The 108,265-nt window shown below is 65.1% G+C and carries 130 protein-coding genes, 6 tRNA genes and 2 pseudogenes (2 of these 138 running past the window's edge); 98 read left to right on the top strand and 40 right to left on the bottom strand.

Features of this window, described 5'->3' with window-relative positions; all coding sequences use genetic code 11:
* On the bottom strand, positions 1-996 hold the 5' end (the start) of the coding sequence (locus AB1411_00970) for a helicase-related protein (protein MEW6542162.1). It extends 2,448 nt beyond the left edge of the window; 996 of the gene's 3,444 nt are visible here — the first part of the coding sequence; it begins with the start codon at positions 994-996; its stop codon lies beyond the left edge, outside the window.
* A complete protein-coding gene (locus AB1411_00965; GenBank protein MEW6542161.1) occupies positions 989-1,216 on the bottom strand; it encodes a helix-turn-helix transcriptional regulator in 228 nt (75 codons plus the stop codon). Before AB1411_00965 ends, AB1411_00970 begins: the two co-directional genes overlap by 8 nt.
* A gap of 525 nt (positions 1,217-1,741) precedes the next feature.
* Here AB1411_00965 and AB1411_00960 point away from each other — a divergent pair.
* Both AB1411_00960 and AB1411_00955 read left to right on the top strand, forming a co-directional pair.
* Positions 1,742-2,008, top strand: coding sequence for a polymer-forming cytoskeletal protein (locus tag AB1411_00960; protein ID MEW6542160.1), 267 nt, complete (start codon positions 1,742-1,744; stop codon positions 2,006-2,008).
* Positions 2,005-2,295 carry a hypothetical protein gene (locus AB1411_00955; protein MEW6542159.1) on the top strand — a complete coding sequence of 97 codons (291 nt, stop codon included), beginning with the start codon at positions 2,005-2,007 and terminating at the stop codon, positions 2,293-2,295. The genes AB1411_00960 and AB1411_00955 overlap by 4 nt, the downstream gene beginning before the upstream one ends.
* Positions 2,296-2,299: 4 nt before the next feature.
* Here AB1411_00955 and AB1411_00950 read toward each other — a convergent pair whose 3' ends face one another.
* The 5 genes from AB1411_00950 to AB1411_00930 form a co-directional block, all read right to left on the bottom strand.
* Positions 2,300-2,881 (bottom strand): TIGR00730 family Rossman fold protein, encoded by a 582-nt coding sequence (locus AB1411_00950; protein ID MEW6542158.1) that lies wholly within the window; start codon positions 2,879-2,881, stop codon positions 2,300-2,302.
* A gap of 64 nt (positions 2,882-2,945) precedes the next feature.
* Positions 2,946-3,392 (bottom strand): GatB/YqeY domain-containing protein, encoded by a 447-nt coding sequence (locus tag AB1411_00945; protein MEW6542157.1) that lies wholly within the window; start codon positions 3,390-3,392, stop codon positions 2,946-2,948.
* Between the two features lie 87 nt (positions 3,393-3,479).
* On the bottom strand, positions 3,480-4,484 hold the full coding sequence (locus AB1411_00940) for a hypothetical protein (protein MEW6542156.1): 1,005 nt from the start codon (positions 4,482-4,484) through the stop codon (positions 3,480-3,482).
* A gap of 45 nt (positions 4,485-4,529) precedes the next feature.
* The gene (locus tag AB1411_00935) at positions 4,530-5,324 is read right to left on the bottom strand and encodes a tetratricopeptide repeat protein (protein ID MEW6542155.1); all 795 of its coding nucleotides are present in this window, start codon (positions 5,322-5,324) and stop codon (positions 4,530-4,532) included.
* A 1-nt stretch (position 5,325) separates the two neighbouring features.
* Positions 5,326-5,844 (bottom strand): nuclear transport factor 2 family protein, encoded by a 519-nt coding sequence (locus tag AB1411_00930; GenBank protein MEW6542154.1) that lies wholly within the window; start codon positions 5,842-5,844, stop codon positions 5,326-5,328.
* Between the two features lie 211 nt (positions 5,845-6,055).
* On the opposite strand from AB1411_00930, the gene AB1411_00925 reads away from it, so the two are divergent.
* Positions 6,056-6,244, top strand: coding sequence for a hypothetical protein (locus tag AB1411_00925; protein ID MEW6542153.1), 189 nt, complete (start codon positions 6,056-6,058; stop codon positions 6,242-6,244).
* Between the two features lie 14 nt (positions 6,245-6,258).
* On the opposite strand, the gene AB1411_00920 is transcribed toward AB1411_00925, so the two are convergent.
* Positions 6,259-7,629 carry an MFS transporter gene (locus tag AB1411_00920; protein ID MEW6542152.1) on the bottom strand — a complete coding sequence of 457 codons (1,371 nt, stop codon included), beginning with the start codon at positions 7,627-7,629 and terminating at the stop codon, positions 6,259-6,261.
* 150 nt (positions 7,630-7,779) lie between these two features.
* On the opposite strand from AB1411_00920, the gene AB1411_00915 reads away from it, so the two are divergent.
* The 3 genes from AB1411_00915 (at position 7,780) to AB1411_00905 (ending at position 9,108) form a co-directional block, all read left to right on the top strand.
* Positions 7,780-8,439, top strand: coding sequence for a hypothetical protein (locus AB1411_00915; protein MEW6542151.1), 660 nt, complete (start codon positions 7,780-7,782; stop codon positions 8,437-8,439).
* A gap of 66 nt (positions 8,440-8,505) precedes the next feature.
* Positions 8,506-8,775 (top strand): zinc ribbon domain-containing protein, encoded by a 270-nt coding sequence (locus tag AB1411_00910; protein MEW6542150.1) that lies wholly within the window; start codon positions 8,506-8,508, stop codon positions 8,773-8,775.
* A gap of 60 nt (positions 8,776-8,835) precedes the next feature.
* On the top strand, positions 8,836-9,108 hold the full coding sequence (locus tag AB1411_00905) for a hypothetical protein (GenBank protein MEW6542149.1): 273 nt from the start codon (positions 8,836-8,838) through the stop codon (positions 9,106-9,108).
* 79 nt (positions 9,109-9,187) lie between these two features.
* On the opposite strand, the gene AB1411_00900 is transcribed toward AB1411_00905, so the two are convergent.
* Complete coding sequence (locus tag AB1411_00900) at positions 9,188-9,820, bottom strand: glutathione peroxidase (GenBank protein ID MEW6542148.1); 633 nt, start codon at positions 9,818-9,820, stop codon at positions 9,188-9,190.
* A gap of 5 nt (positions 9,821-9,825) precedes the next feature.
* Complete coding sequence (htpX, locus tag AB1411_00895) at positions 9,826-10,710, bottom strand: protease HtpX (protein MEW6542147.1); 885 nt, start codon at positions 10,708-10,710, stop codon at positions 9,826-9,828.
* Between the two features lie 203 nt (positions 10,711-10,913).
* Here htpX and AB1411_00890 point away from each other — a divergent pair, with 203 nt between their 5' ends.
* Positions 10,914-11,360: a cupredoxin domain-containing protein gene (locus AB1411_00890; GenBank protein MEW6542146.1), complete on the top strand. Its 447-nt coding sequence runs from the start codon at positions 10,914-10,916 to the stop codon at positions 11,358-11,360.
* Positions 11,360-12,415 carry a phytoene/squalene synthase family protein gene (locus tag AB1411_00885; protein ID MEW6542145.1) on the top strand — a complete coding sequence of 352 codons (1,056 nt, stop codon included), beginning with the start codon at positions 11,360-11,362 and terminating at the stop codon, positions 12,413-12,415. The genes AB1411_00890 and AB1411_00885 overlap by 1 nt, the downstream gene beginning before the upstream one ends.
* Positions 12,416-12,521: 106 nt before the next feature.
* On the opposite strand, the gene AB1411_00880 is transcribed toward AB1411_00885, so the two are convergent.
* The 6 genes from AB1411_00880 to AB1411_00855 all read right to left on the bottom strand — a co-directional run bounded on the left by AB1411_00880 (position 12,522) and on the right by AB1411_00855 (position 15,405).
* Positions 12,522-12,752: a type II toxin-antitoxin system HicA family toxin gene (locus AB1411_00880; protein ID MEW6542144.1), complete on the bottom strand. Its 231-nt coding sequence runs from the start codon at positions 12,750-12,752 to the stop codon at positions 12,522-12,524.
* Entirely contained in the window at positions 12,733-13,074 is a 342-nt protein-coding gene (locus tag AB1411_00875) for a hypothetical protein (GenBank protein MEW6542143.1), read from the bottom strand. Before AB1411_00875 ends, AB1411_00880 begins: the two co-directional genes overlap by 20 nt.
* Positions 13,075-13,924: 850 nt before the next feature.
* Positions 13,925-14,203 carry a hypothetical protein gene (locus tag AB1411_00870; protein ID MEW6542142.1) on the bottom strand — a complete coding sequence of 93 codons (279 nt, stop codon included), beginning with the start codon at positions 14,201-14,203 and terminating at the stop codon, positions 13,925-13,927.
* Positions 14,204-14,216: 13 nt separating this feature from the next.
* A complete protein-coding gene (locus AB1411_00865) occupies positions 14,217-14,630 on the bottom strand; it encodes a hypothetical protein (GenBank protein ID MEW6542141.1) in 414 nt (137 codons plus the stop codon).
* 5 nt (positions 14,631-14,635) lie between these two features.
* Entirely contained in the window at positions 14,636-14,971 is a 336-nt protein-coding gene (locus AB1411_00860) for a (2Fe-2S) ferredoxin domain-containing protein (protein ID MEW6542140.1), read from the bottom strand.
* A 14-nt stretch (positions 14,972-14,985) separates the two neighbouring features.
* A complete protein-coding gene (locus tag AB1411_00855) occupies positions 14,986-15,405 on the bottom strand; it encodes a hypothetical protein (protein ID MEW6542139.1) in 420 nt (139 codons plus the stop codon).
* A 138-nt stretch (positions 15,406-15,543) separates the two neighbouring features.
* Here AB1411_00855 and ald point away from each other — a divergent pair, with 138 nt between their 5' ends.
* The 9 genes from ald to AB1411_00810 all read left to right on the top strand — a co-directional run bounded on the left by ald (position 15,544) and on the right by AB1411_00810 (position 20,989).
* The gene (gene ald / locus AB1411_00850; protein MEW6542138.1) at positions 15,544-16,647 is read left to right on the top strand and encodes an alanine dehydrogenase; all 1,104 of its coding nucleotides are present in this window, start codon (positions 15,544-15,546) and stop codon (positions 16,645-16,647) included.
* A 23-nt stretch (positions 16,648-16,670) separates the two neighbouring features.
* Positions 16,671-16,747: transfer RNA gene (locus tag AB1411_00845), tRNA-Pro, on the top strand.
* Positions 16,748-17,093: 346 nt separating this feature from the next.
* The gene (locus AB1411_00840) at positions 17,094-17,384 is read left to right on the top strand and encodes an acylphosphatase (protein ID MEW6542137.1); all 291 of its coding nucleotides are present in this window, start codon (positions 17,094-17,096) and stop codon (positions 17,382-17,384) included.
* A gap of 73 nt (positions 17,385-17,457) precedes the next feature.
* Positions 17,458-17,973, top strand: a complete 516-nt coding sequence (locus tag AB1411_00835; GenBank protein ID MEW6542136.1) for an adenine phosphoribosyltransferase — start codon at positions 17,458-17,460, stop codon at positions 17,971-17,973.
* 158 nt (positions 17,974-18,131) lie between these two features.
* The gene (locus tag AB1411_00830) at positions 18,132-18,701 is read left to right on the top strand and encodes a TraR/DksA family transcriptional regulator (protein ID MEW6542135.1); all 570 of its coding nucleotides are present in this window, start codon (positions 18,132-18,134) and stop codon (positions 18,699-18,701) included.
* 22 nt (positions 18,702-18,723) lie between these two features.
* Positions 18,724-19,407, top strand: coding sequence for a 7-cyano-7-deazaguanine synthase QueC (gene queC / locus AB1411_00825; protein MEW6542134.1), 684 nt, complete (start codon positions 18,724-18,726; stop codon positions 19,405-19,407).
* Between the two features lie 9 nt (positions 19,408-19,416).
* Positions 19,417-19,593, top strand: coding sequence for a hypothetical protein (locus AB1411_00820; protein ID MEW6542133.1), 177 nt, complete (start codon positions 19,417-19,419; stop codon positions 19,591-19,593).
* Between the two features lie 5 nt (positions 19,594-19,598).
* On the top strand, positions 19,599-19,979 hold the full coding sequence (locus AB1411_00815; protein ID MEW6542132.1) for a cytochrome c: 381 nt from the start codon (positions 19,599-19,601) through the stop codon (positions 19,977-19,979).
* Between the two features lie 164 nt (positions 19,980-20,143).
* Positions 20,144-20,989, top strand: coding sequence for an SPFH domain-containing protein (locus AB1411_00810; protein ID MEW6542131.1), 846 nt, complete (start codon positions 20,144-20,146; stop codon positions 20,987-20,989).
* A gap of 45 nt (positions 20,990-21,034) precedes the next feature.
* Here the strand turns inward: AB1411_00810 and AB1411_00805 are convergent, their stop codons facing one another.
* The 4 genes from AB1411_00805 to AB1411_00790 are packed head-to-tail and all read right to left on the bottom strand — an operon-like array spanning position 21,035 to position 23,869.
* Positions 21,035-21,769 (bottom strand): hypothetical protein, encoded by a 735-nt coding sequence (locus tag AB1411_00805; GenBank protein ID MEW6542130.1) that lies wholly within the window; start codon positions 21,767-21,769, stop codon positions 21,035-21,037.
* Between the two features lie 39 nt (positions 21,770-21,808).
* Complete coding sequence (locus AB1411_00800) at positions 21,809-22,483, bottom strand: hypothetical protein (GenBank protein MEW6542129.1); 675 nt, start codon at positions 22,481-22,483, stop codon at positions 21,809-21,811.
* 57 nt (positions 22,484-22,540) lie between these two features.
* The gene (locus AB1411_00795; protein ID MEW6542128.1) at positions 22,541-23,494 is read right to left on the bottom strand and encodes a DUF72 domain-containing protein; all 954 of its coding nucleotides are present in this window, start codon (positions 23,492-23,494) and stop codon (positions 22,541-22,543) included.
* A gap of 21 nt (positions 23,495-23,515) precedes the next feature.
* Positions 23,516-23,869 carry a hypothetical protein gene (locus AB1411_00790; protein ID MEW6542127.1) on the bottom strand — a complete coding sequence of 118 codons (354 nt, stop codon included), beginning with the start codon at positions 23,867-23,869 and terminating at the stop codon, positions 23,516-23,518.
* An 88-nt stretch (positions 23,870-23,957) separates the two neighbouring features.
* Between AB1411_00790 and malQ the strand changes: the two genes are divergently transcribed.
* Genes malQ through AB1411_00775 form a run of 3 tightly spaced genes read left to right on the top strand, consistent with a single transcriptional unit; the run spans position 23,958 to position 28,784 of the window.
* Positions 23,958-26,222 (top strand): 4-alpha-glucanotransferase, encoded by a 2,265-nt coding sequence (gene malQ / locus AB1411_00785; protein MEW6542126.1) that lies wholly within the window; start codon positions 23,958-23,960, stop codon positions 26,220-26,222.
* Complete coding sequence (locus tag AB1411_00780) at positions 26,219-27,403, top strand: ATP-binding protein (protein ID MEW6542125.1); 1,185 nt, start codon at positions 26,219-26,221, stop codon at positions 27,401-27,403. Before malQ ends, AB1411_00780 begins: the two co-directional genes overlap by 4 nt.
* A complete protein-coding gene (locus AB1411_00775) occupies positions 27,390-28,784 on the top strand; it encodes a sigma-54 dependent transcriptional regulator (protein ID MEW6542124.1) in 1,395 nt (464 codons plus the stop codon). Before AB1411_00780 ends, AB1411_00775 begins: the two co-directional genes overlap by 14 nt.
* Positions 28,785-28,816: 32 nt before the next feature.
* Here the strand turns inward: AB1411_00775 and AB1411_00770 are convergent, their stop codons facing one another.
* The 4 genes from AB1411_00770 to AB1411_00755 form a co-directional block, all read right to left on the bottom strand.
* Positions 28,817-29,275: a hypothetical protein gene (locus AB1411_00770; protein ID MEW6542123.1), complete on the bottom strand. Its 459-nt coding sequence runs from the start codon at positions 29,273-29,275 to the stop codon at positions 28,817-28,819.
* A gap of 11 nt (positions 29,276-29,286) precedes the next feature.
* Entirely contained in the window at positions 29,287-29,529 is a 243-nt protein-coding gene (locus AB1411_00765; protein MEW6542122.1) for an Lrp/AsnC ligand binding domain-containing protein, read from the bottom strand.
* Between the two features lie 135 nt (positions 29,530-29,664).
* On the bottom strand, positions 29,665-30,630 hold the full coding sequence (locus AB1411_00760; GenBank protein MEW6542121.1) for a hypothetical protein: 966 nt from the start codon (positions 30,628-30,630) through the stop codon (positions 29,665-29,667).
* A gap of 130 nt (positions 30,631-30,760) precedes the next feature.
* Entirely contained in the window at positions 30,761-31,504 is a 744-nt protein-coding gene (locus tag AB1411_00755) for a hypothetical protein (GenBank protein MEW6542120.1), read from the bottom strand.
* A gap of 233 nt (positions 31,505-31,737) precedes the next feature.
* Here AB1411_00755 and AB1411_00750 point away from each other — a divergent pair, with 233 nt between their 5' ends.
* Positions 31,738-32,247 (top strand): cupin domain-containing protein, encoded by a 510-nt coding sequence (locus AB1411_00750; GenBank protein MEW6542119.1) that lies wholly within the window; start codon positions 31,738-31,740, stop codon positions 32,245-32,247.
* A 9-nt stretch (positions 32,248-32,256) separates the two neighbouring features.
* Here AB1411_00750 and AB1411_00745 read toward each other — a convergent pair whose 3' ends face one another.
* Positions 32,257-32,778, bottom strand: a complete 522-nt coding sequence (locus AB1411_00745) for a peptidylprolyl isomerase (protein MEW6542118.1) — start codon at positions 32,776-32,778, stop codon at positions 32,257-32,259.
* A 206-nt stretch (positions 32,779-32,984) separates the two neighbouring features.
* Here AB1411_00745 and AB1411_00740 point away from each other — a divergent pair, with 206 nt between their 5' ends.
* Entirely contained in the window at positions 32,985-33,116 is a 132-nt protein-coding gene (locus AB1411_00740; protein ID MEW6542117.1) for a hypothetical protein, read from the top strand.
* 60 nt (positions 33,117-33,176) lie between these two features.
* Here AB1411_00740 and AB1411_00735 read toward each other — a convergent pair whose 3' ends face one another.
* A complete protein-coding gene (locus tag AB1411_00735) occupies positions 33,177-34,403 on the bottom strand; it encodes an FAD/NAD(P)-binding oxidoreductase (protein MEW6542116.1) in 1,227 nt (408 codons plus the stop codon).
* Positions 34,404-34,663: 260 nt separating this feature from the next.
* Here AB1411_00735 and AB1411_00730 point away from each other — a divergent pair, with 260 nt between their 5' ends.
* A complete protein-coding gene (locus AB1411_00730) occupies positions 34,664-35,308 on the top strand; it encodes an OmpA family protein (GenBank protein MEW6542115.1) in 645 nt (214 codons plus the stop codon).
* A gap of 186 nt (positions 35,309-35,494) precedes the next feature.
* Here the strand turns inward: AB1411_00730 and AB1411_00725 are convergent.
* The 3 genes from AB1411_00725 to AB1411_00715 all read right to left on the bottom strand — a co-directional run bounded on the left by AB1411_00725 (position 35,495) and on the right by AB1411_00715 (position 36,479).
* Positions 35,495-35,571: transfer RNA gene (locus AB1411_00725), tRNA-Arg, on the bottom strand.
* Positions 35,572-35,759: 188 nt separating this feature from the next.
* Positions 35,760-36,170 carry a PIN domain-containing protein gene (locus tag AB1411_00720; GenBank protein ID MEW6542114.1) on the bottom strand — a complete coding sequence of 137 codons (411 nt, stop codon included), beginning with the start codon at positions 36,168-36,170 and terminating at the stop codon, positions 35,760-35,762.
* Positions 36,171-36,173: 3 nt separating this feature from the next.
* Positions 36,174-36,479, bottom strand: coding sequence for an AbrB/MazE/SpoVT family DNA-binding domain-containing protein (locus AB1411_00715; protein MEW6542113.1), 306 nt, complete (start codon positions 36,477-36,479; stop codon positions 36,174-36,176).
* 303 nt (positions 36,480-36,782) lie between these two features.
* Between AB1411_00715 and AB1411_00710 the strand changes: the two are divergent.
* The 4 genes and pseudogenes from AB1411_00710 (at position 36,783) to AB1411_00695 (ending at position 42,553) form a co-directional block, all read left to right on the top strand.
* Positions 36,783-37,643 (top strand): annotated as a pseudogene (locus tag AB1411_00710) (N-6 DNA methylase).
* A 74-nt stretch (positions 37,644-37,717) separates the two neighbouring features.
* Complete coding sequence (locus AB1411_00705; protein MEW6542112.1) at positions 37,718-38,695, top strand: PDDEXK nuclease domain-containing protein; 978 nt, start codon at positions 37,718-37,720, stop codon at positions 38,693-38,695.
* Between the two features lie 123 nt (positions 38,696-38,818).
* On the top strand, positions 38,819-42,376 hold the full coding sequence (locus AB1411_00700) for an HsdR family type I site-specific deoxyribonuclease (GenBank protein MEW6542111.1): 3,558 nt from the start codon (positions 38,819-38,821) through the stop codon (positions 42,374-42,376).
* Between the two features lie 27 nt (positions 42,377-42,403).
* Positions 42,404-42,553, top strand: a complete 150-nt coding sequence (locus tag AB1411_00695) for a hypothetical protein (protein MEW6542110.1) — start codon at positions 42,404-42,406, stop codon at positions 42,551-42,553.
* Between the two features lie 290 nt (positions 42,554-42,843).
* On the opposite strand, the gene AB1411_00690 is transcribed toward AB1411_00695, so the two are convergent.
* The 5 genes from AB1411_00690 to AB1411_00670 all read right to left on the bottom strand — a co-directional run bounded on the left by AB1411_00690 (position 42,844) and on the right by AB1411_00670 (position 47,984).
* The gene (locus AB1411_00690) at positions 42,844-43,146 is read right to left on the bottom strand and encodes a hypothetical protein (GenBank protein ID MEW6542109.1); all 303 of its coding nucleotides are present in this window, start codon (positions 43,144-43,146) and stop codon (positions 42,844-42,846) included.
* Positions 43,147-43,222: 76 nt separating this feature from the next.
* Positions 43,223-44,629 carry a DUF4340 domain-containing protein gene (locus tag AB1411_00685; GenBank protein ID MEW6542108.1) on the bottom strand — a complete coding sequence of 469 codons (1,407 nt, stop codon included), beginning with the start codon at positions 44,627-44,629 and terminating at the stop codon, positions 43,223-43,225.
* Between the two features lie 105 nt (positions 44,630-44,734).
* Positions 44,735-46,258: a DUF4350 domain-containing protein gene (locus AB1411_00680; protein MEW6542107.1), complete on the bottom strand. Its 1,524-nt coding sequence runs from the start codon at positions 46,256-46,258 to the stop codon at positions 44,735-44,737.
* Entirely contained in the window at positions 46,255-47,025 is a 771-nt protein-coding gene (locus AB1411_00675; GenBank protein ID MEW6542106.1) for an ABC transporter permease, read from the bottom strand. The genes AB1411_00680 and AB1411_00675 overlap by 4 nt, the downstream gene beginning before the upstream one ends.
* Complete coding sequence (locus AB1411_00670) at positions 47,022-47,984, bottom strand: ABC transporter ATP-binding protein (protein MEW6542105.1); 963 nt, start codon at positions 47,982-47,984, stop codon at positions 47,022-47,024. Before AB1411_00670 ends, AB1411_00675 begins: the two co-directional genes overlap by 4 nt.
* 227 nt (positions 47,985-48,211) lie before the next feature.
* On the opposite strand from AB1411_00670, the gene AB1411_00665 reads away from it, so the two are divergent.
* Genes AB1411_00665 through AB1411_00655 form a run of 3 tightly spaced genes read left to right on the top strand, consistent with a single transcriptional unit; the run spans position 48,212 to position 50,003 of the window.
* Positions 48,212-48,562 (top strand): hypothetical protein, encoded by a 351-nt coding sequence (locus tag AB1411_00665; protein ID MEW6542104.1) that lies wholly within the window; start codon positions 48,212-48,214, stop codon positions 48,560-48,562.
* Positions 48,563-48,593: 31 nt separating this feature from the next.
* Positions 48,594-49,331, top strand: a complete 738-nt coding sequence (locus AB1411_00660; protein ID MEW6542103.1) for an OmpA family protein — start codon at positions 48,594-48,596, stop codon at positions 49,329-49,331.
* A 57-nt stretch (positions 49,332-49,388) separates the two neighbouring features.
* The gene (locus AB1411_00655; GenBank protein ID MEW6542102.1) at positions 49,389-50,003 is read left to right on the top strand and encodes a hypothetical protein; all 615 of its coding nucleotides are present in this window, start codon (positions 49,389-49,391) and stop codon (positions 50,001-50,003) included.
* A gap of 16 nt (positions 50,004-50,019) precedes the next feature.
* Here AB1411_00655 and AB1411_00650 read toward each other — a convergent pair whose 3' ends face one another.
* The gene (locus tag AB1411_00650) at positions 50,020-51,099 is read right to left on the bottom strand and encodes an AI-2E family transporter (protein ID MEW6542101.1); all 1,080 of its coding nucleotides are present in this window, start codon (positions 51,097-51,099) and stop codon (positions 50,020-50,022) included.
* Positions 51,100-51,256: 157 nt separating this feature from the next.
* Between AB1411_00650 and glgB the strand changes: the two genes are divergently transcribed.
* The 4 genes from glgB (at position 51,257) to AB1411_00630 (ending at position 55,587) form a co-directional block, all read left to right on the top strand.
* On the top strand, positions 51,257-53,488 hold the full coding sequence (glgB, locus tag AB1411_00645; GenBank protein ID MEW6542100.1) for a 1,4-alpha-glucan branching protein GlgB: 2,232 nt from the start codon (positions 51,257-51,259) through the stop codon (positions 53,486-53,488).
* 251 nt (positions 53,489-53,739) lie between these two features.
* Positions 53,740-54,357 (top strand): septal ring lytic transglycosylase RlpA family protein, encoded by a 618-nt coding sequence (locus AB1411_00640; protein MEW6542099.1) that lies wholly within the window; start codon positions 53,740-53,742, stop codon positions 54,355-54,357.
* A 116-nt stretch (positions 54,358-54,473) separates the two neighbouring features.
* Positions 54,474-54,710, top strand: coding sequence for a hypothetical protein (locus AB1411_00635; GenBank protein ID MEW6542098.1), 237 nt, complete (start codon positions 54,474-54,476; stop codon positions 54,708-54,710).
* A gap of 40 nt (positions 54,711-54,750) precedes the next feature.
* Positions 54,751-55,587: a HEAT repeat domain-containing protein gene (locus tag AB1411_00630; GenBank protein MEW6542097.1), complete on the top strand. Its 837-nt coding sequence runs from the start codon at positions 54,751-54,753 to the stop codon at positions 55,585-55,587.
* Between the two features lie 9 nt (positions 55,588-55,596).
* Here AB1411_00630 and AB1411_00625 read toward each other — a convergent pair whose 3' ends face one another.
* The 5 genes from AB1411_00625 to AB1411_00605 form a co-directional block, all read right to left on the bottom strand.
* Positions 55,597-56,037, bottom strand: a complete 441-nt coding sequence (locus AB1411_00625) for a hypothetical protein (protein MEW6542096.1) — start codon at positions 56,035-56,037, stop codon at positions 55,597-55,599.
* A 9-nt stretch (positions 56,038-56,046) separates the two neighbouring features.
* Positions 56,047-57,471, bottom strand: a complete 1,425-nt coding sequence (locus AB1411_00620; protein ID MEW6542095.1) for a HEAT repeat domain-containing protein — start codon at positions 57,469-57,471, stop codon at positions 56,047-56,049.
* Between the two features lie 56 nt (positions 57,472-57,527).
* Positions 57,528-57,923, bottom strand: coding sequence for a hypothetical protein (locus AB1411_00615; protein ID MEW6542094.1), 396 nt, complete (start codon positions 57,921-57,923; stop codon positions 57,528-57,530).
* 296 nt (positions 57,924-58,219) lie between these two features.
* Entirely contained in the window at positions 58,220-60,391 is a 2,172-nt protein-coding gene (glgP, locus tag AB1411_00610) for an alpha-glucan family phosphorylase (protein MEW6542093.1), read from the bottom strand.
* A gap of 97 nt (positions 60,392-60,488) precedes the next feature.
* Positions 60,489-61,361 carry a hypothetical protein gene (locus AB1411_00605; GenBank protein ID MEW6542092.1) on the bottom strand — a complete coding sequence of 291 codons (873 nt, stop codon included), beginning with the start codon at positions 61,359-61,361 and terminating at the stop codon, positions 60,489-60,491.
* A 189-nt stretch (positions 61,362-61,550) separates the two neighbouring features.
* Between AB1411_00605 and AB1411_00600 the strand changes: the two genes are divergently transcribed.
* The 64 genes and pseudogenes from AB1411_00600 to pilQ all read left to right on the top strand — a co-directional run.
* Positions 61,551-62,027, top strand: coding sequence for a CsgG/HfaB family protein (locus tag AB1411_00600; protein ID MEW6542091.1), 477 nt, complete (start codon positions 61,551-61,553; stop codon positions 62,025-62,027).
* An 11-nt stretch (positions 62,028-62,038) separates the two neighbouring features.
* Positions 62,039-64,072: an ATP-dependent helicase gene (locus AB1411_00595; protein MEW6542090.1), complete on the top strand. Its 2,034-nt coding sequence runs from the start codon at positions 62,039-62,041 to the stop codon at positions 64,070-64,072.
* A 3-nt stretch (positions 64,073-64,075) separates the two neighbouring features.
* On the top strand, positions 64,076-64,957 hold the full coding sequence (locus AB1411_00590; protein ID MEW6542089.1) for a hypothetical protein: 882 nt from the start codon (positions 64,076-64,078) through the stop codon (positions 64,955-64,957).
* Between the two features lie 194 nt (positions 64,958-65,151).
* Positions 65,152-65,236, top strand: a tRNA-Tyr gene (locus tag AB1411_00585).
* A 66-nt stretch (positions 65,237-65,302) separates the two neighbouring features.
* Positions 65,303-65,377: transfer RNA gene (locus AB1411_00580), tRNA-Gly, on the top strand.
* A 119-nt stretch (positions 65,378-65,496) separates the two neighbouring features.
* Positions 65,497-65,572 (top strand) — tRNA-Thr (locus tag AB1411_00575).
* 114 nt (positions 65,573-65,686) lie between these two features.
* The gene (tuf, locus tag AB1411_00570; GenBank protein MEW6542088.1) at positions 65,687-66,892 is read left to right on the top strand and encodes an elongation factor Tu; all 1,206 of its coding nucleotides are present in this window, start codon (positions 65,687-65,689) and stop codon (positions 66,890-66,892) included.
* A 70-nt stretch (positions 66,893-66,962) separates the two neighbouring features.
* A complete protein-coding gene (rpmG, locus tag AB1411_00565) occupies positions 66,963-67,112 on the top strand; it encodes a 50S ribosomal protein L33 (protein ID MEW6542087.1) in 150 nt (49 codons plus the stop codon).
* 12 nt (positions 67,113-67,124) lie between these two features.
* Positions 67,125-67,201 (top strand) — tRNA-Trp (locus AB1411_00560).
* Between the two features lie 58 nt (positions 67,202-67,259).
* Positions 67,260-67,454 (top strand): preprotein translocase subunit SecE, encoded by a 195-nt coding sequence (secE, locus tag AB1411_00555; GenBank protein MEW6542086.1) that lies wholly within the window; start codon positions 67,260-67,262, stop codon positions 67,452-67,454.
* Between the two features lie 31 nt (positions 67,455-67,485).
* Entirely contained in the window at positions 67,486-68,022 is a 537-nt protein-coding gene (gene nusG, locus AB1411_00550; protein MEW6542085.1) for a transcription termination/antitermination protein NusG, read from the top strand.
* Between the two features lie 83 nt (positions 68,023-68,105).
* Positions 68,106-68,531 (top strand): 50S ribosomal protein L11, encoded by a 426-nt coding sequence (gene rplK / locus AB1411_00545; protein MEW6542084.1) that lies wholly within the window; start codon positions 68,106-68,108, stop codon positions 68,529-68,531.
* Between the two features lie 38 nt (positions 68,532-68,569).
* Entirely contained in the window at positions 68,570-69,262 is a 693-nt protein-coding gene (rplA, locus tag AB1411_00540) for a 50S ribosomal protein L1 (protein ID MEW6542083.1), read from the top strand.
* 49 nt (positions 69,263-69,311) lie between these two features.
* A pseudogene (gene rplJ, locus AB1411_00535) lies at positions 69,312-69,818 on the top strand (50S ribosomal protein L10).
* A gap of 27 nt (positions 69,819-69,845) precedes the next feature.
* Entirely contained in the window at positions 69,846-70,253 is a 408-nt protein-coding gene (rplL, locus tag AB1411_00530; GenBank protein ID MEW6542082.1) for a 50S ribosomal protein L7/L12, read from the top strand.
* 88 nt (positions 70,254-70,341) lie between these two features.
* On the top strand, positions 70,342-74,304 hold the full coding sequence (gene rpoB / locus AB1411_00525) for a DNA-directed RNA polymerase subunit beta (protein ID MEW6542081.1): 3,963 nt from the start codon (positions 70,342-70,344) through the stop codon (positions 74,302-74,304).
* Positions 74,305-74,377: 73 nt separating this feature from the next.
* A complete protein-coding gene (gene rpoC, locus AB1411_00520) occupies positions 74,378-78,538 on the top strand; it encodes a DNA-directed RNA polymerase subunit beta' (GenBank protein MEW6542080.1) in 4,161 nt (1,386 codons plus the stop codon).
* Between the two features lie 102 nt (positions 78,539-78,640).
* Positions 78,641-79,012, top strand: coding sequence for a 30S ribosomal protein S12 (rpsL, locus tag AB1411_00515; protein ID MEW6542079.1), 372 nt, complete (start codon positions 78,641-78,643; stop codon positions 79,010-79,012).
* A gap of 53 nt (positions 79,013-79,065) precedes the next feature.
* On the top strand, positions 79,066-79,536 hold the full coding sequence (gene rpsG, locus AB1411_00510) for a 30S ribosomal protein S7 (GenBank protein ID MEW6542078.1): 471 nt from the start codon (positions 79,066-79,068) through the stop codon (positions 79,534-79,536).
* Positions 79,537-79,642: 106 nt separating this feature from the next.
* The gene (gene fusA, locus AB1411_00505; protein ID MEW6542077.1) at positions 79,643-81,727 is read left to right on the top strand and encodes an elongation factor G; all 2,085 of its coding nucleotides are present in this window, start codon (positions 79,643-79,645) and stop codon (positions 81,725-81,727) included.
* Positions 81,728-81,771: 44 nt separating this feature from the next.
* Entirely contained in the window at positions 81,772-82,977 is a 1,206-nt protein-coding gene (gene tuf / locus AB1411_00500) for an elongation factor Tu (protein ID MEW6542076.1), read from the top strand.
* A gap of 21 nt (positions 82,978-82,998) precedes the next feature.
* A complete protein-coding gene (gene rpsJ / locus AB1411_00495; protein MEW6542075.1) occupies positions 82,999-83,313 on the top strand; it encodes a 30S ribosomal protein S10 in 315 nt (104 codons plus the stop codon).
* Positions 83,314-83,382: 69 nt separating this feature from the next.
* Positions 83,383-84,006: a 50S ribosomal protein L3 gene (rplC, locus tag AB1411_00490; protein ID MEW6542074.1), complete on the top strand. Its 624-nt coding sequence runs from the start codon at positions 83,383-83,385 to the stop codon at positions 84,004-84,006.
* Between the two features lie 3 nt (positions 84,007-84,009).
* Complete coding sequence (gene rplD / locus AB1411_00485; protein ID MEW6542073.1) at positions 84,010-84,633, top strand: 50S ribosomal protein L4; 624 nt, start codon at positions 84,010-84,012, stop codon at positions 84,631-84,633.
* On the top strand, positions 84,630-84,923 hold the full coding sequence (gene rplW / locus AB1411_00480; GenBank protein ID MEW6542072.1) for a 50S ribosomal protein L23: 294 nt from the start codon (positions 84,630-84,632) through the stop codon (positions 84,921-84,923). Before rplD ends, rplW begins: the two co-directional genes overlap by 4 nt.
* A gap of 88 nt (positions 84,924-85,011) precedes the next feature.
* Positions 85,012-85,848 (top strand): 50S ribosomal protein L2, encoded by an 837-nt coding sequence (gene rplB, locus AB1411_00475; protein ID MEW6542071.1) that lies wholly within the window; start codon positions 85,012-85,014, stop codon positions 85,846-85,848.
* A gap of 17 nt (positions 85,849-85,865) precedes the next feature.
* Entirely contained in the window at positions 85,866-86,153 is a 288-nt protein-coding gene (gene rpsS, locus AB1411_00470; protein MEW6542070.1) for a 30S ribosomal protein S19, read from the top strand.
* 66 nt (positions 86,154-86,219) lie between these two features.
* A complete protein-coding gene (rplV, locus tag AB1411_00465; GenBank protein MEW6542069.1) occupies positions 86,220-86,573 on the top strand; it encodes a 50S ribosomal protein L22 in 354 nt (117 codons plus the stop codon).
* 8 nt (positions 86,574-86,581) lie between these two features.
* Entirely contained in the window at positions 86,582-87,247 is a 666-nt protein-coding gene (rpsC, locus tag AB1411_00460; protein MEW6542068.1) for a 30S ribosomal protein S3, read from the top strand.
* A 28-nt stretch (positions 87,248-87,275) separates the two neighbouring features.
* Positions 87,276-87,689 (top strand): 50S ribosomal protein L16, encoded by a 414-nt coding sequence (rplP, locus tag AB1411_00455; GenBank protein ID MEW6542067.1) that lies wholly within the window; start codon positions 87,276-87,278, stop codon positions 87,687-87,689.
* Positions 87,690-87,722: 33 nt separating this feature from the next.
* A complete protein-coding gene (gene rpmC / locus AB1411_00450; protein ID MEW6542066.1) occupies positions 87,723-87,941 on the top strand; it encodes a 50S ribosomal protein L29 in 219 nt (72 codons plus the stop codon).
* An 11-nt stretch (positions 87,942-87,952) separates the two neighbouring features.
* The gene (rpsQ, locus tag AB1411_00445; protein MEW6542065.1) at positions 87,953-88,219 is read left to right on the top strand and encodes a 30S ribosomal protein S17; all 267 of its coding nucleotides are present in this window, start codon (positions 87,953-87,955) and stop codon (positions 88,217-88,219) included.
* 61 nt (positions 88,220-88,280) lie between these two features.
* Positions 88,281-88,649, top strand: coding sequence for a 50S ribosomal protein L14 (rplN, locus tag AB1411_00440; protein MEW6542064.1), 369 nt, complete (start codon positions 88,281-88,283; stop codon positions 88,647-88,649).
* 15 nt (positions 88,650-88,664) lie between these two features.
* Positions 88,665-88,997, top strand: a complete 333-nt coding sequence (rplX, locus tag AB1411_00435; GenBank protein ID MEW6542063.1) for a 50S ribosomal protein L24 — start codon at positions 88,665-88,667, stop codon at positions 88,995-88,997.
* 135 nt (positions 88,998-89,132) lie between these two features.
* Positions 89,133-89,699, top strand: coding sequence for a 50S ribosomal protein L5 (rplE, locus tag AB1411_00430; protein MEW6542062.1), 567 nt, complete (start codon positions 89,133-89,135; stop codon positions 89,697-89,699).
* A gap of 32 nt (positions 89,700-89,731) precedes the next feature.
* Entirely contained in the window at positions 89,732-89,917 is a 186-nt protein-coding gene (locus tag AB1411_00425; GenBank protein ID MEW6542061.1) for a type Z 30S ribosomal protein S14, read from the top strand.
* A 25-nt stretch (positions 89,918-89,942) separates the two neighbouring features.
* Positions 89,943-90,335 (top strand): 30S ribosomal protein S8, encoded by a 393-nt coding sequence (gene rpsH, locus AB1411_00420; protein MEW6542060.1) that lies wholly within the window; start codon positions 89,943-89,945, stop codon positions 90,333-90,335.
* Between the two features lie 43 nt (positions 90,336-90,378).
* Positions 90,379-90,915 carry a 50S ribosomal protein L6 gene (gene rplF, locus AB1411_00415; GenBank protein ID MEW6542059.1) on the top strand — a complete coding sequence of 179 codons (537 nt, stop codon included), beginning with the start codon at positions 90,379-90,381 and terminating at the stop codon, positions 90,913-90,915.
* A gap of 8 nt (positions 90,916-90,923) precedes the next feature.
* Positions 90,924-91,289, top strand: coding sequence for a 50S ribosomal protein L18 (gene rplR, locus AB1411_00410; GenBank protein ID MEW6542058.1), 366 nt, complete (start codon positions 90,924-90,926; stop codon positions 91,287-91,289).
* Between the two features lie 23 nt (positions 91,290-91,312).
* Entirely contained in the window at positions 91,313-91,807 is a 495-nt protein-coding gene (gene rpsE, locus AB1411_00405) for a 30S ribosomal protein S5 (GenBank protein MEW6542057.1), read from the top strand.
* 4 nt (positions 91,808-91,811) lie between these two features.
* Positions 91,812-91,997, top strand: coding sequence for a 50S ribosomal protein L30 (gene rpmD, locus AB1411_00400; protein ID MEW6542056.1), 186 nt, complete (start codon positions 91,812-91,814; stop codon positions 91,995-91,997).
* Positions 91,994-92,443 carry a 50S ribosomal protein L15 gene (gene rplO / locus AB1411_00395; GenBank protein MEW6542055.1) on the top strand — a complete coding sequence of 150 codons (450 nt, stop codon included), beginning with the start codon at positions 91,994-91,996 and terminating at the stop codon, positions 92,441-92,443. Before rpmD ends, rplO begins: the two co-directional genes overlap by 4 nt.
* A complete protein-coding gene (secY, locus tag AB1411_00390; GenBank protein MEW6542054.1) occupies positions 92,436-93,749 on the top strand; it encodes a preprotein translocase subunit SecY in 1,314 nt (437 codons plus the stop codon). The genes rplO and secY overlap by 8 nt, the downstream gene beginning before the upstream one ends.
* A gap of 7 nt (positions 93,750-93,756) precedes the next feature.
* Positions 93,757-94,413 carry an adenylate kinase gene (locus tag AB1411_00385; GenBank protein ID MEW6542053.1) on the top strand — a complete coding sequence of 219 codons (657 nt, stop codon included), beginning with the start codon at positions 93,757-93,759 and terminating at the stop codon, positions 94,411-94,413.
* Complete coding sequence (map, locus tag AB1411_00380) at positions 94,410-95,162, top strand: type I methionyl aminopeptidase (protein MEW6542052.1); 753 nt, start codon at positions 94,410-94,412, stop codon at positions 95,160-95,162. The genes AB1411_00385 and map overlap by 4 nt, the downstream gene beginning before the upstream one ends.
* A gap of 20 nt (positions 95,163-95,182) precedes the next feature.
* Positions 95,183-95,401, top strand: coding sequence for a translation initiation factor IF-1 (gene infA, locus AB1411_00375; protein MEW6542051.1), 219 nt, complete (start codon positions 95,183-95,185; stop codon positions 95,399-95,401).
* Between the two features lie 41 nt (positions 95,402-95,442).
* Positions 95,443-95,556 carry a 50S ribosomal protein L36 gene (gene rpmJ, locus AB1411_00370; GenBank protein MEW6542050.1) on the top strand — a complete coding sequence of 38 codons (114 nt, stop codon included), beginning with the start codon at positions 95,443-95,445 and terminating at the stop codon, positions 95,554-95,556.
* Positions 95,557-95,661: 105 nt separating this feature from the next.
* On the top strand, positions 95,662-96,054 hold the full coding sequence (gene rpsM, locus AB1411_00365; GenBank protein ID MEW6542049.1) for a 30S ribosomal protein S13: 393 nt from the start codon (positions 95,662-95,664) through the stop codon (positions 96,052-96,054).
* Between the two features lie 32 nt (positions 96,055-96,086).
* Positions 96,087-96,470, top strand: a complete 384-nt coding sequence (rpsK, locus tag AB1411_00360) for a 30S ribosomal protein S11 (protein ID MEW6542048.1) — start codon at positions 96,087-96,089, stop codon at positions 96,468-96,470.
* 71 nt (positions 96,471-96,541) lie between these two features.
* Positions 96,542-97,168: a 30S ribosomal protein S4 gene (gene rpsD, locus AB1411_00355; GenBank protein ID MEW6542047.1), complete on the top strand. Its 627-nt coding sequence runs from the start codon at positions 96,542-96,544 to the stop codon at positions 97,166-97,168.
* A gap of 73 nt (positions 97,169-97,241) precedes the next feature.
* Positions 97,242-98,243, top strand: a complete 1,002-nt coding sequence (locus AB1411_00350; protein ID MEW6542046.1) for a DNA-directed RNA polymerase subunit alpha — start codon at positions 97,242-97,244, stop codon at positions 98,241-98,243.
* A 12-nt stretch (positions 98,244-98,255) separates the two neighbouring features.
* Entirely contained in the window at positions 98,256-98,693 is a 438-nt protein-coding gene (rplQ, locus tag AB1411_00345) for a 50S ribosomal protein L17 (protein ID MEW6542045.1), read from the top strand.
* A 194-nt stretch (positions 98,694-98,887) separates the two neighbouring features.
* Entirely contained in the window at positions 98,888-99,454 is a 567-nt protein-coding gene (gene lptC, locus AB1411_00340) for an LPS export ABC transporter periplasmic protein LptC (GenBank protein MEW6542044.1), read from the top strand.
* Between the two features lie 28 nt (positions 99,455-99,482).
* The gene (locus tag AB1411_00335; protein ID MEW6542043.1) at positions 99,483-100,019 is read left to right on the top strand and encodes an LptA/OstA family protein; all 537 of its coding nucleotides are present in this window, start codon (positions 99,483-99,485) and stop codon (positions 100,017-100,019) included.
* Positions 100,020-100,084: 65 nt separating this feature from the next.
* The gene (lptB, locus tag AB1411_00330) at positions 100,085-100,807 is read left to right on the top strand and encodes an LPS export ABC transporter ATP-binding protein (protein ID MEW6542042.1); all 723 of its coding nucleotides are present in this window, start codon (positions 100,085-100,087) and stop codon (positions 100,805-100,807) included.
* A gap of 36 nt (positions 100,808-100,843) precedes the next feature.
* Positions 100,844-102,334, top strand: coding sequence for an RNA polymerase factor sigma-54 (gene rpoN, locus AB1411_00325; protein ID MEW6542041.1), 1,491 nt, complete (start codon positions 100,844-100,846; stop codon positions 102,332-102,334).
* A 34-nt stretch (positions 102,335-102,368) separates the two neighbouring features.
* Complete coding sequence (gene raiA / locus AB1411_00320; protein MEW6542040.1) at positions 102,369-102,893, top strand: ribosome-associated translation inhibitor RaiA; 525 nt, start codon at positions 102,369-102,371, stop codon at positions 102,891-102,893.
* A gap of 13 nt (positions 102,894-102,906) precedes the next feature.
* A complete protein-coding gene (gene rapZ / locus AB1411_00315) occupies positions 102,907-103,773 on the top strand; it encodes an RNase adapter RapZ (GenBank protein ID MEW6542039.1) in 867 nt (288 codons plus the stop codon).
* Between the two features lie 186 nt (positions 103,774-103,959).
* Positions 103,960-104,160: a MerR family transcriptional regulator gene (locus AB1411_00310; protein ID MEW6542038.1), complete on the top strand. Its 201-nt coding sequence runs from the start codon at positions 103,960-103,962 to the stop codon at positions 104,158-104,160.
* 12 nt (positions 104,161-104,172) lie between these two features.
* Complete coding sequence (gene pilM / locus AB1411_00305) at positions 104,173-105,282, top strand: type IV pilus assembly protein PilM (protein MEW6542037.1); 1,110 nt, start codon at positions 104,173-104,175, stop codon at positions 105,280-105,282.
* Entirely contained in the window at positions 105,279-105,830 is a 552-nt protein-coding gene (locus AB1411_00300) for a PilN domain-containing protein (GenBank protein ID MEW6542036.1), read from the top strand. Before pilM ends, AB1411_00300 begins: the two co-directional genes overlap by 4 nt.
* Before the next feature lies 1 nt (position 105,831).
* Positions 105,832-106,446 carry a type 4a pilus biogenesis protein PilO gene (gene pilO / locus AB1411_00295; protein MEW6542035.1) on the top strand — a complete coding sequence of 205 codons (615 nt, stop codon included), beginning with the start codon at positions 105,832-105,834 and terminating at the stop codon, positions 106,444-106,446.
* 55 nt (positions 106,447-106,501) lie between these two features.
* A complete protein-coding gene (locus AB1411_00290) occupies positions 106,502-107,068 on the top strand; it encodes a pilus assembly protein PilP (GenBank protein ID MEW6542034.1) in 567 nt (188 codons plus the stop codon).
* A gap of 11 nt (positions 107,069-107,079) precedes the next feature.
* Positions 107,080-108,265: the 5' portion of a type IV pilus secretin PilQ gene (gene pilQ, locus AB1411_00285; protein ID MEW6542033.1), read on the top strand. 1,070 nt of this gene lie beyond the right edge of the window; only the first 1,186 of its 2,256 coding nucleotides appear in the window; it begins with the start codon at positions 107,080-107,082; its stop codon lies off the right edge, out of view.

Below are 108,265 nucleotides of genomic sequence, written 5' to 3'. Positions count from 1 at the left end.
TCGCTTCGTGAAGATCTTCTCGGCCGCCCACGTTCCGTCGGTCCGGCGATCCGGGAAGTAGACCATCGCCTCCTTGGTGCGGCGCAGGTAGAAGGGCGCGCGCCGGCGGTCCATGGCCTCCCTGATGGACCGGACGTCCGCGTAGGCGTCCGCGTCCAGGAGCTGGAGGAACAGGCTGAAGTTCAGAGGATCGCCCTTGTGCGGCGTGGCCGTCAGTAAGAGCATGTGGTCGGCCGTGTCCCTCAGCAGCTCGCCCAGCTTGTAGCGCATGCTCTTGTGGGTCTCGTCGGCCGCCGACATGCGGTGAGCCTCATCCACGATGACGAGGTCCCACTGGACCTGCCGCAGCCCCGGCAGAATCTCCTGCCGCTTGGCGAGGTCGAGCGATGTGATGATCCTTTTCTGCTCTAACCACTGATTGACGCCGAACTGATCGCGGATGTCGTCGCCCTTCAGGACGAGGAACTTCTCGTCGAACTTCTCCTTCAGCTCACGTTGCCACTGGAAGGAGAGGTTGGCGGGGCAGACGATCAGGATGCGCTCGGCAAGACCACGGAGTTCCAGCTCGCGGATGAGGAGCCCCGCCATGATTGTCTTTCCGGCGCCAGCGTCGTCCGCCAGGAGGAACCGAACCCGCGCCAGCTTGAGAAGGTAGTCGTAGATCGCCTCGAGCTGATGGGGCAGCGGGTCCACGCGGGAAATGGACAGGCCGAAGTAGGGGGCGAACTCGTAGGCGATGCCGAGGGAGTAGGCCTGCAGCCCGATCCGAAGAAGGCGCCCGTCGCCATCGTAGGTGTGCCGCGCGTCCAGGATAGTGAGAGCCTCGAGATCGCGACTCGTGAGGGTGACTTTGCGGAACCGCTCTGACTGCGTGCCGACCAAGCCGGCAAGCCAGGTATCTGGTCCGTTGGGCCGGACCGTTTCCACTCGCATCGGCTCGTTGAACAGCGAGCCGGTCAGAATCTGGCCTTCCCACAGAGGTTGCTTCTCACTCATGGGGCCGTCGCCTCTTGCTGGGCTTCTTGTTCTCTGCGTCCAGTTCTTCCTTCAACTCCCAGAGCCGCTTTACGAGGAAAGGCAAGGGCACGCGCTTGCCGTTCTCCCAGTGGTTCACGGTGCTGTAGGTGACACCCACCTTGTGGGCGAATTGCTCCTGAGTCAGGTGGAGCCGCTCGCGGAGCTCCTTGACGAGCGCGGGGATATCATTGTTTTTCATGCTGTCACTCCGAGGCTCACCGTGACCGAGCGTGTAGTCGCGGGCACCATGTTATGCTACATAGCGATTCCTGGCAAGCGCGCAGGAGCGCAGGGGGGAAATAGCGGCGGAACTGGAGCCTTGTCGTGACTCGCTATTTTGTGGGGCTGGCTCACCAAGGGGCACATGCGGAATCCGCTTGCGCTTAGGCCTGGACGGGTTCGAGTTCCATCGGCTCCACCCTGTGCCTTCCAAGCCACGCTCTTGTAGGGAATTCCATCCAGGCGGAGAGCCACGCTTATCAAGGAGTTAGATGATTGGGGCACGACAGGGTGTAGGACACTGCCTCCAACCATGTCTTCCGGAGGCCAGGAGAATCCCTCTATCCGGTTGAAATCGTGCTGCTCTTTCAAGGTGGCCGGTCGTGGTCTCCGCTTTGCTCGCTCTGTCACTCTGATTGAGGATGCAATCCGGGGGGGACCGCGAGCGCACTCGAAGGGAGGGCGAGCGGTGGTGATGATCGGCAGAGCCAAGGATGAGGAGAGCATGACGTTGCTGAGCGACGGCATGGACCTGACCGTCACGGTCACGGAAACAATCCGTCTGGTCAAGCCCGGCGTCCTGGTCGGGGAGGTGCACACCCCCTGTTTGGCCATCGAGGAAGGGGCCTGCTTTCAGGGGCGCAGCGACATGGGCAGGGTGCCGAGGCAGGAGCCGGGAACGGGGCGGGAACAGGGGAACGGGTCAGGGGTGGAGGTCGGGCCTGTGGAAGACAGACAGCCTGAGGTTCAGTTGGTGGGAGGTTCGCCATGAGCATGCCGGTCCACAAGCAGGACGTGCCCTTCGCCGACCAGCCGCTCCGGTCTTCCGGGATTCCGCAAGAGGGGCAGGATCAGGGAGAAGCCCGGACGATCCTGCTCGTTGACGATGATCCGGCGACCCTGGCCGTGTGCGAAGTCTGCCTCCGGGATGCGGGCTATAAGGTCCTCCGGGCCAGGAGCAGCGAGGAGGCGCTCCGCGGCGGCAGTCCGTTTCTGAGAAAGCCGTTCAGCCTGGAGGCGCTGGTCCGGCTCGTGCGCGACTCGCTCAGCTCCTCGTGACCTGCTACGCTTCCGCCTGCTCGATCCACCGATCCTTCACCGGCGACCGGTAGCGGGCCAGCGCGGCGAGGAGGGCGTCCGGCTCCCTGGCTTCCACCACGAGCGACCGGTTGACGGCGTTGAGGAATCCCTCGCGCACCAGCCGATCGAAGAGCGCGAGCAGCGGGTCGTAATAGCCCTCCACGTTCAGGAGCCCGCAGGGCTTGTGGTGGATGCCGAGCTGGGCCCAGGTCAGCACCTCGCAGAACTCTTCCAGCGTCCCGTAGCCGCCCGGGAGCGCGATGAAGGCGTCGGCCAGGTCCGCCATCAGGGCCTTCCGCTCGTGCATCGAGCCGACCAGGCGCAGGTCGGTGAGGCCCGGGTGCGCCGCCTCCTTCGCCGTGAGCCCCTTGGGAATGACCCCGATCACCTCGCCGCCGCCGGCCAGGACCGTATCGGCCAAGACCCTCATGAGGCCGATGCCCCCGCCCCCGTAGACCAGCCCGAGCCCCTGCCGGCAGAGGGCCGCCCCCACCTGCTTGGCCGCCTCCTGGTAGACGGGCCGGAGTCCGGCACTGGACCCGCAAAAGACGCAGACTCGTTTCACGCGATCTCCCGGATGGCCCGGTGCGGGGAGGGAACGGGACGGGCGGACGAGGAAGCGCGGGCGGTCACCGGAGCTTGGCGCGCACCAGCTCGCTGACCTGTTTGCCGTCCACCGGTTGGCCGGCCAGGCGAGCCATGACGGTTTTCATGACCGGTCCCATGTCCTTGGGCGAGCTGGCGCCGGTCTCCCGGATCACGGTCTCGATGACGGCGAGGAGCTCCTCCTGCGACAGAGCCTTGGGCAGGTAGCCCTCGATGATCGCGATCTCCTTCTGCTCCTTGGCGGCCAGATCCTCCCGCTTCCCCTTCTGATACTGCTCGACCGCCTCCTTGCGCTGCTTCACCAGGGAGGCCAGAACGCGGGCCATCTCGGCGTCGTCCAGGGGCTTCCTCAGCTCCAGCTCCTTGTTCATCAACGCCGCCTTGACCATGCGGATGACGTCCATCCGGAGCCGGTCCTTGGCCTTCATGGCCTCTTTGAGGTCCTGGGACAGCCGGTCGGGCAGGGACATGGCGACCTCCGCAGCGGGGCGTGAGGACCCGCGCCCCCATGATAGAGACGGGGGCGCGAGGAAGCAAGGCCGAGCGAAGCGAAGGGCCTAATGCTTCATGGCGGAGGTTGTGGTGTCGGGACACCTGCCCGGGGTCATGTAGAGCAGGTAGTTGCCCATGCCGTGGTTCAGGATGGTGCTTTGCAGGGGACGGTGATACACCATGACCATTTCGTAGTCGTCGCGGGTGTTGACCTCGAAGCCCTTCGAGTCCCGGTAGATCTGGTGCGGGAGGAACGATCGGAGCGCTCCGTCCTGTTCGACGTCCGGAACGGTCCTGAGCAGGGTCTGCCTGGTCGTCTTGTCTTCCAGGGCGATCAGGAGCAGCTGGTCGTGCCCGTGCGGATAGACGAATTTCACGCAACCGTCCATGAGGAACTTGAGCGGGGCCCGGTCCACCTGCAGACCCGGTTGAATCTCGATGCCTTCGTCGCTCTCGTCCTTTCGCCGCTGGTCGAACTTGCTGTAGCAGACGACGTTGACGCCGACCTGATACACGTCCATTTCCTGCATCGGTGTGCCCTTCGGGGCGAACTCCATCGTGAAGGTGGCGATCACGTCCTTGGTCGGAGGCGCGCCATGGTAAAACGCGACGATCGCCATGATCTTCTCGCTCTTGCCGAGCCTGACCCCGTACCCCTCGGGGAACCGGCTCTCGTTCATTTCCATGCCGGCGCCGCCGAAGAACAGCGGCTCTCCCTTGCACGAGACTCCTTGCCGGTCCAGGTTGATGAGCAGGATGTGGTGCAGATACTGCTTGGGAAGCGGCTTGCCGTCTTTGGCGAAGATCGCCGACTTGTACGAAACCAGCATCCGGTCTTCCGGCAGTTGGAAGATGTGTTTGGGAATGCTGGCGGCGAGTTCGCCGTCGTGCCCCGTCGGCAGGTCCACAGGCCCGAACGTGAGGGTCAGGCGGTTCTCTTCGAGGGTGACCTTGGTCTGCGCTTCTTGCGCCGGCTGATGCCCCTCGTGGTGGTGCCCGCTGTCCGCCTGAGCCGTTCCGGTCAGGGCCAGCCAGAGGGCCAGGGCGAAAGTTGTGACGAACCCGTTCATGTGTGTCTCCTTCAGTCGCATGCAATGCTCGCTGAGTCCGCGGGCCTACTTTGTGCCCGATTCCGTCGGCTGCTGATGATTGAGGGAGTTCAGGAGACGCTCCGCCTCGGGCCGGTACCGGCGGGCCCAGGGGTACGGATCGCTGGGACGCTCCATGTTGACGACGGCCACCAGCTCCTTTCTGGCCGCTTCTGGGTCGCGCCGCTGCAGGTACATCTTGGCCAAGTCGAGCCGGGCGTGCGAGTAGTTCGGCTCCAGCGCGACCGCCCGCTTGAGGTACTCCAGCGCGACGGCTTTGTTCCCGCCCATGAACTGTGGCAGCTCTTCGAGCATCATGCCGGCCATGTGCAGGGCCGGCACGTGGTCCTTTTGCAATTCGAGGGCGCGCCGCGCGTGCTTCTTGATCTCATCCAGCGCCAGCAGGGAGGCGGCCAGGCCCTTGACCTCGGCTGCGCTTCCCAGATTGGCGGCGTAGAAGTAATGGGCCTCGGCATTGGCTTCGTGCAACTCCAATGCCTGCTTGGCCTGCCTGGCGCCCTCTTCGAAGGCGGCCAGCTTCTGCTCCTTTTCCGTGTAGAGGTCTTCCCCCAGATCCAGGTAAATGGCCGCCAGTTTGATCAGGAGTTGCGGGTCCGACGGATTCTGCTGGAGGGCCTCGCGGGTGGCTTTGAGATCCCGTTCGAGCGACTGGGGATAATCGGGGGGCGGTGCGGATGGCTCGGAGGCGGCCGGCAACGCGCCGATCCCAGCCAGAAAGAGGACCGCCAGCGTCGGGATCCACCAAAAATTGGCGCGCGGTTGAGCGAGCGAGGCGTTCACGGTCGCGTGACCATCGTCCATGTTATTGGAGAGGCGGGAAGGCCGGGCTCGCGCCAGGTCCGAGCGCGATCTCGCCTCCGAAGGACTCGTGGAAGTTGACCAGAATCCACCGGCCGTCGCGGCGTTCGAGCACGCCCGTCTCGCGCAGCGGCAAGACCATCCGCGCCTGGTCCTTGCCGTCCCCGACATATCGGATATAATCCATCTCCATGGCGAACCAGGCGGTCTCGGCCCTGGTCCAGACCTTGAGCTGGGTGACGCGGATCTCGATGCGCGTGGCCGACTCGAACTCGGTCTGCATGTCGCGCGCGAAGTCGGGCCAGCCCACGTACTTGCGCCCTTCGATGGTGTAGCTGATGCTGTCCTCGTCGTGGGCCATCAGCCGGGACAGGGTGGCCAGGTCCTTCTCGACGTTCGCCTTCACCAGCGTCCGGAGCACTTCTTCCGGGCCGGACGAATCGGCCGCCATGCCGTTCGCTGCGGCCAGCAGGAAGATGACGGCTGAGACGAACCCTGCGACGGGCTTGCACAGGTCGGGCATGCGCTTACTCCACAAGGATGAAGAGAGATCGGGAATACTGGACCGCGGCTGAGAATCCGGCACACGCTACAGGGGTGAGGGGGAGAAGTCAACGACTATTTCCATTGTGGCATGGGCGGCCATTCCAGAAAAAGTTGAGACGGCGTCAGGTAAATCCCGGAGGCAAAAGATGGACAGAATAAGGAAGAGCCAGAGTATCTCAAGAGAAGCCATGCTTTGGACCGGCGTGCTGGCCCTCTCGATGTTGGGCTTCTTGGCCGCGGCCGGGTGCGCGCAGGATTCTCAGAAGCCGCCTCCCCAACAGCAGATCCGGAGCGACTCCGACCGTTTCTTCGACAAGGTGAAGCAGGAGGAGCGGCAGCAAGGGACCGGTCCTCAGGGACAAGGAACTGATCGGTAGGGCGGATGCGGCCTTTACGGTTCCTGTCTGGCGGCCAGGCCTCCGATGGCCTCGGTCAAGGGCTTGATGAGAGGGAGCTCCGCCACCAGCTCCCGGTGTGAAATCGGCTCGACGGGCCGAGGCTCGTGGAACGACCGGAGCAGGCTGAGGGACACGAGCAGCCGCAGGAGCCCCGAGACGAAGAAGACGATCGGAAGGTTGGATACGAACTGGAGCGTCAGCCCGGGTAGGGCGATCGTCGCCGGGACCAGGCCGGCCAGCCAGCTTCCGAGCATCGCGCCGGCGAACCAGCCCAGGGCGTTGACCGTGTTCCAGACCGCCACGCCCTTGGCCCGGTCCTCCGGCCGGACCGCGTCGAAGACGTAGTTCTGCAAGCCCAGAGACAATCCTGCCCAGATGACCCCGCCGAAAAAATTGAGCGTGGCGACGAAGGACAAGCTCGTGCCGGCCAGATAGAGCATCGGGAGGAACGGCACCAGCAGTCCGGTTGCCACCAGGACCTTTTTGTTGCCGTACCGGTCGCTGATCCGTCCCCAGGGCTTGAGGGTGACGACCTGCCCCAGCAGCCCCGCCGCCAGCCATCCCGTGTACTCCAGGTAGCTGAAGTGCAGGTCCCGCAGCATGTAGATCACGAAAAACGGGCCGGCGATCAGCACGCTGACGTGCATGAGGCAGGAAAACAGCAGGAAGTTCTTGAAGTTCGCGCTGTGCTCGTGCCGGAGGAATTCCAGCAGACGGAATTCGGCCTCGTGCGCAACAGGCACGGCGCTCTCCGCGATGCCGGCGAGGTAGGGAATCGACGCGGAGCGGATGACGGCGGCGGCCAGGAACAGGATCGCGAACCCCACCCAGGGCGATTCCCAGGTCTTGCCAGACTGGAGCACTAGCCCGGCCCAGCAGAGGGCCGTGAAGCTGGCCACGGCCATGACCCTGGCCCGTCGGGCAAAATAAGCCCCCCGGTTCCCCGGCTCGACCAACGAGGCGATCAGACTGTTCCAGGCGGGGATCGCGAAGTGCCCCATGGCGACGTACGCGGCGGCGCAGCCGATCAGGAGCCAGGGGCCCTGCGCGGGGAACAACAGAGGCAAGGTTAGGAGCGGGACCCAGAGGGCGGCTTGACCGACGGCGCCGGTCAGGATGATGGGCTTTCGGTGCTGGAGCCGGTGCAGGGCCTTGACGGACAGGAGCTGTGCCCAGGTGCCGACCAGTTGGGGGAGGGCGGACAGGAGCCCGATCTGAAACGGTGAGGCGTGGAGCAGAAGCGCAAAGGCGGAGAGGTAGTTTTCCCCGCCTCCCTGCTGCACGGCCTGCAGGCACCCTTCGCGAATACCATAGCGGCGGCTGCGCTCGGCTGAGTCCGGTTGATCGTTCCTCTGCTCCGTCACGGGCGCATTATAACAGATGGGATCTCTCTCCCGGTTTTCGGAGCGGCGGACGGAACCGTGCCCTGTTGCCATTTCCGCTTCCTTTGCAGTAGGCTAGATTCCGAGGGGACGGTTCAGGTTCCGATAGGGTCAGAGCGGGAAGGGATGCCAATGGCCCGACGGACCGACAGGGAGAACTGGCGAGGGTGGCTCGGCTTGCTGGGCGCCTGGCTGCTCGTGTGGGGAGGCGCCCTCCTCCATCCGGGGACGAGTGAGGCCCGGGATCTCCTCGTACCCAAGGAGCAGGAGGCGACGGAGATCGATCCGACCAAGAGCCCCTCCTTCGATCTGCAGAAGCGCGGCGTGCCCCAGTCCATCTTCGTATGGATCCAGATGGCCAAGGGCTACGAAGTGGAGTGGGACTCCTTCGGTCGGAAAGGTTGGTACACCCAGGACCCGCGGCTCAAGCCGATCGAGCCCGGCACCACGACGTTTTCGCCGGACGCGCCGGCCGTGTACATCGTCTTCGAAGTGGCGCCCCTGGAGGACCCGGCGCAGTTCAGCGCCCAGTGGTTTCTGGAAGACGAGAAGGGGAACCTCTCCGAGCAACCCCTGGGACGGGATACGTTGGAGGTGCCGGGCCACGAACGGTACGGGTACCTGGAGCTGAAGAAGCCGGCCAGCGGGAATTGGCCGAAGGGCGCCTATCTGGTCAAGCTCTTCGTCACGCCGCTGGGACAACAGCCCTTCCACGCCGTGAACCAGGTCGGGACCATGCGGTTTACGATCGCCGACCAGCCCGGCTCGTCCGGGGCTGCCGTGTCCAAGTAGGCCCGCCGGGAGCAGCGATCCTCCTGTCCATTTAATCTGGGAAAGCCGAGCGGGGAGCCGATCACGATGCCGATCTACGAATATGTCGCCGACCGATGCGACCGCCAGCCGCCCTGCTCCCGCCAGCGGGAATATCTCCAACGGGTGCAAGAGCCGCCCCTGGCCCGGTGCCGGGATTGCGGGGCGCCGATCCGACGGGTCCTGTCCTCGTTTGCGGCCCGGTCCGGGGCGGTGGGGGCGTCGTCGCCCGATCCGACCCCGCTGAACGTCACCGGCATTCCGGCTCCCTCCAGCATGCCGACCGGGGAGGGCTCCTGCGGACATGACCATGAATAAAGACGTGAGACGCGAGACGCAAGACGTGAAAGGAAAGCCCAGGCACGGGAGTTGGGGCGGATGAAGGTGACGGACCCGGAGAAGCTGGCGCTCCTCTATGAACGGTTCAAGGACGTGTGCCTGGTCGAAAAGGAAGTCTGGAAGGAGATCTTCCTGCCGCGCGACGTGACCAAGGGACTGATCCTGACCAACGTGCAGGATCGCTACGAGGTCGTGATCGACGATCCCGAGGTCGAGGCGACGCTGGAGGCCAACATTCCCCTGGGCGGCAAGTCGCTGGCGGCTGCTGTCCAGCAGTATCGGGACCACATCAGCTTCATCAAGAAAGGCTAGAGGCGCGAGGCAAGAGGCTCGGGGAAGAGAAGTCCGAGCAGAGTAGAGCAGAGATGGAACCCCTCGCCCCTCGCCGCTACTACTTTCCCAGCTCCCGCTCGACGTCCTGGACGATCTCCGCCGAGAGTGGCTTGGTGCGAGGGGCGTAGCGGGCCACGATCCTGCCCGAGCGATCAACCAGATATTTCTGGAAGTTCCATTCCACTTCGCCGGGAAACGGACTCTGCTCGGTCAGGTACCGGTAGAGGGGATGCTTGTCCACGCCCGCGACGCTGATCTTGCTGAAGAGGGGAAAGGTCAGGCTGTACCTGGTGTAACAGAAGCTCTTGATCTCCTCGTTGGTGCCGGGCTCCTGCCGGCCGAAGTTGTTGGCGGGGAAAGCCAGGATCTCGAGCCCCCTCTCGCGATACCGCTCGTACATGCTCTGAAGGTCCGCGTACTGCGGCGTGTTTCCGCAGAAGCTGGCCGTGTTCACGAGCAGGAGGACCTTTCCGCGAAACTGGCCCAGGGGGACTGGCTTCCCGTCAATGTCGTTCAACGCGAAGTCGTAGACGCTTCCGGTCTGTGCAGCCATCAACCGCGCCCCTCCTTTGTCGGCCGCCGCCGGACCGGGCGGCTCTCCGGCCAGCGAATAGCCGGGGTTGCATCCCCAGAGAAGGCCGAGGGCCAGCGCGGCCGCGCCGGCCCTCGTGAACCTCGACACCGGCGTCATGGCGGTCAGAGTCTCCGCAGGGCGGCGATCCGCGCCTCGATCGGCGGGTGCGTGGCGAAGAGGTGCAGGAAGCCGGTGGACTTTCCGGAGATCTTCATCGTCGCCAGCGCGTCCTGGGTCGTGTACTCGGCCTGCGCCCGGTTGATCCAGCGGTCGATGGCCTGGAGCGCCGAGATCATGGCGTCCCGCCCATAGACTTTCGCGGAAAAGGCGTCGGCCGCGAACTCCCGCCGCCGCGAGAACCAGCTGATCGGGATCATGGCCAGGAACGACAGGACCGTCTGCAGCAGGATGTACACGCCGAAGGCCAGGGCCTCGTTCCGCTCGGCGAGGTTCCGGTACACCCAGCGGCTGATGAAGTAGACGAACGTGTTCATCAGGCCGGCCAGCACGGTCGTCGCGAACATGTCGCCGTTGAAAACGTGTCCCATCTCGTGGGCCAGCACCGCCTTCACTTCCTGCTCGCGCAGGTTGTTCAGGAGGCCGGTCGAGACCGCCACCATCGCGTTGTTTTTGGTCGGGCCGGTGGCGAAGGCGTTCGGGTCCCCGCCTTCGTAGACCCACACTTCCGGCATCTGGATCCGGAGCCGCTGGGCGATCTCCTGCACCGTGCCGTAGATCACCTGCTCCGCGTGCGTGCGGGGCTGCTCGATCCGGTAGCAGTCCAGCATGGACCGGGCCATCTGCTTGGAGAAGGCCAGGCTGATGAACGCGCCCCCGAACCCGATCACCAGGGCCCAGACCAGGTCCTCCTGGTTGACGGCCCCACGAACGTCGATCCCGAAGGCCGGCAGGATGAAATTGACGATCACATGGAACGAGATGGACAGGGTCACGAAGATCAGCACGTTCGCGATCAACAGCAACCCGATGCCCTTCAACCACTTCATGGAGACTCCTCCCTCTTCATGTCATTCGTGGCGGCCCGATGGCCGGGCCGCCGGTCAACGAACGCTCGTATTATACAACAATCAGGCTGGCGCCTGTACGGGGTCGCTTATCCAGATAAGTTCGCCGGCGGTTTCGTCAAGAGGTCGGGGCGACGGCCGGGCTCGGGTTGACCTGTGCAGGGGTATCTGCTAGAAAACGAGCCGTGATCGCGAAGCCGCTCAATCCGTCTCGGCGGCTGGCCGTCGTCTTCTGGACCGCCGCGGTGCTGCTCGCCGGGCTCGGTCGCCTCGCCGCCGGCGCCGAGCAGGGGCCGGTCGAATTGACGGTCGGCTCGGACGGGGTCCAGCGGGGGACCATCACGCTCGACAGCTATTCCTATACGCCCAGCCACCTCATCGTCCAGGCCGGGAAGCCGGTCGAGCTGACGCTGACCAGCGTGACGATCATCGTGCCGCACAACTTCCTGCTGAAGGAGCCGGAGGCCGGCCTGGAAGTAAGCCAGGACGTCGGCGCCGGCAACACGGAGAAGGTCCGCTTCACGCCCACCAAGCCCGGGACCTATACCTTCTACTGCGACAAGAAGCCACCCATCCCCTTCGCTTCCACTCACCGTGAGAAGGGCATGGAAGGGCGCCTGGAAGTCCGCTAGTGGCAACCGCCGCCCAGACCGTCTCCGCCAAGCAGATGTTGCTGGGCGACGTGCTGCGCCGGGTGTCGCGGTCCTTCTACCTGACCCTGCACGTGCTGCCCCGGTCGGTGCGCGATCAGGTCGGGCTGGCCTACCTGTTCGCAAGGGCCGCCGACACGATCGCCGACACGGACCTGATCGCCAAAGCCGACCGGCTCCTGTTCCTGAAACGGTTCCGCGGCCTGTTTGCCGGCGACCGGGTGGATCCGGAGGAGGTCCGGGTGATTCAGGCGGCCGTCGCGCCACGCCAGACCGACTCGGGCGAGCGCGCCCTCCTGGAGCAGCTCGATGCCTGCTTCCGTTTGTACCAGGGGCTCGATCCAGGCGACCGGGAGCGGATCAGAACCCTGATGGGGACGCTGCCGAACGGGATGGAGATGGACCTGACCTCGTTTCCAGGCGATTCCGTGCAGGACTTGACGGCGCTCCCGGCCATGGCCGATCTGGATCGCTACACCTATTACGTGGCCGGCTGCGTGGGGGAGTTCTGGACCGAGATGATGTGCGCCCACCGTCCGTCGCTGGCCCGGTGGGACCGAGCCAGGATGGCGGCGATCGGGGTCCGGTTCGGCAAGGGGCTCCAGCTCACGAACATCCTCAAAGACCTGCCGCGCGACCTGCGGCGTGGCCGATGCTACGTCCCGGCTACGCTCGTCAGGGAGGCGGGGCTCGAGCCGAGGGACCTGCTGAACCAGGAGAATCTTCCGGCGATCCGTCCGGTGCTGAGCCGGCTGGTTCGGATCGCGCTGGAGCACCTCGACCAGGGCTGGCTCTATACGATGGCCATTCCCCGACGGGAACTGCGGCTGCGGCTGGCCTGCATGTGGCCGATCCTCTTCGCCGGGGCGACGCTCCGGCTCCTGACCGGCTCCTCAGCCTGGCTGGACCCGTCGGCCAACCTGAAGATCTCGAAGGGGCAGGTCTATCGGATCATGGCGGTGACCGTGCTGACCGGAGGGTGCGGCTACGCGGGGACGGCCTACTGGGGCTCACTGCGGAAGCAAGTCGGCTGCTGAAAACGCCTTCCAACCTTGTTCTCGGTCGCTCCGCTTCCGCTCGACGTACCACCAAGACGGCCGCTGAAGCATTGGGAGCGTGTTGATCTCTGCTCGTCCGTCTTTCCTAGTCTCTCAGTAAAGCCTTAAATTCGTCTACGGTCAAACCGGCCTGTCTGAGCATTTCGTGAAACAGCCACTTGGGGATGTCGCGTTTGTGCTGGTGGCTGATCCGGACACGCAGGATAGAGCCGCTCGGCAGGGTTTTCCGCCAGGTCTCGTGTTTCTCGGATCGGAGCTTTTCGAATCCCGCTTGTTTCAGGGCCGTGCGGAAGTCGTCATGCGTGAACGAAGCCATGCTTGATCTCGATCAGCGTGCGAAGATCCCAGTCGGTCTTGCAGGCCGCAACGGCTTCGACGTAGGGGAGGTGATGAGACCGGTTCGGGCTCGTGGCGTACAGCTTGCGGTCTCGGAGATATTCTCTCGCGTAGTCCTTGATCGCCTCGATGAGGTCTTCGAGTGCCTCGTCAGCCGTCGGAAGCTGCGTGACGAGGTCCAGCTCCGGGCACTTCGCGCAATAGGAGCCATTGTCCTTGGCAAGCAGAATGGTCAGCCGATGCTCAGACAACAGGATCTTCGGCTCTCTTACGCGGCGGTGTTTGGCCTTGGTGATCGCCATGTACGCTCCTCTGGGTGACAGGCAGCATTGTAGGCCACTTGTTCGCTCCGGGCAACCAAAGCGCCCGCCTCACCTTTTTCCCGTCTCGGCTAGCATGATCTTGTGACCTGCCTAGCGACAAATCTCAACAGGCTCAAACAAAAGGCTTCCTTGCCTGGCTACGCACGGCAGCTTCAAGCGTGGGGTAGGCGGCTTGGTTGGCGATTTGTTTGACGAGGCGCAACTCGCGGCAAATCGGCCGAGCGGCCTCCGCATTGCATCCGTCGAACCACCATTGGCCGCGAAGGTCTTCGATCGCTGTGATGGCAGCGTCTGGGTTCAGTAAGCCGGTATTCCGAATCCGGTACAGAGTTTCCTCAATGTGTGAGGGTTCCTCTTGCGGCAGGGATTTCAGCCGTTGAACCGTCGTCGCAAGATTGTCATTCGTGGCGAGGGATGCTGAAGGGAGGAGGCGAAGATGATGGGGAGCGGGAAATTCGCCGAGTACGAAGGAGTGTTCGACAAATGGTGCTATGGTGTTTGAGCAAGGGGGGAGTCCTCCACAGACGCCATCGTAGGTCCGGGCGCCCGCGACGGTAAGCTGGACCAATGACCGTTGCCGCTCGCGTACTACAGTTTCGTGTTGATGCTTCATTGCCTGAAGAACTGTCTCCGAGCAGACATCAGGCTGGGCATCGACAATCCTGTGGTGCGTGGGGCAAAGAAGGATGATGTTAACGCAAGAGTCGAGGTCTATCTCGGGTTGGACGACGCCTCACGGACCGGAGCCAGCTTGCGCAATGATATGCGCCTCTTCTCCTACCGCGACCTCGTCACCATGAGTGGCTCCGGGCTGTTAGCTAGGCTGCCCCTACTTCTTCTGCGGCGCCAGTACCTTCTCGCCTTTTCGGAAGACCGCGTAGATCGCCTGGGACGGGCAGGCATCCAGGCAGAGCCGGCAGCTCTCCAGACAACGGGAGGAGTCGAACTTGAACGGCGGGGTCGAGAGCCAGGCGCCGGTCGGGCAGACCGGGATGCAGACGGCCTGGTGGGTGCAGCGGTCGGGATGGCGGACCAGGTGATCTCTGACAACCATCATGGGGGACACTCCCTCGAACAAGGCTTTGGAAAAGAGCTCGAGCATGTTCACGGCCGCGGTCTCCTCACTTCCACTCGTTCACGAGCTGCCGCAGCCGCTCTTTCAGTTCCGGAATCCGTTCCAGATTGTTCTGGATCGCGCCCATGATTTTCTCCAGGCGCGCGAGCCGCAGGGCTTCCCGGTCTTGCCGGACGAGCCGGTCGTACTCCGCGAAGGCGGCCGAGTGGGTGGCCTCCAGGAACGGGCGGGCGGCCGCCAAGGCTTCCGTCAGCTCCCAAGGTTCCGGCGCGAGCGGCGCCGCGACGGCGAACGAGCCGTCGGAAAAGACCAGCACGGCGGCTCCGGTCCGGGACGGCAGGCCGGCGACGGCCGTCACGGCCTTGCCCCGCACCTCTTCCCAGGAGGTCGCCAGCCCGGGAAACCGCTTCATGAAGGCCACCTTCTCCTGGTTGGCCTTCCACTTTTCCTCGACCGGCATGGTTGTCAGGCTTTTCGGGGAGGCTGGTGACCCGGCATCAGCAGGCGCTCGACGATCTCGCCTTTGACCACGTGGCGCTCCATGATCTCCGTGACATCCGCTTCCGAGCCGACCCAGTACCAGACCCCTTCGGGATAGATAACCACGCTGGGTCCGTATTCGCAATGGTCCAGACACCCGGCCTTGTTGGCGCGCACGGTGCCCTTGAGCCCGAGCCGCTCCACTTCCTTCTTGAAGTGGGCGTGCAGACGCTCGGATCCCTGGTCCGCGCAGCACCCGCGAGGGTCCCCCTTGGGCCGTTGGTTGAGGCAGACGAAAATGTGGTGCGTGAAGGTGGACACCGGTCGGGCTTCTGTTACCCGGCGACGGACGAGGCGCCCGCCTGGGCCTGGATGCGATTGAGCAGGGTGCCGACCTCGGCCGGATCGAGGAGGTGCGGCGCCGACCCCCGTCCCTCCAGGCCGGCCAAGATCGAGGCGATCTCCCGGAGCCGGAGCTGCGCCCGTTGCAGTTGCTCGGCCTTCGCCAGCTCCGAGGCCTGCCCCGCGTGGAGCTTGTCGAGCTCCGTCCGAATGTCGCGGAAGTCGCGCTGCAGGTTCTTGTGCATCGAGCAGGTGTCGCAGTACCACTTGGGACTGACATCCGAGGAGGGGGAGAGCCGGTCGTAGGCGCGGCCGAAGAAGTCCTTGCCGAGCGACAGCTTCATCAGCGGGCTCCGGTCCGTCCCGCAGGCGTCGCAACGGCCGGCCGACAAGCTCGCACCGGTGTCTGTCACGATCCTCTTCCTCCCGCTCGGCGAATCGGGCGCGATCTTACACCAGGACCGGACGGCCTGTCCAGCGCAAGGAGGGCCGGGATCGGGATATAATGACGGAGACAGGGGTGCGCATCGGTCGGGAGACAAGGAGGCCGCATGATCATCGGAGTGCCGAAAGAGATCAAGGACCACGAGTATCGGGTGAGCCTCACCCCGGAAGGCGCGGCCACGCTCTGCGCGGCCGGCCACACGGTGTGGGTCGAGACGGCGGCCGGGGAGGGAAGCGGGTTCGCGGACGAGCACTATCGCAAGGCGGGCGCCCACCTGGCCCGGTCCAGGGCCGACCTGTTCCAGGAAGCCGAGATGATCATCAAGGTGAAGGAGCCGCTGCCGTCCGAGTACGGCCTGTTCCGACGCGGGCAGATCCTCTTCACGTATCTCCACCTGGCGGCCTCGGCCGAGCTCACGCGGTCGCTGGCCGACTCGGGCGTGACCGCCATCGCCTATGAGACCACGGAGAGCCAGGACGGGGGGCTTCCGATCCTCAAGCCCATGAGCGAGATCGCCGGCCGCATGGCCGTGCAGATCGGCGCCCACTATCTGGAGCGCTTGGCGGGAGGCGCGGGCATCCTCCTCGGCGGCGTGCCGGGCGTGGCGCCGGCCAACGTGGTGATCCTGGGGGCTGGAGTGGTCGGCAGCGCGGCGACGAGGATCGCGGTCGGGATGGGCGCCCAGGTGACCGTGGTCAACCTGGACCTGGAGCGGCTGCGCGCGCTGGACGACCAGTATCAGGGGCGGATCTCCACCCTCGCCGCGAACCAGCCGTGGATCGACCGTGCCGTGGCGGATGCCGACCTGGTGATCGGTGCGGTGTTGGTGCGCGGCGCCAGGGCGCCCAAGCTGGTGCCCCGCTCGGTCGTGTCCCGGATGACACCCGGGTCGGTGATCGTGGACGTGTCGGTGGATCAGGGGGGCTGTTGCGAGACCACCAAGCCGACGAGCCACTCGGACCCGGTCTACAAGGTCGACGGAGTCCTGCACTACTGCGTGCCGAACATCCCGGGCATCGTTCCGCGGACCGCCACTTTGGCCTTGACCAACGCGACGCTACCCTTTATAGTCCGCATTGCTTCGGCCGGGGTCGAGCGCGCGATCCGCTCCGATCCGGGGCTCGCGCGGGGAGTCAACGTGGCCGGCGGGCGGGTCACGTGCCAGGCCGTGGCCGAGGCGCATGGGATGGCGTATGAGCCGCTCGTCTGACCGGGCGGTGGTCGTGTGAGGATCGGGGCGTAGCGCAGCCCGGTAGCGCACCGCGTTCGGGACGCGGGAGTCGGAGGTTCAAATCCTCTCGCCCCGACCATACCGAGCTTGCTAAGCCGCCCGCTTCGATCAGATGCGGGCGGAGAGGTGGTTTGCCTCAGTAAGCTTGCTAGTACCGACCGCCGTAGAAAATAGTTCTTGGCGGTCGGATAAGGGCCCTTGGCGTAGATCTTTCTCCGATTAAGCATAGTCGAGCGCCATCCAATCATTCTTGGCGCGGGAGTAGAAGACCTCAGCGGCTTCTGGGGTTCTGCAAGAGAGTGCGAAAGGTCTTCCGCCGGAACAACACCGCCAGTGTTTCCGTTGATCCCTGAGTCTTCCTGGCCGCGGTTGAGTCAACTTCAGTGACACATCCCTGCCATGCACCGCTTCACGGTCCTTCAACCATGACCGATTCCGGTTCGCGGATCAGGGCTTGCGTCTGGGTCAGCGGGTGCGTGCAGGGAGTCGGCTACCGCGCCTTTGCCCGGGCCCAGGCCTCGTTGCTGGGTTTGGCGGGAGGCGTGCGGAATCTGGACGACGGGCGGGTCGAGGTGCAGGTGGAGGGAGAGCGGTCCGTCGTGGAAGCGTTCGTCGAGTCGCTCCGCGCCGGTCCGCCGGCCTCCCGGGTCAGGGATGTCGCCGTCCAGTGGGAGCCGCCGACCGGCCGTCACGTCGGGTTCACGATCTGGTATTGACCGGGAGCGCGCCGGCCGCCGGCGGCGTCACGACCGACGGCCGGGCTCGCCGGAAGCAGAAAGGTTGACGACCATGGATTACAAGTCGCTGATCCGTCAGGTTCCGGACTTCCCCAAGCCGGGCATTCTCTTCTACGACATCACCACCCTGCTCAAAGACGCGCGGGCGTTCCGGGCGATCCAGGACGAGCTCACCGCCCGGTACCGTCAACAGGGCGTCACGAAGATCGTCGGGATCGAGTCGCGCGGGTTCATTCTCGGGAGCCCGCTCGCCTACCACATCGGAGCGGGGTTCGTGCCGATCAGGAAACCCGGCAAGCTGCCCGCCGACACCTTCGAGGTGAAATACAACCTGGAGTACGGCTCCAATTCGCTGGCGATCCATCGCGACGCGATTGAGATGGGCGAGCGGGTGCTGATCGTGGACGACCTGCTGGCCACGGGGGGCACCGCCGCCGCCGCCGTGAACCTGATCCGTCAGCTCGGCGGCGAGATCGTGGGCTTGGTGGTGCTGGTCGAGCTGCTGGGGCTCAAGGGGCGCGACAAGCTCAACGGTTGTCCGGTGCATTCCATGATCACCTATTCCTGACGGTTTCTCCCACCATCCGCCGATCGTTCCGCCGGTCTCGCCGCGGCTGCCGCGCGCCGCGCTTCCGCTCTTGCGCGGGGACTTGTCAAAGCCAGGTTGCCGTGATAAGAATAGCGACCTTTTTAGGGATTGCGTCCCACACAAGGGGGTTCGCGCGGATGCCCGGCAAGGTCAAGAGCACCAAGAAGGCGAAATCGAGCCAGAAGGCCGCGGACCGGGCTCGTGTCAAAAGCCCGAGCCCGGACGGCAAGAAATCCTCCCCGTCCGTGCGGTCCAACGGGTCCCGTGGACTGCGAACGGACGGAACGCCGAAGGACAAGGCTGGAGCGAGATCCAAGCAGGCGGACCAGCGCCGCGAGACGCTGCACCGGATGCTGATGCAGAAGCGCGAGGAGGTCCTGCGGGAGATCGGCGACTCGTTGGGCCATTCGCTGACCGAGGACCAGCAGCGCCGGCTGGAAGCGGCGATGGACGTGGGGGACCAGGCGATGATGGATCTCGAGCGGGAGCTCGGCATCTCGCTCCTGGAGATGCAGAACCGCAAGCGGCAGATGATCGACGAGGCCCTGACCAGGCTGGCGGAGGGCACCTACGGCCTCTGCGCCGAGTGCGGGGTCGAGATCAGCGAGAAGCGGCTGGCCGCGGTCCCCTTCGCCAAGCTGTGCGTGAATTGCCAGTCCAAGGCGGAGCTGATCGAGAAGATCGAAAAAGAGGAAGAGCGGGAATAGCTTCGTCGCTCATCGTTGTTCCATGAAGGCCGTGGTGCTGTCCAGCGGCGGGCTCGACTCCACGGTCACGGCGGCTCTCGCCAGGCAGGACGGCTGCCAGCTCTATCTCCTGACGATCTCCTACGGTCAGCGCCATTCCGTCGAGGTCGGCCGCGCCCGCGCGGTGGGCGAGGCTCTCGGGGCCGCCGGGCATCTGGTGCTGGAGGTTGACCTCCGGCCGATCGGGGGCTCCGCGCTCACCGGGGACCTGGCGGTGCCGAAAGACCGGTCGGACGCGGAGCGCCGGCAGGCCATCCCCGTCACCTACGTCCCGGCCCGCAACACGATTTTTCTGGCCCTGGCGTTGGCCTATGCGGAGTCGCTCGGCGCGTCGCGGGTCTATTTCGGGGCGAACGTCCTCGACTATTCCGGATATCCCGATTGCCGTCCCGACTATCTCCGCGCCTTCGAGGAGGTCGCGCGGTTGGGGACGAAGGCCGGGGTCGAGGGCCAGCGCATCGAGATTCGGGCGCCGCTCCTGTCCATGACCAAGGCGGAGATCATCCGAACGGGCCTGGCGCTCAACGTCCCGTTCCACTTGACCCATAGCTGCTACGATCCGGCCCCAGACGGGACCGCCTGCGGCCGTTGCGACAGTTGCCGCATCCGGCGGGAAGGGTTCAGGGCCGCGGGCGCGGTGGACCCCGTCGCCTACGCCGCGCCCTGAGCGGAGAGCGTGAGCGTGTCGCCCGAAGAATTCTTCATGTACCTGACGATCGCGCTGATCGCGCTGGTGCCGATCTCGGCCCGCCTGTACCGGTATTTCACGGCCGGGCGGACGAAGCGGATGCTGCGCGAGGAGTTCGGCGCGCAGGACCGGCCGGACAAGCGCGGCGGGAGCCAGCCCCGGTGATGGTCATGCGGAAGCGACGGTCGGCGAACGCGGGGCTGCTCGGCTGGGGGCTGGGCGGGTTGCTGCTCCTCGGCTTGCTCGCGGGCGCCGGCCCGGCGGCGGTGCCCAAGGAAGTCCGGACGGGCGAGGCCAAGTTCAACACGTTCTGCGCCCGCTGCCACGGCGAGCGGGGCGTCGGAACGAAACAGGGTCCCCCGCTGGTCCACAAGATCTACGAGCCGAATCACCACGGAGACCCGGCCTTCCACCGGGCCGCGGCCAACGGGGTCCGCGCCCACCACTGGAATTTCGGCGACATGCCGAAGGTGGAGGGGGCCACGCCGGACGACGTGGATCAGATCATCAAGTACGTCCGCTGGCTGCAGCGCCAGGCCGGGATCATGTGACCGGCCCTGGAGTCCGGCCGAGTCCATGGTCACGCACGCCGATTGTCCCCGATTTGACTTCCTTCGTTCCTTCTTCATAAGCTGACCCGAGCGCGCCGGTTCGTTCGCCGCGTCGTTTCGACCGGCCTCGCCCGCACATGGCGCGAACGGAGAGGGAGGGTGTTATGACTGGCTCAGAGAAAAGACACGCGAGCATCTGGGGCACGGTCTGTCTGTTGCTGACGATGTCGGGCTGCGTCATGCCGGCGATCGACGCTGGCCACGAGGGCGTGCAGGTGATGAAGCCCATGTTCTTCGGGCACGGGGGAGTCGATCCGGTCCCGGTCTCGACGGGGCGCGTGTTCGTGGCCTTCACGACCGAGATCATCGACGTGGACATCCGCCCGATTCAGTACTCGGAGCATTTCGACATCATCTCGGCGGAGAACGCGCCCGTGTCGTTCGACGCGTTCTTGATTGCCAACGTGATCGAGGGGCGGTCTCCGGAGCTGATTTCCCGGTTCGGTCCGAGCTGGTACGTCAACAACGTGAAGGAGGCCTTCCGCACGGTCGTGCGCGAGGAGGTCCAGAAGTACCAGCTCTTCGAGCTCACCACCAAGCCGGCGACGCGGGCCATGCTCCAGGACGCCATCGAGCGGGAGGTCCGGACGCGCATCATCGAGAAGCAGAACATTCCCGTGCGGCTGAACCGGGTCGTGGTCGGCAGCATCCTGCCGCCCAAGGGGGTCCTCGAGCAGACGGCCCAGACCATCATCCAGGAGCAGCGGCGCATCACGATGGTGGAGTTCCAGAAGGCGGAGGAGGCCAGGGAGAAGGCCGAGCGGCAGCGGGGGATCGCGGACCGGGCCTACCGGGAGAGCCTCGGTCTGACGGCGCCGGAGTTCGTGGACCTGCGGCGGATCGAGGTCCAGAAGGAGATCGTGAGCCACGCCCCGACCTCGAACCTGACCATCATCATGGGGATGGAGAAGGTCGGGATCAACCTGCCGCCGATCGGCGTGGAAAAATAGCGGTGGCGGAGAGGGGGATGCCCCTGGGCCAAGCTCCCGCCCCGGTCACTTGACGAGCCAGGCCCGGAAGGACTTGGCGTTCGCCGGCTTGGGAAACTTGTGCACCCCGATCTGCCCGGGATTCATCACCTCGGTGAAGGACGCTTTGCGCGCCGGGTACCGGTCGCTGCCGATGGGCACCCCCTTCTCGTCGTAGAAGTCGATCATGACGTCGGCGCTCTCCCGCAAGCTGCCGTCGTAGGCCGTGTTCAGCCAGTCCAGGCGCTTCAAGGCCTGGAAGACCACCGCCACCGTCCCGTCCTCTTCCTCCCGGACGCTCAGGATCTTCAACGCCCGGTTCTGGTCCAGCCCAGGCAGGTCCTTGCTCGAACCCAGGTTGATCTCCCGCTGGATCACGGCCCTGACCTCCTGGGGATTGAGGAAGGCCCGGACCTTCGCGTAGACCGTGCGGCCCTTCTCGGACTGCTCCACGAGCTGCAGGTCCTTGAGGTAGCCGGAGGCGACCACCTGGCGCACCCGGCCGAGCAGCTCCGGATCGATCACCGAGGAGGTGGCCTCGATGAAGACCCTGGAGGACTCGACGGCCAGCCGGACGGCTTCGGAATAGGCGATGTTCTTGGCCTCGGCCGGGCTGGTCGGGTCGTGGTACGTGTAGCGGTACACGCCCACGATCTCCACGCGATCGTCCTCGCACAGGGCGGGCGAAGCGGGGGAAAGGGCCAACAGGCAAGCGCAGAGGATGGCCTGTCTAACCCAGGTGCCCGTGGAACGTTGCAACATGTCGTCCGACCTCCGGGCGGGACGGCCTTGCCGCCGACCCTACTTCGTCGTTTTCAGGAAATGCTTCGCCAGGCTCGAAACGAGGGCTCCCCGGACGTCCGGCTCCTGCGGCATCGCGATCCCCTCGTGGATGACGGCGGTGGCTTCCTGGGACCAGAGCGTCTCGCCGGATTTCGTGCCGATCAACGTCAGGCTCATTTGCCGCCTGTATTCGGGCCTTCCGAACGACACGCTGCCGATCGACTGGACCATCTCCCACTGGCCCTGCAGCAGGATCACGCCGTCGGCGTTGACCGTGCGGGCCGCCTTCAGAATCGCGCTCAACCGATCGGCTTCCGTCATCGAGGCCCCGACCCGATAGGCCGAGGACTGGGTGCCGGCGGCGAGGGCCGTCCGATACCGGTCCGGCGGAACCACGGAGAACCGCCCGCTGTCCTGGAGCCGCTCGGCAAGGTCAACCCCCACCATGTCCAGCTTCCCTCTGCTGGAGTCGGGGGTGCCGAGCACCGACTCGAGGGTTGACGGGAGGACGACCGCGACCGTGCGAACGTCGGCCACCGGCCCGCGCAGCGGCGTCGGGTTGGCGAACTCCGTGTCGATCGAAGTCGGGAAAAACATGCCCACGAAGCACCCGCCGGTCATGACCAGCAGGGCGCTCGCGCCGGCGGCGAGCAACCGGTCGAATCGTGGACGTCTTCTCCTGAGGTGGGACATGGCGGTGTCTCGGGCCGGAGGAAGATAACCTCATGTTATCCGTCGCCGATCGGGGTGTCAAACCTCGGGGGCTTCGCGATCGGCGGGCTGGCCCAGGGCGTCGAGCAGGGCCTGGATCGTGAGCGGAGCGTTGCCCTCGGCGCGGTTGTTGACCAACAGGTAGGCGGGGAGGCGTTCGGCCAGGGCTTGCCGGATCAAGGCGAGCGTGTCCGCCCGCATCCGCGGAACCGGCTGCACCAGCCGGTCGTAGGGCCTGTATCGCCGCACGGCGTCGGCGTGGGACAGGCCCAACGGCGTGAGCAGCCGGACCACCACCGACCGGCCGGGAAAGCGCTTGCCCATGGCCGCGTGCTGGGCGGCCAGCGGGGGCATGGAGGTCCAATGGTTGTAGACGTGGGCGACGCCGTGGGCCTTGAGCAGGTCGTGGTAGCGGGCGCCCAGGACCGCTGGGTGACGCACTTCCACCGCATACAGAGGCCCGGCCGGCAGGCGGGCAAAGAACCGGTCCAGGGCCGCAAGGAATCGGTCCGGCTCCAAGCCGAACCGCTGAAACTCGAAGATGAAGGGGCCGGTCCTGTCCCCGAGGGACTGGAGCGTCGGGGCCAGAACCAGTTCTTCGCAGACCGCCGCGTCCAGGAAGCGGGGGTTGTTCATCCCGGCCTTCGGCCCGTAGCGGGGCAGGTTGGCGTAGGCGGGGATGGTGATCTCCTCCCACACCTTCGGGCAGACGTGGAAGTCGCTCGGCACCTGGGCGGCGTAGTGAGCCAGTTGGTCGTGCGTCGGGGGACGGTAGAAGGAATGGTCCAGCCCGACGGTCCTGAAGAGGCGGCGGCCCTGGTATTCGTAGGCGGCATATTCGGCGAGGCAGTCCTGGGCAAAACGGCTTTTGGAATAGGGCTTCCGATAGACCAGGCCCTTCCACCCTTCGTAGGCCCAGGAGCTGGTCCCGAACCGTAGGCAGGCCGGCGGCTCGGTCGCCGGCTGGTCTGGAACGAACGGAAGTCGAGTCACGGGCCGATGGTCGTGAGACGGTCAGCTTGCCAGCAGGAGGCCCGCCATGGCAGCCAACCCTCCGGCCAGCGACAGGATGAAGCCGAGGCCGCCCGCTGCGAACCAGGGCTTGACCCGGGCGATCTCCTCGCTCGTCAGCCGGGGATGCAAGTCAACCGGCGCCATCCACCAGCGGGCCGGCAGCGGCATCTTCCTGGCCAGCGATCGGTACAGGACGACGTGGTACCATAGGCCGGTCGGCACCCCGGTGAGCAGGCCCAGCGCCAGCGCCCAGAGTCCCAGCTCGGTCATGAGCTGCGGGGTCAGCAGCGTTGCGAGCAGCCCGGCCAGCCCCACGGCCAGCAGCGAGGCCAGCACCAGCGAGATTTCCAGCATGGCGCATTGTACTCGAACGGGCCGGGAAGGACCATGAAGAAGGCCGTTGCCTTGACTTGCTCCGGGCTTGTTCCTAGACTCCCGCTTGATGAGTGATCGGAGCGAACAGTCGTTGCTGGACGAGCTGGCACAGCATTACGGGGTTGCTCCGGACTATTACGACGTCTGGGGCCGGCGGCACGTGGTCGCGGACGAGACCAAGCGGGCGATCCTGACCGCGATGGGTCTGCGGGTGGAGACGAGAGACGCCGTGCAGCGGGAGCTGGCGGCCTGGTCCGAGGCTCCGTGGCGGCAGCCCTGCGATCCCGTGCTGGTGCGGCGGATCGGCGCCTCGCCAGGAAGCTGGTCCTTCCGCCTGCCGGTGGAGGCGGCCGAAGACCGGACGGTGCGAGTCCGCTGGGAGGTCCGGGACGAGGAGGGCAGCCTGCGGCACGAGGGAGAAGCGGGGCCCGACCTCGCGCCGGTCGAGATCAAAGACATCGCCGGCCGCCGTCACGCCCGGTTCGAGCTGCCGGTGCCGACGGAGTTGCCGATGGGCTACTACGACCTGCGGGCCCGCGGCCTGACGGCGGCCGGCGCCGTGGAGGGACGCCTGCGGCTGATCCTGGTCCCGAGCCAGTGCTATCTGCCGGCGCGGCTGTCCCATGGCGGCCGGACTTGGGGGCTGGCTCTGCAACTGTACGCCCTCCGTTCGGCCGCGAACTGGGGCGTGGGGGATTTCCGCGACCTCTCCGATCTCGTGGGGTGGGCGGCGCAGGATCTGGGGGCCGGAGTCATCGGCCTGAATCCCCTCCACGTGCTGAAGAACGAGAGCCCCTACTACATCAGTCCCTATTCGCCCGACAGCCGGCTGTTCCTCAACCCGCTCTACCTCGCGGTGGAGGAGGTGCCCGAGGTGCGGGAGTCGGCGCAGGCCCAGGCCATCCTGGCCGATCCGACGTTTCGGGCCGAGCTGGACCTGTTGCGCAAGGGCGAGATGGTGGATTATGACCGGGCGCATCGAGCCAAGATGACCGTGCTCGAAGCCGCCTACGCGACGTTCCGGGAGCAGCACCTCCGGGAGGAATCGGATGGACGCTGGGCTCCGGCCGGCGAGCGGGGGCAGGCCTTCGAGCGGTTCGTGCGGGAGCAGGGCGAGCCGCTCGAGCGGTTTTCCCTGTTCCAGGCCCTCGCGGAAGAGCTTCGGCGGCAGGATCCCCGGGTCTGCGGCTGGCAGGAATGGCCGGAAGCCTTCCGCGACCCAAGCTCGCTAGCGGTCGCGTCGTTCCGGACCGCCCAGGCGTCGCGCGTCCGGTTCTACCAGTATCTCCAGTGGGTGGCCGCGGAGCAGCTCCGGACGGTGGCGGAGCTGGGGCGGCGGCTGGGGATGCCGATCGGGCTCTACCACGACCTGGCACTGGGGAGCGACCGCTCCGGCAGCGACGCCTGGGCTTCCCAGGGAGCCTTCGCCTTGGGGGCGGACAGCGGCTGTCCGCCCGACGCCTTTGCGCCGGACGGACAGAACTGGGGACTGCCGCCGATGGACCCTCACCGGTTGCGCGCCAGCGGGTATGCGCTGTTCGTCGGACTGCTCCGCCGGAACCTGGCCTTCGGCGGCGCCCTCCGCCTGGACCACGTCATGGGGCTCTTCCGGCTGTTCTGGATTCCGCGGGGCTTCCCCGCCTCGGCCGGCGCCTACGTCCACTATCCCCACGAGGATCTGCTCGGCATCCTGGCCCTGGAGAGCGTGCGCCAGCAGGCCGTCATCGTCGGGGAGGACCTGGGCACCGTGCCGGACTGGATCAAGGAGCGGCTGGCCGCCTCCCGGGTCCTGTCCTATCGGGTCCTCTACTTCGAGCGCTGGGACGATGGAAGCTGGAAGAGGCCGAACAGCTATCCGCAGCAGGCGGTGGCCGTGGTGACCACGCACGACCTGCCCACTCTGGCCGGCTTCTGGGCCGGTCGGGACATCGAAATCCGGTCCGCCCTCAGAAGCGGCCAGGACCAGGCGGCCGTGAAGCGGGCCCTGGACGAGCGGCAAAAGGACAAGGTCCGGTTGCTGGCGGCGCTGAAGGAAGAGGGCCTGTTGCCCGAGGACCTGCCGGAGGAGACGGAGCCCGGTCCGCTCGTGACGCCGGGCCTCTGCCGGGCCGTGCACCTGTTCCTGGCTCGGTCTCCGGCGGCGATCGTGCTGGCGACGCTCGAGGACATCGTGGGGGAGGTGGACCAGGCCAACCTGCCCGGCACCGTCGAGAGCCACCCGAACTGGTCCCGGAAGGTGTCCGAATCGCTGGAGGGGCTGAAACAGGACGCCCGGCTTCCGCTGCTGGCCGGGGCCCTGTGGACGACCCGCTCCCTGAAGGCGCGAGGATGACGGCGTCGGCGAAGAATCCGCTCGTGCTCGGCGTCTCGGCCGGTCTCTTCGTGCTGATCGTGGTCGTCGAGACGGTCGCGCCGGCCAACGTCGTCGGGGCCTACGGGTTCGTGCTCCCGATTCTCCTGATCGCGACGGCCAGGAACCGGCGGCTCATGTACCTGACCGTCGCCCTCTGCATCCTGGCGACCTACGTGGGGCTGCTGAGGCCGACCAAGCCGGGACGGTTCGTGTCCGCGGCCATCAACCGGTCGGTGGTGGCGGGCGTCCTGATCGGGGTCGCCTATTTCGCGATGACGCGCGAAGAGCGGAAGGCCCGGGAAGAGGCGGCCCGCGCCGAGCTGGCCCGCCAGACCGAGAATTTGCTGCGGGCCAACCAGCAGCTCGCCGAGATCAAGGACGCCCTCGGACGCTCCGAGCGCCTGGCCGCGGTCGGTCAACTGGTGGCGTCGGTGGCCCACGAGGTGGGGACGCCGCTCCATTCCATCGCCTGGCACGTGCAGGCGCTGGCCGAGGAGCCTGCCGCCACCGAGGACATGCGCAAGCGGATCGAGATCATCGACTCCCAGATCAACCGGGTCGTCCGGATCATCGAGGAACTGCTCACCTCCACCAGGCAGCGAAGGCCCAACCCCGCCCGGCTGCCGGTCGAATGCCTGGTCCAGCCGGTCATGTCGCTGATGGGCCCCTCGTTCGCGAGCAAGGGCGTCGCGCTCCGGGCGGAGGGCGGCCGGGACTTGCCGCCCATCTGGGGGGACGCGGAGCAGTTGCAGCAGGTGCTGGTCAACCTCGTGGCCAACGCGCTGGCGGCCACGGAGGCGGGGGGCGAGGTCGTGATCGCGCTGGGGAGCCGGCCCGTGACGCCCGAGGAGGCGCAGGCGCGGGGGCAGGCCGGTGAGACGCCGATCGGGACGATGGTGACCCTGACCGTGCGGGACACGGGATGCGGGATGCCGGCCGAGCACCTGGCCCGGGCCTTCGAGCCGTTCTTCACGACCAAGGCTCTCGGCGACGGGACCGGCCTGGGGCTGTTCCTGAGCCGCCAGATCGTGCACGCGCACGGCGGATCGCTCTCGATCGAGAGCACGGTCGGGAAGGGGACGACGGTCGTGATCGGGCTGCCGAGCTACGTGGAAGCCGAAACGGGCGTCGGGGCGACGTACGGTGATGCAAGAGCCTGACGCCAAGATCCTCGTGGTGGACGACGACGCCGTCGCGCGCGACCTCCTCGTGGAGGCCCTGCGGAAGGAAGGCTACGGCGTCGAGTCGGTGGCCGACGGGCACGAAGCGATCCGCCGCGGTCGCGAGACGAAGTTCGACCTCGTCCTGACCGACATGCGCATGGGGGCCGTGGACGGGATGACGGTCCTGCGGGAGTTCAAGCAGTTCAGCCCCGAGACCAGCACCGTGCTCCTGACCGCGTTCGGGTCCATGGAAGGGGCCATCGAAGCGATCAAGCAGGGGGCCTACGACTACCTGGCCAAGCCGTTCAAGAAGGAAGAGATCAAGCTCGTCGTGCGCCGGGCTCTGGAGCACAACCGCCTGGTGCGCGAGAACACCCGGTTTCGGGAGGAGCTGCGCGAGCGGGAGGGCCGGTCCCAACTGGTCGGCAGCAGCCCGCCGATGCTGGAAGTCTACAAGCTGGTGGCCCGGGTGGCGGGCGGGAAGAGCACGGTCCTGCTCGAAGGCGAGAGCGGAACCGGCAAGGAGCTGATCGCCCACGCGATCCATGCGAACAGCCCCAGGCGGGACCGGGCGTTCGTGCCCGTCAACTGCGCCGCCCTGCCGGAGACGCTCCTGGAATCGGAGCTGTTCGGGCACGAGAAGGGCGCGTTCACGGGCGCGGTCGGCGCGAAGCCCGGCCTGTTCGAGACCGCCGACGGCGGGACCCTGTTCCTGGACGAGATCGGGGACGTCGGGTCCTCGGTTCAGGTCAAGCTGCTGCGGGTGATCCAGGATCAGGAGGTCCGGCGCGTGGGCGGGACCGGCGCGTCGAAGGTGGACGTGCGGATCATCGCGGCCACGCACCGCAACCTGGAGGCCCTGGTCAAGGAGGGGCGGTTCCGCGAGGACCTCTTCTACCGGCTCAACGTCGTGCGGATCGTGCTTCCTCCCCTCCGGGAGCGCCGCGAGGACGTGCCGATGCTGGCCCACCATTTTCTGCAGAAGTTTTCCGCCGGCTCGGCGCCGATCATGGGGTTCGTCCCCGAGACGCTCGCGCTCCTGCAGCGGTACCGCTGGCCGGGGAACGTGCGGGAGCTGGAGAACGTGATCGAGCGGGCGGTCTCGCTCAGCCACGGGCCGCTCATCATGCCCGACGACCTGCCCGAAGCCGTCCGCCGCGCGGGCGCCGAGCCGTGGAGCGAGGCGGCCGGGCAGGGAGCCGGCGAGCCGCTCGCGACCCTCGACGAGATGGAGAAGCGGCATCTGTTGAAGGCGCTGCGCGAGACGGGCGGCAACAAGGCCCGTGCCGCAAAGCTCCTCGGCATTGACCGGCGGACCCTCTACCGGATGGCGGAACGGTTCGGGCTGGAGCTCGACGATGAGGGCGAGGGGCGGTGAAACCGAAACGCGCCTCTCGCCTCGTGCCTCTTCTAGAGCAAGCCGAGGGCGTTCTTGACCAGCCGTATCTGATTCGCGGCGCTCTGGGGGAGGGGCGTCTCGTAGGGGCCCCAAAGCTTGAACAGGCTGCCCTTCCCCTCGTGGGCGACCCGGATCGTCAGTTGGGTGGTGTGCTCGTCGGCGGAGGCGATCGTCGCTTCCACCCGGGTGCGCGTCACCCCGAAACGAAAGCGCAGCAGCCAGTCCCACGGACTGTCGGTCTCTTGCCGGTACCCGGTGCGTACGGCGGTCTTCGCAGCCTCGTCGCGGTCGATGTCGTAGCCCCCCTCCCGCAACACCTCGACGAGCGCGGTCCGCACCTGGCTCTCCGGCACGGGCAGCAGGGCCTCCGCCAGATCCGGCGCCGTGGGGGAGGCGGACGCGCAGCCGAGCGCGAGGGAAAGTCCGGCGAGGGCGGACATCCACCCGAGGTCGAGTTTCGCGGTCCGCATGGCCGAGCCTCCTAGCGTTTCAATTGGTAGACCAGGTGGGTGTCGGTCTGCGCCACGCCCTCGATCGCGTGAATCTTCGACAGGACGAGGGCTGACAGCGTGTCCTGGTCGGACACTTCGACCAGGGTGAAGATGTCCGGCTTGCCCCAGCAACAGTCGATGCTCTTGATCTCTTTGATCTCCGACAGGGCCTTGACCACGTTCATCGTCTGCCCCGGCATCACGTTGATCAAGACGTAGGCGCGTTCAGGCATCTCGACGCTCCATCCTCCGCGTTCCGCTCGCCGGCCTCTGGCGGTTCGGTCGGTCAGGAAGGTAGCGAATACTTCGGGGTAAGTCAACAGGTTTCGGCGGCCTGCCCAAGGGAAACACCCTAGGCCCCTTCCGCCTCACTTGGGGGCGATCAACACGTCGAGCCGTTTCCCGTCTCGTTCCCGCCGCAGGTCCGCTTCGAGCCTGGCGGGGTTTCCGATGCGGCCCTCCGGATCGTAGACGAAGCAAAAGAGGGTCTTGAAGCCCTGGCGGACGGCGTATCGCTGGAAATCGAGGAGCAGTTGCTCGGACAGGGCCTTGGCCGTGAGCCCCTGTTTGGTCTTTCTGACGGTGACGGCCAGCCCTTCCTGAGGGACGAGGAAGTCCTTCCGGCCGGCATCTTCGCCGTCGGGCGCCCATTCTTCCAGCGCGCTCTCCTCGAACTCCAGGCGGAGCAGGGTCCGCAGCAGGTCCTGGACGTCGTGCACGTCGTCCACGTCGAGGGTGGGACGGCCGTCGTACCGCTGGCGCAGTTGTCTGGCGACGGCGTGAAAGCGCAACCCGAGCCGATGGATCCGTTCCAGCGCGCCGCCCGCCGGGACCTTGACGTCCGCCGGCGCCTGCCGGGTTTCCGCTGACGCGTCGCCCGGGCCTCGATCCGGTTGCGGCTGCGGCGGCGGGGAGGCGGGGGCGGCCGGCGCCGCGGGCTGGGGCGTTGGGTGCCTGGCGCTCTGCTGGGCCGGGCGGACCGGCTGGCTGTCGCCGGCCGCCAGAAGGTTCTTCTTTTCCTCGAGGACGGCGATCAGCTCCCCCAACGTCTCGATCGTATCGGCGAGGTCGTCGTCGGCCGTGGATCGAATGCGCAAGTGCTGATGCGCCCGGAATTCCGGCGACCGCTCGCCGAATATCTGGCGGATCGTCTCACGGATCTGGGATTCGGCGGCGACCTTGAGGGCCTCGCGGAACGGCAGCCCGTCCTTGCGCAGCTCTTCCACCTGCGCAATCCGTCCGTGCAACTGCTCGATGTGCTGATTGACCTCGGCTACGGACGAGAACGATCTCGAGCTCGGCGGGAGGTGGTCGGATCCCCTGCTTCTGGCCATCTTCGGCTCCGGCTGTTGCGCGCCAGGCGTGCCGGAAATTTTAGCACGATCGTTCCGGGAATGCCCGCGAACGGGTGGATTCGTCCATGACGGAAGGGAGGGCCGGGAGAGGGGCTTCAGCGGCGCTGCGTCACCGGGAAGCTTCGATGTCACGCAGGTTCTTGTCCAGTTGCTGGTTGGCCTGGTTGGCCTGCTGAACGGCCTGCGTCGCCTCACCGATGGTGGCCGCCTTGGTTCTCTCGATGACGCCCTTGACCGGCTCGATGGACTTGCCCAGGGTCTGGGTCACCTCCGCCGCCTTTCCCTTCACCTCGCTCACGATCTCCTTGCCGCTCACGGTCTGGCGCGTCGGCTCGTGGGTCACCTCGGAGATACGCTCGTTGAGGCCCGAGAAGTAGATGGCGTAGATGGCTCCGCCGGCCAGGAGCAGGATGCCGAGCTTGCCGAGCACCTTCACGAGCGGGTTGGAGCTGACCCGCATCACGAGGACGATCATGACGATCAGGAGGACCGTGGTCAGGCCGACGCCCAACTGATACCGGGAAGGAAGCGTGATCGTGGCTCCGGACAGGCGCTGGAGCCAGGGATCGTAAAAGGCCGGCGCTTGCTGGGCCTCCTGGGAGGGCTGGGCGGACCCGGTTCCCGGCTGGGCGCCGGGAGCGGGTGGCGGGACGTGCTGCACCGGCTCGAGGGTCTGGGCGTCCAGGGCCTGGACGCGGTTCTGGTATTTCTCCGGGATCTGCTGCCGGTCCGACGCAAAGCCGACGACTCCGTCGTCGTCCACGTATTTGTAGACGACGTCGGCTGAGAAGACGGGTGAAGAAAGGAGGGGAGCGAGGAGCAGACAGCTCAGGACCGGGAGCCGCGCGGCCACGGATCGGGGTGTTCCCCGAAGGGAGAACGGCATGTGACCCCTCTTTTGGGATAGCGTAGGCTACAGAAGATCGCCGGACGAGTCAAGGGTCGCGGGACGGGCCCAGGTGCGGGAGGCTCCAGGCGGCCTTGACATTGTCTCGTCGGTCCACTAGTGACGAAGCAGGAGCGCCGGCGGCGGGTGAACGCGGGCGGATCCGCCGGTGGGTTTCGAGCCAACGTGAGGAGACCGTCATGATCCAGGTCGAGCGGTTGATGGCCCTGCTGGGGCTCAAGCCCCTTCCCGGAGAGGGAGGGTATTTCGCCGAAACCTACCGGTCGTGGGAGGTCGTCTCCCGGGAGGCCCTGCCGGGCCGGTATGGAGGCGCCAGGTCGCTCGGGACCGGCATCTACTATCTGCTGACGTCGGACACCTGCTCGCGGCTGCATCGGCTCAAGAGCGACGAGGTCTACCATTTCTATCTGGGCGACCCGGTGGAGCTGCTCCTCCTCCAGCCGGACGGGAGCGGGCAGGTGCTGACCCTGGGCCAGGATCTCGTGGGCGGTATGCAGGTGCAAGCCGTGGTGCGGCAGGGCGTCTGGCAAGGCTCACGACTGGTCCCGGGCGGACGGTTCGCGTTGCTCGGCACGACCATGGCGCCCGGGTTCGAGTTTGCCGACTACGAGGGAGGACGGAGGGGCGAGCTGCTGGAGGCCTATCCCCGGTTCCGGGACCTCATCCTGACGCTCACCCAGGCTCCGTGACTCGACCGGTCAAGGCTTCTTGCTGCCCGGGGAAGGCTGCTGGGCTTTCTCCACGTTCAGGATCTTCACGTCGAAGGTCAGGGCCTTGCCCGCCAGCGGGTGGTTGAGATCCAGCGTGGCCGAGTCGGTTGAGAGCTCCAGGACCGTGACCGGCCGGCCGGTCTGATCCTGCAGCATGGAGCCGACCTTGACGTCGGGCGGAATCTTGTTCCGGGGCACCTTGATCTTTCGCTTCTCGTCGTAAGCCCCGTAGCCCTGCTCGGCGGGAACCTCCACCCGCTTCTGCTGGCCGGCCTTCAAGCCGGCCAGGCCCTTTTCCAGGCCGGGGACGATCTGCTTGGCGCCCTGGATGTAGGAGAAGGGGGCCTGTCCCACGTTGGAGTCGGCCACGGTCTTGTCCGGCAGGGTCAGCGTGTACTCGATCGTGACCTTCAGCCCGTCGGCGACGGCCAGGGTGCTTTCCGCCCGTGCGAGCGGCGCCGCGACCAGCGGGCCGGACAGGAGGAGCATGAGGACGGTCAGGGAAGCCATTCTGCGTCGGTGGTGTGTCATGCAACGTTCTCCGTTCGTCGGGAAAAATTGGGGTACGACGGCAGCAGCAACAGTGCGGCGACCCTAACACACCAAACCGGCAAACGCAACGAGGCGTCTCGTCGGTTTGCCCGTGAGCCGGGGGCGGACCGGACCTCGACATCCAACCGGCCGCTCCGTAGAGAGGGGGTAGGAAGGGGAGACGGGTGGCGGGAAGAGAAACGGAGAGGGACGTTAAGAAGGCCGCCGAGCATTTCAAGAAGGCGCACGAGCTCGGCAAGAACAATCCGGACATCCAGAACTCCGGCATCCTGAAGGCTCACCTGAAGATGAAGTGACGAGCCGGGATCGGAGCCGGCCGCACAATTGCCGCGGCCGGCTTCCGGTCGGCGAGGAGGTCAGAGGAGACTCTTGATCGGAACCGTCGGGTCCTGGAGCTGCGCCTCCCGGCCCGCCAGGTCTTTCTTCTGCCGGATGAGGCGCTGCAAGTGGAGGAAGTCCTTGGCGCCGGTGTTGATCGCGAAGTAGGCGCGGAGCGCGCGGTCCTTCAGGTAGAGGACCATGAAGGCCCGGTCCTCCATCCGGCCCCGCAGCAGGACCCGGTCGTGTTCGCTTTCGTCTCCGGCGAACTCCAGGTGGAGATCGAAGATGTCCGACCAGACGTAGGTGAGCAGGTCGTACGCGGCTCGGTCGCCCGCCATGTTCCGTCCCGCCAGTTGCCCGCAGTACTCGGCGTGGCCCCAGTGCTCCACGCGCCGCCGCTTGCCGAAATAGGGGTCCGGATAGTTCGCCACGTCCCCCGCCGCGTAAATGTCAGGGTTCGAGGTCTGCAGGAACTCGTTCACGAGGACGCCGTTGCCGACCTCGAGCCCGGCTGCCTGAGCCAGCTCGACGTTCGGAACGATCCCGACCCCGACGCAAACCAGGTCGCAGGGCAGGACGGCTCCCGATCGGGTCACGACCGCGGAGGCGCGGCCGGTCCCGCGGACCTCGGCGACCGCCTCGCCCGTGCGGAAGGTCACGCCCTTGGCCTGGCAGTAGCCCTGGAAGAATCCGGCCAGCGTCGCGTCGGTGAAACGGGCCCAGATGTGGGGCAGGGTCTCGATGACCGTCGCCTGCACGCCCTTCTGGGTCAGGGATGAGGCGATCTCCATCCCGATGAACCCGCCCCCGACGATGACGGCCTTCCGGCCAGGGCCAGCCTCGCCCGCGATCGCCGCAGCGTCGTCCAGAGTCCGCAGGTAATAGAGGCCGGGCAGGTCGTGGCCGGGGACGGTCAGGTGAACCGGCCGGCCCCCGGTGGCGAGGAGGGCCTTCTCAAAAGCGATCGTGTCCCCGCTGGCCAGGATCGCCGTCTTTCCCGAAGCGTCAAGCCGCTGAACGCGGGTGCCGAGCTGGAGCTCGATGCGCTGGTCCCGGAAGTAAGGCTCGGGGTCGTAGAACAGCTCCTGTTTCTGCTTCTCCCCGCGCAGGAATTCCTTCGAGAGCGGCGGGCGGTCGTAGGGGACGTGCGGCTCCTCGCCGACCAGCGTGATCGTGCCGTCCGGGTCCCGTTGCCGGAGCTCCTTGGCCGCCTGGCTGGAGGCCAACCCACCCCCGATGAGCAGATACTTGGTGGATCGCATGGGCCCTCGACCCTGGGGAACTGGTGCGAGGAGTACGCCAAACGCCTGGGAAAAGCAACACCATTCATCCCCGCTCATGCCGGTTGCTGCCGGTTCCGGCCGATCGGCTCGCCGAGCGATTCAGCCTGCAGGGCGACGCGGATCGCCTGCTGCAGATTTTCAAGCGATTGGCCGAAGAGAAGTGCGGATAGGCTCGGATGCGTCCGGCCGGGGCATCGGCCGCTCGGCCGGGACCGTCTTCAACCAGGGAGGGTGTTGCCATGTCAACCACGGTGCGTGCGCATATCGTGCTGGTCTCGATGGGGCTGCTCAGCCTCGTGATCGGCTGCACGGGCAAGCAGATTTCGGTGTCGGTTGAGGGGCAGGCGATGCTGGCCAAGGCCGGCGATGGTGGAAGAGGCATGCAGGAGTCCGTGCTGGAGGACCTGGCATTGAGCGGCCCCGGCCGGCTGCAGGAAGTCCGCGTGACCGATCCGGCCGAGGTGCTGCCGGTGGCTCCTGCTGGGGCGAGCGGATCGGATGGGGAGTCGCCCGCCTCCGCGGCCGCGAGGGGGACCATGGAGGGTTCTGAGAATAGCGCCTTGGGGGACGTGTTCTTCGACTACGACCGGAGCTCGATCAGGAAGGAGGCCCGGGCGGTGCTGGAAGCCAACGCCCGCATGCTCAAGGAGAGGGAGGGTTGGACGCTGTTGATCACCGGGCACTGCGACGAACGGGGAAGCCAGGCCTACAATCAGGTCCTGGGGGAGCGGCGGGCCCAATCGGTCAAACGGTATCTGGAGGACCTCGGCCTGCTCGGGGCGCAGATCCGGATCGTCAGCTACGGCAAGGACCACCCCTTCTGCGCCGAGCCGACGAGCGAGTGCTGGCAGAAGAACCGCCGGGCGCACTTCGCGATGCGGTAACGGTCCTCTGCGTCAGCATTTGATCGAAGCCGGCGGTCCAGGCGAGGGGAATCGTAGAACACTGGAGGAGTTCTCCATCGCGCAGGTCAAGAGTAGCGCGTCGGTACACGCTAAGCGCGATCCCTACGGGAAGGGACCTCTCCGCGCCCATTTGATCGAAGGGCGCGGCTCAACCGAAGGTTGGTATGGTGCCCCCGACACGAATTGAACGTGCGACACGCGGTTTAGGAAACCGCTGCTCTATCCAACTGAGCTACGGGGGCGTGAGGTTGCTCAACGAGTTATGGGCGGATGCGCCGTCGGGCTGCCCGACCTGCGCCCAACCGGGTCACGACCGTGCCCGAAGAGTATCATGCAGCGCATCCGACGGCAAGAGCGGAAAGCAAGCTCCTAGCCCGCCACGATACCCTGCGGAGGTTCTATCTGTGCCGATCAGGATGAATCGGGCGCCTTAACTCTTTCCCCCGCGATGACCTTGAAGGTAGAGAGCCGGTGGCAGGATCAAAACTCCTTCCAGCGTTTGGCCGAAATAAGGGCCGAAATCCGTGACATCGCCAGTCAGGAGATGGGTCGCATGGGCACTGATGGCGGCCGATAGGATCGGCCGGTCTGATGCCGGGAGATCGAGAACGAGAGATGGAGGTAGGTCAAGAGAAGCCGTCGTGATGATTTCCAGGGACGCGCACAACTCCTCCAGATCCTTTCGCTGCTCCGTGGTCGCGAGGTTCCGGCGCGCTTCCTCCACCGAGTAGGAGGAGCTGAGCAACCTCACCTTGCGCAACTTGAACAGTTGCCGGAGCTTCGTGTCGGGACGATAGGCCGCCGAGAAGAGGACGTTGGCGTCCAAGAAGACCCGGTCCACGGATCAGGCCTTCGTCGGCTTACGCGGCTTGTAATGGGGGATGCTATCCGGATCGAGCCCGAGTTTTTGGACTTCCTTTCTCGCCCGTGCATAGTCTTCCGCATCCACCGCGTTCGACAGGAGAAACTCGGCCCGTCGCTCCGGGCTGTAGATTTCGACGGGCAGAGCCGCGGCGGGGCGGATCAGCACCCCCTCGGCCCGTTCCTCGGCGATCACAAGGGAACCTTCTTTGATGCCGTAGCGGCGGCGAAGTGACGCGGGGATGACCACGGTTCCGCGCTTGCCGACCTTGCTGGTCTCGGACGCCATGAACGATTCTCCCCAAATCGCCTGAATGTCTGACTGTCAGACTTTCCGGCATATTTTGCCCCCTCCGAGCTGGAAAAGCAAGAGAGGTGGCCTGGGTGAACGGCGCCGACCTCTCGACCTCTACCCCGACGTCCTGATCCGGGGAGTCCACCCCGCCCGCCGCATTCTGGCAAGCCATGAGCCGCGAGCCATCTGCCATACGCCCTTCGTTCCCGGCCGCCCTCCGTACGTGGTTCCCCGTTGATTTCTTGGGAGAATAGAGGTAGGAAACTGGGGCCATTGCTCAGGTAACCCCGAACAACGTTGGCCATGCACGGCCTCGAAGGGAGCATCAAAGAGGCCATTACCTATTACGACGACCTCCACAACAGCCCAGGCCGGTTCGACTTCGTCCTCGCCAATCCGCCGTTCAACGTCAACGCCGTGGACAAGGAACGTCTCTCCGCCGAGGTCGGCCCCGGTCGCCGCTATCCCTTCGGCCTCCCGCGCACGGACAACGCGAACTACCTCTGGATTCAGCTTTTCTATGCCGCGCTGAATGCGCAAGGCCGGGCCGGCTTCGTCATGGCCAACTCCGCCTCCGATGCCCGCGCTTCCGAGCTTGAGCTCCGCCGCCGGCTCGTCGAAGCCCAAGCCGTGGATGCGATGGTCGCCGTCGGGCCGAACCTGTTTTACACGGTCACGTTGCCCTGTACCCTCTGGTTCCTGGACCGCGGGAAGAAGAAAAGCCCGCGCGCCGACCACGTGCTTTTTCTCGACGCCCGGCACATCTACCGGCAGATAGACCGGGCCCACCGCGACTGGACCGAGGCGCAGATCGGCTTCCTGGCGAACGTCGTCCGCCTCTACCGGGGCGAAGCGCCCGACTTTACCCTCGGCGGGAAGGAAGCCGAGGCCAAACTGAGGGAAGTCTTCGGCAAGAAGCTCAAGTTCGCCGACGTGCCCGGCCTCTGCAGGGCCGCTTCAATCAAGGAAATCGCTGCGCAAGGTTGGAGTCTCAACCCCGGCCGCTACGTCGGCGTCGCTCCCGGCGAGGAAGTGAGCGACGAGGACTTCAAGGAGAAGCTGGAGGAACTGAACGAGGAATTGGAGGCACTCAACGCCAAGGCCCGTGAGTTGGAAGGGACTATTGCAAAGAACGTGGCCGAGATCCTGGAAACATGAAAACGTCCCGCAAGCCTCGCGCGCAAGTTGTGCGGTAGCCCGTTGCACAAACCTACGGGCACTTTCTTGCCGGCATCAAAGAGCGCATCCGCACCGTGCAGATCAAGTCCGCCCTGGCAGCGAACGCGGAGTTGGTCCTCCATTACTGGAACATCGGACAGGACATCCTCCGAAATCAGCGTCGGCAAGGCTGGGGTGCCAAGATCATCGACCGCCTGGCGGCCGACCTTGGCCGGGCCTTTCCCAAGTTGCGCGGCTACTCCGTTCGCAACCTCAAATACATGCGGGCGTTCGCCGCTGCATGGCCGGACCGCGCAAACGTGCAACAGCTTGCTGCACAAATCCCGTGGGGCCACAACTGCGCGCTTCTCGACCGCGTGAAGGGGGCGGACGCGCGGGCCTTCTACATCCGAAGCACCCGGCGGCACGGCTGGGCCCGCAGCGTGCTCATCCACCAAATCGAAACCCGTCTGCACGTGCGGCAGGGCGCAGCCCCCACAAACTTCGCCCTCACGTTGCCGCCTCCCGAGTCCGATCTCGCCCGCGAACTGCTCAAAGACCCCTACGTGTTCCGCCCCGCGCCGCTGGACGAATCGGCTGACGAACGCGCCCTGGAGAGCGCCCTGATCGCCCGCCTCCGGGACTTCCTGCTCGAGCTCGGCGCCGGCTTTGCTTTTGTCGGCAACCAGGTGCGGCTGGACGTGGACGGCGAAGAGTGCTTCCTCGACCTGCTCTTCCACCACACGCGGCTCCATTGCTACGTCGTCATTGACCTGAAGGTCGTGGATTTCCAGCCCGAGTTCGCCGGCAAGATGAGCTTCTACCAAGCTGCAGTGGACAATTTGGTGAAAACCGAGCGCGACGCCGCGACGATCGGCCTCATCCTCTGCAAGGGGAAGAGCAAGACCGTGGTCGAATACACCCTGCGCGACATGAAAAGCCCGATGGGTGTCGCCGAATACCGCCTACTTCCACCGGACCTGAAGGCAGCGCTTCCCGCTGTGCAGCAACTCAAGAGCGTCGTCGCGAAACTGGAGTCTCCCGGTGCGTGATCGCCAACCGTCTCCGCGCCTTCTCCCTCTGGAAGAGGGCCGGGGTGAGGGCACTGCGCATGAGGGTGCGCAGCATGAACAAACCGTCGCCCGCAACGTGGCGGAGATTTTGGAGACGTGAGGGTGGCTGACTGGCTAGCCTGCAAACTCGGTGACCTGCTTGAAATCAAGCATGGCTATGCCTTTCAGGGCGAATACTTTACCGAATCAGGCTCGCACATTGTCCTTACGCCTGGAAACTTCTTCGATGAAGGCGGCTTTAAGAATAAAGGCGACAAAGAGAAGTGGTATACCGGTCCGATTCCTTCCGACTACGTGCTGAACGAGGGAGACCTCATCGTTGCGATGACCGAGCAAGCGGAAGGACTTCTTGCCAGCAGCGCCATCATTCCGCGCAGCGGGCTATACCTCCACAACCAGCGGCTTGGTCTTGTGCAGATCCGCGACGAGTCGAAGACGGACAAGTGCTTTCTCTACCATCTATTCAACTACAAGCCAGTTCGGCAGCAGATTCGCGCCTCCGCCAGCGGTGTAAAGATTCGACATACTGCGCCGTCGCGAATTGCAGAAGTGACAGTCCGTGTTCCCCCACCACCCATCCAACGCCGAATCGCGGGCATCCTGTCCGCCTACGATGACTTGATCGAGAATAACCTTCGGCGGATCAAGATTCTGGAGGAGATGGCCCGATCCCTCTACCGCGAGTGGTTCATTCATTTCCGGTTTCCAACCGGAAATGAACCCTCCCCCGGCGCTACGCGCCACCCTCTCCCAGTGGGAGAGGGAGTGCTCCGGGGGCGGGAGACGAAAGGCGAAGTGGTGCTGGTTCCCCGGCTACGCGCGGCGCTGGAGCGGCTGAATCCCGCCCTGCCGCCTGAGGCGATTGCCGCAGCGGTGGAAGAATTGACGCGGGACCGCTCGGCCATGAGCCTCGCGGCGGCCAACCGGGAGGTCTGTGCGCGGCTGAAGGAAGGCGTCACAGTCTCCGTACCGGATCGGGCGCGCGGCGGGCAGAAGACGGAGCGCGTGCGAGTGGTGGAGTGGGACCATCCCACGGCGAACGACTTCCTCCTCGTCAGCCAGCTCAGCGTCACCAGGTCGCTCTACACGCGGCGACCCGACCTTGTCGGGTTCGTCAACGGCCTGCCGCTGGTGGTCGTGGAATTGAAGAAGCCCGGCGTGCCGGCCCAACAGGCGTTCGACGACAACCTCACCTGCTACAAGACGGACATCCCGCCGCTCTTCTGGTACAACGCGTTGCTCATCGCCTCGAACGGCACGGAGAGCCGCGTGGGCTCGCTCACGGCGGATTGGGAACGGTTCTTCGAGTGGAAGCGCGTCGAGCGCGAGGACGAGCCCCGCCGCGTGTCGCTGGAGGTGATGCTCCGCGGCACTTGCACCCCGCCGCGTCTGCTGGACCTGACGGAAAACTTCACTCTCTTCTCCGAGCACAAGGCTGGGCTGGTCAAGGTGCTCGCGCAGAACCACCAGGTCCTCGGCGTGAACAACGCCCTCGCCGCCACGTTGGCCGCGCGGCAGCAGGGGCACGGGCGCGGCGGGGTGTTCTGGCAGACGCAAGGCTCGGGCAAGAGCCTGGCCATGGTGTTCTTCGCGCAAAAGGTTCTGCGCAAGGTGCCGGGGAACTGGACCTTCGTGGTGGTGACCGACCGCGCCGAACTGGACGACCAGATCGCGAAGACGTTCAAGGCCTGCGGCGCGGTGAGCGAGGCGGAAAGCCGGGTCTGCCACGCGCAGAGCGGCGTGCACCTGCGCCAGTTGCTCGGCGAGAACCACCGGTACGTCTTCACGCTCATCCACAAGTTCCAGACCGCCGAGCGCCTCTGCGACCGGCCCGACGTGATCGTTCTGACCGACGAGGCCCATCGCACCCAGTACGACCATCTCGCGCTCAACATGCGCGCCGCGCTGCCGCGCGCGCTCTTCCTCGCCTTCACCGGCACGCCGCTCATCGCAGGCGAGGAGCGCACCCGCGAGGTGTTCGGCGACTACGTTTCGATCTACGACTTCCAGCAGTCGGTCGAGGACGGCGCGACCGTGCCGCTGTTCTACGAGAATCGCACGCCCGAGCTGAAGCTGAAGAACCCCAAGCTCAACGACGACATCTACGCGCTCATCGAGGCAGCCCAACTGGACGAGGAGCAGGAAAGACGGCTGGAGCGCGAGCTGGGCCGGTCATACCATCTCCTGACCCGCGACGACCGGCTGGAGAAAGTCGCCAGGGACATCGTGCAGCACTTCCTCGGGCGCGGTTTCCAAGGCAAAGCGATGGTCGTCTCCATCGACAAGGCGACGGCGCTCCGCATGTACGACAAGGTGCGGAAGCACTGGCAGGCCGAGCGCGAACGGGTGGAGCAGGACTTGGAACGGCTCGCCTGCTACAAGGTCCAACCCGACCCCGACCGGGTGCGGGAACTCCGGCGGCGGCTCGGCGTGCTCACGACCACCGACATGACGCTGATCGTCTCGCCAGCCCAGAACGAGATCGAGCAGATGAACCAACTCGGCCTCGACATCGCCGCGCACCGCAAACGGATGAACGACGAGCCGCTCGACGAGAAGTTCAAGGACCCGCAAGACCCGCTCCGCCTCGTGTTCCTCTGCGCGATGTGGCTGACCGGCTTCGACGCGCCCAGTTGCTCCACGGTGTACCTCGACAAGCCGATGCGGAACCACACGCTGATGCAGACGATCGCCCGCGCGAACCGCGTCTTCCCCGGCAAGCACAGCGGCTTGATCGTGGACTATGCCAACGTCTTTGCCTCACTGGAAAAAGCGCTTGCAATCTATGGAGCAGGCCGCGGCGGCGCCACGCCGGTGCGGGACAAGACTCAACTTGTCGCCGAGCTACGGAAGGCCGTCGAAGACGCCGAGACCTACTGCGCTGGTCATGGGGTGAGACTGGAAGCCATCGAAGCGGCGGCAGGCGGCTTTGAGCGGGTGCAACTCATCGGGGAAGCCGTCGAAGCCTTGGTCTCCCCTGACCCGCTGCGGAAGGAGTTCCTCGCCCACGAGCGCCTGGTTCGCACGCTGTTCCAGGCGGTAAAGCCGGACCCGGTCGTGCTGGAATGCCTGTCCCTGGTCTCCTGCCTCGGCACGATTGCCGACGCCATTCGTGAGAGGACCGGCGAAGGCCGGCCCGCTGACATCACCGCCGTCCTCGACAAGGTGAATCTGTTGCTGGACCAGTCCATCGAAGCAGGCGGGTTCCACATCCGAGAGCTAGCCAAGGGAAAGCACGCCGCCGTCATCGATCTCGCGAAGATTGACTTCGAGGCGCTAGCGGCGCGCTTCGCGAAGTCCAAGACGAAGAACCTTGAACTGGAGCGGCTGAAAGCCGCAATCCGCGCTCAATTGGACAAGCTGATTCGCCTGAACAGGACGCGGGCGGATTACCTGTCGAAGTTCGAGACGCTGATCGAGTCCTACAATGCGGGCAGCCGGAACATCGAGGAACTCTTCACCGAGCTCGTGGCTCTCAGCCGGGCGCTGAACGACGAGCAACAGCGCCACGTGCGGGAACATCTCTCCGAAGAGGAACTCGTGATCTTCGACATCTTGACGCGTCCGGGGCCGGAATTGAGCCCGGAAGAGCGCAAGGAAGTGAAAAAGGTCACGCGAGAGCTCCTGAAAAAGCTCAAGCAGCTCCTGGTCATCAGTTGACGGCAAAAGGCCGCCGCTCGCTCGCAGGTGAAGCTGGCCATTGAGGATGTTTTAGACCACGGACTCCCGCGCATCTATACACCCGATCTCTACAAGCAGAAGTGTTCGGCGGTGTTCCAGCACTTCTACGAATCCTACGGTGACCGGGGCGCCAGTATCTATCAAGCGGTAGGCTGAAGAGGGGCTTAAAGGACCATGTCATCTTGTCTGCAGGCCGCCATCCCCGCTGACCTTCGCGCGACACTCCTGCACTTCCGCTTCCGCCCCCCAATTAGCCTTTTCTCCGGTCTCTTTCCCCGACGCGGATGCGTCTCGCTGAGGGTTGACAGAGAGGTGCTGAGTCCGCCGCCTGCCCACCGATTCAAATAAACAGGGGATTACAAAGGAGCGGGGAAAGGGCGGGGCGAGGAAAGCGGTGGTAGAGCGGGTGGGGCAGGCTGCCTTCGAGCAGCCTGCCCCACTGCCGTTTACTGGCCCGGTACGGCCAGGATGGATTTCCGGTTCTCCTGGTCCCGCTTGCAGCTCTCCTCCGCGAACATGCGCTGGCCCGCGCTCGCGTCGGACGGAATCCGGCCCATGCAGGCCTGCAGCGTGTCCCCCGCCGTGCCGGAGGCGGGCCGTCCCTGCGGAGTCGAGGCGCTCGCCTGGCCGCCGTCCATGCTTGCCCCGGCGGAGCCGGCAGGCATGGAGTCTCCCTCTTGGGTCGCGCAGGCGCTGGTGAATAAGGCCGCAGCCAATACCATCATCATGCCGAGTCGCATCGTCGTCATGTCCTTCGTCCTCCTCCTTGTCTTGTGAATGGTTGCCCGATGTTCCGACCCTCGGTCCGGCGCATCCTACCACTGTTTATGATTTCGTGCCGCCTCCCGGCTCGGCGCCGGCCGGCAGCTCGCGCTTGGCGGGAATCTGGGAGAGGAGGTCCGAGCGGGCCTGGTGGATGCCCGGGAGCCCCTGGCCGATCGCGTAGACGAGCCCGCCGGTCTTGGTCCCCAGGATCAGCCGGCCCTTCGTCTTGCCGTCCTTGCCCGTGGCGGTGAATTCGGCGGCGGGCGAAGAGAGGCCGTAGGGGGCCAGTGGTCCGGCCTGCTTGACCACCCGGATCTCCGCCGGCAGGTCCGCGACCCGGCTCACGAAGAGGGCCACCTTCTCCTGGTTGAGCTTTTCCGCCGGCTGGTCTTCGAGAACCCAGGTTCCGCTCTGGTTGATGAGGACGTACTGCTCCTCGCGGGTCTTGACGGACAGGATGGCGACGTCCTGGAGGTTCATCCCCAGGAGCCGCTTGTCCTGGAGGGTGAAGAGCTCCTTGGTGAAGTCCCGGATGGCCTGCGGGCTGACCCGGTAGACCGGCGCCTCGGGCGCGGTGACGGCGTAGGCCTCCCCGCTCGCCGGGTCCGGCTGGAAGAGCTTGACGGTCTGGTCCCCGCCGGCCGTGTGGACGGTGATCTTGACGGCCGGCGTCGTCAGCCGCTTCAGCAGCGCCGCCTGCTCCGATCCCGGATCGACGAAGCCCAGCGCCTTGAGGTCCTCCAGCTTCAGGAGCAGCCCCCGCGCCTCCGCCTGGTCGGCCTCGGCCTCGATCGGGAAGACCACCTTCCATTTCCGGCCGGCCGCCGGAGCGGCCGGCCCGTGCGGGGAGGCCTGGTCGGAGCGGTAGAGGACGATTTCGCCGGCCGCGGAGGTCAGCCGCACCCGGTCCACCTCCCCCTGGTCCAGGCGCAGCACCTCCTTCTTGCGGAAGGTCAGCAGCGTCTTGTTCAGGAAGTCCTTGGGGGCGAGCGTGGTCAGCAGGACCTTCCGGTCCGACCCGCGCAGGGCGTAGAGGGTGGAGGAGATCGGGCCGCTGTCGCCGAGCGAGAGGGTCTCCTGGCGGGAGCCGGCCGAGACCGTCAGCACCACGGGCGGCTTCTCGAGGCCGAAGGGCGCGAGCGCCGCCGCCTGCTCCTGCACGACCCGCGAGACCTTGCCCAGCGCGAGCGCCCGGACCATGGCGTCCACCTCGCGCGCGTCCGCCTCGGTCTGCATCGGGGCGGTGATGCGCCAGGTCCGGGGCTCGGCGGCGGCGAGGACCACCTCGCTCCCGTCGGTCCGGACCGTGAGGCCGGTGATCTCCCGCTCCTCGAAGGGGAGGAGCTTCTTCTCCTGCGCCTCCGCGTCGGCCTGTTTCCGCTCGGCGGGCAGCTCGACCCAGTAGACGTAGGCGCCTAACCCTGCCAGCACCAGCGCCATCAGGATCGTGAGCCAGGCTTGTCGCATAAGACCAATCGGGGCTAGAGGTGCGAGGCTGGAGGCAATGGGCACGGTCGGCTTCGCGTTGCTCTTGACCCCTCGCCTCTCACCCCTTGCCTCTCGCCCATGGGCTCAGAGGCGCCGCCGCCGGCGCCAGGTCGTCATCCCCCAGAGGAACGTCAGGGACGGGAGGAGCAGCACCTGCACGTAGAGCAGGATCCGCTCCTGCGTGGGATTGGGGATGAACGGCCGGAAGGCCGGCTCCTTGGGCGTGATCGAGATCAGCTCCCGCTCCTCGGCCAGCCAGCCCATCGTGTGCAGCAGGAAATCCGTGTTGCCCGGGAAGTTGACGTAGGCGTTGCTGGCGAACGAGGAGTTGCCGACCACCACCAGCGCCGCGCGCCGCTTGCCCTCCTCGGGCGCCTTCTTGGGGGTCAGGGCCGCGGCCAGCGGGAGAGGGCCTTGCACGTCCTCCTTCTCGCTGAAGCCGACCACGCGGCCCTGCAGGTTCGTCTCGGCCCAGCTCCGCGGGGAGGTGCGGGCCAGGGGGACGAAGTCCCAGTCCTTGCCGGCCTGCTCATCGAAGGCCAGGTGGCGGGACAGCGGGAAGAGGACGGCGAAGTTGAAGTCCTGGGTGATCTCGTGCTCGGTGAAGGTCCGGACCATGAGCGCGGTCAGGTCGCCCTGCGCGAGCCGGTCCTGCAGGTCCACGAGCACCCCCTTGCCGGCCTTGACGCCCCAGCGGCGCAGCAGGTCGTCGAGCTCGGCCTGGGAGTCCGGGTCCAGCAGGATCAGGACCCGCCCCCCACCGGCCACGTACTGGACGATGCGCTCCTTCTCCTCCTGGGTCACCGGCCGCCTGGGTCCGGCCAGCACCAGCACGGAGGTGTCCTCCGGCACCGAGCTGGCCTGGAGGAGGGAGAGCGGCTCCACCTCATAGCCCTGTTTCGTGAGCGCCTCCTTGGCGACCGAGAGCCCGTTCCGTTCCTGGTCGGCGATGCTCCGCTCTCCGTGCCCCTCCAGGAACCGGACCTTCTTCTTCGCGTCCTTCGAGACGCGGATCAGCGCGCCGGTCAGCTCGGCTTCCGACGGGGCGGTGATCCTGGTCGTCTGGGCGCCGCTCTCGACGACGGCCGTGTCCACGCGGGTGACGCCGTACTGTCTGGCCACGCCCGGCTGCCGCTCCGGGTCCACGAACTCCACCTTCAGCTTGTCGGTCGCCTGGCGGTAGCTGTCGAGCAGGTCGCGGTAGGTGGCGTGCGACGGGCTCCGGTCCTGGGAGAAGACCGTGATCTTGACCTCGCGCGGGAGCCCCCGGAGCACCCGGTGCGTCTGGGGGGCCAGCGTGAAGTGCTGGGTCTCGGAGAGATCCCATCGGTGCGAGTGGCGCGCGGCCAGGAAATTCCCGATCACCAGGATGGCGGCGAACAGGACCACCATGAGGAGGCTGCCGGCGCCCAGCCTGGTGGAGCGGCGCGCGGAGAAGGCCTTCAGGGTCTCGAAGCGGAGCACGAAGAAGACCACGAGGCAGACGAGGGCCAGCCCCTCGCAGAGGGTCGCCAGCCAGAGCTGCCCGGGCAGCAGGCTGTAGGCCACGAACCCGCCGACGGCCAGGACCGTCCCGAGGACGCCCAGGCCCGTGCCGAGCCGGCTCATTTCCATCGGTGCGACTCCACTACGCGATGGGCCAGGAACAGCATGAAGACCAGGCCGCAGAGGTAATAGACCAGATCCTTGGTGTCCACCAGCCCGCGGACCAGCCGGTCGTAATGCTCGATGAAGGACAGGTAGGAGACGACGTTGCCCAGCGGCGTGTCCCCGAGGACCGAGCCCAGCCCGCCCAGGAGCCAGACCAGGATCAGTATCCCGAAGCTCAGAAAGGCGGCCACGATCTGGTTCTCCGTCAGCGCCGAGGCCAGGACCCCGGTGGCCAGGAACAGGGCGCCGAGCAGCGCCAGGCCCAGGTAGCCGGTCAGGACCGGGTGCCAGTCGAAGCTGCTGTACAGGGCCAGCACCAGCGGCACGAGCCCCGTGAGGGCCAGCAGGCCCAGGTAGATCAGGTACGCGCCCAGGAACTTGCCGAGGACGATGTCGGTGATCCCGATCGGGGAGGTCAGGAGCAGCTCGAAGGTGCGGAGCTTGCGCTCCTCCGCGAACAGGCGCATGGTCAGCAGCGGCAGCACGAGGAGGAGCACGATCGCGGTGCTGTAGAAGGTGGGGCGGAACACCAGGTCGTTCAGGTTGAGCTGGGCCGCCATCCCCTGGAGCTGCATCATCCGCACCGCCTGGTTGCCCGCGTTCACCACGGCCAGGTAAGACAGCACCCCGAAGATCAGCAGGAACACGGAGCCGACCACGTAGGCGACCGGGGAGACGAAGTAGGACCGCAGCTCCTTGGCGACGATGGCTTGCACCGGCGTCATGTCCGCTGGGCCTCCTGGCCCGTTTCCGGCACTCCCTCCTCGTGCTGGGTAAGCCGGAGAAAGACGTCCTCCAGCGTCATCGAGACGGTCTTGAGCTCCAACAGCCCCCACCCGCTGGTCACGACGAAGCGGGCGATCTCCTCCCGGTGGTCCCGTCCGAGCTCGCACTCCAGCAGGGCCGTGCCGCCGTCCGTGGATTCCAGCACGGCCAGGATGCCGGGCAGGGCCCTGAGCCGGTCGGTCCAGTCCGGGGGCGGGGCTTTGACCGTCAGGCTGATCTTGTCGGACCGGCGCAGCCGCGCCGAGAGCTGCTCCGGCGTGTCTTCGGCCACGATCCGGCCGCCGCTGATGATGACGACCCGCTGGCAGACGGCGGTGGCTTCCGGCAGGATGTGCGTGCTCAGGATCACGGTGTGGGAGCCGGCCAGGCTCCGGATCAGCTCGCGGATCTCGATGATCTGCTTGGGGTCGAGCCCGACCGTCGGCTCGTCCAGGATCAGGACCGGCGGGTCGTGGATCAGGGCCTGGGCGAGCCCGACCCGCTGGCGGTATCCGCGGGAGAGGTTGCCGATCAGCCGGTGCCGCACGTCGCCCAGCGCCAGCCGCTCGACGACCCGGTCCAGCCCCTTGCGGAGGTCCACGGCCGGCAGCCCTTTGAGCCGGCCCACGAAGGTCAGGTGCTCGGTGACGGTGAGCTCCTGGTAGACCGGCGGGGTCTCGGGGAGGTAGCCGATCCGCCGCTTGACCTCCAGCGGCTGCTCGAAGCAGTCGAACCCCGCCACCCGGGCCGTGCCCTCCGTGGCCGGCATGAAACAGGTCAGGATCCGCATCGTCGTGGTCTTGCCGGCGCCGTTCGGGCCGAGGAAGGCCAGCACCTCCCCCTTGCCGACCGTGAAGGTGACCCGGTCGATGGCGGTCAGATCCCCGTACCGCTTCGTGATGCCCTGTGCCTCGATCATGCCGGCAGCCGCGCCTCGGTTCCGTCCTCTGAGCAGCAAGACCCGCTGTCTCGGTCGGACAGCGGGTCCGCGGGGGATATTAGCCATCGCATTCCACCCAGTCAAGGGCGGAGTCGCCGGGCCGGCCACACACCGAATCCTGCTTGCATAAAATCGAAAATGTGCTATAGTTCGGCCCCGTATCCACTGGTCACCACCTGCTCTTAAATTCGAAGAGGGATAGGGCGATGAAGACGGTCATGAGGCACGTATTGGTCTCTGCGATGGGCGTGGTCACGGCCTGGGCCCTGACGACGCCGCTTGCCGGCGCCGCCGAGCAAACCATGCGGACCGTGCAGGGCGAAGTGGTGGCGGTCAATGTGCAGGACTCGCCGAACGTGATCGTGGTGAAGACGGTCACGGCCAGGAAACAGGAAATGATCGTCGGCGCCGTCGTCGAGTCCGGCGCGGCGATCACGAGGGGGAAGGAGAAGGTCGGCCTGGACAACCTGCAAGTCGGGGAGACCGTGTCGCTGACCTACAGCAAGAGTCAGGACGGGCTCGTCGCCCGCTCCATCCAGGTGAAGGGCAAGAAGTAACCGCGAGGGCATAAAGGGAGCCAGGATGTTCATGAGGAACCATTCTTCCAACCATCTGACGATTCTGCTGGCGTCGTTGAGCGTCTGTCTGCTGCTGGCTGGCTGCAGCAAGAAAGTGTCCTCCTCGGTGGGCGACCAGAGCCTGACGGCGGGACCGCAAAAGGCCGAGGCGCCCAAAGAAGCGGAGGCGCCGAAGGTCGAAGCGGCGCCGGAAGCCCCGAGGGCGGAAGCGCCACCGGAGCCACCCAAGGTGGAAGAGGCCAAGGTGGAGCAGCCGGCTGCCGCGCCGGCGGAAGCTCCGGCTCCCCAGCCGGCTCCGCAGGAGGAAGTGCGGGTGACCGAGCAGCCGACGCCGCCTCCCAGTGCGCCGGCCCCGGAAGTCGCGCGCGAGGCGCCGACGGAGGCGGCTCCGGCTCCAGCGCCGGAGCCGGCCAAGCCGGCGGAGTTGGGGGACGTGTTTTTCGATTACGACCGGGCCGCGATCCGGAGCGATGCCAAACCGGTGCTCGAGGCCGACGCCGCCCTGTTAAAGGCGGGCAGCGACTGGACGTTGCTGATCGCCGGACATTGCGACGAGCGGGGCACGGCGGAGTACAACCTCGTGCTGGGCGAACGGCGTGCGCAAGCCGCCAAGCAGTACCTCGAAGACCTGGGGATCCCCGGGGGGAAGATCCAGGTCACCAGCTTCGGCAAGGAGAAGCCGTTCTGCTCCGAGCACAGCGCCGAGTGCTGGCAGAAGAACCGGCGAGCCCATTTTTCGGTCCAGTAGGGTCGGGGGTCGCCTTGAGTTGGTTCCTTCACCGGAAGACGAACTGAGGAGGCGGGCGTGGGCGGGCGTACATTTCGTGCGATCATGATCGGTATGGGGCTGATGACCTTGACCGGTTGTTCCACCAAGGGACAGGTCGTCACGTTGGACGTGCAGGCGGTCGCGCCGGGCGGCGATGCGGCCGGGAAGGCCATGGGCGGGGATACGAACGTGGCCGTCGGGTCGTTCGAGGACGGGCGGCCGCAGAAGAATCAGATCGGGGTCCGCCACCACCTGTTCGGCGGGGAGACGCCGTTCGACGTGGCGGGGGGCAAGCCCGGAGAGGTGGTCGGCCGCGTCATGGGCGAGTACCTGAAGCGCAAGGGGTGGAGCATCAACCCCAACGGGGCTCCAGACGTCGCCGTGTCCGGCAAGATCCTGGACTTCTCGGCCGACGCCGACAGCAAGCTGTTCTCCACGGAGATCACCGTCCGGACGAAGGTCGTCGTGGAGGCCATGAACAAGGCCGACGGCAGCATCGTGCGGATGACGCTGAACGGGGACGGGAGCCAGCGCGTGTTCTGGTTCGAGCCGGAGGACGTTCAAAAGCTGCTCAGCGAAGTCCTGACCGAAAGCCTGGAGAAGCTGGTGGTCAATACGAAGATGGAGGACAGGCAACTGCGTCTCAAGTGACGCAGCGTTCGGTTCCTCAACCCGCCGCCTTCGCCTGTTCCGTCTGGTAGATCTCGACCGTGGCCTTGCCCAGGGCCACGGTGAGCGGTCCGGCCACCAGTCCCAAGAGCCCCAGCAGCTTGATCCCGCCGAGCACGCTGAAGAAGACCAGCAGCGGGTGCAGGCGCACCCGGCTGGCGACGAGCAGGTTCCGCACCCCGTAATCAACGAGCGTGATCAAGGCGCCGGCGATCAGGATGCCGGTCATGGGGCCGTAGGCGCCTTCGGTCAGGAAGTACAGGGCGGCCGGAATCCAGATCAGCGACGCACCGGCCACCGGCAGGTACGACAGGAGCCCCATCACCGTCCCCCACAGGACCGGCGAGGGAAGCCCCGTCGCCCAAAACGCCACCCCCCCCACGAGCCCTTCCAGCACCGCGACCGCCGTGTTCCCGTAGATCGAGCCTTTCACCACTTCGTCGATGCGCCGGACCATCAATTCCTGCCGCTGTCGCGAGAACGGCAGGACGTTCCCCAACCAGGCCGCGATCGCGTCCCAGTCCCGGAAGAAAAAGAACGCGCACACGATGGTCAGGAGCAGCTCGAGGACCCCCAGGAGCAGGTCCGTCGTCAGGCCGGTGAGTTGCTCGATCAGGGCCTTGCCGATCGCGTTGAGGTTGTCGGCGAAGGACGACCGCAGGTCCGTTCCGGTGAGGCGCTCATACTGCTGCAGGCGGTCGAGGGCCATCGCGACGAGCGGGTTGGACCGCCAGCGCTCGTGAAGGAGCCCCTCGCCGCGGGCCATCGTCTCGGCCATGTCCGTGTAGAGCCGGACCAGCTCCTCTCCGATCAGGAACGAGAGGGAGATGATGGGCAGGATCAGGCCGACCGTGAGCACGACGCTCATGAGCAGGGCGCTGACCAGTTGCCGCCCGCCCGTGCCGAGCAGGACCCGCTGATGCACGGGACGGAGGGCGTAGCAGAGGACGGCGGCCCAGGCGATGGACGACAGGAACGGGCTGAACAGGGCCAGCAGCAGGGCGGCGACCCCGATCGCGAGGGTCGCGCGCACGAACCGGGTCGCGAGCTCTCGTTCATGGTGTCGGCGCTCTTCCATGGTCACGTTCCGACGCCTGGCGAAGCCTGATGAAGCCTGGCTGAGCGGGTGGACTAGGAACTCAGGGGGTCGGCGCGATGTTATGCAAGCGGCGGAAGCCTGTCAAGCGCGCCGCTTCCCGTTGCCTCCTCCGCGGGGATCGGATAGAGTGCGGGACATGGACGAATTGACGGACCAGATCGAGCGGCTCCTCAGGGCCGAGCATTGGGATCCGTTTGCCGTGCTGGGACCGCATCCGGTCACCATGAACGGCGGACCCGCGACCGTGATCCGGGCGTTTTTGCCGGAGGCCCGGGAAGCAACGGTCCTCCTCGAGTCCCAGGAGGCGAGCGCGGAGCGGAGCGGACCCCAGGCTCCGATGAAGAAAGTCCACTCGGCCGGCCTGTTCGAGGCGGTGATTCCCGTTCCGGTGGAGCGGGTCCGCTACCGGCTCCGGGTCACCGATCAATGCGGGACCCAGACCAAGAAGCGCGATCCCTACTCGTACCAGCCGCTGCTTTCCGATTACGACCTGCACCTGTACCGCGAAGGGCGGCTGTACCGGGCGTACGACCTCCTGGGCGCCCACGTCCTGACCCTTGAGGGGGAAACCGGCGTCCGCTTCGTCGTCTGGGCGCCGAACGCCTTGCGGGTAAGCGTAGTCGGAGATTTCAACGGATGGGACGGCCGGCGACATGCCATGCGGAGTCGCGGCGAGACGGGCCTGTGGGAGCTGTTCATCCCGGGTCTCGGCGGGGGGACGGTCTACAAATACGAAATTCGCCCCCAGGGCCAGGGCGCGCCGTTTCTCAAAGCCGACCCCTATGCTTTCGCCGCGGAGCTGCGGCCCAAGACCGCATCGGTGGTCCGGGACCTCTCGACCTACCGGTGGGGGGATCACGAGTGGATGCGGGCGCGGGCCTCCCGCGATCCGCTCGGGGAGCCGGTGAGCATTTACGAAGTCCACCTGGGTTCCTGGATGCGGGTTCCGGAAGAGGAGGGACGCTGGCTGACCTACCGGGAGCTCGCCGCCAAGCTGATCCCGTACGTTAAGGACCTGGGCTTCACCCACCTGGAGCTGATGCCGGTGACCGAGCATCCGTTCGACGGGTCCTGGGGTTATCAGACCACCGGGTACTTTGCTCCGACCAGCCGGTACGGCTCGCCCGAGGATTTTATGGCCTTCGTGGATGCCTGTCATCAAGCCGGTGTCGGGGTGCTGATGGATTGGGTTCCGGCCCATTTTCCCGACGATCCCCACGCGCTCGCCTGGTTTGACGGGACCCACCTGTACGACCATGCAGACCCGCGCTTGGGATACCACCCGGAATGGCAGAGTCGGATCTTCAACTTCGGCCGGGTCGAAGTGTGCAATTTCCTTCTCAACAGCGCCCTGTTCTGGCTGGACCGTTACCACATTGACGGGCTCAGGGTGGACGCGGTGGCGTCCATGCTGTACCTGGACTATGCGAGGAAGCCGGGGGAATGGATCCCCAACCGGTACGGCGGCCACGAGAACCTGGAGGCCGTCGAGTTCCTCAAGGAGTTCAACCGGGTCGTGTACCAATACTGTCCGGGAGTCCTCACGATCGCCGAAGAGTCGACGGCCTGGCCGGCGGTCTCCCGTCCGACTTACGTGGGGGGGCTGGGGTTCAGCTTGAAATGGAACATGGGCTGGATGCACGACATGCTGGACTATTTTCGGCTTGACCCGGTGTACCGCAAATATCACCAGGACAAGATTACCTTTGGACTGGTCTATGCCTTCAGTGAAAACTTCGTCCTGGTCCTTTCTCACGATGAAGTCGTGTACGGCAAGCAGGCGCTCCTGTCCAAGATGCCTGGCGACGACTGGCAGAAGTTCGCGAACTTACGGGCTCTTTTCGGGTACATGTACGGTCACCCGGGCAAGAAGCTCCTGTTCATGGGAGGAGAATTCGGCCAGTGGATGGAATGGAGCCATGAAACCAGCCTCGACTGGCACCTGCTGCAATACACGTTGCACCAGGGATTGCAGCGCTATGTTCGCGATCTTAATTGGCTTTACCGCAATGAGCCGGCTCTCCATCAGGTGGACTTTGACTGGACCGGTTTCCAATGGATTGACTTCAGCGACGCGGACCATTCGGTGATCGTGTTCCTTCGCAAGGATAGAACTGGCTCCAACCCGGTCCTCTGCCTGTGCAACTTCACCCCCCTGCCTCGCTATGGCTATAGGGTCGGAGTGCCTTTCGGAGGATGGTATAAAGAATTGCTCAATAGTGACGCTGACTTGTATGGTGGGAGCAACCAGGGCAACTGGGGAGGGGTCATGGCTGACTCTCTCCCTTGGCACGGCTTGCCCTACTCCCTCTCTGTGACAATTCCTCCCCTCAGCATCCTCTTTTTAAAGCCCGGCTCGGCATCATAACTCATTGTAAAAAAAGACGTTGTGAGAACTTGTTCCTTGACCTTGACTTTCCCCTCAAGGGTTTGCTATACATTATCCCACTTCAACCATACTTCACATATCATCCCCGGTAAGTCGTTTCCCGTTACCCGATTCAGTCCAAGGAAGGCTTCCCTGACAAGGGAGGGTACAGGGTTAACCTGCGAGGTACCTGAATGAGTACGTGTCCAAGGTCTGGCAGTCGAAAGGGGCGGGGGAGAGCCCCCCTTCTGTTGCTGCTCACCCTGGTGACGGCCTGTACCTGCCTCCCCAAAGGGCAGGCTGATCTGGACGTGGGAGTGAAAGAGCGGGGGGTTGCGTCCTGGTATGGCAAGGAGTTCGACGGATGGCTGACCGCCAGCGGCGAGCCCTACAACATGGAGGACCTCACCGGAGCCCATCGAACCCTGCCGCTTGGGACGGTCGTCCGGGTCACGAACGTGAACAACGGCAGGCAAGTCCAAGTCCGCATCAACGACCGTGGGCCGTACGTAAACGGCCGCATCCTGGACCTGTCCTATAAGGCGGCCAGGAGGCTGGGCATGGTCGAAGGGGGCACGGCGGCCGTATCGCTGGAGGTGGTGGGGAACCACGGCGGGCTGTTTTCCGCCGCGGAGCATGGTCACGGAGTGCCCGTCCCGCTCTCGCTGCTTTCTGCCGATGTGCCCCAAGCGTCCGCTTCCGACATGCCCTGGCGGGACGATCCCGGCCCGATCGACGAAGCCCGCGGAGCCCGCGACTTCAGCCCTTTCCCCGGAGACGTGATGCGTGAGCGGCGACTTCGCCGCGTCGCCGACATCCTGGCCGCCGACCGCCACGTGTCCGTCGTGGCCACTCTTCTCCCCGTGTAAGCCCCCCTCAAGCCTTTCAAGAAGCCGCTTCGCTCGTGTTGACACTGCCGAGCCGTGTCCACTACACTGGGGCGCGGGTGACGGTTTAACGGATCAACGCAAGGGAAAGGACGTCCATGGCCCAATCGAAGCCGGCGGAAACCGACGAAGCGCGGTTGCAGAAGAAAGTCAGGGAGCGGCGCGCCGCGAGCGACAATCCCGAGGGAGATGCGGCCCTGCGGAAGTTGCGGAAGCGCCTCAAGCGGGCCCAGCGGAAGCGGCGCAAGCTGGCCATCAGGCTTCGGCACGCGCTCGGAAAGAGGGCAGCGGGAGAAGGAAAAGGCGAAAAGGCGGGAGCCGCCGTCCAAGCCTGACGGTCCGTCTACGGTCCCGGGAGGAACAGGAGCGAGCAGCATGACCGACGAGCAGAAGCCATCTTCAGATCCTGCCCAGCCGGAAGCGTCCGAGGAGTTGACCGATCAGGTCGCGGAGGCCGTCACCGGAGCGGGCGAGCCGGCGGAGCAAGCGGCTGAAGCGGGAGCCGACGCGGCGCAGACGGCCGAGGGGGCGGAAGAGGTCCTCCTCGACGAAGAGAAGGTCAAGGACGAGATCGAGATCCAGATCGATCTCCTCAAGGACTCCGATTGGGCGGTCCGTCGAGAGGCGGTCGTCACGCTCGGAGAGATGGGGGACGAGCGGTGCGTTGCGCCGCTGGTCCGGGCGCTCCGGGATGGGGACTGGCAGGTGCGCGAAGCGGCGGTCGAGGCGCTGGGCATGGTGGGCTCGCCGGCCGTCGAGCCGCTGCTCAGGCAACTGCGGGACTGGGACATCCGCAAGTTCGTGATCCGGGCCCTGGGCAAGATCAAGGACGAGCGGGTCCTGGAGCCCCTGATCGGGCAATTGCGGAGCGACGAGTTCAACCTCGATGCGACCGAGGCGCTCGTGGAGCTCGGCGAGCCGGCCGTCGAGAGGCTGGTGGCCGCGCTCAAGGACAAGGACGAGCTGGCTCGGAAACAGGCCGTGATCGCCCTGGGCCGGATCAAGAGCGCCGCCGCCCTCGAGCCCCTGATCGAGATGCTCAAAGACAAGGATTGGTTCACCCGCCTGACGGCCGCCGCGGCGCTCGAAAAGCTCGGGGACCCGAAGGGCCGCGAGGCCATCAAGCCGCTCTTGAACGACCCGGACTTGGTCGTGAAGATGCGGGTGGAGCGGATCCTCGCCGCGTGGAAGAAATCCCCGGCCAGCGCCTGACGGCCTCCGCTACTGCGCCAGCAGCCCGTCCAGCTCCTTCTGAATCTCGTCGAGTTTCGCCCTGGGAAGGGGCTTCCCCATTGACAGCTCCAGTTGAGCTTCCCGGACTTTGGCCAGGAGCGGCCTGACCTTCTGCGCCCCCCCTGCGTCCCGTTCCCGTTCGACGCTGCTGGCCTTTTCCAGGTTCTCCACGGCCTGGGCGAGCGCGTTGGCGGCGTTGCCGAAATTCTTGTCCAGGAGTTCCGATTTCGCTTCGACCACGCCGGCCTTGCCGTCCACGAGGCCTTGGCGAAGCCGAATCGTCCGTTCGATCCCCAGCGTGGTGTCCCGCAGGCTGCGCGAGAGTTCTCCGACGGTCTTTCTCAGTTCCCCGATCGGGTGCTGGCCGACGTAATAGCCGGCGCCGAACGTGGCCGCAAGCAGCACCATCCATCCGAGCAGTTTCAGCATAGCGTCCCCTCATGAGCGGGCATGATGTTTTCCCCCGGTGCAGTCACGCGAAAGGATCTGCGCCAGGCTTCCCGCGGCGGCGATGCGGACCGCGACGTCCGTGTCCAGCAGAGCCTTCTTCAGCAGCGGGGCGGCGGCCTGCCCTCCGGCCTTGCCGAGCGAGCGCGCAGCGGTCAGGCGGGGCTGCGGCTGCTGGTCCCGCAACAACTGGTCGAGCACCGGAAGGGCTTTCGGGCTTCCGCCCAGGCCTAAGGCCATGGCCGCCGCACTGCGGACCGAAGGATCCGGATGCTTGGCCAGGTCGGCCGCGACGAGGATCGCCTCTCCATCGCCCAGCCGGAGCAGTCCCTCGACGGCTCCGGCCCGGACCAGCTCAACCGGATCCCGCACCGCTTGGCGGAGCAGCGGCTTGGCGTTGGCCAGCCCGAGCCGACCCAGGCTGGCCGCGGCGATGCTGCGCACGCGCGGGCTCTCGTCGCCCAAGGCGTGGGTGAGCGGCGTGAGGGCGTCGGGGGAGCCGAATTCCCCCAGCGCCCCGGCCGCGAAGGCCCGGACCGAGGGGTCCGGATCGTACACGGACTGGCTCAGGACCGACAGGCTGGCGGGACGCTTCAGCCGGCCCAGCGCGCCCAGCGCGGCCATCCGGCTCTCTGAATCCGGCAGCGTGGCCGCGCCGGTCAGGTCGGCGAACGCCTCGGACCGTCCCAATTTCACGAGGGCGGCCAGGGCGAAGACCTGGATCGCCCCCTCTTCAGTCCGCGCGATGCGGGCGATCTGGTCCAGCGCGGACTTGTCCCGGACCTCTCCGAGCGCGTTCAATGCGGCGATCCGCACGCCGGGCGCCGAGTCCTGCAGGGCCCGCTTCAGGCCGGCCAGCGCGCTCGGCGCCTGACCCTTCGACCGTTGGAGCGCCCGTCCCAGCCCTTCGACGGCGCGGGCGCGAACGAGAACCGAAGAGTCCAGGAGCCCGTCTTCGAGGATCGGAACGAGCTCGCGGCTTCCCAGCTCGGACAGGACGGTGTAGGCGGCGATGCGGACGTATTCTTCCTGGTCCCGGGCACGGCCGGTGACAAAGGCGAAGGCGACGTCGCGCAGCCACGCAAGGTTGTCCGGGCGACCGGGAGGGATCAGTCTGGCATAGAGCCGAAACGCCGCTTCGGCCTGCCCGAGCCGGAGGTAGCTGAACATGGCCACCTTCAGCAGATCCTGGGAAGGTTCCTGTCCCGGCGGCAAGGCCTCGAACAGGCGGAGGACCCGGTCGTAATCGGCCCGCTGGAAAGCCGAACGGGCGTCGCGGTCGAGGTCGGCGGCGGTCTCGCGCGCGAAAGCGGTGGACGGAGATACGGTGAGGGGAGCGAGCAAGAGGCCCAGCAAGACAGTCAATCCCAGGAGAGCTGCCGGAACGCGCGCCGCCACCGGCGCATCTTTTCGCATCCGACGAAGGGAAGTCAAGGCCCGGGTCGGCGGGAACAACCGCGTGGGCCCGGCGCCTAGGAAGCGGGCGGGAAAAAAGGGGCCTTGGCATTCAACACGCGATGCAGGGCGCAGGTCTCGCATTTCTTCGTGAAGCGTTCGCAGGAATGGAGGGCGTCCAGGTACCGGGTGTCCTTCATCCACATGGCTTCCCCCATCAGGAGGCTGTGCCCGATCGCCCGGCGGACAAAGGCTGGGTCGCCGGGGGCACCCTGTTCGGCAGATGCACATGTATCGTGGGAGGGCATGGGAACTGCGGGCCACTGTCCCAGGGGACAGTGAGGACCGTCGCCGGAGGCGTGCAGCACGCACTGGGCGAGGGCCTGAGCCAGGGCCTCGTGCCGTCCCTGTCTGGTCTTGGCCAGGATTCGAGACACGAGTTGCCTGAAGGAGCGGTGCGGTCTCGACGGCATGGGGCCTCCCGTCCTGGCGGGGAGGAGCAAAAATCGTTCCAATCTTGCCTTGTGCCTCCTGCTCAGGGTGTGGAGCCGAGACTCGTTGCGGGAACGGGCGTAACGCCTCGTGTTCGCGAGCAGAATGGCGGTGTGAACGGGGGAGGGCCGGACTGGTATAAGAAGAGATACGGAACCAATTCGCACCGACAGGCGTCAGGTCTGTACAAACATGTACAGACGCTCGCCACCTGACCCATGGGCAAGGGAAGCCGAATCGGCGCTTTCGGGACCGTGCGGAAAACGGGGCGGGTCCGTCACCAGACGGAGCGGACCGGCGAAGCGGCCGGCGTGTACAACAGTTCCGTGTACTCCTTGACCATTCGGCTGGCGCAGAAGCGGGGGGCAATCGTCCGGATGGCGTCCTTGACGATCTGCAGCCAGCCCCGCGGGATGCCGTCCCGGTCCCGCGTGTAATAGAGCGGGACGATGTCCCGCTCCAGGATGCGGTAGAGGTGCTCCGCATCGTGGTCGTCATGCACGTCGGCCTCGAGGGGAGAGTCCGGCAACGGGATCGCCCAGCCGTTCGCCCCGTCGTACCCCTCGTGCCACCAGCCGTCCAGGACGCTCAGGTGAGGGACGCCGTTCAGCGCCGCCTTCTGGCCGCTGGTGCCGCTCGCTTCCAACGGGGGACGGGGGGTGTTGAGCCACACGTCCACGCCCTGGACCAGGAACTTGGCCATGTGCATGTCGTAGTCTTCGAGAAAGGCGACGTGCCCGCCCAGTCCGTGGTCCCGGCAGAAACTGTAGACCTGGTGGATGAATTGCCGCCCCGGCTCGTCGGCCGGATGAGCCTTGCCCGCGAACACGATCTGAACCGGCCGCCAGCGATCCTGGAGGAGATGCTGGAGTCGGGTCAAGGATCGGAACAGGAGGGTCGCCCGCTTGTAGGTCGCAAAGCGGCGGGCGAACCCGATCGTGAGCGCCTCCGGGTCCAGCAACGTTCCTGCGGCCAACGCTTGCGAGGCTTCCAGCCGTCCCTGCACCCAGCCGGCCCGCGCCCGCTCCCTGATGAAGCTCATCAGCTTGCGTTTGAGGGTCTGGCGAACGGCCCACAGCTCGCCGTCGGGAATGTCCATCACGCGATGCCAGACGGCCGGGTCGTCCGACCGGTCGGCCCAGTCCGGCCCCAGGTATTTGCTGTAGAGGTGATTCAACTCCGGGGCGACCCAGGTCGGCACGTGGATGCCGTTGGTGATGCTGCGGATGGGAACCAGGTCTTCCGACAGGCCGGGCCACAGAGACTGCCACATCCTGCGGGAGACGCGGCCGTGTTCCCGACTGACCCCGTTGACGTGCGCGGACATCCGGATGGCCAGCACCGTCATGTTGAACCCGGCCTCCTGATATTCGGGATGCTGGCCGAGCTGGAGAAACTCTTCGCGCGTCAGCCCCATCTGGGACCAGTACCGGTTGAAGTACCGCTCCATGAGATGGACGGGAAAGACGTCGTGGCCTGCGGGCACCGGCGTGTGTGTCGTGAACACGGTGCTGTGCCGGACGAGTTCCGCCGCCTCCGCATGGGGCCGGCCGGCCTGCACCAGCTCCCGGATCCGCTCGAGGGTCAGGAACGCCGAGTGCCCCTCGTTGGCGTGCCAGACCGCCGGCGCCAGGCCGAGGGCGCGAAAGACCCGCACACCGCCGATTCCAAGCAGGATCTCCTGGCGCAGCCGCACCTCCTGGTCTCCCCCGTACAATCTGGCGGACAACTCGCGATCCGCCGGATCGTTCTCGGACACGTCCGTGTCCAGGAGATAGAGGAGCACGCGGCCCACGCGAATCTGCCAGATCAGGGCCGCCACGGTCCGGTCCCCCACTTCGACTTGGATCCTGGCCTGCTCCCCCGACGGCGTCAGCGCCTGCTGGATCGGGGATTCAGCCAGATTGAACGGGGCGGATTCGGCTTGCTGCCAGCCGTCGGGGGTGATCCGCTGGTGGAAATAGCCCTGGGGATACATGAACCCGAGTCCCACGAAGGGGAGTCCGAGATCGCTGGCTTCCTTGCAGTGGTCGCCGGCCAGGATGCCGAGCCCGCCGCTGTAGATCGGGACCGAGATGTGCAGCCCGAATTCGGCTGAGAAATAGGCGATGGGGGACCGGGCCTGGGACGGATGTCTGACGGCGAACCAGGTGTGCGTTGCCGCCATGTATTCGTCGAAGGCTTTGAGCACCGCGGAATATTGGCGGACGAATACGGGGTCCGAGACCAGTTCGGCCATCCGCTGGGGCTTCAGCTCCTGGAGCAGTTTGACCGGGTTGTGATGGGTCAGGCGCCAGAGGGTCGGGTCGATGGTCTCGAACAGGCGGCGCGCCTCCGGCTTCCAGCTCCACCAGAGGTTGTGGGCGAGTTCCTGGAGGCGATCGAGCCCCCCTGTGGGAACCGGGGCTTGCCCTCGCGATCCGCTCGCTGTGACGTTGCCGTCTCCCATGAAGAACCCCGATGTTCCTCCCTGCGGTCAGCGCCGCACGGCCATCAGCGTGCGGCGACCAGCCGATGGCTGACTGCTGAAGGCCGACGGTTCCTTGTCACGCGTGTCCGATCTGGTTCCACGCGGACCATTCGGCCGAGGACGCCACTGCCGCGTAGCGCTGGCCGAGAATTTGGGTCACGCGGTTCATGAGGCGGGTCAGCTCTCGCGCCTCTTCGGGCTTCAGGTCCTGCTTGAATCGAGGGTGGACTCCCCAGCGGGTTTCCACTTCCTCGCCCTGGACCGTGGAGATGACGCTGACGAGCTTGATCTCGTTCGCGGCTTTGGCGGCGACGCCGGCCGATGACTCCGCGCCGGCGCCGGCGGTCCGCTCGGCGGCCTGCGGATCTCCGCCCGCGGTCGCGCGCGGCTCGGCTTCCGCAGTTCCGCGCACGCCGTCGAACACCGCCTTCATCGCCGGAATGGCGGAGCTGACGCAGAGGGTCGCGGCGGAGACCACCATACCGTTGCCGGTCGCTCCCAACAGGTGCGCGATCCGCTCGCTCAGATACTTGAAGTACTCGTCTCTGACCTTGCTGTCCTCCGTGGCCAGGAAGCGGAACCGCTCGTATCGCTCCCGGCTTTCCGCCACCGATTGACCGATCGTGAGGACAACTTCCATGAAATCCGTGTCCGGGCCGAGCGCCGGCTCCAGCACGGTCTTGAGATGCGCGGTGACGGCGTCTTCGAGGCTGTCCATGAAAAGCGGCTGCTCCTTGACCGGGATGTACAGGGCGGACAGTCGGTCGGCGAGGTTGAACAGCACCTTCAGGAACTCGAGATAGACGTCCCACTCGGCCCGCTTCTTCAGCTTCATGGCCTGGTCGGGCGCACTTCGCTTGACCATGGTGACGGATTCGCCCGCGACCGCCGCCATCAACGTGGCCAGCTCGCGGAGCAGCTTGCTGTAGGTTCCCTTGGATGCGCTCATCGTCCGCCTCGATGTGAACCCATTATATACAAGTCCGTCGGGCGCTCCAAGGGACATGAGTGGCGCCCGGTCTTGCGTCGCCGCTCAAGGCCGGGCTCGGATGGGTGGAGGGATGGGTCGTTGCAACGGGGGGACCGGTGTGTTATCTGTCTCACTCGCCCGAGTGACGCGTTGGATGTACGACGAAAGATGACGATGCGCCGGCGCCTCAGCGATGCGGCCTGTCTTGTCGCGGCGGTCAGCCTCTCCGCCTGTGCGACCCAACACCTGAATGTCGCCATGCAGGCCCCGGCCCCGGTGAATCTGAAAGCCAAGGGCGTGCACGCCCTTGCGGTCTTGCCCTTTGAGGGGCCGGGAGAATCCGGGACACGGCTCGCGGATCTCGTCACGGGCAAGCTCGCGGAGGGACCGGACTTCACGATCGTGGAACGGGAGAAGCTGCGCGCACTCGAGAGCGAGCAGGTGCTTGGGATGGCCGGCGTGGTGGACGGGAGAACGGCCGCCAAGGCCGGAAAGGTGCTCGGGGCGGATGCGCTGCTCGTCGGCAAGGCGGAACAGGCCTATCGGACGGCGGAGAAAATCACGCCCAAGACGCGCTACCTGGAGGCCGTAGGACACGTCCGGGCCGCGGCGGAGCCGCACCGGAGGCTCGAAGAAGAAAAATAGGTGGGCGAAGGATGGATCGCGAGATCAAGCCCTACGTGCTCAAAAAGCCGGCCGAGGAGCTCCAGCCGGCGAAGCTGTCGCTGGACTACGCGGCCGAGTTGAACCAGCAGCAGTTGGCGGCGGTGACGGCGGGGGATGGGCCGGCGCTCGTCATCGCCGGCGCCGGGAGCGGGAAGACCCGGACGCTGGTCTATCGGGTCGCCTACCTGATCGACAAGGGCGTGGATCCCTCCGCGGTGCTTCTGCTCACCTTCACGCGCAAGGCGGCGCAGGAAATGCTGCACCGGGCCGGACTTCTGATCGGAGCCCGCAGCGAGCGGGTCTGCGGCGGCACCTTCCATTCCGTCGCCAACATGCTGCTGCGGCGCTACGGCCGGCCGATCGGACTGGAGCCGGGGTTCACGATCCTCGACCGCGGCGACGCCGAGGATCTGATCAACCTCCTGCGGGCGCAGCTCGGGATGAACGAGAAGGACAAGCGCTTTCCGCGGAAGGCCACGATCGCCGAGATCTTCAGCAAGTGCGAGAACACCCTGCAGGGCCTGGAGGACGTCGTCCTCGGGGAGTTCGCCCACTTCGCCGAGCACCTGGAGGACCTGGCGAAGCTGCGGAAGGCCTATGAGGCGGCCAAGCGGCAGCGGCAGTTGCTGGATTACGACGACCTGCTCGTGCGGCTTCGGGAACTCCTGAGCCAGGATCAGACCGCCGCTCACGCCATCTCGAGCCGCTTCCGCTACATCCTCGTGGACGAGTATCAGGACACCAATCGCCTGCAGGCCGAGCTGGTCCGCAAGTTGGCCGCCGCGCACGACAACGTGATGGTCGTGGGGGACGACAGCCAGTCCATCTATGCGTTCCGCGGCGCCACGTTCCGGAACATCATGGATTTCCCGCAGTGGTTTCCGGGCGCGAAGATCTACAAGCTGGAGGAAAACTACCGCAGCACGCAGCCGATCCTGAACCTGGCCAACGACATCATCCAGGGGGCCGCCGAGAAGTACGCGAAGCACCTCTTCACCCGCAAGATCGACGGACCACTGCCGGCTCTGGTGCAGGCGGCCGGAGAGAACGCCCAGTCCCGGTTCGTGGCCCAGAAGATCCTGGAGCTGCGCGAGGAGGGCGTGCCGCTGGACGAGATCGCCGTGCTCTTCCGCTCCAGCTTCCATTCGTTCGACCTGGAGGTCGAGCTGTCCCGGCGGAACCTGCCGTTCGAGAAGCGGGGCGGCTTCAAATTCATCGAGACCGCGCACGTCAAGGATCTGCTGGCTCACCTGCGGGTCATCGAGAACCCGCTGGACGCGGTCAGCTGGCACCGGGTGCTGCTTCTGGTGGAAGGGGTCGGACCCAAGAAGGCCCAGGACTTGGTCGCCTCCTTCGTCAGGGCCGAGCAGCCGGACCGGCGGCCGTTCGAGTTGCTGCGCGAGGCCAGCGGGCGGGCCGGACGCGGGCTTAAGGACCTGGCGCGCGTCCTGGAAGAGGCGGCGCGGTCCGGCTCCCTGACGCCGGCCGAACAGGTGAACGAGGTCTATGGCTACTATCTGCCGGTCCTCAAGCAGCAGTACGACGACTACCCCAAGCGGATGCGTGACCTCGAGCACCTCTACACGATGGCGGAGCGGTATCAACGTCTGGACGAATTCCTCTCCGACCTGGCCTTGGAGCCACCGGATGCCAGCGTGGCGGACGTGGAAGCCGCCGACCGGGACGACGAGCGACTGGTCCTGTCCACGATCCATTCGGCCAAGGGGCTGGAATGGCAGTGCGTGTTTCTGATCTGGACCGTGGACGGCCGCTTTCCCTCGGCCTATTCGTTTGTGACCGAAGAGGAGCTGGAAGAGGAGCGGCGGCTGTTCTACGTGGCGGTCACGCGCGCCAAGCAGCGGCTGTACCTCACATACCCCATCAACGTGTTTGACAAGTCCTCGGGGATGGTCCTGTCCAAGCCCTCGCGCTTCCTTGACTCCGTGTCCCCATCCTTGCTCGAGGCCTGGGCTCTCGTGGAGGAAGGGGGAACCTACGACCAACGGGTGGAGGACTGGGATTAGCCCGTGGCGAACTGGCGATTGCGACTCTCCCTGTGCCTGTACTGCTCCTTCGCGGCAATCCCTCAGGCCGTCGCCTCCGAGACGCCGCCGGCCGTTCAAGGCATTTGGGCCAACCTGATCGGACAAGCCGAGACCTTGGGACTGCCGACGCGGTTCCTCCGCGCGATCCCTCCGGACTTCGTCACGTTGGAGTTCGACGACTTACGCGCCTTTGCGGCGGAGTACCATCCGGCTGAGCACCGTATGGTCTTGAATCGCACGCTGTCGTTCAACGCCGCCGCAGGGAGCTTGAGGCCCCTGGCGTCGCTGTCCCATCGCGAGCTGGGCACGCTCTATCACGAGCTGTTCCACGCCTATCTCGACTACCTGCTCTCCGCGCGGGACCAGACGGCCCTTGGCCCCCAGGATTTCCGCCTTCTGGCTTTGGCGCGCGACCAGCAGCAGTGCCGCTATCAAATCGTCACGATTGCCCCGGTCGTGCAGCGGAAATCCGCAACCGAAACCCGATTCCTGACTGAACGGGAGTCGTGGGAAGCCTTGAACGAAACCTGGGCGGTGTTTGTCGGATGGGCGGTCTGGACCGAGCTGGAACTGGGCGGGGGGAAGGGACGCAAGGGATTCCGCCTTGGCGAAAATTGGATGAAGCGGCTGACCCAGGCGGATCGCGATGGAGACCTCATCGGCTACTATGAGCCCGAAGGTCAGGCCGAGCGGGCGGTCGCGCGGAAGCGGTATCTGGCTCATGCTCATCGCATCACGCCCCGCGAAGTGCGACGGTTGCTGGAAGTCGTATTCGGAGAGACCGCCGAGGGGGCGCAACGCCTAAGCAAGGGCATGGAACAGGGAAGAGCCCCCTCGAAGGACTCGGTTCCCTGTCGCGAGTGAGCCGGCCGTAAACTTCCCCTTGACAAGTCATGGCTTTCCAAATATAATCCGGCGTTTCCTGAGCCAACATACCTCCACCCTGAGATAGTCGTCCGGTTCCATGGGCAAAGGAAGAGGGGACTATCAGCGGGGTGGTTTGCTTTTCTTTTTGGATAAAGTTTTCTTTGTTTTCAATGAGTTTTGTGCGGTTTGACGGGCAGGTACCCAAGTGGACAAAGGGGGCAGACTGTAAATCTGTTGCCATCGGCTTCCAAGGTTCGAATCCTTGCCTGCCCACCACGTCGCGCTAGCGAAGTCCGGGCGCTCACGGTTGATGCGCGAGGAGATGGCACCTTGAGCGATTTTGCGGGCGTAGCTCAGTGGTAGAGTCCCAGCCTTCCAAGCTGGTTGTCGCGGGTTCAAATCCCGTCGCCCGCTCCAGTGGGTCGTGAGACGTAAAAGGTGAAAGGTGAAATGTGAAAGGGAGAGGAAACGGCAGGCGCTACGCAGAGCGGTCAGCTTCGTTTCACGTCTCACGTTTAGCGTTTCACGGGGACTTTGCCCACGTAGCTCAGTTGGTAGAGCACGTCCTTGGTAAGGACGAGGTCACGCGTTCGATCCGCGTCGTGGGCTCCAGAGTGACCCGAGGATAGCCGACGGCCGAACGGCGCCGATTCATCGGTCCCGTTCCCCGGTCGGGAGGCGAAGCAAAACTAGGCATCGGTCTCTGGTTAGGAAGGAGGGGCGGCAATGGCGAAGGCGAAATTTGAGCGGCGCAAGCCCCACGTGAACATTGGGACGATCGGGCACGTGGACCACGGGAAGACGACGCTCACCTCGGCGCTGACGAAGATTTGCAGTGACCGGGGGATGGCGAAGTTCATCAGCTACGACGAGGTGGCGAAGGCGAGCGAATCGCAGGGGCGGCGGGACCCGACGAAGATCCTGACGATCGCGATTTCGCACGTGGAGTACGAGACGGAGAAGCGGCACTACGCGCACGTGGACTGTCCGGGGCATGCGGACTACGTGAAGAACATGATCACGGGGGCGGCGCAGATGGACGGGGCGATCCTGGTGGTGAGCGCGGCGGACGGGCCGATGCCGCAGACGCGGGAGCACATTCTGCTGGCGCGGCAGGTGGGGGTGCCGTACATCGTGGTGTTCCTGAACAAGGCGGACAAGGTGGACGACAAGGAGCTCTTGGACCTGGTGGAGCTGGAGGTGCGGGAGCTGCTGACGAAGTACGAGTTTCCGGGGGACAAGATTCCGATCATCACGGGGTCGGCGACGAAGGCGATGGAGGGGGATCAGAGCCCGATCGGGGTGCCGGCGATTCTGAAGCTGTTGGACGCGATCGACAGCTACATTCCGACGCCGCAGCGGGCGATTGACAAGCCGTTTTTGATGCCGATCGAGGACGTCTTCACGATCAGCGGGCGGGGCACGGTGGTGACGGGGCGGTGCGAGCGGGGCACGGTGAAGGTGGGCGACGAGGTGGAGATCGTGGGGCTGCGGCCGACGCAGAGCACGGTGGTGACGGGCGTGGAGATGTTCCGCAAGGTGTTGGACGAGGGGCAGGCGGGGGACAACATCGGGGTGCTGCTGCGGGGCACGAAGAAGGAAGAGGTGGAGCGGGGGATGGTGCTGGCGAAGCCGAAGAGCATCACGCCGCACACGAAGTTCAAGGCCGAGGTGTACGTGCTGACGAAGGAGGAGGGGGGGCGGCACACGCCGTTCTTCAACGGGTACCGGCCGCAGTTTTACTTCCGGACGACGGACGTGACGGGGGTGGTGGCGTTGAATCCGGGGGTGGAGATGGTGATGCCGGGGGACAACGTGACGATTGCGGCGGAGTTGATTTCGCCGATCGCGATGGACCAGGGGCTGCGGTTTGCGATCCGCGAGGGGGGCAAGACCGTCGGCTCCGGCGTCGTCACCGAAATTCTGGCGTAGATGAAGCAGCCGGCCGTCAGGGGGGCCGAAAGGCGCCGACGGCTGAAAGCCGAGAGCTGAGGGGCTCGCGATGCGTGAAATCATTTCAATGGCTTGTACGGCCTGCAAGCAGCGGAACTATTCGACGGTCAAGAACAAGAAGAACGATCCGGATCGTCTGGAGCGCAACAAGTACTGCCGTTTCTGCCGGAAACATACGCCCCATAAAGAGGTCAAGTAGCGTTTGCCGTACAGGGGCATGGTGTTCAACGGCTAGCACGTCGGTCTCCAAAACCGAAGGTCCGGGTTCGATTCCTGGTGCCCCTGCCACGCTTGCGGGTTGACCCCGACTCTAAACAGGCCGTTGCCGAGGGAGGAAGAGCGTCCCGTGTTCAAGAGACTGTGGGACTCATCGAAAGAATTCCTGGTCGACGTCCGCGGGGAGGTCAAGAAGGTGTCCTTCCCAACCAGGGCCGAGACCCTCGGGTCCACGATCGTGGTCATCGTGTTCTGCGTGATCATGTCTCTCTATCTTTCGGTCGTGGACTCGTTTCTGGTCTGGCTGGTCAGCAAGGTGATCTGAGCGTTCCGGACTGGGGGTTGAGGAAGACGCGATGAGCAAGAACTGGTATGTGATCCACACCTATGCGGGGTTCGAGGGGCGGGTCAAGTCCAGCATCCTGGAGCGGGCCAGCCAGATGGGGCTGGTGGACAGGGTCGGACAGGTGCTGGTTCCTACCGAGAACGTGATTGAGATCAAGGACGGAAAACGCCGGACGTCGAAGCGCAAGTTTTTCCCGGGCTACGTGCTGGTGGAGCTCGAGTCTCCGCTGACGGACGAGACCGTGCAGATGATCAAGGAGACGCCCAAGGTGACCGGGTTCGTGGGGGGCGGGACGAGGCCCATTCCTCTGACCGAGGAGGAGGCGGAGTCCATGCTCAAGCAGGTGGACTCGGGAACCGCGGCGCCCAGAGAGCAGATCCGCTTCATCAAGGGGGACAACGTGCGGATCGTTGACGGGCCGTTTCTCGGCTTCAACGGGCTGGTGGACGAGGTGGACACCGTCCACAATCGGGTCAAGGTGCTGGTGAGCATCTTCGGGCGGTCCACGCCGGTGGAGTTGGGGTTCCTGCAGGTGGAGCGAATCTAGCGTGCAACGATCGGCCGCCGCCGTCGGTTTCAAAAGCGGAAAGCGGATCGCCAAAAACTGAAAGCGTCTTAGCGGAGTAAGCCATGGCAAAAGAAGTCTCGGCCCTGATCAAACTGCAGATTCCGGCCGGCAAGGCCAACCCGGCTCCCCCCGTGGGGCCGTCCCTGGGGCAGCACGGCGTGAACATCATGGAGTTTTGCAAGCAGTTCAACGCCAGGACTCAGAAAGAGGGGGACAGCATCATCCCGGTCGTGATCACCGTGTACAAGGACCGGACCTTCACGTTCATCACCCGGACCCCCCCGGCGTCGGACCTTCTGAAGAAAGCGTCCGGCATCATCAAGGGGTCGGGCACTCCGCACAAGGAGAAGGTCGGGAAGATCACCCGCACGCAGCTGCAGGAGATCGCGAAGCTGAAGATGACCGACCTGAACGCCGCGGACCTCGAAGGGGCCATGAAGATCGTCGAAGGAACCGCGCGGAGCATGGGGATCGTCGTCCAAGGCTGAGCTGGGGCTCGAAGGACTGGCGAGGGGGAGCGAGCGTTATGGGAAAGAAGATGAAGGCGGCGGAGGCCAAGATCGAGCCCCGGGCTTACGGGCTCAAAGAGGCCGTCGGGCTCGTGAAGCAGGCGGCCTATGCGAAGTTCGACGAATCGGTGGACCTGGCCCTTCGGCTGGGGGTGGATCCGAAGCGGTCCGACCAGATGGTGCGGGGGACGTCGGTCTTGCCGCACGGCACGGGAAAAAAGGTGCGGGTTCTGGTCTTCGCCAAGGGCGAGAAGGAGCAGGAGGCCCGCCAGGCCGGAGCCGATTACGTCGGCGCCGACGATCTGATGGAGAAGATCAAGGGCGGCTGGATGGAGTTCGACCAGGCCATCGCCACTCCGGACCTGATGGGCTCGGTCGGGAAGCTCGGAAAGGTTCTGGGTCCCAGGGGCCTCATGCCGAATCCGAAGACCGGCACGGTCACCTTCGACGTGGCCAAGGCCGTCGCGGAGATCAGAAAGGGACGCGTCGAATACAAGGTCGAGAAGGCCGGCCTCGTCCACGTCCCGGTCGGCAAAGTGTCGTTCAAGGCGGAGCAGCTCTTCGAGAACGCCCAGGCCATCCTGGAGGCGGTCATGAAAGCCAAGCCGGCGTCCTGCAAAGGGCGGTATCTCAGGAGTGCGACGATCTCGAGCACGATGGGGCCTGGGGTCAGGCTGGACACGGTCGCCATCGCGAAGCAGTGGGGCTGAGCGGGCGGTCGCGGATCACGTTGAACGGGTTGCGTCCGGGGAGACGAGCATGAAGAGGGATGAGAAAGCCACGGCGGTGGCCGAGTTGCACGAGAAGTTTTCGCGGGCCAGGCTCGCGATCATGACCGAGTGCTCCGGCCTGGAGGTCAATCAGGTCACCGAGCTGCGCAAGCAACTGCGGGGGGCCAAGGCGGAGTTCAAGGTCGTCAAGAACACGCTGGCGGCGCGAGCGGTGGAGGGCACCTTGCTGCTGGAGGCCAAAGCCCATTTCAGGGGCCCGCTGGCCGTCGTGATCGGATACGACGACCCCGCGCTGCCGACCAAGATCCTGCGCGATTTCATCCAGGCGGAGAAGCGCGACGAGAAGATGCGGATCACGGCCGGCATCGTGGAGGGGCGGCTCATGCAGCCGGCCCAGCTCTTGACCGTGGCCAATCTGCCGTCGAAGCCGGTCCTGCTGTCCATGCTGCTGTCCGGGATGCAGGGACCGGTGCGCGGCCTGGTGTTCGTGCTGAGCGGGCTGCTGCGGGAATTGGTGGGGGTGTTGGCGGCGGTTCAAGACAAGAAGAAAGGGGAGGGAGACATGCCAACGGCAGAAGGAAAGCTGTCACAGGAAGAGTTCATCAAGGCGATCGAGGGCATGACCGTGCTCGAGCTCTCCGAACTGGTCAAGGGGCTGGAGTCCCGCTTCGGGGTCACGGCGGCGGCGCCGGTGGCCGTGGCGGCGGCGCCGGCCGGAGGAGGGGCGGCGGCCGCGGCCGGCGCGGCGGAGGAGAAGACGGCGTTCGACGTGATCCTCGCCAGCGCGGCTGCGGACAAGAAGATCCAGGTGATCAAGGTCGTCCGCGAGCTCACCAGCCTGGGGCTGAAAGAGGCCAAGGACTTGGTGGAGGGCACGCCCAAGCCGGTCAAGACCGGCGTGACGAAGGAAGAGGCGGAGACCATGAAGAAGAAGCTGGAGGAGGCTGGCGGCAAGGTCGAAGTGAAGTAACGGACCACCCCGGTTGATGGGGCCGGCCGTCCGCGTTGCGGACGGGCCGGTCGAGGGCTTCGTGGTTCTGCGCAGGAGGAACGTGGGCATGTCGGACACGACGGGCAATGGGTTGATCGAGCGGAAGGATTTTTCCAAGATCCGAGCGAACATCGACATCCCGGACCTGATCGAAATCCAAAAGCGGTCGTACGAGCAGTTTCTCCAGATGGAGGTTCAGGTCGACCGCCGCGAGGACAAGGGGCTCCAGGCGGCGCTGAACAGTGTGTTTCCGATCGCCGACTACAACAGCACGGCGATCCTGGAGTTCTCCAGCTACTCGCTCGGCACGCCGAAGTACGACGTCCGCGAGTGCCTGGAGCAGGGGATGACCTTCGCGGTCTCCCTCAAGGTCAGGGTCCGGCTCGTGGTCTTCGACAAGGAGGACAAGGGCCCCAAGAAGAAGGTCCTGGACGTGCGCGAGCAGGAGGTCTACGTCGGCGAGCTCCCGCTCATGACCGAGCGGGGCACCTTCATCGTCAACGGCACGGAGCGCGTCGTGGTCAGCCAGCTCCACCGGTCGCCGGGCGCCTCCTTCACGCACGACAAGGGCCGCACCCACGCGAGCGGGAAAGTCCTGTACTCCGCCAGGATCATTCCCTACCGGGGATCGTGGCTGGACTTCGAGTTCGACGCGCGCGACATCCTCTATGTCCGTATCGACCGCCGGCGCAAGATGCCGGTGACGATCCTGCTCAAGGCCTTCGGCTATTCCACGGACGATCTTCTCAAGATGTATTACCCGGTCGAAGAGATCCGGGTGGCGAAGGGCAAATTGCTCCGGAAACTGGACCCCGAGATTCACCACGGGCTCAGGTGCCCGATCGAAGTGACGGAGAAGGGCGGCAAGGAGCCCATTGTGCGGGAGGGCGCGAAGCTGACCAAGGCCACGATCGGGCGCCTCAAGGCGGCGGGCGTCAAGGAGATCCCGGTCGGCAACGCGGAACTGGTCGGACGGGCCGTCCTGACCGAGCTCGTGGACCCGTCGAGCAAAGAGAAGATACTGGAGAAGAACCACAAGCTGACCCCCGTCTCGATCGAGAAGATCCTGGGCAGCGAGATCGAGAATTTCAAGGTCATCTACCTGGATAGCACCACGGCGACGCCGGTCATCCTCGACACGCTCGAGATGGAGCGGACGGGCTCCAAGGAAGAGGCGATGGTCGAGATCTACAAGCGGCTGCGGCCCGGCGAGACGCCGTCGATCGAGACCGCCAAGGCCCTCTTCGACAACCTCTTCAGCAATCCCAAGCGTTACGACCTCTCGCCGGTCGGACGGCTGAAGCTCAACAAGAAGCTCGGGCTGGACCTCCCGCTGGAGCAGCGCACGCTGATGCCGCAGGACATCGTCGAGGTCATCAGGTACCTCGTCAACCTCAAGATGGGCCGCGGCGAGATCGACGACATCGACCATCTGGGGAACCGCCGGGTCCGATCGGTGGGGGAACTGCTGGAAAACCAGTTCCGCCTGGGTCTGGCCCGGATGGAGCGGAGCATCAAGGAGCGGATGAATCTCCTGGACATGGAGACGGTGCTCCCGCACGACTTGATCAACGCGAAGCCGGTCGTGGCCTCGATCAAGGAGTTCTTCAGCAGCAGCCAGCTTTCGCAGTTCATGGACCAGACAAACCCGCTGGCGGAGATCACCCACAAGCGGCGGTTGTCCGCGCTGGGGCCGGGCGGGCTGACCCGCGAGCGGGCCGGGTTCGAGGTGCGCGACGTGCATCCGTCGCACTACAGCCGCATCTGCCCGATCGAGACCCCGGAAGGTCCGAACATCGGGTTGATCACGTCGCTCGCGACCTACGCGCGGATCAACGACTTCGGGTTCATCGAGGCTCCCTACCGCAAGGTTCGGAGGGGGCGGGTGACCGACGAGATCGAGTATCTTTCGGCCATCGAGGGCGAGCGGTACCCCATCGCGCAGGCCAACTCCAAGGTGGACAGCTCCGGCCGGCTCGTCTCCGAGACCGTCTCGGCCAGGTACGCGGGCGACTTCGTCACGACCACGTCCGACAAAGTCGAGTACATGGACGTGTCGCCCAAGCAGGTCGTCAGCGTGGCCACCGCGCTCGTGCCGTTCCTGGAGCATGACGACGCGAACCGGGCGTTGATGGGTTCGAACATGCAGCGGCAGGCCGTGCCCCTCATCCAGACCGAGGCCCCCTTGGTCGGGACCGGCATGGAGGCGGTGGTGGCCCGGGACTCCGGCTACGTCGTGCAGGCGAAGCGCGCGGGGGTGGTCGAAAGCGTGGATGCCACCCACATCGTGGTTCGTGCCGATTCCCGCAAGGAAACGGGCCGCAGGGGCGACGCGCTGCTGGACGTCTACGACCTGATCAAGTTCCAGCGCTCCAACCAGAATACGTGCATCACGCAGAAGCCGGTCGTCCGGGTGGGGCAGCCGGTGAAGAAGGGTCAGGTGCTGGCCGACGGTCCGGCGATCGACCAGGGCGAGCTGGCGCTGGGGCGGAACGTGCTCGTGGCCTTCATGCCCTGGGGCGGCTACAACTTCGAGGATGCGATCCTGCTCAGCGAGAAGCTGGTGAAGGAGGATGTCTTCACCTCGATCCACATCGAGGAGTTCGAGATCGAAGCGCGCGACACGAAGCTGGGCAAGGAAGAGATCACCCGAGACATTCCCAACATCGGCGAGGAGGCGCTCCGAAACCTGGACGAGAGCGGGATCATCCGCATCGGGGCCGAGGTCAAGCCGGGGGATATCCTGGTCGGCAAGGTCACGCCCAAGGGCGAGACGCAGCTGACGCCGGAGGAGAAGCTCCTTCGTGCGATCTTCGGAGAAAAGGCGGGCGACGTGAAGGACACGTCGCTGACCGTGCCGCCCGGCGTCGAGGGCATCGTCGTCGACGTGAAGATCTTCTCCCGCAAGGGCCTCGACAAGGACGAGCGGTCGAAGAGCATCGAGAGCGAGGACGCGCTCAAGCTCCAACGCGAGCACCAGGACGAGCTGCGGATCATCGAGGAGGAGAAGAACAAGAAGATCCGCAAGCTGCTGCTGGGCAAGATCGTCGGCCGGGACCTCATGGATCCCGAGAGCGGGGAGGTCATCCTCAAGAAGAAGGGGAAGCTCACCGCCGAAATCCTGAAGAAGCTGTCGGACGACAGCATCCGGCACATCATCCTCAGCGATCCGGACGAACAAAAGGGGCTGGAAGAGATCGAGCGGACCGCGAAGGAGCAGATCGAGATCCTTCAGACCCTCTACGACGAGAAGGTCGGCCGCCTGAAGCGGGGCGATGAGCTGCCGCCGGGCGTGATCAAGCTCGTGAAGGTCTACATCGCGATGAAACGGAAGATCTCGGTCGGGGACAAGATGGCCGGCCGGCACGGGAACAAGGGCGTGGTCTCGCGCGTCCTGCCCGAAGAGGACATGCCGTACCTGCCGGACGGGACGCCCGTCGAGATCGTCCTCAACCCGCTGGGCGTGCCCTCCCGGATGAACGTGGGACAGATCCTCGAGACCCACCTGGGGTGGGCGACCAAGGCGCTGGGGCTCCACGTCTCCAGCCCGGTCTTCGACGGGGCTTCCGAGAAGGAGATCAAGGAGCTGCTCAAGAAGGCCAAGCTGCCGTCCAGCGGACAGACGACGCTCTACGACGGGAAGACCGGAGAGCCGTTCAAGAGCCCGGTGACGGTCGGGCACATGTACATGCTCAAGCTGCACCACCTCGTGGACGACAAGATCCACGCGCGCTCGATCGGGCCGTATTCGCTCGTCACGCAGCAGCCGCTGGGCGGCAAGGCCCAGTTCGGCGGGCAGCGGCTGGGCGAGATGGAGGTCTGGGCCCTGCAGGCGTACGGGGCCGCCTCCACGCTGCAGGAGTTCTTGACCGTGAAGTCGGACGATGTGCCCGGCCGGTCCCGAATCTACGAGGCGATCGTGAAGGGCGAGAATTTCCTGGAACCGGGCCTGCCCGAATCCTTCAACGTGCTCGTGAAGGAGTTGCAGAGCCTGGGGCTGGACGTCGAATTGATCAAGGCGAAAGACTGACGGAGCAGGAGAGCGACCAGCAGTCAGCTTTGCTGATAGCTGAATGCTGAAAGCTGACAAGGGGGGGATTACCTTGGAAGGCATTTACACACTCTTCGAGAAGCCGCGCGACTCCGTCTCGTTCGATGCGATGCGGATCCGCATTGCCTCGCCGGAGAAGATCCGGTCCTGGTCCTACGGGGAGGTCAAGAAGCCGGAGACGATCAACTACCGGTCGTTCAAACCCGAAAAGGACGGGCTGTTCTGCGCCAAGATCTTCGGGCCGATCAAGGACTGGGAGTGCAACTGCGGCAAGTACAAGCGGATGAAGCACCGCGGGATCGTCTGCGATAAGTGCGGGGTGGAGGTCATTCAGTCCAAGGTGCGTCGGGAGCGGATGGGCCACATCGAGCTGGCGGCTCCCGTGGCCCACATTTGGTTTCTGAAGGGGGTGCCCAGCCGCATCGGCATCCTGCTGGACATGAGCCTCAAGCACCTGGAGAAGATTCTCTATTTCGAGAGTTACGTGGTGGTCGATCCGGGCGAGACCGACCTGCGCGACAAGCAGATCCTGACGGAAGAGGAGCTCCGCAAGAAGCAGGAGGAGCACGGGGCCAGCGCCTTCAAGGCCGGCATCGGAGCGGAAGCGATCCGGGAGCTGCTGCGGCAGATCGACATCAACGATCTGTGGGACGATCTGCACGCCAAGGCGAAGAGCTCCACTTCGGCGGCGCAAAAGAAGAAATACGCCAAGCGGCTGAAGGTGATCGAAGCCTTCCGCAAATCCGGGAACAAGCCCGAGTGGATGGTCATGGACGTGATCCCGGTCCTTCCGCCGGAGCTGCGCCCGCTGGTCCCGCTCGACGGGGGCCGGTTCGCCACGTCGGATCTGAACGACCTCTACCGCCGGGTCATCAACCGGAACAACCGGCTCAAGCGCCTGATCGAGTTGAAAGCGCCGGGCGTGATCATCCGCAACGAGATGCGGATGCTCCAGGAGGCGGTGGACGCGCTGTTCGACAACGGCCGCCGCGGACGCGCTATCCGCGGGCCCAACAAGCGGCCGCTCAAATCCCTCAGCGACATGCTGAAAGGCAAACAGGGCCGCTTCCGTCAGAACCTGCTCGGGAAGCGGGTGGACTACTCCGGCCGGTCGGTCATCGTGGTCGGACCGGAGCTGCGCCTGCACCAGTGCGGCCTGCCCAAGAAGATGGCCCTCGAGCTGTTCAAGCCGTTCATCTTCCACAAGCTGGAGGAGCGCGGTGCGGCAACCACGATCAAGAGCGCCAAGCGGCTCGTCGAGAAGGAACGGCCGGAGGTGTGGGACGTGCTCGACGAGGTCATCCGCGAGCATCCGGTCCTGCTGAACCGGGCCCCCACGCTGCACCGGCTGGGTATCCAGGCCTTCGATCCCGTGCTGGTCGAGGGCAAGGCCATCCGCCTGCACCCGCTGGTTTGCGCGGCCTTCAACGCGGACTTCGACGGAGACCAGATGGCGGTTCACGTGCCGCTGTCCGTGGAAGCGCAGATCGAAGCGCGCGTGCTCATGATGTCGATCAACAACATCCTCTCCCCGGCAAACGGCAAGCCGATCGCGGTGCCGTCGCAGGACATGGTGCTGGGTTGCTACTGGCTGACCAAGGAGCGGGCCGGGGCCAAGGGCGAGGGCAAGGTCTTCGCATCACCGGAAGAGGTTCGAATCGCCTATGATGCGAAGGAGGTCGAGGAGCACGCGCGGATCAAGGTCCGGATCGACGGCTCGTTGGTCTCCACGACGGTCGGGCGGGTGCTGTTGGGCGAGATTCTCCCGCCCTCGCTCCCGTTCGCTTCCGCGAACCAGCTGATGACGAAGAAAGAAATGACGAAGCTGATCGACGCGGTCTACCGGCAGGCGGGCCACAAGGAGACCGTCGTGCTGCTGGACCGGATCAAGGACATCGGCTTCACCTATGCGACCAAGGCGGGCGTGTCGATCTGCATCGACGACATGCACATCCCGGCGAAGAAGGAGGACCTGATCGGCCGGGCGCAGCGCGAGGTCAACGAGATCGAAAAGCAGTACAACGAGGGCCTCATCACCAACGGCGAGCGCTACAACAAGGTCATCGACATCTGGGCGCACGTGACCGAGCAGGTGGCGGGCGAGATGATGAAGGAGCTCGGGGCGGGCGGCGATCCCAAGGCGCCGGAGGCCTTCAACCCGATCTTCATGATGGCGGACTCCGGGGCCCGCGGTAGCTCCCAGCAGATCCGGCAGTTGGGCGGAATGCGGGGCCTGATGGCCAAGCCGTCCGGCGAGATCATCGAAACCCCGATCACGGCCAATTTCCGCGAGGGGTTGACCGTGCTGCAGTACTTCATCTCCACGCACGGCGCCCGCAAGGGTCTGGCCGACACGGCGCTCAAGACCGCGAACTCCGGCTACCTGACGCGGCGGCTCGTGGACATCTCGCAGGACGTCATCGTCAGCGAGGAGGACTGCGGGACCGGCGACGGCATCGTGGTCACCGCGCTGGTGGAAGGCGGCGAGGTGATCCAGCCCATCGAGGAGCGCATCCTCGGCCGGCTGGCCGCCGAGGACATCCGGGACCCGGTGACCGGCGAGATCATCGTCAAGGCCAACGAAGAGGTCGACGAGGAGCGGGCCAAGAGCATCGTGGAGGCCGGCGTGGACCGGGTGAAAATCCGGTCGGTGCTCACTTGCCAGGCCCGGCGCGGAGTCTGCGTCAAGTGCTATGGGCGGGATCTGGCGCGGGGACGACTGGTGGAGAAGGGCGAGCCGGTCGGCGTCATCGCCGCCCAGTCCATCGGCGAGCCGGGCACGCAGTTGACGATGCGGACCTTCCACATCGGCGGCACCGCCAGCAAGGTGGTGGAGCAGACGGTGCTCGAGGCGAAGCACGTGGGCGTGATTCGTTTCATGAGTTTCGATGCGAAGAAGAACGCGGACGTTCACAACAGCGGGATCGCGGTCCGGAACAAGGAAGGCGAATGGGTCGTGATGAACCGGAACGCCAAGATCGCGATCTACGACGAGACGGGACGGGAGCGCGAGAAGTACGCGGTCGTCTATGGGGCCAAGATCAAGGTGAAGGAAGGGGACCGCGTCGAGATCGGCCAGAGGCTCGTGGAGTGGGATCCCTACTCGCTGCTGATCCTCACGGACGCCGGCGGGAGGGTCGCCTACGGCGACATCAAAGAAGGCGAGACCATGAAGGAGGAGTTCGACGAGGTCACGGGCCTCTCGCGCAAGGTCATCATCGAGCACGGCGGCACCGCGCTGCGCCCGCGCATCTCGATCAAAGAGACGGGCGGCAAGGGCGGGACGGTGGCCCGGTATCTCCTGCCCGTCGGTGCGCACATCCTCGTCGACAAAGATTCGACGGTGCATCCGGGGGATGTGCTGGCCAAGATCCCGCGCGAGACGACCAAGACCAAGGACATCACCGGCGGTCTGCCCCGGGTGGCGGAGCTCTTCGAAGCCCGGAAGCCCAAGGAGCAGGCGGTCATCAGCGAGATCGACGGCGAAGTGTCTTACGGCGGGTTCGTCAAGGGTATGCGCAAGGTGCTCGTCAACAACAAGATGGGCGACGAGAAGGAATACTTCATCCCCAAGGGCAAGCACGTGAACGTGCACGAGGGCGACTGGGTGCGGGCCGGCGAGCCCTTGATGGACGGGTCGGCCAATCCCCACGACATTCTAGACGTGCTCGGCCCCAAGGAGCTGCAGAAGTATCTGGTTGACGAGGTGCAGGACGTGTACCGGTTGCAGGGTGTCTCGATCAACGACAAGCACATCGAGATCATCGTGCGGCAGATGCTCCGCAAGGTCCGTATCGAGGACCCGGGCGATACCGAGTTCCTGCCGGGCAGCCAGGTGAACAAGTTCGTGTTCGAGGATGAGAACGAGCGTGTGTTGGCCAAGGGCGGCCGGCCTGCGGTCGGGAAGCCGGTGCTGCTCGGCATCACCAAGGCGGCGCTGACGACGGACAGCTTCGTCTCGGCGGCTTCGTTCCAGGAGACGACGCGCGTGCTGACCGAGGCTGCGATCAACGGGCGCGAGGATCAGCTGCTGGGACTGAAGGAAAACGTGATCGTGGGACGGCTGATCCCGGCCGGGACCGGTTTCGATGTGTACCGTGACACGTTCGTCATCAGCCCGAAGAAGGAGGCGCCGGCAGCGGCCATCCCGGGCGAGTCCGTGGCGCTGACCCAGGAGGGCCAGCCGGCGGAGCCTCAGCCGGCTGGCGAATGACTCAAACGCGCGCGGAAGGCTATTGACACTCGATGGGGAGCTCACTATAATCCGTAGGTTTCCTGAGCGGCCAGTTGTTTTCGGGTGAGGCGAAGGAGGAATATGCCAACCATCAACCAGTTGGTGCGGCACGGCAGAAAGCTGACGCACGACAAGACCAAGAGCCCCGCGCTCACGCGCTGCCCGCAGCGGCGAGGGGTCTGCATCCGGGTCTACACGACCACGCCCAAGAAGCCGAACTCGGCTCTTCGGAAGGTCGCGCGCGTGCGGCTCACCAACGGGATGGAGATCACGACCTACATTCCTGGCGAGGGCCACAACCTGCAGGAGCACTCGATCGTGCTCGTGCGCGGCGGCCGCGTCAAGGACCTGCCGGGCGTGCGGTACCACATCGTGCGCGGCACGCTGGACGCGGTGGGGGTGACCAACCGGAAGCAGGGCCGGTCCAAGTATGGAGCCAAGCGCCCCAAGTAAGAGCTGATGCCTGGCAGCCGACAACTGCCGGCTAGATCTAGATAAGGGACACGATGCCACGACGACGCATTTTTGGACAGAGGGAAGCGGCGGGCGATCCGCGTTACCGGGACAAGGTGCTCGCGAAATTCATGAATATCCTGATGCGGGCCGGCAAGAAGAGCACGGCCGAGCGCGTGTGCTACGGCGCCCTCGACATGATCCAGAAAAAGACCGGCAACGACCCGCTCAAGGTGTTCCGTTCGGCGATCGACAACGTGAAGCCGGTCGTGGAGGTGAAGTCGCGCCGCGTCGGCGGTGCCTCCTATCAGGTGCCGGTGGAGATCAGGCCGGTCCGGCGGCAGACCCTGGCGCTTCGGTGGATCGCGGAATTCGCTCAGGCTCGGGGCGGCAAGAGCATGTCGGAAAAGCTCGCGGGCGAGCTGCTCGATGCGTCCAACAACACGGGCGCGTCGGTCAAGAAGAAGGAGGACACGCACCGGATGGCGGAGGCCAACAAGGCCTTTGCCCACTATCGCTGGTAGCGAGACTGTCGCGTGCTGCAGCCGGGCCACGCTCCGAGCGGGCGCCCCGCATTGGAGCCTGACGTGGGCATGTGGTGCTGCAGCACGGTTGTTTTTGGAGGGTGACTTGGCCAGGGCTGTACCACTCGAGCGTACCAGGAACATCGGCATCATGGCGCACATCGATGCCGGCAAAACGACCACGACGGAGCGCATCCTGTTCTACACCGGGGTGTCGCACCGCATGGGCGAGGTGCACGACGGCGCCGCGACGATGGACTGGATGGAGCAGGAGCGTGAGCGCGGCATCACGATCACCGCGGCCGCGACGACCTGCTTTTGGCGAGACTGCCGGATCAACATCATCGATACGCCGGGGCACGTGGACTTCACGATCGAGGTGGAGCGCTCGCTGCGGGTTCTGGACGGGGCGGTGGCGGTTTTCGATTCGGTCCAGGGGGTCGAGCCTCAGTCCGAGACGGTCTGGCGCCAGGCGGACAAGTACCGGGTGCCGCGGATCGCGTTTATGAACAAGATGGACCGGATCGGGGCGGACTTCTACACGAGCGTCCAGTCCATGGTGGACCGGCTGGGTGCGACTCCGGTGCCGATCCAGTTGCCGATCGGGCGCGAGGCCGAGTACCGGGGGGCGGTGGATCTGATCCGGATGAAGGCCTACCTCTATGACGACGAGTCGCTCGGCGCGAAATACAAGGTCGAGGAGGTGCCGGCCAGCATGGCCGAGCTAGTCAGGGAATATCGGGAAAAGATGATCGAGGCCGCGGCCGAGCACGACGAGCAGGCGTTGGAGAAGTACTTGAACGGCGAGGCGCTCAGCGAAGAGGAGATCGTGCGGGCGCTCAGGGCCGGGACGATCGAGATGAAGATCACGCCCGTCCTCTGTGGGGCGGCCTTCAAGAACAAGGGCGTCCAGCAGCTGCTCGACGGCGTCGTGGACTTCCTGCCCTCGCCGCTGGACATCCCGCCCGTCGTGGGCGTCGATCCGGCGACCAGCAGGGAAGCCAAGCGGATGGCCAGCGACGACGAGCCGTTTGCCGCGCTGGCTTTCAAGATCATGACCGATCCGTTCGCCGGGCAGCTCACCTTTTTCCGCGTCTACTCCGGCACCCTCAAGACCGGCGCCTACGTCTACAACATCACGAAGGGGACCAAGGAGCGGATCGGCCGGCTGCTGAAGATGCACGCGAACAAGCGCGAGGAGATCGACATCGTCTACGCCGGAGACATCGCGGCGGCGGTGGGGCTGCGGGGGGCGTCGACCGGGGACACGCTGTGCGATGAGAAGCGTCCGATCCTGCTCGAGGTGATGAAGTTTCCCGAACCGGTCATCTCGATGGCCATCGAGCCCAAGACCAAGCCGGACCAGGAAAAGCTGGGTTTCTCGCTCCAGAAGCTGGCTCAGGAGGACCCCTCGTTCCGCGTGCACACGGATGAAGAGACCGGGCAGACCATCATCTCGGGGATGGGGGAGCTGCACCTGGAGATCATCGTGGACCGGCTCCTGCGCGAGTTCAAGGTCGAAGCAAACGTCGGCAAGCCGGAAGTAGCGTACCGGGAGACGATCCGCGGGGCCGCTGAGGCGGAGGCCAAGTACATCAAGCAGACCGGAGGGCGCGGGCAGTACGGGCACGTGATCCTGAAGGTGGAGCCGTCCGAGCCGGGCGTCGGGTTCGAGTTCGTCAACGAGATCGTCGGCGGGGCCATCCCGAAGGAATACATCCCCGCCATCGAGAAGGGTGTCAAGGAGCGGATGGAGGCCGGAGTCCTGGCCGGCTATCCGATGCGCGACGTGCGGGTCCGGGTCGTCGACGGGTCCTATCACGAGGTTGACTCCAACGAAATGGCGTTCAAGATCGCGGGCTCGATGGGCTTCCAGGATGCCTGCCGCAAGGCCAATCCGATCCTGCTCGAGCCGATCATGAAAGTCGAGGTCCTGACGCCGAAGGAGTTCATGGGGGACGTCATCGGCAACCTGAACGGACGGCGGGGGAAGGTGCACGGGATCAAGGTCAGGGCCGGCTCCCAGGCGATCGACGCGGCCGTGCCGCTGAGCGAGATGTTCGGCTACGCGACCGACCTCCGTTCGCGGACGCAGGGCCGCGCGACCTACAGCATGGAGTTCGATCGCTACGAGTCGGTTCCGAAGCAGATCGCGGAAGCCATCATCGCGAAGAACCGAGGCGAGGCGTGATCCGGGCCTGACCGGCTCGCGGCCAGACGACGGAGGAGGAGACAATGGCGAAGGCGAAATTTGAGCGGCGCAAGCCCCACGTGAACATTGGGACGATCGGGCACGTGGACCACGGGAAGACGACGCTCACCTCGGCGCTGACGAAGATTTGCAGTGACCGGGGGATGGCGAAGTTCATCAGCTACGACGAGGTGGCGAAGGCGAGCGAATCGCAGGGGCGGCGGGACCCGACGAAGATCCTGACGATCGCGATTTCGCACGTGGAGTACGAGACGGAGAAGCGGCACTACGCGCACGTGGACTGTCCGGGGCATGCGGACTACGTGAAGAACATGATCACGGGGGCGGCGCAGATGGACGGGGCGATCCTGGTGGTGAGCGCGGCGGACGGGCCGATGCCGCAGACGCGGGAGCACATTCTGCTGGCGCGGCAGGTGGGGGTGCCGTACATCGTGGTGTTCCTGAACAAGGCGGACAAGGTGGACGACAAGGAGCTCTTGGACCTGGTGGAGCTGGAGGTGCGGGAGCTGCTGACGAAGTACGAGTTTCCGGGGGACAAGATTCCGATCATCACGGGGTCGGCGACGAAGGCGATGGAGGGGGATCAGAGCCCGATCGGGGTGCCGGCGATTCTGAAGCTGTTGGACGCGATCGACAGCTACATTCCGACGCCGCAGCGGGCGATTGACAAGCCGTTTTTGATGCCGATCGAGGACGTCTTCACGATCAGCGGGCGGGGCACGGTGGTGACGGGGCGGTGCGAGCGGGGCACGGTGAAGGTGGGCGACGAGGTGGAGATCGTGGGGCTGCGGCCGACGCAGAGCACGGTGGTGACGGGCGTGGAGATGTTCCGCAAGGTGTTGGACGAGGGGCAGGCGGGGGACAACATCGGGGTGCTGCTGCGGGGCACGAAGAAGGAAGAGGTGGAGCGGGGGATGGTGCTGGCGAAGCCGAAGAGCATCACGCCGCACACGAAGTTCAAGGCCGAGGTGTACGTGCTGACGAAGGAGGAGGGGGGGCGGCACACGCCGTTCTTCAACGGGTACCGGCCGCAGTTTTACTTCCGGACGACGGACGTGACGGGGGTGGTGGCGTTGAATCCGGGGGTGGAGATGGTGATGCCGGGGGACAACGTGACGATTGCGGCGGAGTTGATTTCGCCGATCGCGATGGACCAGGGGCTGCGGTTTGCGATCCGCGAGGGGGGCAAGACCGTCGGCTCCGGCGTCGTCACCGAAATTCTGGCGTAGCGTAGAGCGAGGAGAGTGGAAGTGGTCAAGGTCGATCAGCGCATCCGGATCAGGTTGAAGGGCTTCGACTACCGCGTCCTGGATCAGTCGGTGGCCGAGATCGTCGAGACCGTCAGGCGGAGCGGGGCGAAAATTGCGGGCCCGATTCCGCTGCCGACGAAGATCGAGAAATTCACGGTCCAGCGGTCCACCCACGTGGACAAGAAGTCCCGCGAGCAGTTCGAGATCAGGACCCACAAGCGGCTGCTGGACATCATGGAGCCCACGCCGGAGACCATGGATGCGCTGATGAAGCTGAACCTGGCGGCTGGCGTGGACGTGGAAATCAAGCTCTGAAGACGTGAAGCGTATCTCGTCGCGCGTATCTCGCTTCACGAAAGACGCTTCACGAGACACGGTAAAGAGATGACGAACGGACTGTTGGGTAAGAAACTGGGCATGACCCAGGTCTACGACGATGCGGGGCGGCTGATCCCGGTCACGGTGATCGAGGCGGGACCCTGCCGGGTGTCGCAGGTCAGGACCAAGGAACGCGACGGATACGAGGCGGTGCAGCTGGCGTTCCAGGAAGTCCAGGAGCGGAAACTTCCCAAGGCGGAGGTCGGGCACCTCAAGGCCAATCAGATTCCGCCGAGCCGGCACCTGCACGAATTCAAGAAGACCGGCGACCTCCAGGTCGGGCAAGTGCTCAAGGCCGACGTGTTCAAGAAGGGCGACTGGGTGGACGTGGAGGGAATCTCGAAGGGCAAGGGCTTCCAGGGCGTCGTCAAGCGCCACCACTATGCGGGCGGGCCCGAGTCGCACGGCTCCATGTTTCACCGCGCGCCCGGCTCGATCGGCAGCAGCTCCTTCCCCTCGCGAGTCTGGAAGAACAAGACGCTGCCAGGCCACATGGGGGCCGAACGGGTGACCGTGCAGCGGCTCAAGGTCGTCGAGGCCAGGCCTGATGAGAACCTGCTGTTCGTGAGCGGGGCCGTACCGGGCGCCAACGGCGGGGTGCTCGTCGTGCGAAAATCCAAGAAGGGATGACCCGTGCCAACTGTTGAAGTGCTGGATCTCCATAGGCAGAAAGTCGGTTCGGTCCAATTGCGCGACGAGTTGTTCGGCGTGGCCCCCAAGCGACCTCTCGTGCACGCCGCCGTGGTGATGCAGCGGGCCTGCGAGCGGCAGGGCACGGCTTCGACGCTCCGGCGCGGCGAGGTCAGCGGGTCCGGCAAGAAACCCTGGAAGCAGAAGCACACGGGCCGGGCCAGGGCCGGCTCGGTCCGATCGCCGGTCTGGCGGCACGGGGGCACGGTGTTCGGTCCGAAACCGCGCAGCTACGCCTACGGCATGCCGAAGAAACAGTACCGGGGCGCCCTGTCCAGCGCCCTGTCCGCCAAGCTGGCCGGGGGCGGGATCCTGGTGGTGTCCGACCTGGCGATTCCTGAACCCAAGACCAGGCTGCTGGCCAAGGCGCTGGCGCAGTTGGGGCTCACCGGCAAGACGCTGATCGTCGCCGGAACGGGTCGCATGGAACTGGAGCGGGCCGCCCGGAACCTCGCGGATGTCAAGTTGGTGGCGCCGGACCGCCTGAGCGTCTATGACGTGCTTCGGTATGAGACGCTCCTCATTCCCGAGCGGGAGCTGGCGCGTCTTCAGGAGGTCTGGGCATGAAGCGGGAGCCTTACGAGATCCTTCTCCAGCCGCTCCTGACCGAAAAGATCACGGCGCTGCGCGAAAGCGCCAACAAGGTCGGGTTTCTGGTCCGGAAGGATGCGAACCGGGTCGAGATCAAGCGCGCCGTGGAGTCGGCGCTGAACGTCAAGGTCGCGCGCGTGAACGTCCTGAACGTGATGGGGAAGACCAAGCGGCTCGGGCGGTTCGTCGGCAAGCGGCCGGACTGGAAGAAAGCCATCGTGACCCTGAAGAAGGGCGAGAAGCTGGAGCTGTACGAGAGCGTCTAATCGGAGTGCTGAGTGATGAATGTTGAGCGATGAGTTGCGGTCTCTTCCGTTCATCGTTCGGCATTCATAGTTCATCGTTGGAGAGAACATGGGACTGAAGCAGTATCGGCCGACTTCGCCAGGGCGGCGGGCCATGAACGTCGTGACCGGCGAGGATCTGACCAAGAAGAGGCCGGAAAAACGCCTGACGAAGTTCCACCTCCGCTCCGGAGGGCGGAACGGCGACGGCCGGATGACCATCCGGTTCCGCGGAGGCGGACACAAGCGGCTCTATCGGCTGGTGGATTTCAAGCGGGACAAGGTGGGGGTGCCCGCTCGGGTCGCCGCCATTGAATATGATCCGAACCGCTCGGCCCGCATCGCCCTGTTGCATTACGCGGACGGGGAGAAGCGGTACATCCTGGCCCCGTTCGGGCTGGCCGTGAAGGACACGGTCATGTCCGGCTCCGGCGCCGAGGTGAGGGCGGGCAACGCCCTCCCGCTGGTGAACATGCCGCTGGGGACGACGATCCACAACATCGAGCTCAAGCCCGGCAAGGGCGGGCAGTTGATCCGCAGCGCCGGCGGGTTTGCCCAGGTGATGGGACGCGAGGGAGATTATGTGCAGATCCGTCTGAAGTCCGGCGAGATGCGGCGCATCCTGGGTGCCTGCATGGCCACGGTGGGGCAAGTCGGGAACCTGGATCACGAGAACGAGTCGGTCGGCAAGGCGGGGCGATCGCGCTGGCGCGGGTGGCGTTCGCACGTGCGCGGGGCTGCGATGAACCCGGTGGACCATCCGCACGGCGGAGGCGAGGGCAAGTCCGGACAGGGCAATCCCCATCCCGTGTCTCCCTGGGGGTTGCCGACCAAGGGCTATAAGACCCGCCAGAACAAGGCGACCGACAAGTACATCATCACGCGGCGCAAGAAGGGCGTGCGGTAGGAAGCGAGGAGCCTCAGATGCCCAGATCCGTCAGCAAAGGTCCCTTCGTCGATGCGCATCTGCTCAAGAAAGTCGAGCAGATGAACGAAACTCGGGATCGCAAGATCATCAAGACCTGGTCGCGACGCTCCACCGTCGTGCCGGACATGATCGGACATACGTTTGCGGTCCACAACGGGAAAAAGTTCATTCCGGTGTTCGTCACGGAAAATATGGTCGGGCACAAGCTCGGGGAGTTCGCGCCGACCCGGATCTTCAAGAGCCATGGGGCCGTGAAGACCGAGAAGGCGGTGCCGCTGAAGTAAGGGGCGTGAAGCGTCGCTCGCTTCGGAGTCAAGCGAGATACGCTTCGCGAGGAACGGGGAACGAGGATGGCTGAAGCGAAGGCAGTCTTGAGGTTCGTGCGGGTCGCCCCGCGCAAGGCCCGTGCGGTCGTGGACTTGATTCGGGGGCAACAGGTGTCGCGCGCGTTGAGCCTGCTCCGATACACGCCCCGCGCGGCGGCCAAGGTGGTCGAGAAGGTGCTGCGGTCCGCGGTGGCCAACGCGGAGCAAAAGGAGCTGGGTGAGGCGGACTCGATGTGGGTGGCGCGGGCCTTCGTGGATTGCGGCCCGACGTACAAACGGTTCCATGCCAGGGCCATGGGGCGCGCGGCCTCCATCCACAAGCGTACCAGCCACATCACGATCGTCGTCGCGGCGCCCGAGGCCGGGGCAAGGAAATAGGGAGACGCATGGGACAGAAGACGCATCCGCTGGGGTATCGGCTGGGCTATACCCGCACGTGGAACTCACGGTGGTACGCAGGCAAGGATTTCGCCAAGCTGCTCCACGAGGATATCAAGATCCGCAAGACGGTGAAGGCGAAGCTGTACCACGCCGGGGTGTCCCGGGTGGAGATCGAGCGGTCCGGCGATCAGACCAGGGTCATCATCCACACGGCGCGGCCCGGGATCATCATCGGGAGAAAGGGCGCGGAGGTGGACAAGCTCAAGGCGGCCCTGGAGAAGCAGTACGGCAACCAGGTCTACATCACCGTGAAGGAGATCAAGAAGCCCGAGCTGGACGCCCAGTTGGTGAGCGAGAACATTGCGATGCAGCTTGAGAAACGGGTGGCGTTCCGTCGGGCCATGAAGCGGAGCGTGGCGGCCGCGCTCAGGCTGGGCGCGCAGGGCATCCGGGTGAACTGCGCGGGACGGCTGGGGGGCGCGGAGATCGCGAGGACCGAATGGTATCGCGAAGGGCGGGTGCCCCTGCACACGTTGCGCGCCAACATCGACTTCGGCTTCGCGGAAGCCCACACGACGATGGGGCAAATCGGGGTCAAGACCTGGCTCTACAAGGGAGAGGCGCCTCCCGTGCAGCCGGAGAGGCCGGAGACGGCGCTCGACCGTCGGTGAGCGAACGGACAGGAGAGGGTCACGCGGGATGCTGGCACCGAAAAAAGTCAAGTTCCGGAAGATGCAGAAGGGACGGATGCGCGGGAAGGCCTACCGCGGCGGCCAGCTCACGCTGGGTGAGTTCGGGCTCAAGGCTCTGGAGCCGGGCTGGATCACGAGCCGTCAGATCGAAGCCGCCCGGATCGCGATCACGCGGTATGTCAAGCGGGGTGGCCAGGTCTGGACGCGCATTTTTCCGGACAAGCCCATCACCAAGAAGCCGGCGGAAACCCGAATGGGCAAGGGGAAGGGCAATCCGGAATACTGGGTGGCCGTGGTCAAACCGGGACGGATCCTTTACGAGATGGACGGCGTGACCCGCGCGGTGGCGGAGGAGGCCTTCAGGTTGGCCACCTACAAGCTGCCGATCGCGACGAGAATCGTGGACCGCAGCGCCATTTAGGCGTCGGCGGCTTGTTCGCGGAAGGGAATCGGGATGGATCTGAAGGAGCTCAGGGGCATGGAGGTGGCCGAGCTGGCTGAGAAGGAAAAGCAGCTCACGCAGGAGATCTTCAACCTGCGCTTTCAACTGGCGACCGGCCGGATCGAGAATCCGATGAAGATCCGGCAGACCCGCCGGGATCTGGCTCGGGTGAAAACGATCATGCGACAGAAGACCGGCGCCGGACAAGCAGCCGGTCGGAGCAAGGGATAAGGGATAGCGTGATGCAGGAGCGAGGGCAACAGCGGCGGGCGTGGGTCGGGCGGGTCGTCAGCAACAAAATGAACAAGACCGTCGTGGTCGCGGTGGAGCGGTTCGTGCCGCACCCGGTGTACCGCAAGATCATCAGGCGCGTCACCAAGCTGAAGGCTCACGACGAGCAGAACCATTGTCAGGTCGGCGACCAGGTGAAGCTGATCGAGACGCGCCCCATCAGCAAGGAGAAGCACTGGCGAGTCGTCGAGATCCTGGGGCGCGGTCGGGCTGACTGACGAGGCAATCGGATCTCCGGTGGACGGATCGGCCGATCGCCGGACTGGCTAAGGACGGGTCATGATTCAGAATTATACCTACATGGATGTCGCCGACAACTCCGGCGCCAAACAGGTCATGTGTTTCCATGTCCTGGGCGGCTCGAAACGGCGGTACGGCTCGCTCGGCGACGTCGTCGTCGTGGCCGTGAAAGAGGCCATTCCGCAGGCCACCGTCAAGAAGGGCGACGTGAGCCGGGCCGTCATCGTGCGGACCACCAAGGGAGTCCGGCGGGAAGACGGGTCCTACATCAAGTTCGACCGGAACGCCTGCGTGCTCATCAACAAAGAGGGCGAGCCGATCGGGACGCGTATCTTCGGGCCGGTGGCCAGGGAGTTGCGCTGGAAGAAATTCATGAAGATCATCTCGTTGGCCCCGGAAGTCCTGTAGCGGGGAAAAATCAGTATGAACCAGGTGACGGCGAATACGAAGCTCAAAAAAGGCGACACCGTGATGGTGATCGCCGGGCGGGAACGCGGCAAGACCGGCAAGATCCTCTCCATCGATCTGGCCGGCGGGAAAGTGACGGTCGAAAAGCTGAACGTGATCAAGCGGCACACCAAGCCGAGCCAGAAAAACCGGCAGGGCGGGATCCTCGAGCGGGAGGCGCCGATCGCGATCTCGAACGTCATGTATTTCAGCGCGAACCTGCAGAAGCCGGTGCGGCTGGGGATCAAGGTCCTGGAGAACGGGCAGCGGGTGCGCGTCTCCCGGAAGGATCAGCAGGTCATCGATTAAGCCGAGGTTGGGGAGCGGAGCATGACGAAGGCTGAGAAGGGGGCCGCGGACAAGGTGGCCGGCAAGAAGCCGGCGGCCAAGGCTCCGAAAAAGGATGTGGCTCCGGCGGCGAAGGAGCACGCGGAAGCGAAAGCGGTGCCCAAGCCGAGCGGTCCGAGGGTTCCGCCGCGGCTCAAGGATACCTACCAGGGCCAGGTGGTGCCGGCGCTGATGAAGGAGTTCGGGTACAAGAACCCGATGCAGGTGCCGCGGCTGACGCGGATCGTCCTGAACGTCGGGATGGGCGAGGCGATCCAGAACGTCAAGCTGTTGGAAAGCGCCGCCACCGAGCTCGGCGTCATTACCGGGCAGAAGCCGATCGTGACCAGGGCCAAGAAGGCCATTGCTGGATTCAAGCTCCGGCAGGGGATGCCGATCGGAGCGAAGGTCACGCTCCGCAGCGACCGGATGTACGAGTTCCTGGACCGGCTGGTCAGCCTTGCGCTTCCGCGGATCCGCGACTTCCGGGGAGTCTCCCCGAAGGCCTTCGACGGGCGCGGGAACTACACGCTCGGCCTCAAGGAGCAGTTGATCTTTCCGGAGATCAAGTACGACCATGTGGCGTCGATCCACGGCATGGACATCACGTTCGTGACGACCGCCAGGACCAACGATGAGGGAAAAGCCCTCCTGCGTCTGCTCGGCATGCCGTTCCGAGCCTGAGCGGGTGCGGCAAGTTCGGATGGAGAGGACGAGTGGCACGAAAAGCGTTGCGGAACAAAGCGGCGAGTGAGCCGAAGTTCAAGGTGAGGCGGTACAACCGGTGCCCCCTGTGCGGGCGCGTGAGGGGGTTCCTGCGCCGGTTCCGGATGTGCCGGATCTGCTTCCGGTTCCTGAGCCTGCGCGGGGAAATTCCCGGCGTCCGGAAGGCCAGTTGGTAAAGGAAGGGATGGAGTTTCGAGGATGATGACCGATCCGATTGCGGACCTTCTGATCCGGATTCAAAACGGGGCGAGACGGGGCCACGAGACCGTGACCGTGCCCGCCTCCAGACTCAAGGCGGAGATCCTCCGCGTCATGAAGGCCGAGGGGTTCATCGGTGAATACGAGCGGACGACCGCGGACGGCCATCCGGCGCTCCGCATCCAGCTGCGATACGCCGAGGAGAACAAGCCGTTGATTACCGGGATGCGGCGGGTCAGCAAGCCGGGCCATCGGGTCTACGTCGGCCGACGGGACGTGAAGCCCGTGATGGGCGGCATGGGCGTGGCGATCCTCTCGACGTCCAAGGGGCTCATGACGGACCAGGAATCCCGGAAAGCCGGCTTGGGCGGCGAAGTGCTCTGTCACATTTGGTGAGGGGAAACGAAGCTGTCAGCCGACGGCTTTTTGAAGAGGGATTATGTCGCGGTTGGGTCGAAAACCCGTTCCTATTCCAGCCGGAGTGGAAGTCAAGGTCGCCGATCGGGTGGTCTCGGTCAAGGGGCCGCTCGGGCGGCTCGAATGGCTGCTGGCGCAAGGTGTGACGGTCGCCGTGGCCGATGGGCAGGTGCAGGCCAGTCGGTCGGGCGACGATCCCCAAACGCGCGCCCTGCACGGCCTGACCAGGGCCGAGATCAACAACATGATCGTCGGCGTGACCAAGGGGTACGAGCGGACGCTCGAAATCACCGGAGTCGGGTATAAGGCGCAGACTCAGGGGAAAACCCTGCAGTTGAACGTCGGCTACACCCATCCGGTCGTCTTCGAGCTGCCCGACGGGGTCGAAGCGAAGGTGGACAAGCAGACGGTCATCACGGTCCGCGGCATCGACAAGCGCAAGGTCGGCCAGACGGCTGCGAACCTGCGGGCCATCAAGCCGCCGGACGTGTACAAACAGAAGGGAATCCGGTACGCCGGCGAAGTCCTGCGGAAGAAGGAAGGCAAGACCGGCAAGTAAGTGAGGCGATGAAAACCACCGCAAAAACAGAGAAACGGGAACGGAGGCATCGGCGGATCCGGCAGCGCGTCTTCGGCACGCCTGCGCGCCCTCGCCTGAACGTCTTCCGCAGCAAGGGACACATCTACGCCCAGGTCATCGACGACACCAAGGGGCATACGCTGGCGGCGGCTTCGACGCTGGACCAATCCCTGCGGAAAGCCCTCAAGTCAACCGGCACCATCGAGGCGGCGAAGGCGGTCGGGAAGCTGCTGGCCGAACGGGCCAAGGCGCTCAACGTCACCGCCGTGGTCTTCGATCGGGGCGGCTGGCTGTACCACGGGCGGATCAAAGCCCTCGCCGAGGCGTCGCGCGAGCACGGGCTGCAGTTCTAAACCGGGAAAGAGGAGCGAGATTCGTGCGAGTCAATCCAGAGGAATTGAGCCTGAAGGACAAAGTGGTGTTCATCAACCGCGTGGCCAAGGTGGTCAAGGGGGGCAAGCGGTTCAACTTCTGCGCGCTGGTCGCGGTCGGAGACGGACAGGGCTGGGTTGGCATCGGCAAGGGAAAAGCCGCGGAGGTCCCCGTGGCGATCTCCAAAGCCGTTGAGCAGGCGAAGAAGCACCTGGTTCAGGTCCCGATCAAGGAAGGGACGATCCCGCACGAGGTGCACGGCCTGTTCGGCGGGGAGCACGTGTTGCTCAAGCCCGCGGCGGAAGGGACCGGCGTCATCGCCGGCGGAGCGGTGCGGGCCGTGGTCGAGCTGGCCGGGGCCCGGAACATCATTGCCAAGACCCTGGGGCGGGGGAATCCGTTCAACACGGTGCGGGCCACGCTCGAGGGGCTGCGCCAGCTCCGGGATCCGCAGGAGGTCACGCGGATCCGACGGAGTGGCCTGCAGAAGGTGGGGTGAGGCCATGGCTGCCGGATCGCTCGTCATCACGTTGAAGCGGAGCCCCATCGGGACGCCGCATACCCACCGGCTGGTGTTGCGCGGCCTCGGGCTGCGCAAAGTCAGCCAGACCGTCACGCGCCCGGACACGCCCCAGGTGCGGGGCATGATTCACAAGGTTGTGTACTTATTGGAAGTGAAGCCGCGATGAAACTGCACGAACTGGCTCCCCCTGCGGGAGCGAATAGGAAGCGGAAACGCATCGGGCGAGGGCCGGGCTCCGGTCACGGGAAGACGGCGACGAAAGGCCACAAGGGCCTGCTGGCCCGGTCTGGCGGAGGCAAGCGTCCGGGGTTCGAAGGCGGGCAGATGCCCCTGGTGCGTCGCCTGCCCAAGCACGGGTTCACCAGTCCGTTCCGGACGGAGTACTCGGTGGTGAACCTCAAGACACTGGCCACGTTGGAGACGGCCGACCCGATCACGCCCCAGGTGTTGGCTGAAGCCCGCCTCATCAAGCGGACGGCCCGGCCCGTGAAGATTCTCGGCCTTGGTGAGGTGACGAAGCCGATCATCGTCCAAGCCCACAAGTTCAGCAAATCGGCGGTCCAGAAGATCGAGGCCGCCGGTGGGAGGGCTGAGGTCATCGGCGGTGTTTGAACGGCTATTTACCAGCTTCCAGAACATCTTCAAGATTCCGGAGCTGCGCACCCGCATCCTGTTCACCCTCACGATGCTGGCGGTGTATCGGGTCGGCGCGCACATCCCGACGCCCGGCATCAACAACGAGGAGTTGGCGAAATTTCTCCAGGAGAAGGGCGGCTCGCTGCTCGGCTTCCTGGACATCTTCTCGGGCGGGGCGCTGTCCCGGTTGACGATCTTCGCGCTCGGCATCATGCCGTACATCAGCGCGTCGATCATCCTGCAGCTCCTGACGGTGGTGATTCCCCACCTGTCCAAGCTGGCGAAGGAGGGCGAGCGCGGGCGAAAGAAGATCATCCAGTACACGCGGTACGGCACGATCGCCATCGCGATGATCCAGGGCTTCGGCATCGCCGTCGGCCTGGAGGGCATGAACCAGGGAGCCTTCGTACTGAATCCCGGCTGGTCGTTCCGGCTGATGACCGTCATCACGCTCACGGCCGGCACGGGGTTCCTGATGTGGCTGGGCGAGCAGATCACCGAGCGGGGGATCGGAAACGGCATCTCGCTGATCATCTTCGCGGGCATCGTGGCGCGGCTGCCGAGCGCGGTCGCACAGACCTTCGACCTGTACCAGGTCGGGCAGCTGAGCTTCATGCTCCTGGTCATCCTGGGCTTCGTCATGCTCGGAGTGGTCGCGGCGATCGTGTTTCTGGAGAGCGGACGCCGCAAGATTCCGGTGCAGTACGCCAAGCGCGTGATCGGGCGGCGGGTCTACGGGGGGCAAAGCACGCACATCCCGCTCAAGATCAACACGGCAGGCGTGATTCCGCCGATCTTCGCGTCCTCGATCATCGCGTTCCCGGCCACGATCGCGGGGTTCATCCAGATTCCCTGGGTGCAGTCGCTGGGGGCGCAGCTCGCGCCCGGGTCGCTGCTGTACACGGTCTTGTACGTCGGGCTGATCGTGTTCTTCTGCTTTTTCTACACGGCGGTCGTGCTGAACCCCGTGGACATGGCGGACAACATGAAGAAGTACGGCGGCTTCATCCCGGGCATCCGGCCGGGGCAGCGGACGTCGGACTACATCTACAAGGTGCTGACCCGGATCACGACCGCCGGCTCGGTCTATCTGGCCGCCGTCTGCGTGGTCCCGGAGTTTTTGATCTACAAGTTGAACGTGCCGTTCTACTTCGGCGGGACCTCGCTGCTGATCGTCATCGGGGTGGGGCTGGACACCGCGCAGCAGATCGAATCGCACATGCTGATGCGGAACTACGAGGGGTTCTTGGCCAAGGGACGGCTCAGGGGACGGAGCGGCTGAGGCGCCCATGCGGATCGTCTTTCTGGGCGCGCCGGGGGTCGGCAAGGGCACGCAGGCCCAGTGGGTGGCCGCCCGGTTCCACCAGCCCAAGATTTCGACCGGCGACATCCTCCGCGAGGCGGTGCGGAACCAGACCCCGCTGGGGCTTCAAGCCAAGGCGTGCATGGACCAAGGGAAGCTGGTGCCCGACGACGTCGTGGTGGGGATCGTCGAGGAAAAGCTGGCCCAGCCGGAGTGCGCCGGGGGCTTCCTGCTGGACGGGTTCCCCCGGACCGTCAAGCAGGCCGAGGAGTTGGACGCGATGCTGAAGATCCGCGGCCAGAAGCTGGACCAGGTCATCAACGTGGTTGTCCCGAAGGACGAAGTGGTCCGGCGCCTGACCGGACGGCGCAGCTGTCCCAAGTGTCAGGCGGTCTATCATGTCGAGTTTGCGCCCCCCAAGCGCGAGGGAATCTGCGACAAGTGCGGGGCGGAACTGGTCCAGCGCAGCGACGATACGAAGGCGACGGTGGAGGCCCGGCTCTCGGTCTACGAGGAACAGACCGCGCCGCTCATTTCGTTCTACCGGCGACGCGGGTTGCTCTCCGATCTGGACGGGTCAGGCCGGATCGAGGCGGTTCAGCAACGGCTGTTGGGGCTGCTGACGGCGAATGGGCTGGCATGATCGTCTTGAAGACGCCCGAAGAGATCGAGGTCATGGCTCGGGCCAGCAAGCTCGTGGCCGAGACGCTGGAGGCTCTCAAGCGGCAGGTCCGGCCCGGCGTGACCACGGATGAGCTGGACCGGTTCGCCGAAGAGTTCATCCGATCCCGCGGAGGGACCCCGGCGTTCAAGGGATACCGGAGTTACCCGAAGACCCTCTGTGCCTCGGTGAACAACCAGGTGGTTCACGGGATCCCGTCCAAGAGAGTCCTGAAAGAAGGCGACATCATCGGATTGGATCTGGGCGCGATCGTCGACGGGTTCTACGGGGACGCGGCGGTGACGGTGCCGGTGGGAGACATTCCGCCGAAGGTGGCGGAGTTGCTGCGGGTGACCGAAGAGGCGCTCGCCAAGGGGATCGAGCAGGCGGTGGTCGGCAACCGGCTTTCGGACATTTCCCATGCGGTGCAGCGGCACGCCGAAGGCGCGGGGTTCTCGGTCGTGACCGACTTCGTCGGCCACGGGATCGGGCGGCAGCTGCACGAAGAGCCGCAGGTGCCCAATTACGGGAAGCCGGGGCAGGGGCCTCGGTTGCAGGAGGGGATGGTGCTGGCGATCGAGCCCATGGTCAACATGGGAAGCAGCGCGGTGTGCATTCTGGACGATCAGTGGACTGCAGTGACGAAGGACGGGAGTCTCTCCGCACACTTTGAGCATACGATCGCGGTCCAAGCGAGCGGGCCGCCGCGTATCCTGACCAAGTTGTCCTGACGTCTGACGGGGCTGGTCCCATGCCGAAGGAAGACATCATCGAGGTCCAGGGAACGGTGGCGGAGACTCTCCCGAACGCGATGTTTCGGGTCAAGTTGGACAACGGGCACGTGATTTTGGCGCACATCTCGGGGAAGATGCGCATGCACTTCATCCGGATCCTGCCCGGAGACAAGGTGACCGTCGAGCTTTCGCCCTACGACCTGACCAGGGGCCGCATCACCTACCGGTTCAAATGAGGCCGGGGGGACATGACGGGGATTCGCGAGGACGTATTGCCATGAAAGTGAAATCGTCAGTCAAGCCGATCTGCTCGAAATGCCGGGTCATCCGGCGGCGGGGCGTGGTGAGGGTCCAATGCGAGAACCCTCGGCACAAGCAGCGCCAAGGATGAGGCGCGTGTATCGTGAAGCGTGAAGCGCAAGAGAAGCCGCGACGGCCACCTCGCGCTTCACGAACGCCGCTTCACGCGCGACGATTCTGATCAACGGGAGGAAAGATGGCACGTATCGCGGGCGTGGATCTGCCGAGGGAGAAGCGGGTCGATGTCGGGTTGACCTACATTTACGGGATTGGTCGGTCCACCGCGGCCCAGATCGTCAAGAAGGCGGGCGTGGAGGGTGCGACCCGGGTCAAGGATCTGAGCGAGGACGAGATCGTCAAGCTCAGGGAAACCATCGAGCGTGACTACAAAGTGGAGGGGGATCTCCGCAAGGAGGTCTCGCTGAGCGTCAAGCGTCTGGTCGATACGGGCACGTACCGGGGCCTTCGGCACCGCAAGGGGCTCCCGGTGCGCGGACAGCGAACCAGGACGAATGCGCGGACCCGGAAGGGCCGCCGGTCGGCGATCGGCAAGGCGCGCAAGCCCGTGACCGCGGCGCCCAGCGCCTGACCGCAGTCGGTTGCGTCTGAGAGGAGTCGTGCATGAGCGTCAAGAAAGGGAAGAAGAAGGAGAAGAAGACGGTCCAGAGCGGGATCGCCCACATCCAGGCCTCCTTCAACAACACGATCGTCACGATCACGGATATGAGCGGCAACACGGTCGTGTGGGCGAGCGCTGGCAACCAGGGCTTCAAGGGGTCGCGCAAGAGCACCCCCTTTGCCGCCCAACGGGCCGGCGAAACGGCGGCCAGGAAGGCGATGGAGCACGGCATGCGTCAGGTCGACGTCTACGTGAACGGTCCAGGCTCCGGTCGGGAGTCGGCGATCCGATCCCTCCAGGCGGCGGGGCTGCGCATCAACTTGATCCGCGACGTGACGCCGATTCCGCACAATGGCTGCAGGCCGCCCAAGCGGAGGCGCGTGTAACCTCATCGTGGGAGGCGGGGAGCGTGTCACCTCGCGCCGTTCACGTTTCACGGGTTTAAGAGGAGGGAGCAGTGGCGAAGTATAGAGGTCCAGTTTGTCGGTTGTGCCGGAGGGAAGGGGAAAAGCTCTTCCTCAAAGGCTCGCGCTGCATGACCGAAAAGTGCGCGATCGAGCGACGAAGCTACGCTCCTGGGCAGCACGGGCAGGGACGTCCCCGAATCTCGGAATACAGCGCCCAGTTGCGCGAGAAGCAGAAGCTGCGGCGGATCTATGGGCTGCAGGAACAGCAGTTCCGAGGGGTATTCCACCGGGCGGAGCGCAAGGTCGGGATCACCGGCGAGCACCTGCTGAAGCTGCTGGAGTGCCGGCTGGACAACGTCGTCTACCGCCTTGGCTTCGCCTCCTCGCGCAAACAGGCGAGACAGTTGGTCGGTCACGGACACATCCTGGTAAACGGCAGGAAGACCGACGTCCCCTCTTGCACGGTCAAGGTCGGGGACGTGGTCGAGGTGCGCCAGCGGAGCCGCGAACTGGTGCCGATTCAGGCGGCCCTCGAGGCGGTGGACGGACGGGGGATCCCGACGTGGCTGGAGCTGGACAGGGCTGCCTTCAAGGGCACGGTCAAGGCGCTGCCGACGAAGGAGGAGATCGCGCTCCCGGTCAACGAGCAGTTGGTCGTGGAGCTGTATTCCAGGTAGTGCCTGGCCCGGGTCGAGCGGGGTGGACGGCCCAGGCACTGGCTGGTTCCGGGGACGAGGCGAAGGGGGAACTATGATTAAGGCAATGAAGGACTTCCAAGTCCCGATGCGGGTTGAAGCTGACAAGGAGACGCTTTCCCCGACATACGGCAAGTTCACGGCTGAGCCGTTCGAGCGAGGATTCGGGACGACCATCGGGAATTCGCTGCGGCGCGTGCTCCTGTCCTCGTTGACCGGGGCTGCGGTCACGACGGTGCGCATCGAGGGCGTCTTGCACGAGTTTTCCACGATCCCCGGCGTGACGGAGGATGTGACCGCGATCATCCTGAACGTCAAGAGCCTGCGGGTGAAGCTGCACACCGATAAGCCCAAGACCGTCCGGCTCCGCAAGAAGGGACCTGGCGAAGCAAAGGCGAGCGACATCATCCACGACGCGGACCTGACCGTGCTGAATCCGGACCTGCACATCGCGACCTTGGACAAGGAAGCGGTCCTGGACATGGAGATCGTCGTGAAGCCCGGCCGCGGCTACGTTCCGGCTGAGCGGAACAAGGAAGAAGGGCTGCCGATCGGCGTCATCGCGGTGGACTCGATCTATTCGCCCGTGAAGCGCGTCAACTTCCAGGTGGAGAATGCGCGGGTCGGGCGGGTGACCGACTACGACAAGCTGGTGCTCGATATCTGGACGGATGGGAGCATCGCGCCGCAGGACGCCCTGTCCACGGCCGCCGGCATTCTCCGCGAGCACGTGAACATCTTCATCAATCCGGAAGAGCTCGGCGAAGCGAAACCGGCCGTCAGAAAAGAAGAGGAAAAGCGGGAGCTCAACAAGAATCTTTTCCGGAGCGTCAACGAGCTGGAGCTCTCGGTCCGGGCCGCCAATTGCCTCAAGAACGCCAACATCAAGACCATCGCCGATCTGGTGCAAAAGACGGAAGCGGAAATGCTCAAGACCAAGAATTTCGGCAAGAAGTCTCTCAACGAGATCAAAGAGATCTTGACCGAAATGGGCTTGAGCTTGGGTACCAAACTCGACATGCCCGTCGGCGACGGGAACGTCAAGAACGACGCGTAGACGGGGGAAACCGTGCGCCACAGAAAGAAAGGCAGGCAGCTCGGGCGGAGGACCAAGCACCGCCGGGCCTTGTTCAGAAGTTTGGTGACCTCGCTGCTCGAGCACGAGCGGATCGAAACGACGGAAGCCAAGGCGAAGGAAATCCGCGGATTCACGGAGCGGATGATCACGTTGGGCAAACAGGGCGACCTCCCCGCCCGTCGGAGGGCGCTTGGGTTCCTCCGCAGCAAGGACGTCGTGGCCAAACTGTTCGAGGACGTCGCGGGACGGTTCCGGGATCGAAACGGCGGGTACACGAGACTGATCAAGACTCGGCGGCGGGTCGGCGATACGGCTGCGATGGTGGCCATCGAGTTGGTCTCGAGGCGGGAGGGGGCCCAAGCGGCGTCCGACTCCGCGGCTGCCGAAAAAGCCGGCAAGAAACCGGCCAAAGCCGCCGTCGCGTCCTAAAACCATTCGGCGGCCCGGTTTCTCGCATCCTGACTTCCACGCTCCTCCGCTCCGCTGAGGCTCTCCATGGTGGCGCGCTGCTCGCCGGGATCTCCGTTCCCAGCCAGCGCGCCATTTATTTACTTGCCCTTCTGGCGTATGCTATTATCGTGCCTGTCCACCCTCGTGCCAAATCAATTGATTTTGGGCAAGTTATGTGGGAGCGTTGGGTACGCCGCGGTTTGCTCGGCCTCAGTGCCGCTCTGGCTTCCTTTCTCATCTACCTTCTCGCGACCCGCGTCGAATCGGTTCCCCCTCCAACCTCTGCCAGCCAGGGCCCGCTAAGCCAGTCCGATGCCGGCATTGATCAGTTCAAGTACATCCAATCACGGGCCGGGACCGTTCAGTGGGAAGTGCTCGCGCAACGGGCCCACATGTTCGAGACGGAAAAGCGGGCGGTGCTGGACCGTGTGCAGGTGACGCTCTACGGAGCGAAGGGGCGGGAGATGAGGCTCGAGGGGGATGAAGGCACGATCGACATCGCCAGGAAGGACTTCGTGCTCGCGAATCGCTCGGCCCCCATCAACGTCCGGCTGGAGAGCGGCTACACGATCAGCACCAACCACATTGCCTGGACCGATGAGAAGCGGGAGATCAGCACCAGCGATCCCGTGACGATATTCGGTCACGGGCTGGAGATCAAGGGGCAAGGGCTTGTCGGGAAGCTCGATAGAGAGGAGTTCAGGATTCTTGACAATGTCCGTGCGGAAATCAGCCAATAGCCCAATCAGCTTATTCGCAGCTTGCCTCTTGGGCTTCCCGGGTCTCCTGGCGCAGCCGGTCTGGGGCGGCCAGGCCGTTCCGGCTTCGGCGGACGGTGAGCGCACCACGATCACGGCCAAGAAGATGACGGTGCGGAACCAGGAGAGCAAGGCGATCTTCGAGGGGACGGTCGTGCTCACGAAAGGAACCCTGACCGTCTACTCCGACGAGATGGTGGTGCTGTTCAAGCCAAGCGAGCAACAGAGTTCGAGCGGCAAGGCCGGCGAGGCGCAACCGGGCGCCAAGGGCAATGGCGGAGCGGGGATGCCAGGGAACCGCGCGATCAACCTGATCGAGGCCATGGGACACGTGCGGATTGAGAAGGACGACGGCCGGGCGACCTGCCAGAAGGCCGTATACTACGAGAGCGAGGAGAAGATCGTCTTGACCGGTGAGCCGGTCGCCTGGCAAAAGGGAACCAAGGTGAGCGGGAAGGTCATCACCATGTACCTGGCCGAGGAACGGAGCGTTGTGGAAGGGGAAACCCGCGTTCAGATCGATCAGGAGCCGGGAGGCGGCCGGTGAGGCGGAAGGGGGCGGTCATCGGCTGCGAAGCGGCGGCCCCTCTGACTCTGGCGGCCGCGCCCTCTCTGCAGCGACTGGAAGCCAAGGGCCTGCGGAAGAGCTTCAAGGGGCGCCAGGTGGTCAAGGGCGTCAGCCTGGACGTCGGGGCTGGCGAGGTGGTCGGTCTCCTGGGTCCCAACGGGGCCGGCAAGACCACGATCTTTGACATGATGGTCGGGCTCTGCCAGCCAGACGACGGACAGATTTTGCTCAACGGCCAGGCGATCACCGATCTGCCGATGTTCAAGCGGGCCCGATTGGGCATCGGTTATCTGCCCCAAGAGTCCTCGGTCTTTCGCCGCCTGTCGGTCGAAGACAACATCCGTGCGATCCTCGAAATGCTGGACCTGACGCCGCAAGAACAGGCGGATCGTGCGGAGGCGCTGCTCAAGGAGCTGGACCTGACGCATCTGCGCAAGAGCCGGGCGTACGCCCTTTCCGGCGGGGAGCGGCGCCGGCTGGAGATCACGAGGGCGCTGGTGATCGATCCGCAGTTTCTCCTGCTGGACGAACCCTTCGCGGGCATCGATCCGATTGCGGTGGGGGACATTCAGCAGATCGTCACGCGCCTGAGGGAGAAGCAGATCGGCATCCTGATCACGGACCACAACGTACAGGAAACGCTGTCCATCACGGACCGGGCTTACATCATCAACGAAGGCGAGATCCTGGAGACCGGCTCTCCGGAGACCATCGTCAACAGTTCAACGGCCCGGGCCATCTACCTGGGAGAGCGGTTCCGGCTGTAGGGTCGGGCACGCCAGGGAACGTCACAGGGATGGGATATGAAACTACGGCTTGATCTAAGCCTGCGGCAGAAGCTGATCATGACGCCGCAGTTGCAGCAAGCCATCAAGCTGCTGCAACTGTCCCGTCTGGAACTCCAGCAGACGCTGACGCAGCACCTGATGGAAAATCCCTTGCTCGAGGAGATGCAGGCCGACGCGGAGGAAGGCGAGCCGTCCGCCGAAGAGTGGAACCAGAGCAAGACCGACAGCAAGCAGGAGGAGGGAAGCGACGCCGACGAAGCCAAGCCCGAAGGGCCGGATGGCCTAGAGTGGGAGGACTATCTGGACGCCGATCGGCGCGTGGGGGATGTCGAGTACCCCTCGTCCGGGCAAGACGAGCTGCCGTCCTACGACCAGACCGCCGTCAAGCCCATGACGCTCGAAGACCACCTGCTCTGGCAGTTGGGGCTCTCGGGCCTGAGCGAGACTGAGAAGGCAATCGGGCGGGTCATCATCGGGAACTTGGACGAAGACGGATACCTGAGGACCCCGATCGAAGAGTTGGCCGCCGATGCCGAAGCCTCCGTGGAGCAGGTCGAAACCGTCCTGAGGCACGTCCAGACCTTCGATCCCACCGGAGTGGGCGCGCGCGACCTCCGCGAGTGCCTGCTCATCCAGCTCGGGCACCTCGACAACGATCCGATGAGGACCGGTTTACGCCAAAGCCGGTCGTTCAAGGGGTCGCTGATCGAGGCCATCGTCAGCAATCATCTGAAGGACTTGGAGAAGAAACATTACGGGCGCATCGCGAAGGCCCTGGGCGTGACGGCCGAGGAGGTATTCGAGGCAACCAAGGTGATCGAGGCGCTCGAGCCGAAGCCGGGGCGTCCCTACTTCTCCTCAGAGAACTACGTGGTCGTGCCCGACGTGTTCGTCGTCAAGAACGAGGGCGAATGGGAGGTCCTGCTGAACGATGACGGGCTGCCGAGATTGCGCATCAGCCCGTACTACCGGAAGCTGATGGTGGGCAAGCAGGATCAATCCGAGGCCACCAAGGCCTATCTGGAGGAGAAGCTGCGCGGGGCCCAGTGGATCATTCGGAGCATCGAGCAGCGCAACAAGACCATCCTCAAGGTGGTGGGGAGCATCGTCAAGTTTCAGGAGCAGTTCTTCGAAAAGGGCGTGCAACAGCTCAAACCCCTGGTGCTGAAGCAGGTGGCGGAAGACATCGGGATGCACGAATCCACGGTCAGCCGAGTGACCGCGAACAAGTACGTGTACTGCCCGCAAGGGATGTTCGAGCTGAAATACTTCTTCAACACGGGGATCCAGCGGGCCGACCAGAGCGAAGAGATGTTGTCCTCGGTCACCGTGCGGGACATGATCCGGCGCATGGTGGCGGAGGAAGACGCACAGCACCCGCTCAAGGACCAGGAAATCGTGGCGCGCCTCCGCAGCCACAACATCATGATCGCCAGGCGGACCGTGGCCAAGTATCGTGCGGAAGTGAACATCCCGTCGGCCAGCCAGCGGAAGCGACCCTATTAGCCATTCTCCCTGTTGCTTTCACGGGCACCCTTCTATGCGCGTCAGGATCACCGGTCGCCACGTTGAAGTCACGCCGGCCTTGCGACGCTACATCGAATCACGCATGCAGCGGCTGGATCGGTACGGCTTGAAGCTTGGCGGGGCCCAGGTCGTCCTGGCGGTGGAGAAGTACCGGCACACGGCCGAGGTCGTGCTCAACCTGAACGGAGTGGGCGTACAGGCCAGGAGCTCGACGAAGGAGATGTACGGGTCGATCGACGACCTGTTCGACAAGATCAGCCGGCAGATCCGCAAGCACAAAGAGAAGCTGGTCGAACACAAAGGCGATTCGCCTTTCGCGAGACGAGTCGTCCCCGGAGCCGAGACGCCCGCCAAATCGGCGCCAATCAAGAGCGTGCGGCTGGAGGTTCCTTCCCTCACCGTGGCGGAGGCCGTCGGTCGCCTCGGCTCCCAACCATCTGCGATCGTGATCTTTGTCAACGCCGCCTCCGATCGACTCCAGCTCCTCAGGCGGCTGGAGAACGGTGACGCCGAACTGATCGACCCCCAGCCGGTCTAGTCTGGGACAGCCCATGCAGACGCTCCGCCTCGTGATCATCAGCGGGCTCTCGGGATCCGGGAAGACTTACGCGATCAAGTGCTGTGAGGATCTGGGGTTCTTCTGCGTGGACAATCTGCCGCTGCCTCTGCTTCCCAAGTTCGTCGAGCTGTGCTTGCAGCAGGGAGGGGAAGTCCGCAGCGTCGCGCTGGGCATCGACATCCGCGAACGGGGTTTCCTTGCGGACCTGCTGAGCGATCTGGACCGGTTGAAGTCCCTCGGCCACTCCGTCGAGCTGATCTTTCTCGATGCCCGCGACGAAGTTCTCGTCCGACGCTTCTCGGAGTCACGCCGGCCGCACCCGCTTCTCCCGCAGTCCCCGGTCCTCGAAGGCGTCCGTCTGGAGCGGGAGCGTCTCCAGGATCTCCGGCGACGGGCCGACTGGATCGTGGACACCTCCGACATTACGGTCCACGAATTCAAAGATCAGTTGGCCAGGCACTTTCTGCGGCAGGGAGAGAGTCACCCCATGACCATCTCCCTGCTGACGTTCGGCTTCAAGTTCGGCATTCCCTACGAGGCCGATCTGCTGTTTGACGTGCGATTCCTCCGGAATCCGAATTTCGTGGACGAGTTGAAGCCGCTGACCGGGGAGGACCGGCGCGTACAGGCGTATGTTCTTGACGATCCAGATGCCGTCGCGTTTCTCGATCAGCTCGAAGCCATGCTCAAGCTCCTCTTGCCCCTCTACGAGCGGGAGCGCCGCAGCTACCTGACCATTGCCATCGGCTGCACCGGTGGCCGGCATCGCTCCGTGGCCATTGCGGCCAGGTTGCGTGAACGGCTCGTGGCCCTCGGGCGGGAGAGTGTGTTGCGCCATCGCGACCTGCAGAAGAGTTGACCGGCCGACCGGTTCCTCCCCCCCCGGACCAGGTCTCCTTTCGGTGAACCCTCCGGTTCCGCCCTGCACGAAATGCGCCTGTTGCTTGACAGCTCAACTATACTGACTATACTTAGGTGGCACATTATAGATTGGCGGTTTATGCCTTGAACGAGGACCTCAGCGGGGATTGGAGACGTGAGACGAATGGTTGAGCAGGCGAAGAAGCGTTACAAGACCATTGAGGTGTGCAAGCTCTTTGACGTTTCACGCGCGACGCTGTTCCGATGGGAGCGGGAGGGCTTGATCTCCGGTCCGTCACGCGATTGGCGGAATTGGCGGGTGTACACGGACCAGAACATCAGGGAGATCAAGCGGATCATTCAAACCCGGAACGCAACGCTTTGACCGGAGGCGAGTGTGTTCGAGCCGTTCAAGAGACTGCTGGAGATGGACGTCGGAACGCTTTTCGGACCGTCCAAGCAGCTGCTGGGCTTGGACATCGGCTCCAGCTCGATCAAGCTGGTCCAGATGAAGGGCTACAAGGGGAAATATGCGCTTCAGAAGTTCGGCATGAAGCCGCTGGAGCCCGAAGTGATCGTGGACGGGACGGTGATGGACGCGGCCCGAGTCGTCACCGTCATCAAGGAGTTGTTGCAGGAGTCCGGGACGAAGCTGAAGAACGTCGCGATGTCCATCTCCGGACATTCAGTCATCGTGAAGAAGATCGCGCTCCCCCCGATGCCGGATGAGGAGCTGGAAGGGCAGGTCAAGCTCGCCGCCGAGCAATACATTCCGTTCGACATCAACGAAGTCAACCTGGACTTTCACATTCTGAACCCGCTGGAGCAGTCGGATGACGGGCAGCCCCAAATGTCGGTCCTGTTGGTTGCGGCCAAGAAGGAGAAGGTGAACGAATTGACTGAATTGGTCAAGGGCGCAGGATTGAACCCGATGGTGTTGGACGTGGACGCCTTTGCCATTGAGAACATGCACGGGATCAACTATTCGCCAGGGGCGGACGAGATCACGGCGTTGGTGAACGTCGGCGCCAGCGTGATGAACGTCAATATCTTGAAGGGGAACGTCTCGCTGTTCACGCGGGATATTTCCATCGGCGGCAATCGCTACACCGAAGCCATCCAGCGAGACCTGGGTGTTTCATACGAGGAGGCGGAGGCGGCCAAGCAGGGGGAGCGCCGTGAAGGGCTGGACCTGGATGCCGTCGCCACCGTGATCGAAAACGTCAACGCGGAAGTCGCCACGGAGATTGCCCGCTCCATCGACCACTTCAGGTCGATTTACTCGGACCTGGAGGTGAGCCGGATCCTGTTGTGCGGAGGATGCGCCAGAGTAGCCGGATTGGTTCAGCAGTTGCGGGATCGCATGGGAGTAGCCGTCGAACTGGCCAATCCCTTCAGCCAGGTTGATACGACCGGCGCGCAATTGGACCCGGAGTTCCTGTCCAGCGTGGCGCCCCAGGCAGCGGTCGGAGTCGGATTGGCGCTGCGGACGATCGGCGATCGATGATCCGAATCAACCTGCTTCCCGGACCACGCGCACGCGCGGCCCAGAAACAATGGGATGTCCGGCTGGAGGCGGCTGGGGCCGCGGGCCTGATTCTTCTGACCTTGGCGAGCTGCTGGTACTATTCGGGGGTTCTGGACGGGGAGATCGAAGCCCGTCAGCTGGAGAAGCAGGAGAAAGGCAAGCGGCTGACGGCGCTCAAGGAGAAGGTCAAGCAGGTCGAGGATTTCGAGCAGAAGAAAAAGCAGCTCGAGGACAAGAATCGGATCATCGAGCAGCTGGAGAAGGCCCGTGTCGGCCCGGTCCGGGTCATGGATTACGTCAGTCAGAGCCTGGAGCCGCTCAAGCTCTGGCTCGTGAGGTTGCAGGTCAAGGGGGGCGATGTCGAACTCGAAGGGCGGGCGATGAGCAACGACGACGTCGTCGAGTTCGTCAACAACCTGCGGCGGACCAATTATTTCAGCGCGATCCGGCTGGCGGAGACACGGTCCGGCACGGAAGGCAAGGCGGCGGTCTATCAGTTCAAGCTCAACTTGGCCGTGAAGGGATGACGTGGACCTGCCCAAGCTCAACCTGGAAGTCCTCCGCACGGTGCCGGTCGCCCAGAAAGTCGCCCTGCTGGCGATCGTCGTGGCCGGAGTTGCCGTGGGGTTCTATTACTATGTGGCGGTGCCGAAGTCGGATCTCGTTGCCAGCCTGCAGGCGGATATCGGCAGGTTGGACGCGGAGATCCAGGCGACCAGCATCAAGGTCAAGCACCTGGAGGAATTGATTGCGGCCAGCAAACAGCTCGAAGAGGAGCTCAACAAGAAAAAGGAACGACTCCCCCCGGAAGAAGAGGCGGTCTCGCTGCTCAAGCAGCTCTCGGATCTGGGCGTGCGGCTCGGCCTCGACATCAAACTCTGGAAGCCGGGCAGTCCGGCTCAGGACCAGTCCAAACTGTTCGTGCGGATGCCGGTGAACGTGGAGGTCGCGGGCAGCTACCATACGGCCGGGTTGTTCTTCGACCGGATCAGCAAGATGCCCCGGATCATGAGCGTCGCGGATCTGCGCATGGGATCTCCGAAGGTCGAGCGGGAGCGGGTGGTGATCCAGACCGTATTCGAACTGACGGCGTTCGCGGCGCCTCCCGAAAGCAAGGAGACGGCGCCGCCGGCGAAGAAGTAACGGCGTCCGTGAGAGAGGCGGAATCGGATCACGGAGCGGGGCCGAAGGAGGGGGAGTGGGGACTCCGTTCTGGCGGGGGACAAGCTGGTTGGCGGTGGCGTTGGTGTGGGGGAGCGGCTGGCTCATGGGCGTGTCCGCCGATCATGCGGGAGGCAGCATGCTGGTTGCCCAGGCGAACCAAGCTGCGCCGGCGCCATCGGTCGGGAGCGCCCCTCAGGCCGCCCCATCGGCGCAGGATCCGGCCCTGCCCAACGCCTCCGGCGGGGGCGGCTATTCCTACGACCCGTCGCAGAGGCGGGACCCGTTCAAGCCGGTCGGCATAGAGAGCCAGCAGCCGGGCGAGGAAAACCTGGATCTGCCCCCGCTGATGCGGGCGCCGCTCACGGAGCTCAACGTCATCGCGATCGTGTGGGGCGGCTTCGGCTACACGGCCATGGTGCAGACGCCGGACGGGAAGGGCTACACGGTGCGTAAGGGCACGAAGATCGGACCGAACAACGGCGTGGTCAGCGCGATCACCGAAAGCGCCGTGATCGTCCAGGAGCACTATACGGACGTCTACGGCAAGAAGCAGGTGCGGGAGTACATCAAGCGCCTGCGCGAGAAAGAGCGGGCCCCATGAAGCTCCGCCACATGACAGTCGTTCCTTTCGTGGTTGCGCTGACGGTTTGGAGTTTGGCTGGCTGCGTGCACCAGCCGACCGATCCTTCCGACGGATTCTCCGGCCAGGAAGTCCGGCCCCTTGAACGGGTCCGGATGGTCGATCTGGGGGATCGTCTGCGGTTCGAGATGGAGAGCGATCGTCCGTTCAGCTACGACGTCTCGAGCAGCGTGGCTCCGTCGAGCGTGACGGTGGAGTTGCCCGGATTCTCCAAAGGCGCTGACTTGCAACGTCTGGAGGTGAACAAGCCGCCGGTCCTCCAGATGACTCCCACCGAGATCGCCGCTCCCAAGCCGGCCCTGCAACTGGTGTTCTCGCTGACGACGGTGGTGGAGCCCGCCGTCAAGGTCGAAGGGACGCGCCTCTTTGTGGAGTTTCCCGTGGGGAAGGCCAAGGTCCAGGCCGGGGAGGGGCCGGAGGCGGCGGCGTCCGAGTCGCTCGTGGTTCAACAGGAACCTTCTGGCAGGGACCGGAAACCGGCGAAGACCATGACCAAGGTGGAGGTCCAGCGGGGGGATCGGGAGGCCACCGTCGTCATTCACGGGGACGGGGAGTTCACCTATGACGTACGGCCGCTGAGCCAGGATCGTCTGGTGGTTGATCTGCCCAATGTCGCGTCTCCGCTTCGCCTGCAGGTCTTGCCAGTGGACCATCCGCTCCTCAAGCAAATCCGGGTCGGGCACCATTCTCAGAAGGTGCGGGTGGTGCTCGACCTGCCGCGAAAGTCCTCGTACACCGTGCAGCGGGGCCCCAATTCGCTCGCGATCCGGCTGACCGCCCTGGCCGGAGCCGACCCGGGTCCCGGCGGAGCTGACCGGCGGGAAGCCGAATCGGCGGAAACCGGCCAGGCCGGCGAACGTGTCCGGGTCGCCCCGGCGGGCCGTGTGCCGTTCCCCGAGCGGCTGGCTCAGATCGAGGAAAGCCCGCGCCTCGCGCAGATGGCGCCGGAGGCCAAGGGAACCGCCGAGTCGGAGGACATCGGGCAGTCCCGTTACGTGGGACGGCGGATCTCGCTGGATTTCCAGGCCGCGGACATCACGAACGTGCTGCGGCTGCTGGCCGACGTGAGCGGGCTCAACATCGTCGTCGGCGAGGCGGTCAAGGCCAAGGTGACGATGAAGCTGATCAACGTCCCTTGGGATCAGGCCCTGGACATGC

The organism is Nitrospirota bacterium (genome assembly GCA_040757595.1).
GTDB lineage: Bacteria > Nitrospirota > Nitrospiria > Nitrospirales > Nitrospiraceae > JBFLWP01.
The sequence above is the reverse complement of the archived record's forward strand: the minus strand, read 5'-3'. Positions and strand labels throughout refer to the sequence as shown.

Excerpts from the sequence above, each read along its gene's own strand:
- AB1411_00965 (MEW6542161.1), bottom strand. The coding sequence starts at position 1,216 with ATGAAAAACAATGATATCCCCGCGCTCGTCAAGGAGCTCCGCGAGCGG.
- AB1411_00960 (MEW6542160.1), top strand. The coding sequence starts at position 1,742 with ATGACGTTGCTGAGCGACGGCATGGACCTGACCGTCACGGTCACGGAA.
- AB1411_00955 (MEW6542159.1), top strand. The coding sequence starts at position 2,005 with ATGAGCATGCCGGTCCACAAGCAGGACGTGCCCTTCGCCGACCAGCCG.
- AB1411_00945 (MEW6542157.1), bottom strand. The coding sequence starts at position 3,392 with ATGTCCCTGCCCGACCGGCTGTCCCAGGACCTCAAAGAGGCCATGAAG.
- AB1411_00940 (MEW6542156.1), bottom strand. The coding sequence starts at position 4,484 with ATGAACGGGTTCGTCACAACTTTCGCCCTGGCCCTCTGGCTGGCCCTG.
- AB1411_00935 (MEW6542155.1), bottom strand. The coding sequence starts at position 5,324 with ATGGACGATGGTCACGCGACCGTGAACGCCTCGCTCGCTCAACCGCGC.
- AB1411_00930 (MEW6542154.1), bottom strand. The coding sequence starts at position 5,844 with ATGCCCGACCTGTGCAAGCCCGTCGCAGGGTTCGTCTCAGCCGTCATC.
- AB1411_00925 (MEW6542153.1), top strand. The coding sequence starts at position 6,056 with ATGCTTTGGACCGGCGTGCTGGCCCTCTCGATGTTGGGCTTCTTGGCC.
- AB1411_00915 (MEW6542151.1), top strand. The coding sequence starts at position 7,780 with ATGGCCCGACGGACCGACAGGGAGAACTGGCGAGGGTGGCTCGGCTTG.
- AB1411_00910 (MEW6542150.1), top strand. The coding sequence starts at position 8,506 with ATGCCGATCTACGAATATGTCGCCGACCGATGCGACCGCCAGCCGCCC.
- AB1411_00905 (MEW6542149.1), top strand. The coding sequence starts at position 8,836 with ATGAAGGTGACGGACCCGGAGAAGCTGGCGCTCCTCTATGAACGGTTC.
- AB1411_00900 (MEW6542148.1), bottom strand. The coding sequence starts at position 9,820 with ATGACGCCGGTGTCGAGGTTCACGAGGGCCGGCGCGGCCGCGCTGGCC.
- htpX (MEW6542147.1), bottom strand. The coding sequence starts at position 10,710 with ATGAAGTGGTTGAAGGGCATCGGGTTGCTGTTGATCGCGAACGTGCTG.
- AB1411_00880 (MEW6542144.1), bottom strand. The coding sequence starts at position 12,752 with ATGGCTTCGTTCACGCATGACGACTTCCGCACGGCCCTGAAACAAGCG.
- AB1411_00875 (MEW6542143.1), bottom strand. The coding sequence starts at position 13,074 with ATGGCGATCACCAAGGCCAAACACCGCCGCGTAAGAGAGCCGAAGATC.
- AB1411_00865 (MEW6542141.1), bottom strand. The coding sequence starts at position 14,630 with ATGCCGGTCGAGGAAAAGTGGAAGGCCAACCAGGAGAAGGTGGCCTTC.
- ald (MEW6542138.1), top strand. The coding sequence starts at position 15,544 with ATGATCATCGGAGTGCCGAAAGAGATCAAGGACCACGAGTATCGGGTG.
- AB1411_00840 (MEW6542137.1), top strand. The coding sequence starts at position 17,094 with ATGACCGATTCCGGTTCGCGGATCAGGGCTTGCGTCTGGGTCAGCGGG.
- AB1411_00835 (MEW6542136.1), top strand. The coding sequence starts at position 17,458 with ATGGATTACAAGTCGCTGATCCGTCAGGTTCCGGACTTCCCCAAGCCG.
- AB1411_00830 (MEW6542135.1), top strand. The coding sequence starts at position 18,132 with ATGCCCGGCAAGGTCAAGAGCACCAAGAAGGCGAAATCGAGCCAGAAG.
- queC (MEW6542134.1), top strand. The coding sequence starts at position 18,724 with ATGAAGGCCGTGGTGCTGTCCAGCGGCGGGCTCGACTCCACGGTCACG.
- AB1411_00815 (MEW6542132.1), top strand. The coding sequence starts at position 19,599 with ATGCGGAAGCGACGGTCGGCGAACGCGGGGCTGCTCGGCTGGGGGCTG.
- AB1411_00810 (MEW6542131.1), top strand. The coding sequence starts at position 20,144 with ATGACTGGCTCAGAGAAAAGACACGCGAGCATCTGGGGCACGGTCTGT.
- AB1411_00805 (MEW6542130.1), bottom strand. The coding sequence starts at position 21,769 with ATGTTGCAACGTTCCACGGGCACCTGGGTTAGACAGGCCATCCTCTGC.
- AB1411_00800 (MEW6542129.1), bottom strand. The coding sequence starts at position 22,483 with ATGTCCCACCTCAGGAGAAGACGTCCACGATTCGACCGGTTGCTCGCC.
- AB1411_00790 (MEW6542127.1), bottom strand. The coding sequence starts at position 23,869 with ATGCTGGAAATCTCGCTGGTGCTGGCCTCGCTGCTGGCCGTGGGGCTG.
- malQ (MEW6542126.1), top strand. The coding sequence starts at position 23,958 with ATGAGTGATCGGAGCGAACAGTCGTTGCTGGACGAGCTGGCACAGCAT.
- AB1411_00780 (MEW6542125.1), top strand. The coding sequence starts at position 26,219 with ATGACGGCGTCGGCGAAGAATCCGCTCGTGCTCGGCGTCTCGGCCGGT.
- AB1411_00775 (MEW6542124.1), top strand. The coding sequence starts at position 27,390 with ATGCAAGAGCCTGACGCCAAGATCCTCGTGGTGGACGACGACGCCGTC.
- AB1411_00770 (MEW6542123.1), bottom strand. The coding sequence starts at position 29,275 with ATGCGGACCGCGAAACTCGACCTCGGGTGGATGTCCGCCCTCGCCGGA.
- AB1411_00765 (MEW6542122.1), bottom strand. The coding sequence starts at position 29,529 with ATGCCTGAACGCGCCTACGTCTTGATCAACGTGATGCCGGGGCAGACG.
- AB1411_00760 (MEW6542121.1), bottom strand. The coding sequence starts at position 30,630 with ATGGCCAGAAGCAGGGGATCCGACCACCTCCCGCCGAGCTCGAGATCG.
- AB1411_00750 (MEW6542119.1), top strand. The coding sequence starts at position 31,738 with ATGATCCAGGTCGAGCGGTTGATGGCCCTGCTGGGGCTCAAGCCCCTT.
- AB1411_00745 (MEW6542118.1), bottom strand. The coding sequence starts at position 32,778 with ATGGCTTCCCTGACCGTCCTCATGCTCCTCCTGTCCGGCCCGCTGGTC.
- AB1411_00735 (MEW6542116.1), bottom strand. The coding sequence starts at position 34,403 with ATGCGATCCACCAAGTATCTGCTCATCGGGGGTGGGTTGGCCTCCAGC.
- AB1411_00730 (MEW6542115.1), top strand. The coding sequence starts at position 34,664 with ATGTCAACCACGGTGCGTGCGCATATCGTGCTGGTCTCGATGGGGCTG.
- AB1411_00715 (MEW6542113.1), bottom strand. The coding sequence starts at position 36,479 with ATGGCGTCCGAGACCAGCAAGGTCGGCAAGCGCGGAACCGTGGTCATC.
- AB1411_00690 (MEW6542109.1), bottom strand. The coding sequence starts at position 43,146 with ATGACGACGATGCGACTCGGCATGATGATGGTATTGGCTGCGGCCTTA.
- AB1411_00685 (MEW6542108.1), bottom strand. The coding sequence starts at position 44,629 with ATGCGACAAGCCTGGCTCACGATCCTGATGGCGCTGGTGCTGGCAGGG.
- AB1411_00680 (MEW6542107.1), bottom strand. The coding sequence starts at position 46,258 with ATGAGCCGGCTCGGCACGGGCCTGGGCGTCCTCGGGACGGTCCTGGCC.
- AB1411_00675 (MEW6542106.1), bottom strand. The coding sequence starts at position 47,025 with ATGACGCCGGTGCAAGCCATCGTCGCCAAGGAGCTGCGGTCCTACTTC.
- AB1411_00670 (MEW6542105.1), bottom strand. The coding sequence starts at position 47,984 with ATGATCGAGGCACAGGGCATCACGAAGCGGTACGGGGATCTGACCGCC.
- AB1411_00665 (MEW6542104.1), top strand. The coding sequence starts at position 48,212 with ATGAAGACGGTCATGAGGCACGTATTGGTCTCTGCGATGGGCGTGGTC.
- AB1411_00660 (MEW6542103.1), top strand. The coding sequence starts at position 48,594 with ATGAGGAACCATTCTTCCAACCATCTGACGATTCTGCTGGCGTCGTTG.
- AB1411_00650 (MEW6542101.1), bottom strand. The coding sequence starts at position 51,099 with ATGGAAGAGCGCCGACACCATGAACGAGAGCTCGCGACCCGGTTCGTG.
- glgB (MEW6542100.1), top strand. The coding sequence starts at position 51,257 with ATGGACGAATTGACGGACCAGATCGAGCGGCTCCTCAGGGCCGAGCAT.
- AB1411_00635 (MEW6542098.1), top strand. The coding sequence starts at position 54,474 with ATGGCCCAATCGAAGCCGGCGGAAACCGACGAAGCGCGGTTGCAGAAG.
- AB1411_00630 (MEW6542097.1), top strand. The coding sequence starts at position 54,751 with ATGACCGACGAGCAGAAGCCATCTTCAGATCCTGCCCAGCCGGAAGCG.
- AB1411_00625 (MEW6542096.1), bottom strand. The coding sequence starts at position 56,037 with ATGCTGAAACTGCTCGGATGGATGGTGCTGCTTGCGGCCACGTTCGGC.
- AB1411_00620 (MEW6542095.1), bottom strand. The coding sequence starts at position 57,471 with ATGCGAAAAGATGCGCCGGTGGCGGCGCGCGTTCCGGCAGCTCTCCTG.
- AB1411_00615 (MEW6542094.1), bottom strand. The coding sequence starts at position 57,923 with ATGCCGTCGAGACCGCACCGCTCCTTCAGGCAACTCGTGTCTCGAATC.
- glgP (MEW6542093.1), bottom strand. The coding sequence starts at position 60,391 with ATGGGAGACGGCAACGTCACAGCGAGCGGATCGCGAGGGCAAGCCCCG.
- AB1411_00605 (MEW6542092.1), bottom strand. The coding sequence starts at position 61,361 with ATGAGCGCATCCAAGGGAACCTACAGCAAGCTGCTCCGCGAGCTGGCC.
- AB1411_00600 (MEW6542091.1), top strand. The coding sequence starts at position 61,551 with ATGACGATGCGCCGGCGCCTCAGCGATGCGGCCTGTCTTGTCGCGGCG.
- AB1411_00595 (MEW6542090.1), top strand. The coding sequence starts at position 62,039 with ATGGATCGCGAGATCAAGCCCTACGTGCTCAAAAAGCCGGCCGAGGAG.
- tuf (MEW6542088.1), top strand. The coding sequence starts at position 65,687 with ATGGCGAAGGCGAAATTTGAGCGGCGCAAGCCCCACGTGAACATTGGG.
- rpmG (MEW6542087.1), top strand. The coding sequence starts at position 66,963 with ATGCGTGAAATCATTTCAATGGCTTGTACGGCCTGCAAGCAGCGGAAC.
- nusG (MEW6542085.1), top strand. The coding sequence starts at position 67,486 with ATGAGCAAGAACTGGTATGTGATCCACACCTATGCGGGGTTCGAGGGG.
- rplK (MEW6542084.1), top strand. The coding sequence starts at position 68,106 with ATGGCAAAAGAAGTCTCGGCCCTGATCAAACTGCAGATTCCGGCCGGC.
- rplA (MEW6542083.1), top strand. The coding sequence starts at position 68,570 with ATGGGAAAGAAGATGAAGGCGGCGGAGGCCAAGATCGAGCCCCGGGCT.
- rplL (MEW6542082.1), top strand. The coding sequence starts at position 69,846 with ATGCCAACGGCAGAAGGAAAGCTGTCACAGGAAGAGTTCATCAAGGCG.
- rpoB (MEW6542081.1), top strand. The coding sequence starts at position 70,342 with ATGTCGGACACGACGGGCAATGGGTTGATCGAGCGGAAGGATTTTTCC.
- rpsL (MEW6542079.1), top strand. The coding sequence starts at position 78,641 with ATGCCAACCATCAACCAGTTGGTGCGGCACGGCAGAAAGCTGACGCAC.
- rpsG (MEW6542078.1), top strand. The coding sequence starts at position 79,066 with ATGCCACGACGACGCATTTTTGGACAGAGGGAAGCGGCGGGCGATCCG.
- tuf (MEW6542076.1), top strand. The coding sequence starts at position 81,772 with ATGGCGAAGGCGAAATTTGAGCGGCGCAAGCCCCACGTGAACATTGGG.
- rplC (MEW6542074.1), top strand. The coding sequence starts at position 83,383 with ATGACGAACGGACTGTTGGGTAAGAAACTGGGCATGACCCAGGTCTAC.
- rplW (MEW6542072.1), top strand. The coding sequence starts at position 84,630 with ATGAAGCGGGAGCCTTACGAGATCCTTCTCCAGCCGCTCCTGACCGAA.
- rplB (MEW6542071.1), top strand. The coding sequence starts at position 85,012 with ATGGGACTGAAGCAGTATCGGCCGACTTCGCCAGGGCGGCGGGCCATG.
- rpsS (MEW6542070.1), top strand. The coding sequence starts at position 85,866 with ATGCCCAGATCCGTCAGCAAAGGTCCCTTCGTCGATGCGCATCTGCTC.
- rplV (MEW6542069.1), top strand. The coding sequence starts at position 86,220 with ATGGCTGAAGCGAAGGCAGTCTTGAGGTTCGTGCGGGTCGCCCCGCGC.
- rpsC (MEW6542068.1), top strand. The coding sequence starts at position 86,582 with ATGGGACAGAAGACGCATCCGCTGGGGTATCGGCTGGGCTATACCCGC.
- rplP (MEW6542067.1), top strand. The coding sequence starts at position 87,276 with ATGCTGGCACCGAAAAAAGTCAAGTTCCGGAAGATGCAGAAGGGACGG.
- rpmC (MEW6542066.1), top strand. The coding sequence starts at position 87,723 with ATGGATCTGAAGGAGCTCAGGGGCATGGAGGTGGCCGAGCTGGCTGAG.
- rpsQ (MEW6542065.1), top strand. The coding sequence starts at position 87,953 with ATGCAGGAGCGAGGGCAACAGCGGCGGGCGTGGGTCGGGCGGGTCGTC.
- rplN (MEW6542064.1), top strand. The coding sequence starts at position 88,281 with ATGATTCAGAATTATACCTACATGGATGTCGCCGACAACTCCGGCGCC.
- rplX (MEW6542063.1), top strand. The coding sequence starts at position 88,665 with ATGAACCAGGTGACGGCGAATACGAAGCTCAAAAAAGGCGACACCGTG.
- rpsH (MEW6542060.1), top strand. The coding sequence starts at position 89,943 with ATGACCGATCCGATTGCGGACCTTCTGATCCGGATTCAAAACGGGGCG.
- rplF (MEW6542059.1), top strand. The coding sequence starts at position 90,379 with ATGTCGCGGTTGGGTCGAAAACCCGTTCCTATTCCAGCCGGAGTGGAA.
- rplR (MEW6542058.1), top strand. The coding sequence starts at position 90,924 with ATGAAAACCACCGCAAAAACAGAGAAACGGGAACGGAGGCATCGGCGG.
- rpmD (MEW6542056.1), top strand. The coding sequence starts at position 91,812 with ATGGCTGCCGGATCGCTCGTCATCACGTTGAAGCGGAGCCCCATCGGG.
- rplO (MEW6542055.1), top strand. The coding sequence starts at position 91,994 with ATGAAACTGCACGAACTGGCTCCCCCTGCGGGAGCGAATAGGAAGCGG.
- AB1411_00385 (MEW6542053.1), top strand. The coding sequence starts at position 93,757 with ATGCGGATCGTCTTTCTGGGCGCGCCGGGGGTCGGCAAGGGCACGCAG.
- map (MEW6542052.1), top strand. The coding sequence starts at position 94,410 with ATGATCGTCTTGAAGACGCCCGAAGAGATCGAGGTCATGGCTCGGGCC.
- infA (MEW6542051.1), top strand. The coding sequence starts at position 95,183 with ATGCCGAAGGAAGACATCATCGAGGTCCAGGGAACGGTGGCGGAGACT.
- rpmJ (MEW6542050.1), top strand. The coding sequence starts at position 95,443 with ATGAAAGTGAAATCGTCAGTCAAGCCGATCTGCTCGAAATGCCGGGTC.
- rpsM (MEW6542049.1), top strand. The coding sequence starts at position 95,662 with ATGGCACGTATCGCGGGCGTGGATCTGCCGAGGGAGAAGCGGGTCGAT.
- rpsK (MEW6542048.1), top strand. The coding sequence starts at position 96,087 with ATGAGCGTCAAGAAAGGGAAGAAGAAGGAGAAGAAGACGGTCCAGAGC.
- AB1411_00350 (MEW6542046.1), top strand. The coding sequence starts at position 97,242 with ATGATTAAGGCAATGAAGGACTTCCAAGTCCCGATGCGGGTTGAAGCT.
- lptC (MEW6542044.1), top strand. The coding sequence starts at position 98,888 with ATGTGGGAGCGTTGGGTACGCCGCGGTTTGCTCGGCCTCAGTGCCGCT.
- rpoN (MEW6542041.1), top strand. The coding sequence starts at position 100,844 with ATGAAACTACGGCTTGATCTAAGCCTGCGGCAGAAGCTGATCATGACG.
- raiA (MEW6542040.1), top strand. The coding sequence starts at position 102,369 with ATGCGCGTCAGGATCACCGGTCGCCACGTTGAAGTCACGCCGGCCTTG.
- rapZ (MEW6542039.1), top strand. The coding sequence starts at position 102,907 with ATGCAGACGCTCCGCCTCGTGATCATCAGCGGGCTCTCGGGATCCGGG.
- AB1411_00310 (MEW6542038.1), top strand. The coding sequence starts at position 103,960 with ATGGTTGAGCAGGCGAAGAAGCGTTACAAGACCATTGAGGTGTGCAAG.
- AB1411_00300 (MEW6542036.1), top strand. The coding sequence starts at position 105,279 with ATGATCCGAATCAACCTGCTTCCCGGACCACGCGCACGCGCGGCCCAG.